The organism is Paenibacillus rhizolycopersici (genome assembly GCF_014947195.2).
GTDB lineage: Bacteria > Bacillota > Bacilli > Paenibacillales > Paenibacillaceae > Fontibacillus > Fontibacillus rhizolycopersici.
The window spans coordinates 171,709-287,051 of record NZ_JADCNN020000002.1 but is presented as its reverse complement, the minus strand read 5'-3'; the positions used below and the strand labels follow the sequence as shown (position 1 = coordinate 287,051).

Below are 115,343 nucleotides of genomic sequence, written 5' to 3'. Positions count from 1 at the left end.
GCGCTGATCATCGGCCCGTTTAACTATCCGTTTTTGCTGGTGATCGATCCGTTAATCGGGGCGATCTCCGCGGGAAACGCCGCGATTGTTAAGCCGTCGGAGTATACGCCGCACGTCTCCGGGGTTATTGCCGAGATGCTCGGCGAATATTTTGATCCCGAGTACATCCGGGTCATGGAGGGAGGGCAGGAGGTCACATCCGCGTTGATTCATGCCCCGCTCGATTTTATCTTTTTCACCGGAAGCATTCAGGTTGGAAAAATTGTGATGAAGGCGGCCGCTGAACGTCTGGTGCCGGTCGTGTTGGAGCTTGGCGGGAAAAGCCCCTGTATCGTTGATTGCGAGGCGGATCTGGAGTTAGCCGCACAGCGGATTGTTTGGGGGAAGTTTCTGAATACGGGTCAGACTTGCGTGGCCCCGGACTATGTGCTCGTTCACGAGTCGGTTAAAGCGGAGTTGATCGCCAAAATGAAGACGCAGATCACCGCATTCTACGGGGATGATCCGCAGCAAAGTCCGGATTATGGGCGGATCGTGAACGAGCGTCACTGGAACCGGTTGATGGGGTTGTTGGACTCGTCGAAGATTGCGGTCGGAGGGACTGGGGAACGTGAGGATTTGTACGTGGCGCCGACGATTATGGAGAACGTAAGCTGGGAAGACCAAGTGATGCAGGAAGAAATCTTTGGGCCGATTTTGCCGGTGCTGGACTTTGTGGATCTGGATGAGACGCTTCGGAACATCGGCGAGCAGCCCAAGCCGCTGGCGTTGTACTTATTTACGAGCAATTCCAGGACAGAGCGGAAGGTGATGGAGTCGGTTTCATTTGGCGGCGGGTGCATCAACGACACGGTCATGCATCTGGTCAGCCCGTATCTGCCCTTCGGGGGTGTGGGGTCCTCCGGCATGGGGGCGTATCACGGACGCTACAGCTTCGAAACCTTCTCTCACCGAAAAAGCGTGCTAAAGAAGTTGACGTGGATGAACCTCAGCTTCATTTATCCGCCTTATACCGCCGGTAAATTGAAGCTGATCCGACGCTTTATGAAGTGAATGGGGAGCTGAAGGTGTCAAAGTCAATGAATTTATCATGGGAGGGATATTCATGGGAATCAGTCCAAGCCGGAAGTTCGCCTGGACCTGGCGCGTGAAGGAAGACCAGTTGGAGGCTTACGTTGACCTGCATTTGAACCCTTGGCCGGAGGTGCTCGCGGAGCATACCCAAGCGGGCATTCGAAACTATTCGATTTTTCAGCAGGGGAACCAGTTCTTCTATTGCTTCGAATGCGATGATCCGGACGCGGCTTTCAAATACATTGCGGATAGTGAGGTTTGCCAACGGTGGAACGCGATTACGTCGGGGATGGTGGAGGGTTCGTTTGATTTTAACGAGCCGCAGCCCATCGTGCCGATGCGCGAGGTTTTTTACTTGAAATAAATCAGATCCTCATTTGTGATGATGCGTTGACAATAAAATTTTCAGCTATTAAAGTATGTTACATGACTAACATTCCGATAGGGTGATGCCGTTATAGCTGGCTTTGGAGACGGACAGCCGATTTTCCAACAAGTTGCAGATAAAATCGAGGACGACATTCTGAATGGAACTTATAACGAAGAGGACCAGATCATCTCTGTGGCTCAGTTTTCGCGAGCGTTCCAGATTAATCCGGCAACGATTGTGAAAGGAATCGCCTTGCTTGTCAATGAGGGCATTCTGTACAAGAAAAGGGGATTAGGAATGTATGTGGCTGCCAACGCGAAGCAGATTATTATGGAGAAGCGCAAGGAACGCTTCATCAATGAGCTAGTGCAGAAGCTGCTCGCAGAGGCAAAAAAACTCGATTTAAGCATGGACGAAGTTATCGAGAGGATCAAACAGGGATACAGGAGTTGAGAGGCCAATGAGCGCCATTCTGGAATGCAGAAATGTAAGCAAGAGATACGGGAGAGTCGAAGCGGTCCGCCAATTGGATATGACATTGGAGGAGAACACGATATACGGGCTGCTTGGCCGCAACGGGGCGGGGAAGACGAGCTTGCTTAACATGGTGACAGGAGGTCTGTTTCCTGATAGCGGAGAGATCAAAATTGCCGGAATGCGGTTGAAGCGGGGAGAGACGCCGAAAGATATTTGCTTCGTTAGGGATAAAAACTTTTTCTTTGGAGGCGCAAAAGTCAACGAAATACTCGAAGTCGCTGCGGCATTCCATCCGAATTGGGATTGGGATTACGCACATCGACTGATCCAGGTTTTCAATGTGGATCCGAATAAGAAAATACGGCAACTCACCAGGGGCATGGAGTCTATTGTCGGCAATATTGTCGGCATGGCAAGCCGAGCGCCGCTTACGATTTTCGACGAACCGGTGCTTGGGCTTGACGTTCTGATGCGCGAGAAATTTTACCGGCTGCTGGTCGAAGATTATGCGAACTACCCGCGTACGATTCTGCTGTCGACGCATTTGATTGACGAAATCGCCAAGGTGGTCGAGCGGGTGTGCATTATGGAAGCAGGCAGCATTTTACTACATGACGACGTGGACAACATTCGGATACAATCCTTTATGTGTCAGGGGAAAAAAGAAGCGATTCAAGCGTTCACAGGCGGCAAACGAGTTATCTATCAGGAGGTTTTTGGTAACGGTGCGATTGCGGCAGTCTACAATACGATGGGGGAAGCCGATCTTGTCGAGGCAGACAAGCTGGGTATTACCGTTGACGGATTGCCACTTCAGAAGTTTTTTGCCTATCTGCTTGAAGGGGGCCAGGAACAATGAATAGGCTGTCAGCTCAATTCAAGGCATCGTATCTTCAACTCCGCATCTATCTTTGGATCATCGTGGGCATCGTGGCGATTGCTCAACTGGCCGACTTGATCGTTAGCATATCCTTGGGCCGCGTAGAGAAAGACTCGGTTTCGGAAACCAATTTTCTTATGATCTTCCTGTTGTTCGTTCCGACAATCCTTCCGACCGTTTACTTTATACGCATCATCAATTTAGGTGCTTCACGCAAGGAGTATTATCAAGGATTGTTTTTTATTTATGCGGTATGGTCGGCAATCTTTGCCTTGCTTAACATTGTGTGGTTGAAGCTAGAGTCCGTCGTGTTCGGAATGGAGGGGATCAATCTTCTCGAAATATTCAAATGGGATCAACTCGACCTTTTTGGAGTGTTCATATATCAATTCGGCGCATACATGATGTTCCTTTCCTTGCTAAATCTGCTATTCTCCGGTTTCCACCACATCATTGGATGGGTATTATGGGGGCTTGTGATTGCTGCAATTCCGCTTAGTACCGCGATTTCTTCTTTCCGCTCTCATGTGGCTGACGGGTTACAGACCTTGCTATCCAACGATTCTTTAATGCAAGGTTTCGGATTAACTCTCCTCTTTACCTGCGTATTCTTGGCCGGAGGCTGGTATTTTGTGAAGAACAGGCAGATCCCGTGATCGGCAGAGGAGTAGCCTGAAATTAAACTGTTGCCTCAGCCTAGCACGGACTTCGTTCGGTGCCTTCAGATGCTTCGTTGGCCGAGAAAACGCTCTATAGTTTTGGAAATAAATACGGCAGGATTAAGACCTCCAATACCGATGATCGGTAATTGGAGGTTTTTTCTTATGCACATAAACGACGACTATTGACAGATAAATTCAATGGCATTATAGTATGTTACAAGACTAACATACTGGCATGGTGATTCTGCTGGCAGCCAGCCATTATGAGTCATGTTTGTTGACATCATTTATTAGACCCATCAAGAGAAAAGGAGATGAAAGGCAATGCTGCTTCGATTACGTAAGTCTTTAATGCAGGCTGCTTGGATGGCGTGGGAAAAAGGGTTCGATTGGATATCACGATTTCGCAGCTCACATACAACGCACTTTGGAATTTGCAAGGTCATGATTAAGAAACACCGGGGCGAGAGTATCGTTTGCGCGGACTCCACCATTATCGATAAAGGCGATTGGGTCGGAGAACTCCATCTCAATAATGAAGTGATTCTAACGCTGATTAAATCCGAAGGTCCAGATCGCGCGGCGCTCATGACGGCTCGATCTATACGGAAGTCCATGCAGCAGATCAGCGAGGCGTTTGCAATTCAGCCAGAGTACAGCGAGGTAAAGGCGTTGGTCGGCATTACGCTGCTTCATCGTGGTTTGACACATGGTCTTGGATTCGAGCAACAACCGTTGAAGGCTAATATGTTCCAACGCATAACAACAGCTTATCTCCGATTATTGTTATCTACCATGCACCCCGAAGGGAAGAAGCGGATTGCCCGCAAAACCGAACAATTGATACCGATGATCCTGATTCATACCCGCAATTCGCTGAAGAATCGATTTAGGACGGTGAAGAGTCTGCCTGTTCGAGAGGAATTACGTTTAGCCAAATGAAGTTCCTGTAACGAGAGGAGGGAGAACTGGAATGGACCTTAATCATTCTAAAAGACAGGCAGCGGAGGCGGGAAGCAGGATACAGTGGATCATGCGAATAGATCAAACGTTGTTCTTCTGGATCAACCAACGCCTGAGCAGTCGGGCTCTAGACCGATTGTTAGGATGGGTTACCCATTTGGGTGGAGCTTTGTTTACCGTCATTTGCGCAGTATCCCTGGCATGTTTCGCCGAGGGGGAACTCAGCAGGCTAGGGCTGCAAAGCTTGATCACATTGGCCGTTAGCCATATCGTTGCCGTCCTGATCAAGAGAATCGTGCGCAGAGACCGTCCTTTCCGCAAGCTGGAGCAGGTGAAAGTAGGCAAATTTCCATTGAAAGATTACTCCTTTCCATCTGGTCATACAACCGCTATTTTTGCGCTCGTTACGCCTTTTATGTTGGCTTTATCGCCAGCAGTGATGCTTGTCTTGATTTCTCTGGCTTTGTTGGTGGCAATATCCCGAGTTTATCTGGGTTATCACTATCCGATGGATTGTATGGCTGGAGGAATGCTTGGTTTCCTCACGGCGGTGCTGGTTAGTTTGGTTCTTCATAGTTGAATTGACGAAGGAGGTGATGGTTGATGAATAGCATGAAACGGGAAAAGATGCTGATTCTATCCGGTTCACTCGGGGAAGGACATAGGCAGGCGGCCAAGGCGATAGTGGAGGCATCGGCTCTGTATAGACCGGGAATAGAAGTGAAAGTGGTTGATTTCTTGGAATGGATCCATCCCCGCATGCATGTGATTGAACAGTATTGTTTCTTGCAATGGGTGAAGCATTTTCCTTCATCTTACGGATATATGTATCAAAAGACTCGCACGGACAACACATTTACTTCCATCCTGAAGTGTTTTAGCATAACCAGCCTGCAGCGGCTGCTTAGACTTCTGTATAAGGAACAGCCGACGTTGCTGGTTAGCACGTTCCCGCCGGCATCAGCCGCCATTTCCTTACTTAAAGAAAAAGGGATGACGGATCTGCCTGCGGCAACGGTCATGACCGACCATACTGATCACAGCTATTGGATACATCCGTTTACGGATTTATACCTGGTTGGCTCCGAAGGCGTGCGTGCTTCTCTGCAGAGAAAAGGCGTTGCTCATCACAAAATCGCTGTAACGGGAATCCCTGTCCGCCCGACTTATAGTCAGTCCATTAGTATTAGTAAAGGGCGGCTGCGCGAGAAGCTAGCTTTGGTTCCTGACGCCTTTATCGTGTTGGTGATGGGTGGCGGTTACGGTATGATCGATAAATCCTTCATCAAGCAATTACAGTCTGACACTTATCCCGATAATTTGCAATTTGTGATCGTTTGCGGTCGCAATGGGAAGCTGCTGAACTACTTGCGTGAAGAGTTGAGAGACAGGGATAACATCATGCTGACACGCTACCTGGAGCGAATCCATGAATGGATGGCCGCTGCCGATGTATTGATTACCAAGCCGGGCGGACTGACGACATCCGAAGCGCTGGCGCTGCAGCTCCCTATGCTGTTGTTGGAGCCTCGTCTGGGGCAGGAAAAGGATAATGCCGGCTATTTACTTCAAACAGGAGTGGCGAATTTATGTCAAATTGACAATCTACAGGATCAGCTTCAACGGCTGGTTCAACAGCCCTTCATTTTGGGAGAAATGAGGGGAAAAGCGGAGTTGTGCAAACAGCAGGATTCCGCCAGACAAGTGGTCAAGCAAATCCTGAGTATGCAGAGCGATAAGCCGGAAGAAAAATGGGTTCACTCCATGCAGCAGTATGCTTGAGTTTAATTATACTAAAGGGGATAAAGACGTTGCTTTTTCTATATTTGTTGATGGGGCTTATCGGCTTCATGGGTTTGTATATGATAATTCCTAGTTTATTGCCGAGAATAATGAGAATTGGCGTGTTTCGCAAAGGAAAGACAAAGAACCAGGTTGCGTTTACGTTCGATGATGGCCCGCATCCGAGGTATACACCGGAATTATTGGACTTGTTGCAGGAATATCAAGTGAAGGCCACCTTCTTCGTACTTGGCTCGCAGGCGGAGCTGTATCCGGATTTGATCAGAAGAATGCATCGTGAAGGCCATCAAATCGGAATCCACAATTACGTGCATACCTCCAACTGGCTGATGCTCCCTGGGACGGTGCGGCGTGATCATATAGAACGGACCGCAGATATTATAGAGTCCATTATTGGGAAAAGACCGAATCACTATCGTCCTCCGTGGGGGCTCATGAATTTATTCGATTTCTTTCACCCCTCGTACCGCATCGTGCTCTGGTCCTTGAAAGCATGGGACTGGCGCAGCAAAAGTTGCCGCAAGCAGCTGAGAGCAACACTACTGAATGGAATTACAGACGGATCGGTTATTTTACTGCATGATAGCGGAGATACACCGGGAGCAGACCGTCACGCACCCTATTTTATGCTTCGGGCACTGAAAGAAGTGTTGCATCAATTACAAGGACGTAACTTGCAATTCGTTCGGTTGGACGAAATGGCTTGACTAATAGATGAGGTGACGATAGTGGCACAGGTACCGCAAATTCTAATCTTAACGGCCGATTACGGCGAGGGTCATCATCAGGTCTCTAAGGTGTTGCAGCAAAGCCTGAACCGTCATGGTTATAGCCAGGTGGCTGTTGTTGACTTGTTCCGGGAGGCTTATCCTGTATTGAATAAAATCATCCGCTATCTGTACCGGCGAAGCATGTATGCTGACAGATTTGGCATTCCCTATTACGGATGGATCTACCATCTAACCAATCGAATTCCCATGAAGGGAAAAATCACAGCCTGGATGAACAGTCTTGGCAGTGACAGGCTTGAGAAAATCATCCATCAGTATCAGCCTGAACTCATCATTTATACCTTCCCGTACGGTAGCTTGCCAAGCAGCAGGACGTTATTTGTGAACCGCCCTCGGACTGCTGTTGTCATAACGGACTTTAGCGTTCACCGAAGATGGTTGCTTGCTCAGCCGGATTATTATTTCGTTCCTGCCAGCGATGTGAAAGAAACCATGGTCGATCGGGGCATCCCCGAGAATCGGATTACCGTGACCGGAATTCCGGTTAGGGAGTCATTTTATGATGTAGGAACGATCGGTTCTGGTTTCGGCAAGAAAGCGGATGATCCGGTGATTCTGCTTATGGCTAACGTTTGCGGTACATTGAAATCACTATCGAGGCTAATGGCGAAGCTGCTTTTGTTGGGCGTCCGCATTCAAGTGATTTGCGGCCGGCAGGAGAGCTGGAGAGGGAAGCTTTCGAAGAGTTGGGTGAAGGAGGACAGGGTGGAGGTTTACGGCTATTCCGATCAACTGCATGTACTGATGAGCAACGCTTGCTGTGTCGTTACGAAAGCGGGAGGCGTATCTCTATCGGAGACCATTCAGGCCGGGGTTCCGATATTCATCCTAAAGCCGTTTCTGGGGCAAGAGCAGGAAAATGCACTGTATCTGCAACGTAAAGGAGCGGCATCCGTAGCTTTAACGATTGATGAACTTGTGTCTCAGATAAAGGCCATGATCTCCTCCGAGCCGATAAAGCAGTCGATGACAAATGGGTTACTCGTAGCAAGGCAGGAAGCAGCTGCGGATCATATTGTCCGGCATTTGTTTCCTGAGGCAAGTTCCTTGAAAAGGAGGGGAATATGATGAGCAGGATGAGCGTGTACAAGTTTCCTACTCTGACGCTATTTATGGTGCTTTTTTGCACGGAGTTTGTCCGAAGTGCTTTCCTGTTTTCGTTTCTACCGAATTTTGCCGTCAACGAGTCGGGACAAACCGTGGCTTTGGTCGGATTAGCTGTCTCGCTTCATTATGCAGCCGATACGTTGATTAAAGGTGTGGCCGGTTATTTCCTGGACAGGTTTTCGCTGCGCTGGCTGCTGCCCACCACTTTTGTCCTGATGCTGTCTGGACTCGCTGCCGTATTTTTTAGTTCGTATGCCTGGGGGCTTGTTGCTGGTTCCGTTTTGCTTGGGATTGGGGCGTCGCCTATATGGCTCATTTGTCTGGAGAAAATCCGGATGACGGAGCGGGCGGCCCAGATGGGGGCGATATATACTGTGTGGCTGGCTAGCATTGGCTTGGGGCCGGTCATGGTCAATCTGACCTTCGATGCTGGCTTCGAACCTGCCTTCTGGCTGCTGGTTTCGTTGCTCGCCTTCGGCTGCATTGCATCGTTCGCGATTGATAGAACCACCCCATTGTATCTACAGAACGTCAGTTTTGCCGAACAAGCCGCAGGACTGAGGAGGAGGCTCGTTCAGCTAAAATGGCTACTACCAGGCATGATCCTGCAGATGACCGCTGCGGGCCTGCTGCTGCCGATACTGCCCAGCTTTGCCGTTGACCATCTCGGTCTGAGCCAGCCGCAATATTCGCTCATGCTCATGTTAGGCGGGGCTGGCGCGATACTGTTTCTGGTCCCGATGGGGAGGCTCGCTGATCGATGGGGGCATAAGCAAATGTTGGTCGCCGGTTTCGTATCGCTTACGGTCGTAATGGCTCTATTAGCCGTATCCATTCCGCCGCCTGCATTAACGATGCTGTTTGCCTTTATGCTTGGATTGTCCTACTCTGCCGTGCTTCCGGCCTGGAATGCGGTACTGTCGTACCTTGTTCCAGAGGAGCAGAAAGGGACCGCGTGGGGAGTACTCTCCGGGATTGAAGGGCTTGGCATTATGATTGGCCCGGTCATCGGGGGATGGGTGGCCAGCCAGTATACGAATACTGCCGCCATTAGCACTAGCATGGCCTTGATGGCGGTCCTTGCACTATTTTATTTGATTCTGCCACAAAGTAAGCTTGTTCCGGCTGGCGGTACTTTACAGCGCAAGCGGGAGAATACTCATAGATCTGATCGGGAGAGTTAGAAACAGGATTTGGGCTATCTTATTGATAAGCGTGAAAGGAGGATTTAAGTTGGTAGAGGAAGATCAAATCACTTCAGGAGGTTTTGGAGAATGAAATATCGTAAATTAGGTAAAACCGGCCTGAACGTTTCCGTGGTCGGCATCGGTACCTGGCAGTTCGGCGGGGAGTGGGGTTTGAACTATACCCAAGCGGAAGTGGATGCGATTTTGGACCGGGGCCGAGAGCTTGGCATCAACCTGATTGATACGGCGGAGTGCTATGGCGATCATTTGTCCGAATCGTTTATCGGGGATTATCTGAGTCGGCGAAATCGGGAGGATTGGTTGGTTGCCACGAAATTCGGCCATCAGTTCCATGAACGGTTTACGCGGACGGATCGGTTTGAGGCCGAGGCGGTACTGCAGCAACTGGACGCCTCACTTAAGGCGCTGAAGACCGACTATATTGATTTGTACCAATTCCACTCCGGGCCGGATGCGGCGTTTGATCATGATGAGCTATGGACGCTGCTGGATAAGCAGAAGCAAGCGGGGAAAATCCTTCATCTAGGCACGTCAATCGGCAGCAACGATAACCTTCATCAGACCGAAGCTTCGTCCAAGGTGGGTTCGGAGGCGATCCAGGTGGTATACAACCGACTGGACCGCGTGCCGGAGAACCGGGTGTTCCCTTCCTGTGAGCGCCAAGGCCTGGGGGTGCTTGCCCGCGTACCGTTGGCAAGCGGATACCTAAGTGGTAAATATAAGCCTGGCGCGGTGTTTGGCGAAACCGACGTACGCCACAGACATGACCCCGAGAATACCCGACGCAAGCTCGAGGAAGTTGAAGAGATCCGCCGGAACGAAGTGCCGGAGGGTGTCGACATGGCCCAGTGGGCATTGGCCTGGTGCCTAAAGAATCCGATCGTTAGCACGGTGATCCCCGGCTGCAAAAATCCGGCGCAAGTGGAAGCGAATGCGGCTGCGGCGGAGCTGGAAATCTAGGGAACTACAAATAGACCGATAAGCAGACAAAATAGTTGCTTATCGGTCTTTTTTCTTATTGACGACTGTCAAATTTAGGATTATTATGTAAACATAAATTGGAATTTTAGAAGTATATGGTGTTGCTTGATGTCATTGGATGTCGTTTGGTTGCTCTATCAGTCGAGATTATTCGGCTCATAGAAGTAAGCGGAATTGGGGGGCGATAATTTTTTGATATCCACAACCACGATTCGCGCAGAACTGGAAGACTACATCAAGAGCGAAGGGACAACCCTACATCGCTTTTCGGAAACTACCGGGGTTAACGTCGGAACGTTAAGCGGAATTATTAACGGAAACCGACCGATTGCCATCGGACAGTTAGATCGAATCACAGCGGCAATGGGGTTGTCTGAGGGACACTTCTACGATTTATACGCTGATGAATGTTTTACTTCAACCGCTCCGCATTGGAGAAGGTTACGACCGTTCCTGCTAAGATGTGCCGAGTTGCAGCGGCATAACTGTATCAAACAGGTATTAGGCCGGTTGCTGGAGGACTTGAGGCAGATTGCGGGTATTTTCGATACGGCGGAACAAATGTTTGAGCTAGGACTGAAGGAAGCCGCCGTCATTTTGTACGAAGCCGTAATCGAAAGCGAGAGATCCAGCCATTCCGAGCGGTTGGCGATGAGTTACTACAGGTTGTTTAAAATTCACAGCATGGATAGTGACAAGGGATTTAAAACTGCAATGCAATTTTTACCCTACAGACATCGTTTGCCGGAAGTGTATGCGCTCGATGGAATACTAATGTTGGTCGAAGTTTATTCGCTTAAATTTAATTGGTCTGAAGCCGAAGCTTATGCAGATGAACTTTGCGCATTAGCTAAAGCGTTATATGAAAGAAAAGTATGGAAATACAGTGATTTCAAGCCACTCCGTCCTCTTGTTTATTATTATGGTAGGGGCTATCTTTTCAAATCTGGCTCTTATGAATATAGAGGAATGTTTGAGGAAGCAAAGAAATGGATTGCAGAATATGCGGATTTAAGTTGGTTTAATGCCGATGATGAAACCCAAACTGCCGTTATAGAACAATTCAAAATGTTTGCACAAGCCAATTATCTTTGCATGGATATTAAGACGGGGGATCGATCAAAAATTCCTAAGTATGTTCAATTCTTGGAAGAGGAACCCGATGAACTGGTGGAAGGCCTGATAACATTAGTAGAATCGGCCAATCGCCATCAGTTTTACATTGATGAGATTCTTGATCGATTTTCCGAAGAAATTGAAAAATACAGGTTGATTGGAAAAGATAAGTGGTTTCCAGAATCAGCAGTTAGTGTGAACCGTTGTTCCGTTTTTTTTCAGAATTACGCAATTTATAGTCTGAGGAAAAGGAATTATGAAGAAGGTATAAGGAGTTTACTATATAGCTTAAAGATGGCAATTTCTTTGAATAATAAACCTATGATCGTGAATTGCATGACTTTAATTGAACTGAATCGCAAGTTCGTAACTGAGGAGCAAAATAAAAATTTTGAAGAACTGTGTAGAAAGGTGTGGGAAAATGAAAAAGAAAATGTTTTATACGGTTTCGGCTTTGACAATGGTTAGTTTGCTAGGTTTGGCTAGTGGTACTGGTTTAATTTCAACATTGTCACATGGTTATTGGGGTTAATATATTTTTCTTGAACCATTCAAAAAAGTAGGGATCAGCCCTTTTGGGTTGACCCTATTTTTATTTTATAGCGCATGTAGAGAAAGAGTGAGCAATATTCCGGGCTGTAACATTTCAAAAAATGGAATTTTTTTGTTTCTTGCATTAGGTTTCATTATGCAATATTTGGCAACCTCTTCTAATATGTTCCTAGGGTGATAGCTATGAACAATTCTGAAAAAATCAGATTCCGCATTGAAATGGAAAGACAGGAATTAAATCGGTTAGCGCAGAGATATGGCTTGCGGCATGCAAGGGTACTCCATCAGTCGGTTGTACTTGACCGGTTGTTAAATAAATATAGTAAAGTCACTTTCTCGGATTATCGAAGAAAAAAGCCCATCGCGTAGATGAGGCTTCTTTATCCTTCGGTCAATTTGTAATTGATTATTTTATTGACTCCTTCGATTGGGAATTGGGTCGGGTCGGCAACTTCCTTTGCGTTTCGCTCTGGCCCTGCCCCGGACTTACCGGAAAGAGGTGATCAAGCCCTGCAGCAGCGTACGCACATCGTACTGGTATTGATTAATCGGTGCGATCGGTTTGTTCAAACCTAACAGCCCATAGACAGCCATGCGGGCTGCGCGGACGGAATACTCTTCGGTGAAGACAACATCGTCCGGAATTTCGCAGAATTGACTGATCAACGCCAGGTTGGTTGAGCCGTCCGGAATGACCTTTGGCCGATCGTCGATCGCTCTAGGCATGAACTGCGCGGTGATGAACGGCATCATGCATGGAATGCAGTTCGCCGTGGAAATGATCGCCTCCATGTCCTGGTCGAAGTGGAGATGGTGCAGCAGCTCGGTTAGAATTTCCTCGCCGGTGCATTCGGACATTTTCTTGGGCACGTAATCCCCGACGCGATCCGGGAATAATCCGTATCCCCAGAAGACCTTGACCTGGTCCGGCTGATTGCGGAAATGCGGCTGATGGGCCAGCACGATGGACATCAACCAGCTTGATTCTTTAAAGGTCACAAGCGCGCCGCTACCGGCCTTGTTGCGGGAGAAGGCCTCCATCCGGTCAAAGAACCGCGAGTCCTGACAGGTGACCGTAAAAGACTCCCATTTCGATCCGTCGATATGATCGTCGAAGGAGGAGGGATGGCCAAGCCCCGGTTTCTTCGCGGCCATGCGTTCCCACAGCTGCCAAGAGCTCCCTTTGCCGTTCAGCTTCGGCGCCGAGGTCATTGAGCCTAAGCTGTATCCCTCCGTCATCGAACCGTTGGTCACGATCACCAAATCTCCCTCTGTCAAATCTAGTACTCCCGGAACTCCGTCTTTCAGATAGTGCATTCGAGTAACGGTGATCCCATCGCCTTCGCGAAAATCCAGATCCGTGACCGTGCATTTCAACGAAAAGTCCACGCCGTGCTCCTCCAGATATTGTTGCAACGGCAGAATAATAGAGTCGTACTGGTTATACGGTGTCCGGGTGACTCCTTCCAGCGTATGGATTCTCGGGAACTCATGCATGAACCGGAGCATGTATCTTTTGAGCTCTACGGCACTATGCCAGGGTTGGAAAGCGAAGGTCGTCGCCCACATGTACCAGAAATTCGTTTCGAAAAAATGCGGCCCAAACCAATCGTTAATCTGCGCTTTGCCCATTTTCTCTTCCGGCGTCAGAATCAACTTGGCCATGGCCAGCCGATCCGCCATATCAAAGCCCATGGAAGTGACGTCCTCCACCTGGCCTTCGCGGTTCACCAATCGGGCGTTGGAATGCGTCGGGTGGGCGTTATCGAAAGTGATGATCTCATCCCGCACCGAAAGCCCTGGATGGTCTATCGAAGGGATGGAACGTAGCAAATCCCAAGTGTTTTCGTAAGTCTCATCATTCAGCATTCGGCCGCCGCGGATCACATATCCTTGCTCACCGTTCCCGGCGCCGTCGTTACTGCCGCCCAGCACCTTCATTTCCTCCAATACGTGAATATTCTGACCGGGAAAATCACAGTCTCGCACCAGGAAAGCGGCTCCCGCCAGCGAAGCGATTCCTCCACCGACCAAATAAACCTGTCTCGTGTTACGTTCTGCAGACATTACTTTCGCCTCCAAGGAATGTGATGAATGGAACAATCTCAATGTAATCCCTCTTTGAAGGAAACAAAATCATCAAAGGTGCGAGGCTGTATAAAAAAAAGACACCCCTCAGGGAGTGTCTAGAATTCCGACGAAATCGGCCCTCTTTCGAGTAAAACTATGAACTCCGATTGCCCGAAACTTTGGACTCGCCGGCTTTCTGTTCATATCGCTGCAGCGCTCGCTCGAAATGGCCGTCAGCCAATTCGCCAAGCTTTTCGACGATGTTCTCCGGACTTTCCTTCATCCCATCTAGCATCCACCGAACGATCAACCCCACAAACGCCAACGTATAGAAATTGGCCAGAAACCGTTGATCCGCCTCATCCACCTGCATTCCTGCGGACACTTCTTCAACAACCTCCATGACCAGTTGGTTTGTGACGGTATACAAGTACGAGTCCAGATGGCTGCGCGCCAGGGAATTTAGCGTGTTCAAACAAAATAATCGGTTCTCTTCGATATATTTGAATATTTTCAGAAAGCCGCTGGTCCAGGTGTGGTAGCCGTGCTCCCCTGCGATGGCATCCACCGCTTCGGTTTGATAAATCCAACCCAAGAGTTCGTAAATGTCCTGGAAATGATAATAGAACGTTTGCCGGTTTATACCACAATCGTCCACGAGAAGCTTAACGGTGATTTTATTGAGAGGGGTATGGTTCATCCTGCTTTTCAGTGAGGCGGCAAGCGCCTTTTTGGTGAGGTGGGAACTGGGCATGAGAATCACCTGCTTATGGAAAAAATAGGTGCAAAATCCTGTCTCCCATTATACTCCGGCCTAGGCGCGTACACAAAAAAAGGGCCCTCGGTTTCCGGAGGGCCCTTAGTTTAGTTCGTCTTCGACTTATTATAGATATCGAAGGCGACGGCAAGGAGCAGGACAAGCCCTTTGATCCCTTGCTGCCAATCGACCCCGAGACCGATGAGCGACATGCCGTTGTTCATGACGCCCATAACCAGACCGCCGATGATGGCGCCGATGACGGTGCCGATCCCGCCGGAGGCCGAGGCACCGCCGATAAAGCAGGCCGCGATCGCGTCGAGCTCAAAGTTCGTCCCGGCTTTCGGCGTCGCCGAATTGAGGCGAGCGGCGAAGATCAGTCCGGATAACGCGGCCAAGGCGCCCATGTTGACGAACACCCAGAACGTCACTTTTTGGGTTTTAACGCCGGAGAGTTTGGCCGCTTTCTCATTGCCTCCCAGCGCGTAGATATGGCGTCCGGCGACCATTCGGTTCATGACGAACGAGTAGATGACAATCAGGAAGAACAAGATGATCAAGATGTTTGGCAGCCCGTTATAAGTGGCCAACACAAAGGTAAACACGTTGATGATGGCAACGAGCAGCACGAGCTTGGATACGAACATCCAAATCGGTGCAACCTCGAACTGGTATTTGAGCTGGGTTCGGCGCTCCTTCCATTCCTGCCAAATCAAGAGGAGGGAGAGGACCAAACCCAGCAGAACCGTCAAGGTATGAAGGCTGCCGCCCCCGAACCAGTCGGGAATAAAGCCGGAGCTGATGCGTTGGAACGATTTCGGGAACGGCGCGATCGACTGACCGCCCAGCACGATCATCGTCAAGCCCCGGAACAGCAGCATCCCGGCTAACGTGACGATAAAGGCCGGAATTTTCACATAAGCAACCCAAAATCCCTGCCAGGCGCCGATCAATCCCCCTATCACCAAAGAGATGATAATTGCTAGGAACGTCGGCATTTGGAGATCTACCATCATAATGGCGGCCAAGGCCCCGATAAAAGCGGCGATGGAACCGACGGACAAATCGATATGTCCTGTGATGATGACCAACACCATCCCGATGGCCAACACCAAGATGTAACTGTTTTGCAAAATCAGGTTCGTAATATTAAGTGGCTTCAACAGGATGCCGCCTGTCAAAATTTGAAACAGTACAGTGATGAAGATCAGGGCGATGATCATACCGTACTGGCGTATGTTTTTTCTAAAAAGTTCACTAACCGCTTGCATCGGTTTACCCCCTGCCTCGAGTCATGGATTTCATCAACACTTCCTGGGTGGCGTCCTCGCGCAGGACTTCACCGGTGATCCGGCCTTCGCTCATGACGTAGATGCGGTCGCACATCCCGAGGATTTCCGGAAGCTCCGAGGAGATGAACAAAATGCCTTTGCCTTCGTCCGCCAGTTGATTGACGATCGAATAGATTTCGTATTTGGCTCCGACATCGATGCCGCGCGTCGGCTCGTCTAGAATCAAAATTTCCGGTTGAGCGTAGATCCACTTGCTGAGGACGACCTTCTGCTGATTGCCGCCGCTCAGGTTGACCGTTTGTTGCAAAATGCTTGGCGTCTTAATATTCAGCTTGCTCCGATACTCCTCGGCGACCAACACCTCTTCACGTTCATTGATGACGCCGCGGCGGGATAATTTCTTAAGTGAAGCCAATGAAATATTGCGTTTGATATCATCGATCAGAACCAAGCCGTATTGTTTACGATCCTCCGTAACATAAGCGACGCCATGCTGGATTGCTTGGCTGATGTTATTAAACCGCACCTCTTTCCCATGCAAGAAGAGTTGGCCTTTAATATGCCTTCCGTAGGATCGGCCAAATAGGCTCATGGCCAGCTCCGTCCGGCCTGCTCCCATCAAGCCGGCGATCCCGACGATTTCCCCGCGGCGGATGTTCAGGTTAATGCCGTCCAGCACTTTACGCTCCTCTTGCTGAGGGTGGGTTGCTTCCCAGTCTCGCACCTCGAAGATCACCTCGCCGATCCGGGGAACCCGCTCCGGATAGCGATGGGTGAGATCGCGGCCAACCATGCCCTTGATGATATGATCCTCGGTCACCTGATCGGCTTTCATATCCAAAGTCTGAATCGTCTTGCCATCGCGCAGGATCGTGATCGAATCGGCGACTTTACTGATTTCGTTTAATTTGTGCGAAATGATGATGGAGGTGATGCCTTGCTTCTTCAGCTCGAGGATCAGCTCCAGCAGGTTTTCGCTGTCGTTTTCGTTCAAAGCGGCTGTGGGTTCGTCCAGGATCAGCAGTTTGACCTGCTTGGCTAGTGCTTTGGCGATCTCCACGAGCTGCTGTTTGCCGACGCCCAGTTCCAACACACGTGTGGCCGGTGATTCCTCTAGCCCAACCCGCTCCAGCAGCGTTTTTGTTTTGACTGTCGTTTCGTTCCAATTAATCAACCCACGTTGACTTTGCTCGTTGCCGAGAAAAATGTTCTCCGCAATAGAGAGGTAAGGGATCAGCGCGAGCTCTTGATGAATAATGACGATCCCCAGCTGTTCGCTTTCCTTAATATCCTTGAACTCGCAAACCTTGCCCTCGAACAGGATCTCGCCTTCGTAAGAGCCATGCGGATAAACTCCGCTCAGCACCTTCATTAACGTCGATTTGCCGGCCCCGTTCTCCCCGCACAAGGCATGAATTTCCCCAGAGGTCACCTTCAAGTTGACATTGCTTAGCGCCTTGACGCCTGGGAAGGTCTTCGTAATTCCCCGCATTTCCAAAATCGTATTGCTCACTAGCGCCACCTGGCCTTTCGCTCTTGGCAAGGGCATAGCGACGGCCGCCCCAATCCGCGTCCGCCGCTACCCCGGTTACCCTAAGTTGATGTTAGAGTCCCAGATCCTCTTTGGAGTAGTAGCCGGTGTCGACAAGTGCTTGTTCAAGGTTATCCTTGTCAACCGAAACCGGTTCAAGCAGATAGGATGGAACGACTTTGACGCCGTTGTCGTAGGTCTTCGTGTCGTTGACTTCGGCCTCTGTGCCTTCCAGGATGCTTTGGACCATAGAGACTGCCTTTTTCGCCAGCTCACGCGTATCCTTGAAGACGGTTTGCGTCTGTTCCCCGGCCAATATCGACTTCGCCGAAGCCAATTCGGCATCCTGGCCGGTTACGATCGGCATCGACTTGCTTCCGGAGCCGTAACCAACGCCCTTGAGCGAGGAAAGGATGCCGATGCTGATTCCGTCATAAGGGGAAAGAACAGCGTCCATGTTCTCAGTGCTGTAATGGGCGCTCAGCAAATTGTCCATGCGGGCTTGGGCGGTGGCGCCGTCCCAGCGCAGGGTAGCGATTTGCTCCATTTTTGTTTGTCCGCTGCGCACCACCAGCTTGCCGGAATCGATGTAAGGCTGCAGTACGGACATGGCGCCGTCATAGAAGAAGTAGGCGTTGTTATCATCCGGCGAGCCGCCGAACAACTCGATATTAAACGGGCCTTTGCCGTCCTTCAGGCCCAGCTTCTCCTCAATATAGGAGGCCTGCTGCACGCCAACCTTAAAGTTGTCGAAGGTGGCGTAGTAGTCGACGTATTCGCTGTTCATGATCAACCGGTCATAGGCGACGACCTGAATGCCTTGGTCGTGGGCTTTTTGCAGGACGTCGGTCAAAGCGCCGCCGTCGATAGCAGCAATGACGAGGACCTTCACACCTTTGGTGATCATATTTTCGATTTGCGATACCTGGTTTTCGATGACGTCTTCCCCGTATTGCAGGTCGGTGCCGTAGCCAAGCGCCTTAAACTCCTTGACCATGTTGTTGCCGTCGTTCACCCAGCGTTCGGACGATTTCGTGGGCATGGCGATGCCGATCGTTCCCTTTTTACTGTTGCCCGATCCGCTGCCGCCGTCGTTTCCGCCATTGGCGCAAGCCGCGAGGGCCAATACCATCGCCAGTGCAAGTAAAATGGCTGTTACCTTTTTCAAAACCGATTCCCCCTATACCTGAAATGAATGCGTTTACAGTAGGGAGTATAGCAATCGATGGGGGAGGTCGTATTTACAGTGAATTGACTCTTTTTATAAAAATCGTACCTTTGTGGAGGTCGGGGGGGATTTATATCTCAGGGGGAGTGTTACTCCCCCTGAGCGTCTTCGCGTCCAAACGCGCCTTTGCGGTATTGCAGCGGGGAAAGGCCGGTCGTTCGCTTGAACGCCGTGCTGAAGTAGTGCTGGGTTTCGTAGCCGACTTGCTCGGCGATTTCGCCGATCGTCAGATTCGTGGCATTTAACAGCCGGGTTGCCCGGCGGATACGAAGCTGCGTTAAATAACTGTTGAACGTGGTCCCCAGTTCCTGTTTGATCATGCGGCTCAAATAAGCGGGGGAAGTCTGCAAGGATTGCGCCATGGCTTCCAACGTGAATCCGCTATCGCCGAAATGCTCCAGCATGTACTGCTTGGCCCGGCGCACCAGCGGCGATACGACGGTTTCTCTCATCACGGCGAATTTGGCTTTCCGGTAAACGACAGGGAGCCCTAGTACGTCTCCGGTAGCCTCGGCCAAGTGAACCTCGGCGGCAATTTTTAAGTGGGTACGAACCAAAGTTTCGATGCGGTAGAAATCGGCTTCGGCTTCCAGGCTCCAGAGCAGGATGACGATGAGGCCGAAAGGATCCCGGAAGATCGTCTTGGGGTAAGGGGCGAGCACCTCGGCCGCGATATTATCGACCGCAAATCCATAAAGCTGTCGATCATCCTCCTTGAGGACAGCGGCGGAGCTCGCCGACTCTGGCAAACGGATGACACCCAGCCAATCGGGGCAGGCATCCGGCAGCTTCAAGAACTGCAATTGCTCGGCGATTTCGGCGGCGGTCATCCCACCGTCCAGCCATTGCTGGCAGAATCGCTCTCTTAGAAGCGGGTAGCTGCGCGTAATCTGCCGGGAGGTCTCCTGCCACTGTTGCTGTCTGGACGTCTCTTCCTCTAGTTCTCCGCGAACTTGGCGCAGCACCTTCGCCAGCTGCGCGGGATTGGCCGGCTTTAGAATATAATCCTTCACCTGAAGCCGGATCGCCTTTTGCGCATATGCGAACTCGTCGTGACCCGTGATGATGACGATTTTGCAATCCGGCAGTTGCTCGCGGACCCGTTTCATCAATTCGATGCCGTCCATGATCGGCATGTTAAGATCCACGAGCATGATATGGACGCCATGCCGGATAGCTAACTCCAGGGCTTCCTCGCCATCCTCCGCCTCGGCGGCGACGGTAAGGCGCATGCCCTCCCAGTCGACGCTGTCGCGGATACCTTCGCGGATAATTTGCTCATCGTCGGCGATAAGCACCTTCCAGCGGAAATCGGATAATGCTTCGTTCATGATTCGCTCCTTTCCCATCGGGTGGGTTCCTCCCGAATGATAGGGTGGGTGACGGTAACGACCGTTCCACGGCCTACTTCGCTCTGGATCGTCATTCCATATTTGGTGCCGAAGGTCAATGCGATTCGGGCTTGCACGTTCAGCATCCCATAACCCTGGCCGACGTCACCTGCGCCGGATGAGCCTATCGGTTCAAGTCCCTGTTCCCGTCCATCGGCGGCAACCGCGGCTTGGAGGTCTTTTTGCAATTGGGCCAGTTTATCCGGCGGGATTCCTTTCCCGTCGTCCCGGATAGAGATCACCAGCATGCCGCCGTCTTCAACCGCTTCGATCACGACATGGCCCGGTCCTCGGCGTTCCTTGATTCCATGGTAGATGGCATTCTCTACGATGGGCTGAAGGATCAGCTTCAAGACATAGACGCCGCGAATTTCCGGGGCGATATGCAAAGCGTATTCGAGTTTGTTTTGGTAACGGACATGTTGAATTTGCAAGTAGCTACGGACGTGCTCGATTTCATCATTCAGCGGGATGATGTCATTCCCTTTGCTGAGTCCGATTCGGAATAGCTTGGAGAGGGACTCCGCCATTTCTGCGATATCCTCCGCTCCTTTGCGGCGGGCCATCCAATGGATCGTATCCAGCGTATTGTACAAAAAATGCGGTTTGATATGCGCCTGTAAACTCCGCAACTCCGCTTCCCGTTTTTGTCGCTCCTGCAGTTCGGTTAGAGTGAGCAAGCGGTGAATTTGCTGCAACATGGCATTGAATCGACGGCCGAGCAGGCCGATTTCGTCGGTTCGGTCGCTCCAGTGGCGAATCGTCAGATCCCCGGATTGCGCCTTCTGCATAAAGGAAGCCAATTGACCGATCGGCCTGGAAATCGTATGGGCCAAATAGAAGGAGGCGGTCATCCCCAACAGGCAGACGACAAAAACAAAGCTAACCACGTAAAAGCGAATTTCCCGCATCTCGGAGGCGGACTCCGCCATGGAAAATACGCCGACGGTCGTCCAGTTCGTAAACGGCGAGTGCCGGTAGATGAATTGCAGCTCGCGTCCGCCCATTCGCTCCGCGTAGGTTCCCGAAGCGTCCTGGCTAAGCCGTTCCAGCGGGACACGGTCGATGTAGGGATCCGGCGGGGCATAGATCAATTCGCCGTTTCCGTCCACCACCGTTAGATAGCCCGTTTTCCCCAAACGGACGTCCTGGGCGGTCTCAGCGATGACCCGCAGCTTGAGGTCGATTAATACGACACCTTTCACCTGCTGGGTCTCGGGGTCGAGAATCGCCCTTACGGCCGAAACGACCTCGCTGTCCTTGTAGTTCACATGCGTGGTCACGTTACGGCCCCGCGGATGGCCGATAATCTTAAAAATTCCTTTATTTCGAACCGCCTCTTGATACCACTCTTCCCGGGTCAGGCTTCCATCGGTCCTGGCATACATTTCATTGCTGATGTAGTCGCCGCGGCTGTTGACGATCAGCACCCCCGCGACTTCCGAATACAAGGTGGTAAAGCCCTGAAGGAACTTGCGGATTTCGTAGTGGTCGGCTTCGGCTTCAGCTAAGGTTCGCGGCTGGGCGTCCGTGCTTCCAGTGAGGCGAGGTTCCCCGCCAGACGGTGTCGTTGAACCGTCTATCCCCATATCAGTGCGGCCCTCGAGGAACTGCAGCACCTCCGGGTTAAAGGAGATAAAGAACGTCATGTTTTGCAAATTTTCCACATAGGTCTCCAGCGACCGGTTGACCTTGCCGATGAGCTGGAGCGTATTGTCCGTGATCTGGCGTTCGATGATGCGGTCGACGGTCCAATTCGTCAGCACCCCCAGGCCGATGGAAGGCAGGATGCTGATCAGCAAAAAGTGAACGATTAATTTATAACGGATCGGCAGATTGTTAAGCGAAAAATCGCGGAACTCCCAGGACCGTTTTCCATACCTATTTCGCATAGTAATCATTCACATTCTGCCGCGTAACGACGGTGATGCCCGTATCCAACCGCTGCGGGACGCGGGGGCCGGGATGCTGGGATCCGTCCGGATCATGCTTCAGCGAAAAGAGCAAGTGCAGCGACCAGTACCCCATATTCCAGGTTCCCTGGGCCATCGTGGCGGAGATGTCTCCGCTTTTGACCAAGTCCAGGGTGCCTTTATCGGTGTCAAAGCTGATGATCTTCGGACCGGAGGGGGTCAAGCCATATTCACGGACCGCCTCCGCAACGCCGATGCCACCGTTGGCTTCGGTGGTGAAGATGCCGGCGATCCCGGGGATATCTCGCAAAATCTCTTCTGCCGACTGCCGGGAGTAAAGCTCGTCGCCTTTTCCGTTTTTTATCGCGACGATGTGCATGTCGGGGAACTCCTTTGAGACGGTGTCCGCAAAGCCGTCTGTGCGCTCCTGGTGATTTTGCTGATCCGGGACGGTCACGATCGCCACCTCGCCGCGTCCGCCGGTGAGCTCGGCCATTTTTCGTGCAGCCTCAATTCCGGCGGAGTAATTATCCGTACCGAGGAAGGAAAAGGCTCGGCTACCCGGGGCGTCGGAATCGAATAGAACAACGGGGATGCCGGCGTCAACCGCTTTATTGATCGTGGCGGTGAGCTCGGTCGGATGGATGGCGGAAATGGCAATGCCAGCCGGTTTTTTGGCGATAGCTTGCTCCAGCACCGTGATTTGCTCGTGAATGTCGCGCTGGGTGGAGCCGCGGTATTCCACGGAGACGTTGAGCGCTTGGGCCGCGTCCTCAAATCCTTTCAACCCGCTTTTCCAATAATCGATCCCCCTTTGAAACGTCACCATCACATACTTCTCGTCGATGGATCCCTGCAGGCCTCCGGAATTCCATTGGTCGTTTAAACGGGTCTGCGAGCGATAATCCAGCACGTATAACGCAAAACAGGCAAATAACAGCAAATATACAATCCAAATCTTCTTCATATGTAACCCCTTTCATGAGAACGTTCCAAAAAAGAGATGGACTTCGACATCATCATACTATGATTCGCCATAAAAGATAATGATGTAATTTAGGAGATCCCTCGGGTTGGGGTTAGCTGAGTCACAAAGCCGTAGATTCTCATCGTGCTAAATTGAAATTAGGTTTCTCGTTGGCTGGTAAGCACCGGGGGCTGAGTCTTTTGAGTCGGAGATGGATAACAATGTGGAAGACAATTGAACAGAAAATTGAACGTTTATTTCCGGGGTATTTCTCCATGGCGATGGCGACCGGAGCCTTGTCGATTGCGATGAAGTTGCTGAAAATTCCGCTTGCTCCCGAGATTCTGCTATATCTGAACACCTGCATTTATATCACGTTGTGGATCCTCACGTTGATTCGCCTAATCCAATTTTTCCCGCGAGTGCGGGCCGATTTGACGAGCCATAGCCAAGGTCCCGGTTTTTTTACCTGCACGGCAGCGACCTGCGTATATGGCAGCCAGTGGGTCATTGTGGCGCATAACGGTACGATATCGACCGGGTTGTGGTTTTTTGGCATTTTGCTTTGGGTTGTTATTATGTACACCTTCTTTACGGCCGTTACCGTGAGAAAAGAAAAGCCGTCTCTGGCCGAGGGGATCAACGGTGCGTGGTTAATCGCCGCTGTCGCCACCCAATCCGTTTCCATTCTGGGTACGCTGATCTCATCCTACCTAACGGAGGGGCGTGAGGTCGTGTTGTTTTTTACGCTATGCATGTATTTGCTGGGGTGTATGCTTTACCTGAATATCATCACCTTAATATTCTACCGGTTTACCTTTGTCGATCTGAAATATGCTGCGTTGACCCCGCCCTATTGGATCAATATGGGCGCCGTTGCGATTACGACCCTGGCCGGCTCCACGTTGATGCTGCATGCTGAAAAATGGCCGTTTTTGACGGAGTTGATCCCCTTTTTGCGCGGATTTACGTTGTTCTTCTGGATTACCGGCAGTTGGTGGATTCCGTTATTGTTTATTCTGATGATATGGCGGCACGCCTACCATCGTTACCCTTTGACGTACGACCCCCAGTTTTGGGGAATGGTGTTTCCGTTGGCCATGTATACAACCAGTACGTATCAGTTGTCACAGGCATTGAAGTTGCCGTTCTTGGTCGCGATTCCGCGCGTCATGATCGTCGTTGCCCTGACGGCTTGGGTCGTTGTAATGACTGGTTTTCTCCATCACCAGGTTCGCTCGTTCCGACGGGAAGGGAAAACGAGATGACAATAACAAGATCGCTCCTTGTTGAGTGAAAGTGAATAACAAAAATATAACAAGTTTCATCTAAATTAGTATATAATAGAGCATAACTTACGACTTCATGGAGGGCTTATGAACAATCATAGCTATGCGATCCAACATTGGAAATTCAAGGCTTGCGACGAAAAGGAGTGGAAGCCGGCCCGAGTACCGGGCACGGTGCATACGGATCTGCTCAGCAACGGGCTCATCTCCGATCCGTTCTATGGAACCAACGAACATGACCTGCAGTGGATTGATCGAAAAGATTGGGAATACGAGGCCTCCTTCGATTTGGATGAGGTTTGGTTCGCTTTGCCGCAAATTGAACTCGTCTTTGACGGCTTGGATACGTATGCCGACGTAACGGTCAACGGGGTACACGCCTTGTCGGCCGACAATATGTTCCGCGTCTGGCGAATCGATGTGAAGCCGCTTTTGCGCCAAGGCACCAACACAATTGCCGTTCGCTTCCGCTCGCCGATCGCGGAGGATTTGCCCAAGCTTGAGAAGCTGGGTTACGACCTCCCGGCGTCGAACGACCAATCGGAGCTGGGCGGTTTAGGCGACCGCCGGGTCAGCGTGTTTGCCCGTAAAGCACCATATCATTACGGTTGGGACTGGGGGCCCCGCTTCGTGACCAGCGGAATCTGGCGCGAGGTTCGGCTGGAAGGATGGAGCGGTCCGGTGATCCGTGACCTGCACATCCGCCAGGACCGCGTGAACGCCACGGCTGCTGAGCTCACCGCCGTGGTGGAGATCGAAACCGCCGAGCGCTGGGAGGGCCAGCTACAGTTATCCACCGGCGAACTGAGTTGGGTTCGTTCGATTGCTTTGGAACCGGGAACTCACATTGTGGAGGTGTCCGCGGTGATCGCCCAGCCGAAGCTGTGGTGGTGCCGGGGGCAGGGAGAACCGGCGATGTACCATTTCCGGGCCGAGCTCGTCGTGGTGGGCGGGCAGGAAACGGTCGCTGAGGCGTCCGTCCATACCGGGCTGCGTGACATCAAGCTGGTTCGGGAGAAGGACGCTGCCGGAGCTTCCTTCCGATTCGAGTTGAACGGTGTACCGGTGTTCGCCAAGGGTGCAAACCATATCCCGAACGACAGTTTTTTAACGGAAGTAACGGACGAACGCTATCGCCATGAGATTGCCTCAGCCGCCGAAAGCGGGATGAATATGCTTCGCATCTGGGGCGGCGGCATTTACGAACAGGACATTTTTTACGAGTTGTGTGATGAATACGGGATTCTAGTTTGGCAGGACTTCATGTTTGCCTGCAGTATGTATCCGGGCGAACCAGGGTTTCTGGACAGCATTGCCCGCGAAGCGGAGGACAACGTCAAACGGCTGCGGAATCATCCAAGTATCGCATTATGGTGCGGCAACAACGAGATTGACTCGGCTTGGGCTCATTATGAGGAAGATGGGGGCTGGGGATGGAAGAAGGATTACACCTCGGAGCAGCGTGAGAAGCTATGGGCCGATTACGAGGCGATTTTCCATCGCATCCTGCCGCAGGTGGTGGAACGTTATGGCGGCGGTGTGGCCTATTGGCCGTCTTCGCCACTCCGTGAGCTTACGGGGGATGCAAACCAGCATGCGCTCCAAGTGACCGGTGAAGGCGACGTCCATTACTGGGGCGTGTGGCATGCGGTTGAGCCGTTCGACAACTATAATCACCGAGTCGGTCGATTTATGAGCGAATACGGCTTCCAATCCTTCCCGGAGCTGAAATCGGTGCTAACCTATGCGCCGGAGAGCGAGCTGGCGCTCGAATCCGATATCATGCTGGCTCACCAGAAGAACGGCCGCGGCAACCAGTTGATCAAGGAATACATGGATCTTTATTTGCCTGCGCCAAGGGACTTCAAATCATTCCTGTATATGAGCCAGGTGCTCCAGGCCGAAGCAATCCGTACAGCGATTGAAGCGCACCGCCGCAACAAGCCTTACTGCATGGGAACGCTGTATTGGCAGATGAACGATTGCTGGCCGGTGGCGTCCTGGGCGGGGATGGACTATTACGGACGCTGGAAGGCACTGCAGTATACGGTTCGCAGAAGTTACCGCGACTTGATGCTGGTGATCTACGAGCCGGAGGAAGGTCCGATCTCGGTCAACCTCATCTCCGATCTGCAGAAACCAGTGGGAGGTCAGCTACGGTTATCGCTATACGACATGCATGGTGCCTTACTAAAAAAACAGGTGTCGAAAGTTCGCGCAACTGCGGATTCGGTTGTTGAAGCCGCCGCGTTCACTCGGGAAGAATGGCTGGAAGGCCGGGATCCGCGCCAGGTCGTATTGCACGCCGTTCTGGAAGCGGACGGGCATGAAGTAGACAGCAAATCCTTTTATTTCGTATCCGACAAAGAGCTTTCGTTGCCGCAGGTGACTATTACCCTTCTGGAGGAGGACGGCAGCGATGGCAGCCGGTATACCCTGGTAAGCGACGCCTTGGCGCGCCAGGTGTGGATTTCGGCGGAAGAGGAGGGGATCTTCTCCGACAACTACTTCGACCTGATCCCAGGCATTCCGTTGACGGTGGAGTTCCGGAAGCGGGGCGGTGAGGGCAGCGCGGAACCGTTCGTAGCGGGGCATCCGGGCAAGCTAATCGTTCGCTCCATGGCTGATTTCGTGTGAATTCGACTCTGGATTTTACCGTGTTATAATAAACGAATAGAAAATCGTGTGTTATTAGAGGATGTTCAAAAAGTCGTCTTCCCATGACGAAGTAGTTCATGGAGTCAAACCGACATCGAATCTTGAATTCAGCCGGGCCTTGCGTTGCTCACGTAGATCTGTCTACGCTCCGCTACTCAGTCCCTAGCTTCATTCAACCTTCTCGGTCCTGAAAACCCCGACTTTTTCAACTCGTAATTCATGTAAACACGGGAACAATCCGGAGAAAAGAGATGGGAATCATACGTAACTCAAACCGAATTCATTTTATTGCAACGTTCGCGCTGATCGGTGCGAAGCTGTTATTGCTGCGTTATTTTTTCTATGGAAGTATTGGAGCTCAGGGATTACCCGGCGAGTGGCTGTCGGTGCTGGCGCTGCTGTGTCTGGTTGAGCTATTAACGCCGATCAAGGGCAAATGGGGGGCGTATCTAGGATTTAACTTTGCCCTATCCTTCATTCTGTTTGCCGCAACGGTGTATAATGCCTATTTTGGTACGGTACCTACCTATGCGGTCCTAAGCGGGTTAAACCAGGTGCCAGAGGTTAAGGCGAGCGTAGCCTCGTTATTGCGGCCTGAACAATTTCTGTATTTCATCGACCTGCCGGTGTTGATTACGGTGCGTATCCTCCGGGCGGGGCGGCGTCGCCGGGCTTCACGAGGATTCCATCTGTCGGGAAGCCTCAGCTTCCGCACGGACCGGCCGCGCGCCTCGTTGATGTGGAAGGTGGGAGTTGCGTTCGTCCTGATCGTCAGTCTGATGCTTTCCGGGCTGTACATCCGTTCGGGGAAGAGCATCGATAACGAACTGGTGCGGGCCGAAAGCGTCGGGTTCTTTAACTTCCAGGTCGATGCGGCAATCCGCGACCAAGAGGAGGAGCGGATGATCGCGGAAGGCAATTTGCAAGAGACTGCAGCCAAGGTCCGTCAGCTCCAGAGCAGCTATCCTTACCAAGGGGTAGCGGCAACGGGGGATCCAGCATACTTCGGCGCCGCCCAAGGGATGAATCTGATGATCGTGCAAATGGAATCATTCCAGAACTTCCCGATCAATCTCAAGCTGAACGGTCAAGAGATCACGCCTGTGTTGAACGGTTTAGCGAAGGAAGGCTTCTACTTCCCGCACGTGTTTCAGCAAATCGGACCCGGCAATACGTCGGATGCCGAGTTTATGTCCAATACGTCGATTTATCCGACGGCCGCAGAAGCGATGTCGACCGGTTACGGCGATCGGCAGATCCCAAGCCTTCCGCGCTTGCTGCAAAGTCGCGGGTACACGGCAAACACGTTCCACATCAATAAAGTGACTTTTTGGGACCGCCATAAAATGTACCCGGCGTTGAACTTCGATAAGTATTATGACAAGCCGTATTATACGAACGATCATTTTAACGATTTTGGAGCCTCTGACGAGGAAATGTACCGGGTTGGCATGGAAAAGCTGACGGAGCTGACAGCGCAGAACAAGCCGTTTTACGCCCAGTTTGTCACCACTTCGAGTCATAATCCGTTTGTGGTGCCGAAGGACCGCCGCCATTTCGATCTTCCGGCGGACATGGAAGACACGATGCTCGGGAATTACATCGAGGCAGCCAACTATACTGATTACGCAATTGGGAAGCTGATCGAACGGTTGAAAGAAACGGGTCTGTGGGAGAACACGATGCTGGTACTTTACGGAGATCACTTCGGCCTCCAGGAGAAAGACGTTCCCGCGAAGGAAATCAGCGAGAAGCTGGGGATCGCTTACGACGAGCGGATCAGCCGATTCAACATCCCGCTGATCATCCACATCCCAGGACAGCAGCACGGCCAGGTGGTGGAGCGTGCTGGCGGACAGGTTGATATTTTGCCGACGATAGCCAATCTCCTAGGCATTTCGCTGGAAAAGGAAGGGTTTACCGCGTTTGGGCATGACCTGCTGAATATGGACCGCAACGTGGTTGGAATGAGGTATTATCTGCCGACAGGCTCCTTCTTTAATGATGAGGTCATGTTCGTGCCGGGAGCCGGCTTTGACGACGGTACCGCGATCTCCCTGGACTCGCTGCAGCCGGTTGCCGATATCGCGTCGTATCGCAGCGATTACGATTACATTACGCAGTTGATGAAGCTCTCCGACGAATACGTCAAGCTGCTCCCCAAGCGGGGAAAATAACCAAAGAAGGCCCTACCGGATACCGCAAGCGGTTATCTTGTAGGGCCTTCACTTTGATTTCGTCAGGTTAACCGAGGATGGTATACCTGGTTCGCGCGCTCTGTGCCACGAGTTCCGGGAGCTCCTGCAACTGAAGTTCATAAGCTTCTTGGGTTAAGCTTCCTTCGTTCAAGCGTTTCTGCAACTGCTCCTGCAGCTGTGCGACCTGCAGCCGGATCACCCGGTCCGCGTCTTGACCACGGGATTCGGCGATGTCCGCCAACGACTCGCCTTCTAGCAAGGCGTCGTAGACCTCCTTGTCGGAGGCAGCGCCGAGAAGTCCGTTAAGCTCGTCCTCCGGACGCTCCGCATGATTGCTAGTGCTGGATTGCTTAGATGGATGAGCCGCATAGGCCAGGCTGGTCAAATACCCGGACATACTGGGATTTATGGTAATGACGAGGGCCATCGTACCGAGGATGACCACTTTTTTTAGTTTGAATTTCATGGATTGAATTCCTCTCTTTGAATAAGGGATAGACATGCGCGAAGCAATGATTCCTAGTAGTAATACGGATGAGTTGCCCTGTAAGTTTCAGTTGGCTGGTCGTCTCTTGGAATGTAGGGTGGTGTTGTCAGAGGTCCTCCCGTATAATGGAATTCAATATAAAGGTGATTTCGGAGCAGAGGAGTGCAATAGGAGATGGTAGAGCAAGTCGCGATCCGTTCGCTGAATGTAGGGAAGCCGATTGAGGTTGAGCATCAAGGCAAGACGGTCCGTACGGGGATTTTCAAAATGCCGGTGAAGGACGCGCTGCATCTATCGACGGTGAATTTTGCCGGGGACGCGCAGGCAGATCTCCGATTTCACGGAGGGCCGGATAAGGCCGTCTGCGTGTATCCCTTCGAGCGGTATGCCTACTGGGAGGAGCGGTTTGGGATCGCATTGGAGTTAGGGGCATTTGGGGAAAATATCACGACCGAAGGGATGCTCGAAGAGGAGATCCACATCGGCGACCGGTTTCGATTGGGCGAAGCCGTCGTTCAGGTTAGCCAACCCAGACAGCCCTGCTTCAAGGTGGGCGTTAAGCATGGCTTGCCCGAGCTGCCGCTGGAAATCCAGCAAACGGGCTATACCGGGTATTACTTCCGGGTTCTTCGTGAGGGGGAGGTTCGCCCCGGGGATCGGTTGGAGCTGATCGAAAGTCACTCGGCAGGCGTCACGCTGGCCTTCGCGAATCGCGTGATGCACCTGGACAAGGAGGATGCTGAGGGAATTCGGCGCGTTTTGGCCGTGGAGGAACTGTCGGACAGCTGGCGTGAAACGTTGAGCGCCCGGTTAGATCGGCTCGCGGGGGAATAGGTCCTCATGCTCAACCGCTTTCCCATGAGGGGGAGCGGTTTTTTTACGCCTTTCGAATCAGTTGAGGGGGCTTCAGTCCCGGGACTTCCGGGCTTCTTGGTTCAAGGCTAGGCGTCCAGGGGTAATTTTTTTATACGACAGGAAAACATAGAAACTTTTACCTGAGATGATACGTCAAATGGGAAGAGTTATTTTTCTGTAGCTCTGTTCATGAGCATGGGGAGGATGAGATTTTTGAAAAAACTATGGGCTTCGCTCTTAGCCGCATTTCTAATCATACCAATGTTTCAACAATCGACGGCGCAGGCGGCTACGCCGATCAGCATCTACATCGATGGCAGCCGGTTGACCACTGATCAGGCGCCGGTTGTCATCAGCGGGCGGGTCATGCTGCCACTGCGGGCCATCTTTGAAGCGCTGGATGCTACGGTCAACTATAACCAGACGCTGCAAACCGTCACGGCCCAGAAGGACGGCACGACCATCGTGCTGAAGCTGAAGTCGCGTTCGGCTACGATCAACAACGACGCGGTATTGCTCGACGTGCCGGCGCAAAGCATCAAAGGCAGAACGATGGTGCCCGTTCGCTTCGTCAGCGAGGCACTGGGTCAGCAAGTTGGGTGGAACAACTCCACCAAAATCGTCACGATCAACTCCGGCTCGGGCACAGGCGGATCGGATGGCGGCAGCTCGGATCCTAGTCCGGTCGCTTACGTATCAGCCCGCGATGTGGGGAATAACGGGGACGGCCGGGATTTGGAAATCAGCTTCTCGAAATCCTCGAACGAATCGCGCGTTGAACAGTACCGCGTGATGATCGTGAAGTCCTCGAATGCTTCCGTCTTTAATCTGACGGCAGCGCAAAGGATCTCGTCGGCCAATTACACGTCGTTGTCGCCGTCGGGAACGGATCCGGTCGTGAACCTGTCTTCCGGTGCACGAGACGTCGATGGGGCTGCAATCCGTGAAAATCAATCTTACGTTGCCTATGTATTGGCCATTGGGAAGGGCAATAGCGCTAATGCGTTGTCGAATCCATCTCCGGCCATTACGTTGTCCAACGGCGCGGCCGTGGCCGCTCCAACGAACGTGAAGGTCAGTGACGTGAGCGATTACGGCGATGGCCGTGACTTGAGCGTCACCTTTACGCGGGCTCAGAACGAGAGCAGCATCGCTAACTACCGGGTGTTCGTCGTCAAGACGAAGGACGCCGGAAGCTTTACCCTGAGTACGGCGAACAACGTGCCAAGCTCGTATTCTACGGTCGTGTCCAAATCGGGCAGCGGTTCGACGCTGACCGGTCAGTTGGCTTCTTCCGCTCGGGATACATCCGGCGATCTGATTAAGAACGGTGTGTCCTACACCATTTTTGTGCAATCGGTAAGTAATAATTCAGGCTTCGCTAACAAATTGTCGTCCGCCTCTTCCGCGATCTCGCTTGCGATAGGCTCGGTCATTTCGCCGGTCATTACGAAGGTCGAAGACTGGAACGACTACGGCGATGGCCGTGACCTGCGCGTCAGCTTCAATCGAATTTCGGACGAAACGCGGATTGGCTCTTACCGGATTTTCGTCGTCAAGGCTAGCGATTATGCCAACTTCAGCCTGGCGAAGGCGAACGGAGTATTCAGCGCAAACTACACCCAGGTCAATAAGACGGGCTCGAACATCACATCGTATGCCTTGTCCTCTAGTGCGCGGGATGTAGACGGAGCAACGATTCGCAACGGCGTCAGCTACCGGGTGTTCGCCATGGCCGTGGGTACCGGAAATTATGCAGGAACGAATACATTATCCGCCGCTTCCAGCGCCATTACGCTGACAAAAGGCAACGCGGTGGATACGGTATCGAACGTCTCCGTTGAAGACGTAAGTGATAATAACGATGGTCGCGACCTACGGGTAACGTTTACCCGGGCTTCAAACGAGACGTACATCAGCAACTATCGGATTATGGTCGTCAAGACCTCGGATGCAGGCAACTTTACGTTGTCTAAAGCTAATAATGTCAGCAGCTCGAACTATACCACCGTAAGCAAAAACGGCTACACCCTTTCCACGGTCCTTAACTCGGGGGCAAGGGACGTCGACGGAGCGACGATTCGTAACGGGGTGAGCTACCGGGTGTTTGTTCTCTCGGTAGCCAGCAGCGGATATAACCTGAGCAACGCGTTGTCTTATTACTCCTCGCCGATTACGCTGTCGTACAATGCGGTTGGTTCCATCTCGAATCTGAATGCCGCTGACGTCAGCGATTACGGTGACGGCCGCGACTTGTGGGTATCGTTTAACCGTGCCGCCGATGAATCGAATATCAGCCACTACCGGATCATGGTAGTGAAATCGACAAACGCCGGCAGCTTTAATCTGTCGAAGGCGAATGCCGTACCCAGTGACAGATACACGTATATCAGCAAGGGCAACTATACGTTAACCGGCATCCTGGCTGCGGGGGCCAAAGATGTTGATGGAGCAGCGATCAAAAACGGCGTCAGCTACCAAGTTTTTGTCTTGTCGGTTGGCAGCAATGGTTATACAGGCAGCAACACGCTTTCTCCTGCTTCCAACGTCATTACGCTATCGGGTGCGGCTGTTGGGACGGCTTCAAATGTAGCGGCCAATGACGTAAATGATTTCGGCGATGGCCGAGATCTGCGGGTGACGTTTACCCGGGCCTCGAACGAAACCTATATCAGCCAATATCGTGTGTTCGTGGTGAAGGCATCGAAGTACGGAAGCTTTAATCTGAACGCAGCCAATTCGTCTAATTACTATACGCCCGTCAATAAAAATGGGGTAACCTTGACAGCTGACCTTGGGGCAGGGGCACGAGATACCGACGGGGAGCTTCTCCGTAACGGTGTGGCTTATCGGGTTTATGTCCTATCGCTTGCCGCAAGCGGCGGTGGATCGAATGCGTTGTCGGGGGTTTCGAATGAGGTTACGTTGAATGACAACAGTTCCGTAGGTGCCGTTTCCGGTTTGTATGCTCAGTTGAACTCGACTTTTAATGGCACATATAGCAGTATCGTGGTTAGCTTTAATAAGTTGGCCAATGAGAGTAACGTGGCTGAGTATCGAATTCTGGCGGTTCCGGTAGCAAACGCTGGCAGCTATAAACTCTCCGATGCCAACGCTGTGACCCAAGCAGACCGTTACACATCGGTAATTCCTAACGGAAATAACGTTTCAAAGACCTTGGATAAACCAAATGATGTTTACGGGAATCCGATCAACAAAGATACATCTTATCAATTCTTTGTATTGACGGTTGCACGGAGCGGAGCCAATAATTTTTCTGCGGCCTCCAATGCCGTTCAGCCTATTCTCAAGGCGGATAATATTGCTGTCGCACCGGTAACTCGGGTGAGTGCGGTAGCTAATGCTTCCTCCATAACGGTTGAATTTGATTCACCCGGTGATAGTCGTATTAATTCGTATCGAATTCTTGTAGTTACCGAGGGCCAAACCCTTAACGTAGATGCGGCTGTCGGTCTCAAAGATAAGGGCATACAGGTGGCTGCTAACGGTCCGCTTACGGGCACGGTTAGCGTAGACATTTATGATTCTCCGATTACTGCTCAGAGCTATAGGGTCTATATCCTGTCAGAGCCGGATATGATTAATGCCAAGGGATATGCACTTTCCAACCCAGTCCTGGTAACTGTAGTTCCAGCTGCAGCGCCAACGGGTACGGATCCAATTACACCTCCATCTACGTCAACTACACCTTAACCAGAATCAGATCAACACTAGATTGATTAAAGAGCGGTTGGCCTAAAGGCACCGCTCTTTTTTTCGCCCACAATCCCCGTTCCAAGACAGTAGATTGACAATCTTTTCAAATTTTATGTACCATTAAGGTCAAACTAGGGAGCGGGAAGGATAGCGAATGCGGAATTTGGGTGATGCAGTCAAAGCAGATGGAACGCTGGACGATAACCGGATATGGCGCAGGGAACTGATGTATCAAGGGATGAACGGGCGATGGGTGGAGCGGTTCTATACCCATCCGGAGCACAGCTATATCTTCAAGCCGCTCACGAACGGCGAATCGGTGGATCGGGAGGCGTGGGTGAACCGGAACATTCTGACGAAACTCCCCGAGATTGCGGCACCCAAGCTGTTGGCGGCCTCCCTGGAAGGGAAAGGAACCCAGGGCTGGACGATCTTCGAGGATCTGGGGCCGCTGCGACATCCCTACCGGCTGGAGTATGCTCAAGCGGCGGCCAGACAGCTGGCCCGCCTACATGCCGCACCGGCGGAACAATGGCCGGGCTTGACGGCCCAAGGCCCCAAGCCGGGCATAGAGGTCATCGCCGCTGAGGTGTTGCGACGGCGGGACGAGGCGCTGGCCGTCCTTGGCGGGCAGGGACTGCCGGTACAGTGGCTCGACTCGGAGATCGTCCCGGCGGTTCGGGACGGGTACGGCTTCAACGTTAAGCGGCAGGTGTTGTCGCATGGCGACCTGCATCTGGGCAATTATGCCGTGACGAAGGAAGGGGGCGTGGTTCTGCTCGATTGGGAGCACACGCATCGGAATCTCCCCTACTGGGATCTGTACCACCTGATCGACATGTCGCATCCGCGGTTTCCAAAGGCGATGCCAGCCGAAGATCGGGTGAAGCTGCTTGAGACTTATTTGGACGAAGCGGACAAGCAAGGCACGCCATGGGCGAGGGGGGTATTGGTCCGGGAGTATGCCTGGTTTGCTGCGATCTTTTCCCTATGGATGCTGCTGTTGGTCGAAAGCGACTTGCGGCGGGGAGGCGGCGTTTGGACGAAGGAAGGACTGCTGCGGCAACGGGAAGAGACGGCGAAAGGCTTGGCTGGATGTTTGGAGCTGTTGGATACGCAGCGGTAACCGCAAGGCGCGCGTGCAAACCAAGGGATGATCTTGAAATGTGCAGTGGCATTGCATTGAACCGGTGGGGATTCCTGCAAAAGTGCAGTTATTTTTCCGGAATCAGGCCTAACCCTTGTGAATACCTGCAAAAATACATTTATTTTCGAGAAAAGCTCGAATAACTCGAAGAACAGTAGAAATACCTGCACTTTTGCATCTTTTTCGCCACGTTCTAGGATATTGGCTGAAATACCTGCACTTTTGCAGTTATTGTTTCCTGTACGCCACCGGCGGTAGACTAACCCATACGAAAAAGGCGGGATCCAATTTGAAGAAAGTCGGTTTAGTGATGCGAAAAATCCAGTTCGCGGAAGCCCAAGGCCCACGTGTGTTTGCGGAGCGGTTGCGCGATATCGGCCGTGAACTTGGCGTGGACGTCGTATTTATATCCCCGGAACGCCATGTCAGCGGGCATGATTGGCTTCCCGGCTACGAGCACGAGAAAGGCGATCTGGTCAATTACGATGTCGTATTGGACCAAATCCATGCGCACCAAATCGAGCATGTGATTTATACGGTCTCCGGTTTTACTTTCCTGAAAATGTTCCTCCCGAACAGCGTGCTGTTCCCGCATAGTTTCCCTGACCCTGCGTTAACCGGATACGAAATGATGAAGCCGTTCTACGGAATCGTGGACAAGGCGATCGTGCAAACGGAGTTTTTGCGTCGACAGTTGAACGACGTGTTCGGAGTAAGTGATGTGGATGTGATCCCCATCGGATTTAACGAATCGCTGGCGGAGCGGCATTTTGATCCGGCGGCCATCGTCGATAACCGGGTATTGTGGATCGGACGCGATGAAGAGAACCGGCGGCCGGATCTGGTGCTGGAGTATGCGCGGCAAAATCCGGACAAAGATGTCGTGATGGTGTTCGGCGGGGAGCGTTACAAGGAAAGTATGAAAAAATACGACATCCCGCTCAATGTCACCTTGCAGTTCGCGTTAAGCCAGGACGAGGTGTTTGCGTTGATGAATTCGGCCAAGGTGTACTGGAGTTGCTCTAAATTCGATACCTTTGCCATGCCGCTGACCGAAGCGCTGGCTATGGGCAAAATCGTCGTCAAGCCGGAGCATCCTTGCTACGGGCATATTAGCTCCCGCCATGCCTTTGCGGGCAATGAGATGAACTGGTTCGAGCTAGTGAATATGGCGGCGGCCTCGCCGCAGAAATTTTCCGCGGACAACCGGGAATACGCGTTTTCGAAGTTTTCGGCGACAGTGATGAAGCAAGGATACGAGCGATTCTTTGGGGAGTGGTTGAAATGAAAGGTTTATCCGTGGGGCCGGAGCTTACCAGCGCGATAGAGCAGCTGGCAGCGAGCGGCTGGCCACCGAGCGAACTCGAGTCACTTGGCACCTGGAAGCTGCGGGCCAACGGCGGCGTCACGACGCGCGCGAACAGCGTGCTGGCGGCGGGGCCGTTTCCGGAGAGCGAGTGGTTGGAGAGAGTTGAGCGGTTTTACCGGGAGCGTGGACTTCCGCCGTGTTTTCATGTCAGCGACTCCTCGCCCAAAGAACTGGATGGGCTCCTTGCTGCGGCAGGTTACGAAGTTTCGATGAATTGCCTGTTGCTAGCAGCCTCCATCCAGCAGGTGCTTCAGCGCTCCGCAGCTTACGAGATTGGCGAAGCGAAAGTTACTTTGGCCGCACAGCCGGAGGAGCCTTGGATGAATGATTTCCTGCGGATGGAAGGATTTCCGGAGGAACGGCGGGCCGGGTATTTGACGATCTTCAAAGCCATGCCGAAGCCCAAGACGTTTGCCACCATTTATGAGGCGGGAGAGCCGATGGGAGTGGCCACCGTGGTGATCGAGGAAGGCTGGGCGGGAATCAGCAACGTTGTCGTCGACCCGCGTCATCGCCGCAAAGGCGTTGCTGGCCGTCTACTGCAGGCGTTGGCGTCATGGGCGGCCGAGCACGGCGCGGAAGGCATGTACTTGCAAGTGTTGGCGGGTAATGCGCCGGCGTTGGAGCTTTACGGCAAGCTGGGCTTTGAGACGATTTCGGGCTATCATTACCGAATTCGCAAATAGCAGGAAGCGAGGGCGACCTAACAAGGGTCGCCTTTTTTTGCGTCGGGAGGAATAATTTGGGGATATCGCGAAATTTACTATCCAGGGAACTAGAGGCTGGGTTTCTTACATAAACATGGAGTAGACGTATCGGCCAAAGAAAGGATTGGAATGCATGGCACAAACACTGCTGTACCAATACGGCCCTGACCATTTTGAGCCGTCATCGCCGGAAGGTGAGGCGCGGAGGGAAATGATTTACCGAGATCCCAATCCGGTGTATGTCGGTTTCTGGAGAAGGCTGCTCGCTTTTTTCATTGATGGGCTGATATTGACAGTGATCGATTGGATCCTCCCTTTCTCCGACTTCATGCAAAGGCTGCTTGATCTGCTGTACTTCGTGATCCTGCCGGCCACCTCTTGGCAAGGAACGATCGGGAAACTGGCGGTAGGAGCGAAGATCGTGGATGGGGAGGGAGAACGAATCTCCATTTTGCGATCCATTGGTCGATATTTTTCGCAGTTCTTATCGGCATTGCTCTTGTTCATTGGTTTCCTCATGATTGCTTTCAGCGCGGAGAAGCGTGGCCTGCACGATTGGATTTGTAATACGTTCGTGCTGAATCGGGACTCGGAGTTGTATCCGTAAACCAAAGGGCGGCCGATGATCGGCCTCATGAGTTATGTAAGCGTTTTATTACGGGAACGGAAAAAGCTATTTGCGAAAACGGAGGGGGAAGACAGATGACACTGGCAGAGCGATTGGGGTATGGGCGGGACACCAAATTGTTAATCGTCAATGCGGACGATTTTGGGATGTGCCATGCGGAGAACACGGCGATTATCCAACTGCTGCAGGAAGGTGCGGTTTCCTCGGCTACGGTCATGGTCCCTTGCGCCTGGGCTAAGGAAGCTGCGGCCTGGAGCGTCGCCAATCCAGAATACGACGTAGGGGTGCATTTGACGTTCACCAGTGAATGGAACGGTTATAAATGGGGACCGGTCACCCGCGATGGAGACGTGCGAACGCTGGTTACGGAGGAAGGTTATTTTCCCAAAGACGTGGCCCGCTTCGAATTGCAGGCGAGTCGCCCTCAGGTGCGCTTGGAGATGATCAATCAGGTGGAGACCGCGCTGGCGTTAGGCCTCGCGCCTACGCATCTCGACAACCACATGGGCAGTTTATACGGGTTGGCGACGGGCCAACATTTTCTCGACGTAACGTTCGAAATTTGCGCCGATTACGGTCTGCCGTTCCGTTTGCCACGCTCGTTGCCGCAGGTAGGTAAACTGCCGCCGGAGGCTGCTGCCTTAGCCCGCCAAGTCACCGAGCTGGCCGACCGGATGGGCGTCATCCTTCTCGACGATCTAATCGGTCTGCCGTTCGGCAAGCAGCCGGGTGAAACGTACGAAAGCTACAAGCGGGAGATGATCGCCGTTCTTAAAGCGCTGCGCCCCGGTGTATCCGAAATCATCATACATCCTGCGCTGGCAACGGAAGAGCTAAAGGCCATCCATTCCGAGTGGGAAAAAAGACAGTGGGATTTTCAGCTCTTCCGCGATCCGGAGATCAAGGCGGTTCTGGCGGAAGAGGACATCGAATTGATCCGCTGGAAAGATCTGCAGCAATTGCAACAGCGGCCTTAGAACAGGACGGATTTCAAAAATAAGGAGGTGGGGCGGATGATACGTCATGTGAATCGGGGCAAGCGGTCGGAGATTCATAAGGTGGCCTATAGTTCGGGGAATCTGGCGGTAAATTTGATGTCGCAGGCCTTTGCCACCTATCTCGTTTACTATTATGTCGACGTGTTGGGCGTCCGCCCGGCCTGGATCAGCTTGGCGATGGTGTTCCACGGCGTGCTTAATGCCTTGCTTAATCCGCTGTTTGGCCATTTGTCCGATCGGACCCGCACACGGTTCGGCAGACGGCTCCCTTATATCGGGTTCGGCCTGGTTCCACTGGCCGCAGCCTTTGCGCTGTTATGGACGCCTCCGGCGGATGAAGGCGCGGCTTTTCCCTATTTTATAGGAACCGTAATGCTGTATGATGCGTTGTTCGTGTTAGTGGTGCTGAACTACTCCGCATTGTTCCCGGAGATGTTCCAAAGCATCAAGGACCGGGCTTACGTATCCTCCTGGCGGCAGATGTTGGGCATTGTCGGCATGATCGTGGGTGTGGCGATTCCGCCGCTCCTCTATTCTCAAATCGGCTGGGGTGCAATGGGGGGCGTATTCGCAGCGTTGTCGGCCGTTTTCCTGGCCTTGTCCCTTTGGGGCAGCCGGGAAAATCCCGATGCACCCCGCACTACGTTCCGCTTGACCACGGCGGTTCGGCATACGTTGGGGAACCGTGCGTTTGTCCTGTATGTGATCGGCAGTTTTCTGGTGCAGTTCACGTTTGCCCTGCTGCCAGCCGGCATACCGTTTTACACCAAATACGTGTTGGGCCGTGAGGAGAGCTTTAACACCCTGCTGTTAGGGGCGATTTTTCTATCTGCCATTCCATGCGTATTCCTGTGGGGACGATTAACAGCCAAATACGGAGCGCGGCAGGGTATCCTGATCGCCGTTGCCTGCTATGCGGCCGCCCTGCTGCCATTTGGCTGGGTTACGAAGGAGGGCGGCGCGATTGCCACCGCTGTTGCCGTGGGGTTTGGATTAGCCGGGCTGCTGGTGCTGCTTGATGTCATGTTGTCCGAGGTGATCGACGAGGATGAACGGGGGACCGGCGCACGCCGGGAAGGCATGTACTTCGGCATGAACGGATTTATCGTGAGGTGGGGCGTTTCGCTGCAGGCTGCCTGCATGGGGCTCATCCTGGAGGCAAGCGGGTATGAAGCCGGCCTAAACGAACAGCCGGCATCGGCCGCGATCGGCATCCGATGGATGCTCAGCGGGATACCGGCTGCGGCGCTGCTGCTGGCGTTGCTGTTTTTTTATTTGTACCCTTTGGGTAAGCGGCAGTCAAGGTCGTAGTCTCTTGATACCGTGGCGGACATTAACTAGACTTCAACAATCCCTCTATCGCTTCAGCGTTCAGCGGTCGACTGTAGTAGTAACCTTGAATCTGATCGCAGCCGTTTTGCTGCAGGAATTCGAACTGGGCTTTCGTCTCGACGCCTTCGGCCAGCACGGTCATGCCCAGCGATTTCCCAAGCTGGATGATGGAACGAAGCAGGGAATTGTCGCGTTCCGAGCATGGCGTTTCCTGCACAAAGGTGCGGTCTATTTTTAGCACCTGAACGGGCAGCGACTTCAAGTAATGGATGGAAGAGTAACCGGTCCCGAAATCGTCCACGGACAGCGAAATGCCGCGTTTCTGCAAGGCGGTTAAGGTATCCCTGATCAGCACGTGCTCGTTCAGCAGCGATTCGGTCACTTCGAGCTCCAGAAATTGTGGAGCGAGCTCCGTTTCGGCTAGCACCTGTTCAACCGTACGCAAAAAGTGCGGATGTCTGAATTGTACCGCCGAGACGTTGACGGACATCGGCAGCTTTGGAAGCCCGGCCTCCTGCCATCGTTTGTTCACCCTGCAGGCTTCAAGCAGAACCCATTTGCCCAATTCAACTATAAACCCATTGTCTTCGGCGATCGGGATAAAAGTGACCGGCGGAATGTATCCCTGCACGGGGTCGTTCCAACGGATCAGCGCCTCAAAGCCGGTCAGCTTCTCGGTGACCACATCGATTTTGGGCTGGAAATGCAGCTCGAACTGCCCTGACGCCAAAGCTCGAATCATCTTCTTCTCTAAAGTCAACTGGGCCATTAGACGGTCCATCAAGTAATAATCAAAGTAGTGCGGGCCTTCCAGCGCTTCCTTCTTCGCTTCCTTCATCGCCATTTCGGCATGTTGCAGCAATTGATTTACGTCGGACCCGTCATCGGGGTAGAGACTGATCCCCATCCCCAAACCGACATGGAATGTTTCACCGGAAAGGGTATAAGGCTCCTTTAGCGCGTCATTCAAATCAAGTGCAAGTGTATGTATATACAAGGGATCGGACACGTTTGATACCAGCACGAAAAATTCATCCGCAAAGTTGCGGCACATCGGCGTTCCTTCTGGAAAGGCACGGCCCAATCTTTCGGCGACCTGCCGAAGCAGCTCATTGCCGTCGCATTCGCCATAGCTCTCGTTGATATGCCGGAACCGATTCAGATTGATGCACATGACCGCCGCCATTGTATTCTCGGCTTGGGCAGAACGAAGCTCGGCGTGCATGAGTTCCTTGAAACGATTGGAATTTAACAGGCGGGTGACCGGATCGAAATGGGACAGCTGGCGAAGTCGTTCTGTTGATGCCTGCTGTTGCTCCACTTCTTGGGTCACATCGAACTGAAGTCCGATGAAATAGAGAGGGTGGCCCTCTGAATCCAGTATGGGGCTGATGACGAACTGGTTCCAGTAAGTACTGCCGTCCTTCTTGTAGTTCTTGATTCTTACTGTAGCCGATTCGATCTCCTTTACCGCTTTCCGTATAACGTCGAGATGTTCTTTGTTGGTCTCTTCTCCCTGAAGAAAACGGAGATTCCGCCGCAAGACTTCCTCACGATTATACCCGGTAAGATGTTCGAACCCTTGATTTACGTAAACGAGAGGGTTGTCCTCGAGATTAGGATCTGTGATGGCCAAGCCGACGCCCATCCGATCAATGGCGCGAAGCAGGGCCGAGGCAGTGAGCATGGATTCTGGTCGGAATGGGGAGCTAGCCTGGTCGTCTTCCACGAAATAAAAGCCTCCTCGAAATGAACCGCTTGAGATGTAGTTAACCGACGATGTCCGTCATACGGGAGCGTCCGATCAAAGCCAAAGCTTATAACCCCATCATACATGCGGCATAGTGCCGCTGGCAATCGGTTTTTCGAAAAGACACGACAATCGTCGCATGCCCTTCTGCCCAGCTAAGTAATTTTTTTCACGATGGTGATCTTCTTCATTCTGAACGGTCAGGTCACGGTGATAACATGGGCTTATTTAAATGCAATGCGTAAAGTTGCAGCTGTACATTTCATTGCTTTATAGCGATAACGCGAGAGGGCGATGGTAGTTCCGGTTCATGCAAAAACGAGCGTCATTTAGATCAGGAGGTTGGAGATGGGAAAGGCTACCGGTTTTTTGGAATACCGTCGAGAGGTACCGGGCGAGATTCGGCCACAAGAGCGTATCGGCTCTTGGCAGGAATTCGTCGTACCGCTGGAGGAGGAGAAGCTGAGAATGCAGGGCGCGCGATGCATGGACTGCGGGACTCCGTTCTGTCATGCAGGACAGCTGCTGTCGGGAATGGCTTCCGGCTGCCCGGCGCACAACTTGATTCCGGAATGGAATGATCTTGTGTACCGCGGCAGTTGGAAGGAAGCGCTAAAACGACTACAAAAGACGAGCAATTTCCCCGAGTTTACCAGCCGGGTCTGCCCGGCGCCGTGCGAAGGAGCGTGTACCGTTGGCAAAAGCGGTCAGCCCGTGACGATCAAAAGCATTGAAAGGGCCATTATCGACCACGGATTCGAGGATGGCTGGATACGGCCTCGGGTCCCTGCCGCATCCACCGGTAAGAAGGTGGCGGTCGTGGGATCCGGTCCTGCGGGGCTGGCCTGTGCGGATCAATTGAACAAAGCTGGGCATGCCGTGACCGTGTACGAAAGGGCGGATCGCATCGGCGGGCTGTTGATGTACGGCATCCCGAACATGAAGCTTGATAAGCAAATCGTTCAGCGCCGCGTTAATTTGCTTGCCGCCGAAGGGATTCGCTTCGTCACCGGGGTCGAGATCGGCGAGGAGCTTCCGGCCGACCGGCTGCGGGCGGAGTATGACGCCGTGGTGCTGTGCTGCGGGGCGACGCAAGCCCGGGAGATGAAGATCGAAGGCCGGGAATTGAACGGCGTTCATCAAGCCATGGAGTTTTTGTCCCGGAATACCCAAAGTCTATTGGATTCGGGGCTTCAGGATGGCAACTTCCTATCGGCTAAAGATAAGCATGTCGTGGTTATCGGCGGCGGAGACACGGGAACCGACTGCGTCGCTACGGCCATCCGTCAAGGCTGTAAGAGTGTGACTCAACTGGAAATCATGCCGAAGCTTCCGCTGTCCCGGGGGCAGGATAATCCGTGGCCAGAGTGGCCGAAGGTGCAAAAGACGGATTACGGGCAGGCGGAGGCGGCCGAGATGTTCGGACAGGATCCCCGCAGGTATGAAACCTCGACGAAATCGCTGCAGGGGAATGAACAGGGCCAAGTAACCGGAGTCCATACGGTCCGCGTGGAGTGGAACCAGGTAGACGGGCGCTGGATACCGGTGGAAACTCCGGGAAGCGAGCAGGTTCTTCCTGCCGATCTGGTGTTGTTAGCATTAGGATTTGCAGGTCCGGAGGCGGTCCTACCCGAGCAACTCGGCCTGGATCAGGATGAACGCACGAACGTGAAAGCGGAACTTGGCGATTTTCGAACGAATGTAAAGGGCGTATTTGCCGCCGGAGATATGCGGAGAGGTCAAAGTCTTGTTGTTTGGGCGATGTATGAGGGGCGGCTCGCCGCCCGCGAGGTCGACCGATATTTGATGGGCAGCACCATGCTGCCGTAACTTTATATCGTTTTACACTTTACGCCGTCCGAATCGGACGGTTTTTTTCGAAATAGGACCCCCATTGGCGGTTTAATCCATCAACAGCTTGAGTAGCTGTGTCCGGTTGCTAGCGCCTACCTTTTGAAATATGGACCGCATATGCTTCTTGATCGTGACTTCACTAAGGAAGAGGCGTGAGGCGATGTCGCGATTGGTCAACCCTTCGGCGGCCAGAGCGGCAACCTCCTTCTCACGATGGGTCAAATCCGTACGGGCGTAAATCGCGGCCTCTGGTTTCGTCATCGGCATCTTCTCCGGCGTTAAACCGAATGTTATCGCTTCAGGATGTCTCTGATCGCCGTCATCTCGTAAGCTGGGGAAGACCACTTCCCCGTTGTTATGCCCGCTAAGCCATGAGGCCAGCATCAGGGGCAAACCGTCGGTTTGCTTCCAGATGCGGTAGATCTGCTCTGGCTCAACGATGCCGCAGGTCCGCAGATAGGCGACAACGCTGTTAAAATCCAGATTCGTGAGCGGCATCCGATAGATGGATCGTTTCCAGAAGGGACTTTCCGTCCATTGACTGGACAGTGGGTTTCGGCCGGAAATGACGCAAAGGCAGCGGTCTTTGATTTGCGGGATATAAAAATCGCGAAACCAATCATCCATCGGTTCTAGAAGCTCATACGTATCGATAAATAAGAACGCAGGACCAAGTTTGGATCGTTTCTGGATGGCATCGATGGAGGCTCTGATGATAAAGTCGGGATCGGAAAGGGAGGAGAGGGAGTCCAATAAATCAAGCTGGAACAGGACTTGCCTGCTGAAATCTTCCGGTACGGTTCTGATTTTCGCGGCGTCGATGGCGATAACGGTAGCTCCTAGCCTGGTGGCTTGTTTTTGAAACTCCTCAGCCAACGCGCTTTTTCCTACGCCGGCCGAGCCGTAGATATTAAGGATTCGTTCCATATTGGAGTAGTGCTTTAGATATACGGAAAAGATCTCCGACTCCCACTCTCGTCCTAGCAATCGAGGAAGTCGTTCCGAGTCCTCGTACTCATGAAATGTCGAATTCATAGTTCTTCATCCCCCCTCACCTACTTCAAATTTTCGCTATTATAATTTAGAATATCGTTGAAATGTAAGATAGAATAGTGACTTTTTGTATAGTAATGTCGAAAGACCCTTTTACAAAGTATACTTTGGGGTAATGTCTCAATTGCTGCCGTCATGATAAATTTTATTTTGTCGAATAGGAAATTTCTGTGGTCTGGACTACAATTCTTGAATTATTATAGGAAGATAGGAAGAAAACGATGATTAGGCCAAAAGGCGCAGTTAATAGACCATGACATAGGGCGAAGGCGTTCGTCATAACTAGCTGATCTGCAATAAGGATGAGGTGATGATGTCATGAGACAGGTTCATGTCAGAATGCTCGAACCAGGCGACGTTTTAGCCGAGCCTATACTAAATCAACACGGGATGACCATGCTAGGAGCGGGAACCGCGTTAACCGAAGGCCATATCGTACGCCTTAAGAAGTTGGGGATTCAAACGGCCATGATTGGCAAGAAAGAACCGGTCGGTTCCTTCCGCGATGAAGACATCCAGGGGACAAGCCCCATCATGAAGTTTCAGGATCTCAAAGAGAAACGCGAGGCGCGCAAGCAAATCCGGCAAATGCTGGTTCGTTTGGCCGATTCCGACTTGGGTTTTGGGCGACCGTCCACCCCGCAGTTGGACGAACAATTTCGCCGCATGTTCCGGAACATTTTATACGAAATCACAAGCCATGAGCAAGTGTTGGATGGCTTGATCCGCCTGCAACAAAGCGATCCCTACTTGCTGGAGCATTCCTTTCATGTGACCGCGTATTCGGCTATTCTTGGCATCGCGGGTCAATACTCCGGGGCGGAAATGATCGATCTCTGCGTCGGCGCGTTATTATTCGATATCGGAATGACCGAATTGCCAGCCCACACGATCCGGCGAAACGGCAGCTTGACCGGAGCCGACCGTGAGGCGCTGCGTCGGCATCCGGAGGCGGGCTTCCAAATCATTTGCGATATGGAAGGCGTATCGAGACGTTCGGCCCTATGCGCATTGCAGCATCATGAGCGGTATAACGGGGCGGGATATCCTTCCCGACTGAAACATCACGAAATTGATGAATACGCGCAAATCGTCGCCATTGCCGATACCTACCATGCCTTGATCTCACGGCGGAACTACCGTCTGGCCTATACTCCGGGAGAAGCGATTGAATATTTGCTGGCTGCTGGAGATCGTTATTTCAGCCTGGAACTCATTCAAACTTATCTGCGCAATATCAGCATTTATCCTCTTTCCTCCGTAGTGAAGCTCAGCAACGGCCAGCTCGGCATCGTATCCTCTCTGGATTCCAGCCTGGTGCATCGTCCGGTGGTTAAGATCATCCGCGAAGCAGACGGTTCAAACGTAAGATCGCCTTATGAAGTGGACCTCATGCGTAAAACGGATTTGGTGATTACTGAAATGATGGAGTCTAGCGGAGAAGACTTGCAGATGTCTGTAAGGGTCTAACCCCATCTGGTCTTCATGGAATTCGTGTTCATGCAAAAAGCGCGAGCTTGGGAAGCTTTCCCTAAGCACGCGCTTATTTTTATATGAACCCTATCTATTCTATTGACTGACGTCGGTGAACTCGGACTGCATCATTTCCAGCTTGCGGATAATTTCCTTTTGCCACTGTAGGTCGCCTAATTGGGCGGCAAGATTGAGCAGATCCAAGTAGTCATCGATGTTCAGCCTTGTCTTTCTGCGGGCGGATAGCAATCTCATGGGCGTTCGTCTCCTCTTGGCCGTTTTCGGTGATAAACCGGAGTGATCTCAAAGATAATAATGATAATCATTATCAAAAGAGTCTTTTTTTTATTATGCACAATTTCGTGCCCCTTGTAAATAGCGGCGAGACCGTTTAATCTAAAATTTGAATGAATTGGCACATTGCCGGATGGCAATGGCTAACAACGGATAAGCTAAATGAACACGAATAACAGAACAGAGAACAATGGGAGGCGTTATGGAGACAGAATCACTGTTGAAAGTCGAGGAGCTGGCGCTCAAGAAGTATAAAATTTTTATGCAAAGCCATCTCCGCTATATTGCTAGAGCCATGCTGGCGAGTATGTTTATCGGTTTTGGGGTGATCGTTGCTTTCAAGAGCGGGAACTACTTTTACCTAGAGCATTCGCCGCTGACCTATCCGATGGCCGCCATCACCTTTGGCGCTGCTATTATTCTGATCGCATACGGTGGCGGGGATTTGTTTACCGGGAATACATTTTATTATACATACGCCGCTTTAAGGAAGCGGCTGAAATGGCGCGACATCACGAAGTTATGGGTGTTCAGCTATATCGGTAACATCTTGGGAGCAGGGGCCTTCGCCTTATTAATCTATCTGACCGGCTTATTTGCCGATGCCTCGGTCAACACTTTCTTGTTAAGTGTGGTCGAACATAAAATGGCTACCCCGATCATGGAGTTGTTCTTCCGGGCGATTCTATGTAACTGGCTGGTATGTCTGGCGTTCTTTATCCCGATGGCCCTGCAAGGAGACGGGGCCAAAATGTTTGCCATGATGCTGTTCGTCTTCTGCTTTTTTATTTCCGGCTACGAGCACAGCATCGCCAATATGTGCACCTTTGCCATCGCTTTGGTACTGGATCACCCGGACACGATCTCGTTTGGCGGTGTCGTGCATAATCTGATTCCGGTAACGCTCGGCAATTTGGTTGGCGGAGTGCTGCTGATGGGCTTCATGTACTATTTCGCGAATAAACCGTATTTGGATGCGGAGGAAGCTTCCAAAACCCCGCATAAATAAACATATTTTCAAGGTAGGCGCCTCCGCTTTCGGAGGGGCCTATTTTTCTTGACGATCCGGGTATTTTAGCCTATGGGTTCCAGCCTAACTGTGATAAGATGAAACAAAATATGCATATTTTCGCGATTCGATGGGGGAACCCCACTCTTATCCTACCGTAAAGGGTGTATCGCTTATGAAGCGGGTCCGAATGTTGTTAATAGCAGGTATGCTCGTGTTTTCGATCATGGCGGGGTTAGGCGCTGCGACGGTCGAGGCGGAACGAAAGGTGGTTCGTTACCAGACGGAGCTGGACTATCCGCCCTATAAATTCAGCCAGAATGGGTTCGAAATGGGCTTCGATCTGGAATTGACTCATCTGATTTTTAAGGAGCGTGACTACACGCTGTTCTATTCCGCCTCCGATTGGAAGGAAGCTTATCAGGCGCTGGTTGGCGGTTCGGCGGATACGGCAGGTTTGATGGCAGTTCAGGAGAATCGGAAGCAGGATATTCTTTTTTCTAAACCGATCATGCAGACCTACATAGGCGTCTATGCCGGCGAGAGCTTTCAGGGCAGGCTGGGTACGGATCAATTGAATCAATATACCGTGGGGGTCGGCGCGGGTCAATATTCCGAGGAGATTCTGCAGTCGGAAGCCGGCGTAACGTCTTACCGTACATACCCTACCGTTGAAGCGGCCCTTATGGCTCTAAACCGGGGAGAAATCGACCTATTGTTTGAGAATGAGAACGTCGTCGATTATTTGATCGTGAAGCGGGAAATGACCGGTGAGGTTCATAAGGTATTGGAGGATCTGTATCCTCGGGATGTGGCTTATGGAGTCAGCAAAAAGACGCCGGAACTGGTCGATTACATCAACGGCCGAATGGATGAACTGAAGCGCTCGGGGGTCTATGAGGAGCTCTATCTGAAGTATTTTTTCACCCATTCGGAGTCTTTCTCGAACGCGATGCGAAATCGACTTATCCTTGTCGTCGGCTTGTTAGTCGGTGGAGTGGCAGCTAGTTATTGGCTGATCCGGGTCTACATCATCCGTTTGCGGCGCACGATTCATGGAGAACGGGGATTTTCCAAGGAAGTGCTGGATCATACCAATCTATTTATTTGGGCGGTGCAAAGCGATCGGACAACGGTGCGTTTCAATCGATATGCCGAATGGATTACAGGCATCCGGGAGGGAGAAGCAGTTGGACGGTCCTACATGGAGCATCTCCTGCTGCAGCATGCTTGCCGGGAGTTGATTCCGCTGTTGGACGAGGCGTTATCCCATCGCTTTGTTGATAACCGCGAGCTCAACCTGTTTTGCGCGAACCAAGGGAAAGCGAAGGCGTTTTTGTTCCGAACGGCGGTCATTCCCGGACTGCAGGGCGATCCGGACGTCTTCATCATGACCGGCGTGGACATCGAGGAGCGGAAGCAATTCGAGAATAAACTGCATCAAAGCTATCAGGAACTGGAGTCCGCCAATCTGGAGTTAACCGCCACCCAAGAGGAGTTAAAGGAGAACTATGATAAGCTGCTGGAAAACCAGGAGAGGCTGAGACGAAGTGAGGAACGCTATCGGCTGGTCGCTGACGCCTCGAACGGCGGCATTTGGGAGTTGGATCTGGAACGAAATCGCCGGTACTACTCGCCAAGGTGGTTTGAGCTGCTTGGGTATAGTCAAGAGGACCCGATTAGCACCCAGAGGCTGGAGCAGGTGATCCACCCCGACGATACCCCGAAAATTCAGCAGGAGATCACGGCACTGCAGGCAGGGGAAAAGGAAGTTTTCGAGTGCGAATACCGCCTGCTCTGTAAAGACGGGGAATACCGGTGGTTCCTGGGGCGGGGAAAAGCGCTGTTTAATGAACAGGGGCGTGCCTACCGGATGGTGGGCTCGAATATCGAGGTGCACCAATTGCGAATGTACCAACAGCGGATGCGGCATCTCGCTTATTACGACACGCTTAGCGATTTACCGAATCGTCTGTATTTGCTCGAAGAAATGGATGCCCTGGTTTCCAGGGCGAACGCCAAAGCGGCCCTCTTTTTCGTGGATACCGACAATTTTAAGTATATCAATGATACGTTAGGGCATAAATTTGGCGATCGTCTGCTGATGCAAGCAAGCTCCCGCTTGACCTCCCTGATCGAGGATACGGGTATGTTATTTCGGTTGGGCGGGGACGAATTCGTGATTTTGCTGAAAGATGTGGAGAGGGAACAGGCGACAGCGCTGGCGGACAAGCTGCTCCAGGGCTTCCGTGAGCCGTTCCGGATCGACGACAGCGATCTGTTCGTGTCGGTCAGCATCGGGATTTCGTTCTATCCGCAAGACGGCCGCACTCCTGAAGAAATCCTCAAGAACGCCGACGTGGCGATGTACGCAGCCAAAGAGGCGGGGAAAGGCAAATACGTCGTCTTCGATCCCGTATTTTTGCAAGCGTTTAATGAACGGGTGCATTTGGAAAAAAACCTTCGGCAAGCCCTGACCCGGGGCGAGTTTACCATCCACTATCAGCCTCAACTCGGGGTGCGCGACGGCCATATTTGCGGCTTCGAGGCGCTGATTCGCTGGAACAGCCCGGAACTCGGTTACGTGTCGCCCTTATCTTTCATTAAGATCGCCGAGGACAGCCGCCTGATCGTACCGATCGGTGAATGGGTGCTGGAAGAGTCCTGCGCCTTCGCCAAACGTCTGGAGGACGATGGATTCGGAATGTACAAAATCGCCGTTAATATCTCGGTCGTTCAGCTTCTTGAAGAGGACTTCGTCAGCAAGGTTCTGCGCATCCTGCAGCAGACGGGGCTGGCACCCGAGTGTCTGGAGTTGGAGATTACCGAGTCCATGATTATGGAAACGGTGGATTCGCTTGTGCCTAAGCTGAACGAACTGAAAGCCTTCGGTATTCAAATCGCTTTAGACGATTTCGGCACGGGTTATTCGTCACTGGGATCATTGAAGCAGATGCCGATTACGACGCTGAAGGTGGACAGAACGTTCATCGAGCATTTGCCGGAGCAGGACGACAGCCGCTCCCTCGCCAAAGCGATCGTGCTCATCGGACGAAAAATGGGACTTCAGGTCGTCGCTGAAGGCGTGGAGACGGAGCAACAGATGCAGCATGTTCGGCGAGCCAAATGCGATATTATTCAAGGGTATTATATCAGTAAGCCGCTTCCGGAGGCCGGTATCCGCGAGTTGCTGCGAAGCTATCGGCCACAAATGATCTAACGCAACAAATAACCCGCAGGATCGTGAAGTAAACTCACGAATCCTGCGGGTTATTATCTATCGCTTAAATTCCGGCCGGCGTGTTGCCTTCCTGCGCTGGAACGGGATCCGGCTCGCTGAGGAACATGGTAATCGGCATGGATGCCGCGCCCAGCGCTGTAGAACGGATACCTAGATTGGCGAAGGCGACTCCGCTTTTCTTCCGGTGATAGGATAAGCTGCGGTTCTCGATGGTGCGCAACATGGCGTCTTGCAATAGGTCTCCGGCAAGCGATAGGCGGTTGCCGATCACAATCAGCTCCGGATTCAGGATGTTAACCAAATTGGCCAATCCAACGCCAAGCTGGGCGCCGATTTCATTCAGGAGCTGCACGGCCCGAGGCTCGCCGTCGCGAGCGAGCCGGATAATTTCCTCCAGATCGGGGTGCGAATCGTTCCACAGCTTGGCTGCCCGGTCGAGCAGCGCCTTCTCCGAGGCTAGCGTCTCCCAACAGCCGCGGTTGCCGCAGCGGCAGAGGGGACCGTTCTCGGCGACGGTCATGTGGCCAACCTCGCCGGAGAAATTCGATGTGCCGCGGTACAACTCGCCGCCAACGATGATACCGGAGCCGATACCAATGCCTATACTCAGGTAAACCAGATTTTGGGCCTCGCGGCCGGCGCCGTAAAGCTTCTCGCCAATGGCTCCGGCGTTGGCCTCGTTATCAATATGCAGATTGGTCCCAAATTCGGAGGCCAATGGATCGTACAGGTCCACCTGGTTCCAGTCCAGGTTGGGCGCCGATACAACGCGGCTCTTGTCGTCGACGAGCCCAGGCACCCCGATCCCGATCCCAACGATACCGTACGGGGATTCGGGGAGTTTTTTGCTAAACTGGCGGATCGTTTTGCGAATCTGTTCGACCACATGGTCCGGGGTGAAATCGGCGAGCGCAACCGTTTTTTCCAGCAGAACGTGGCCTTCCAGGTCGACGAGCACGGCCAGCAAATCATTTACGCGGATATCGATGCCGACCGCATAACCGGCGCTGCGGTTAAAGAGAAGCAGAGTAGGCTTGCGTCCGCCGCTAGATTCGCCGGGGCCGATCTCGGTGACAAGCTGGCTGTCGATCAATTCGGAGACGAGGGACGATACGGTCGCCTTGTTCAACCCAATCGCGGCGGAAATATCCGCGCGAGACAATGGCTGACGTTGACGGATCGTATCCAGGACGATGGTTTTATTCATTTTTTTGATGAGCTGCTGGTCGCCTGTGATTTTCATATAAACTCCCTCGTTATACCCATGCCTCTAGGCACGGTGAATGTATGTCTATACGCATCATAACATAAATGACCTGGGTTTAATCAATAACTTTGTTAGTTTACTAGACAAACTAAGTGGAACGTGATACGATCTAGGTGTAGAAAGCATGCTCCCGTGATCGGGTGGGCATGCTACTTATAATCCACAGGATGTAAAGGCTTACTTAAAATTTAATTTCTGGCTGGGAGGAATTAGTGGTGAGTTATTTTAAGAACATTAGCAAAATTCAGTATGAAGGCGCAGGTTCCAACAATCCGCTGGCATTTAAACATTATAACGAGAATGAAGTCATCCTCGGCAAATCGATGAAAGAGCACCTGCGTTTTGCAGTTGCTTACTGGCACACGCTGACGATGAACGGTAGCGACCCGTTCGGTCAAGGTAACATGATTCGTCCTTGGGAAACGGTAAGCGGCTTGGATCTTGCGAAAGCCCGCGTAGAAGTGAACTTTGAATTCCTGGAAAAGATCGGCGCTCCTTATTTCTGCTTCCATGACGTTGACGTTTCTCCGGAAGGCGCTACGCTGAAAGAATCGAACGAGAACCTGGATGTTATCGTTGCTAAAATCAAGGAAGGCATGAACCAAACCGGCGTGAAGTTGCTGTGGAACACAGCGAACATGTTCTCCAATCCGCGTTATGTACATGGCGCAGCAACAACTTCGAACGCAGACGTATTCGCTTATGCTGCAGCTCAAGTGAAGAAAGGTTTGGAAACGGCTCTTGAATTGGGCGCTGAAAACTATGTGTTCTGGGGCGGACGTGAAGGTTACGAATCCCTGTTGAACACGGATATGGGTCTGGAACTCGACAACCTGGCGAGATTCTTCCAAATGGCAATCGACTACGCGAAGGAAATCGGCTTCAAAGGCCAATTCTTGATCGAGCCGAAACCAAAAGAGCCAACCAAACACCAATACGACTTCGACGCAGCTACAACGATTGCGTTCCTGCAAAAATACGGCTTGCAAGACCACTTCAAACTTAACCTGGAAGCAAACCATGCGACGCTGGCTGGTCATACGTTCGAACATGAACTGCGCGTAGCTCGCATCAACAACATGTTGGGTTCGGTCGATGCCAACCAAGGCGATATGCTGTTGGGCTGGGATACCGACGAATTCCCAACTGACCTGTATTCCGTAACGCTGGCTATGTATGAAATCCTGCAAAACGGCGGCCTGGGCTCCGGCGGCGTCAACTTCGACGCGAAGGTAAGACGTAGCTCCTTCGAGCCGGAAGACCTGTTCTATGCTCATATCGCAGGGATGGATACCTTTGCGAAAGGCTTGAAAGTAGCCGGCAAAATGATCGAAGACAAGTTCATCGAGAACCTGTTGAATGATCGTTATGCCAGCTTCAAGACGGGAATTGGCGCGGATATCGTATCCGGCAAAGCCAACTTCAAAACACTGGAAGCTTATGCTTTGGAGCACAGCCACATCGTCAACAAGTCGAACCACCTCGAGCTGGTTAAAGCCCGCCTGAACGAATACATTTTCGGAACGAAATAAGATTCAAAAGTCGGCTTTTCACGCACAACTTTTTCAAAAAGGGACGCTTGCCGTCCCTTTTTGTGGTATAAAGCCCCTTTCGGGGACATGCGAAGGGAGAGTATCGCAATGAAGTATGTGATTGGCATCGATCTAGGGACCAGCTCGGTCAAGACGCTGCTCGTGAACCAAAACGGGGAGATCGCCGGTGAGGCGTCGGCTTCTTATCCGCTGATTCAAGAGCGTCCCGGGTTCAGTGAGCAAGATCCCGAAGAATGGGTAAAAGGAACAATGACTTGCTTGAAGCAATTGCTGAAAGAGAGCGGCGTAGCGGCTGGAGACGTGGAGGGCGTATCCTTCTCCGGTCAAATGCACGGATTGGTCCTGCTGGATGAGCAGAACAATGTGTTGCGCAACGCCATCCTGTGGAACGATACACGGACGACGAAGCAATGTCGTGACATTGATGCAAAGCTGGGCAGCAAGCTGCTCGACATTACCCGCAACGCCGCGCTGGAAGGCTTCACGCTGCCGAAGATCCTCTGGGTTCAGGAGAATGAGCCGGAGCTGTTCGCTAAAGCTTCGCGGTTCGTGCTGCCGAAGGATTATTTGCGTTACCGCATGACCGGCCAAGTGCAAATGGAAATCTCCGATGCGGCGGGAACGTTGTTGCTTAACGTACCGGAAGGCCAGTGGAGCGAAGAGATCGCTGCAGCCTTCGGGCTTCCGGCTGGCTTCTGCCCGCCGCTCGTAGGCAGTACCGAGAACACCGGCTCGCTGCAGCCAGAGTTTGCCGCAGAGTCCGGTTTGTCGGCCGGCACGAAGGTATTCGGCGGCGGCGCCGATAACGCCTGCGGCGCGGTTGGCGCGGGCATCGTCCGCAAGGGCGACGCGCTTTGCAGCGTCGGCACATCCGGTGTCGTGTTGACGTACGAAGAAGACAAGAACAAGGATTTCGCCGGGAAGGTGCATTTCTTCAACCATGCGCATCCGGGTGCTTTTTACGCCATGGGCGTGACGCTGGCTGCAGGTTATTCCTTGAGCTGGTTCAAGGAATCGCTGGCGCCGGAGCTTAGCTTTGACGAGCTGCTGAAGCCGGTGGGCGATATCGCGCCGGGTTCGGAAGGGCTGCTGTTCACCCCGTATCTGGTTGGGGAACGTACGCCGCACGCGGACAGCGTGATCCGTGGCAGCTTCATCGGCCTGTCCGGCACGCATCGCCGGGAGCATTTGGCTCGCGCGGTGATGGAAGGGATCACCTTCTCGCTGCAGGAGTCGTTTGACCTGTTCGGCGCAGCCGGCATCGAGGTCGAACGCGTCATCTCCATCGGTGGCGGCGCCAAGAATCCGGTTTGGTTGCAAATGCAAGCGGATATCTTCGGCAAGCCGGTTGTGGCGTTGAAGAACGAGCAAGGCCCGGCGATGGGTGCCGCGATGATGGCAGCTGTCGGCAGCGGCTGGTTCGGCAGCTTGAAGGAATGCGCCGATGCTTTTATCGGCTACGCCAAGACGTATGAGCCGATCCCGGCCAACGTGGAGAAGTACGCACGCCTCTTCAAGCTTTACCAGCAAGTCTACGCGGCGACCCGTTCGCTGAACGAAGGGCTGCAGGAATTCCGCGGGTAAGATCCCGGCTCGGATCAATTCGCTATACATGAGAAGCGCCTGTTCCTATGAGGAACAGGCGTTTTAAATTTAAGAATGTTGCAGTTCGTGCAACATTTCAGCCTATTCGCCGCATTACGGGCAGGCAGCCCGGGAGCTTGCCCCCAACCCGCCAAGAACGGCTAATCCCATGTAGCCCCAAAGGCATGGTATAATTGACCTTGCACGAGGAGGGAAGACATGTTCATTCGGAACATTTACCGGAATTACTTCAAGAACAACTTGTTCATGAAGATCATCTTGTTTTTCTCGGTGATTACGATCGTTACGATCATTACGTTTTCATATTTAATGTTCATGTTTATGTCCGAGTCCGCGGTGCAACGGCAGCTGGATATCCAGAAGCGGGCGATCGAAAGCGTCAGCGATTACATCGGAGGCAAATACGACTCCGTGCAGTCCATGGTGCGGGACATTTATCGCGATGAGGAGCGGGCCTCGAACACTTCATTTTTTTTGGAGCATCCGTATCAGGATTACGTGAATTACCGTCTAGACCGATTCTATATGGAAAATAGTTCGTCTACGGACACCGTGTTGTATTTCCGCAACGTGGTCGATGATGATCCGGACATTCGTAGTTTGATGTTATATAGCGCGGATCTGCAGCAGCTGTATGTCTTTGGCAGCGATAAGCAGTTTAAGATTATCCCCACCAATCAGGCCCGATCGTTCGTGCCCGATGTAATGTATCAACAGGAAGGGATGAACGTGGGGATCTCCAATATATGGGTGCGCAAAACGGTGGGTTTACCGGATACCCCGATGTATTCGGTTCGCATCCCGATCAGCAATAAGCTAACGCTTCGCAACATTGGTCAACTGGACGTTTATTTCGATACGGCGAATGTCTGGGGCAGTCTGGCGATGTACAGAGAAGACCTGAAAGGTTCAATCCTGGTCTTGTCCGCGGATGGCAACGTGCTGTTCGATACCTCCGGAACTTATTATGGCCGGAAATACCCCTATACCGAGCAAATTAACTCATTGTACGACACCGGGGTGCTCGGCAACGGGATGATCGCCACCAAGCTGACGCAAAGTCAGGGGGGATTCACGGTGCTCAGTACGGTCCCGAAAGAGGAGTTGGCCAAAACCTATCAAGGACTGCGCAACACGATCCTAACGATCAGTTCCATTTGCATTCTGTTTGCCATCCTCATCCCGGCTCTATTCATCAGCAATTTCGCCAAACGCACGAACGGCATTATCCGATTTACCCGGAGAGTACGCAATGGCGATTTCACGGCGCGGATCACCGATGTACGGGAGGACGAGCTGGGGCAAATCTCGAAAAGCTTTAACGACATGTTGGACGAGCTCAATTTGTATATCGACCGGGTGTTTAAAGCGGAGATCAAGCAGCAGCAAACGGAGCTTGTTGCCTTACAGGCACGGATTAACCCGCATTTCCTGTACAATACGCTTGAGGTCATCCGCATGCGGGCGATCTCCCAAGGGGCCAGGGATGTGGGTGAAATGATCTACAGCTTATCCGTCCTGTTCAAGAGCATGGTGCAGCAGAAGAAAAACTATACGCTGAAGGACGAGCTGGAAGCCTGCCGGTTGTATTTGGAATTGTTCCGCATCCGTTACAAAGATCGCTTTAACTATGAGATTGAAGCCGATCCGGCGCTCTACGGCAAAGCGCTCGTCCGGCTTTCCCTGCAGCCGATTGTGGAGAATTATATCGTTCATGGGATTCGAACGGACCAATTTGATAATCAGATCTCGATTGAAGTGCGGGAAGACGGGGATACCCTGGTGGCCGTGGTACATGATAACGGGAAAGGCATCGAACCGGATCGGCTTGCGGAAATCCATCGGGAATTGGAGCGGGAGGAAGAAACCGGGCAAATGTTCGGTTTGCGTAGCGTGCATACGCGATTGCGTTTCTTGTACGGTCCGGCTTACGGGATAGAAATCGACAGCGCGCCCGGTTCAGGGACAACGATCATCGTTCGTTATCCCAATCGGGAAGGAATGGAGGGCGAAGATGTATAAGGTGTTTATCGTCGATGACGAACCGTTTATCATCGAAGGTTTATATGATATTGTCGACTGGCCGAAGTTTGGCCTCGAAATCGTCGGGCATGCGGAGAACGGTCAGCAGGCATTGGATGCTCTGGGTTCAACGCCGGTCGATGTATTGATCACAGACATCTCCATGCCGGTGATGAACGGGTTAACGCTAATCTCCGAGGCGAGGAAGCTTCACCAGGAACTGAAAGTCATTATTTTAAGCGGGTTCAACGAGTTCGATTATCTCAAAGAAGGCATGAAGCTAGGCATCGAAAACTACTTGCTGAAACCCATTAACCTGGAGGAGCTGGAGTCGACGCTGCGCAACACCGTGCAGAAGCTGGACAGCCTGCAGTCGGATGGACTATATGACGCCTATGATGTCCAGATTCTAAAGGATAACACGCTGTACCGCTGGCTGAACGGGCAAATCGCAGCCGCCGAATTTGAGGAGCGGGCCGAGCTGCTCGGACTGAATTTACATGGGCCTTGCGCCGCGGTTTCCGTATTGCGCACGGATGGCAATTCGGCCGAAGTATTCGAACGAACCGAACGTTATCTCAAAGAGCAACGGGGGATCACCCTTTTCCGTGATGTGGACGGCGATATCGTGATTGTGGGTTCCCTCCCCAAAGGGGCAGTGGAAAAAAGGATATTTGCAGAGTTGATGGAGAACCTGTCCCTGGAGCTGTCTGTCATGAACCGGATGATCCAAATCGGCGTTGGAAGCGTGGGCCGGCTTCCCGAGGCGGCTTCACTCAGTTACAAGGAAGCCAAACGCGCTCTAGAGTACTACTTGATTTATCCGGATCGGCGGACGATTGAATATAAGCTGCTGGAAGGCGATCACGGCGGCAACAGCGTTCTGGAGAGCGGTTATCCGCTGGCATGGGAGGAGTACGCCAAGCTGATTTTGGCTAAAGATAAAGAAGGCTTGAAGGAGTGCATTTACCGTGATTTTGAGCAGTTGAAGCAGCTGGAGGGTGTCCGCCCCGAGGATTTGCAGAACGCTGCATTGGAGCTGGTTGTCCGCTTTAAGATGGAGCTTCAGCATATTAAATATACAGAAGAGACGGACTTGTTTAAGAAGGCGCTCCAACGTGTGCAACGCTGTGAAACATACCAGGGACTGATCGAAATTCTTGAGGGCTTAGCAGAGGAGACGGTTTGCTCCTTGCTGCAGGACGCGAAAAATCCGGTCGTGCATCAAGTGTTGACTTACATCGATACGCATTATGCCGATGAGTTGTCGCTAAAAACGCTAGGAGCGCAATACCATATTCATCCGGTTTATCTTGGACAGTTATTTCATAAGGAGACCGGCGTGTCCTTTGCAGAGTACATTAACAAGTACCGAATTGATAAGGCGAAGCTGCAACTCAAAAACACCAATCTCAAGGTGCAAGAAATCGCCCGGAAAGTAGGATATTGGGAAATTGGTTATTTCTATAAGCAGTTTCGAAAATACGTGGGGATCTCCCCCACCGACTTTAAAGCGCTGCATTAGATAGGAAGGGGATGGGTACCCTGGATCAAGGAGATTTAGGCCTGCCGGAAAGGTAGGTTTTCCTTGGATCCGGGGTATTGTCCTTTTCTTTAATTTGTACCTCGATTTTTTAAGTTTATCTTCTTTTTGTAACGGCTTTCATCCGGTAAGGTTAAGTTAGTTAAACAAAACAAAAGAGCTTCAAAAGGGAGGATCAGCATGAGTAAAAACAAAAGAAGTTTTTCTTTCGTACTTGCCACTCTGATGGCCTTAGTACTTGTACTAAGCGCATGCGGCGGTAACAAGAACGCTGAAAGCAACAGCAGCAACAATGGGGCAGCAGCGGGCAATTCGGAAGAAGCGGTCAACCTGATTTGGTACACGATCGGGACGCCTCAAAAAGACGTAGACCGCGTTATGGAAGAAGTCAGCAAGTACACCAAAGAGAAAATCAACGCAACGATCACCATGAAAATGATCGACTGGGGCGATTACACGCAAAAAATGCAAGTTAACGTTGCTTCCGGTGAGCCGATGGACATCGTCTTCACTTCCGCCGGCGGTTTCGACTACGTACAAAACGCTAGAAAAGGTGCATTCCTGGAGATTGATGATCTGCTCGAGAAATACGGACAAGATCTGAAAAACACCATCGACCCGGCCTTCCTGGAAGGTTCCAAAGTCGACGGCCATAACTACGGCATTCCTGCCAACAAAGAATTGCCTCAACAAGAAGTATGGCGCTTTAACAAAACTTTGGCTGACAAATACAACGTAGACATCACTAGCGTTCGTTCCTTGGAAAGCATCGAGCCGTTGCTGAAAACGATCAAGGAAAACGAACCAGGCGTAACGCCTTTTGCAATGGACAAGAACTACGTTCCTTACGTGCCTTATGATTACATCATCCAGAACTTGCCGATGGCTGTGAAACTGGATACGACCGATTATAAAATCGTAAACATCCTGGAAACGCCTGAAATGCAAGCAGCTCTGAATCAAATGCACAAGTACTATCAAGCGGGTTATGTTGCTCCTGAAGCAGCAACAACTGGCTCTACCAGCGACCTGATGACTTCCGGTCAATGGTTCATGGACCGTGCGCAAACCCAGCCGCTGGCTGATAACCTGTGGTCTGCAAGCTACGGCTACCCTGTGGTTTCCACACCGGCTAGTGATGCGATCATCACGAACACTTCCGTTCAAGGTTCGATCATGGCGATCTCCGCGAACTCCGAGCATCCAGAGAAAGCAATGGAATTCCTGAACCTGTTGAATACCGATCCAGTGTTGCGTAACATGGTTGACTCCGGGATCGAAGGCGTTCACTACAAGAAACTTGACGACACGCACTACGAAAACTTGGCAGAATCGAAAAACTACGACATGCCATCTTACTCTTTGGGCAACAACATGCTCCTCTACTTGAACCCGAACGACGCAGACGACAAATGGGAGCAATTCAAGAAGTTTAACGCAGAAGGCGTCAATTCGCCGATCCTGAGCTTCAACTTCGACAGCACGAAAGTAGCAACTGAAATGGCAGCCGTACAGAACGTAAAAGAACAATTCTGGTCCTCGCTGATGACCGGTACGGTTGATCCGGCAGATTACTTGCCGAAAGCGATCGAAAAATTCAAAGAGGCCGGCCTTGACAAGGTCATTGCTGAAGCCCAAGCTCAGCTCGATGCCTGGAGAGCTGCGAACAACAAGTAACAATTAAAGAAACGAAAGGGATCGGGCGGGTGATTGTTGCGCCCGATCCTTTTTCATTATTTTTCGACAGGAGGGGAACATCATGACTGCATTTTTCAAAAACCTGCTCAAGAATAAAGTCATGTTATTTATGGTGTTGCCAGGTGCCGTCTGGTTTTTCTTTTTCTCGTACCTTCCATTGGTCGGTACGATTACGGCGTTTAAGCAATACCGCTTCAGCCGTGACGGTTTTTGGGCCAGTATTGCCCATAGCAAATGGGTAGGCTGGGATAACTTCAAATTCCTGTTCAGCACCAACGATGCTTTTACCATTACTCGCAACACTTTGTTTTATAACCTTGCCTTTATCTTCATCGGACTAGTCCTTTCTGTAGCTATGGCGATCTTGCTGTCCGAGCTGGTCGGCAAAACGATGGCTAAAGTTTATCAAACCGGGATGTTCCTGCCTTATTTCCTTTCCTGGGTTATTGTTGGCTATTTCGCGTTCAGCTTCCTGAGCATGGACCGGGGGATGATTAACCAAATCCTAGGCTGGTTTGGCGCGGAACGGATTAACTGGTATTCGGAGCCGAAGTATTGGCCTTATATCTTGATTTTCGTCAACCTGTGGAAATCGATCGGCTATAACAGCGTAGTCTACCTGGCTTCAATTATGGGGATCGACAAATCGCTTTACGAGGCGGCGATGATCGACGGGGCCACCAAATGGCAGCAAATTCGGAACATTACGGTTCCTCTGCTCTCCCCGATCATTATTATCATGACGCTGCTTGCGGTAGGGCGGATCTTCTATGCTGACTTCGGCTTGTTCTACCAAGTGCCGAGAGATTCGGGCACGCTTTATCAAGTGACTAACGTCATCGACACTTACGTATACCGCGGTCTGAAAACAACCGGGGAAATCGGCATGAGTACGGCAGCTGGCCTTTATCAATCGGTGGTAGGCTTTGTTCTTGTTATGGTTTCCAACTATGTCGTGCGAAAAATTGATAAGGACAGCGCCCTATTTTAAAACAGCTGAAAGGAGTGTCAGAGAATGGCGGAGATTGCTAGAAAAACCAAAGATTTTCATAACGTCTCTCGCGGTTGGAACGCCGTTTTGCACCTGATTGCAGGGATTTTCTCGTTCTTGTGCGTGTTCCCCTTTATCTTCGTGGTCATTATTTCTTTCACGGATGAAAAAACGCTGGCAACGGACGGCTACCGGTTGTTTCCGGCCAAATGGAGTCTGGAGGCTTACCGTTTCGTGTTCGAAAGCGGCGATTCGCTGCTTCGCTCTTACGGCGTGACGATTCTGATTACCCTCGTGGGAACCGTGATCAGTTTGATCATGATCTCGCTTTACGCTTACGCCATCTCGCGGAAGAGCTTCCGTTACCGGAGATTTTTCTCCGTATTTGCGATCGTTACGATGCTCTTTAACGGCGGGATGATCCCGACTTACATGGTGGTATCCCAGTTGATGGGGTTGAAAGATACGTTGTGGGCGCTAATTTTACCGCTTGCGATGAATGCATTTTATATCATGATTTTACGTACGTTCTATAGTACGAGCGTTCCGGAAGCGATCATTGAATCGGCGCGGATTGACGGCGCCGGCGATTTCTTTATCTTCCTGCGCATCGTCCTGCCGCTGTCGCTGCCGGGCTTGGCAACAATCGGCTTGTTTAGCACATTAGGTTATTGGAACGACTGGTTTAACGCGCTGCTGTATATCGACAATCCGAATTTGGTGCCGTTGCAATCGATGCTGATGCGGATCGAATCGAGTATTGCTTTTATCCAACAGAACTCGCAAAACAGCTCGCTGAGTTTGACCGCGCTGCAGTCCATTCCGCAAGATACGTCGCGGATGGCGATGGTCGTGCTTGCGACATTGCCAATTATTTTTGCTTATCCGTTCTTCCAGCGGTATTTTGTACAAGGACTTACGGTAGGCGCCGTCAAAGAATAATATAGAGGATGTTCAAAAAGTCATCTTCCCATCACGAGGCAACTCATGAAGCTTATTCGGCGTCGAATCTTGAATTCAGCCGGGCCTAAAGCGTAGGCTTCCGAAGTATGTTTCCTTCGGAAACATTTCAGTTGCTCACGTAGCCTCCAGCTACGCTGCGCTACTCAGTCCCTAGCTTCATCCAACCTTCTCGGTGCTGGAAACCTAACTTTTTGAACTCGATTTGAACTCTATTAAAACCTAATTCCAACTCTTGTTTTATCCCCTTTTGAACTCTTTTGTATTGAGGAAAAATTTAAGGAGCGAGGTGGAGACGTTGCTTTACAAAGACAGATCGAAACCCGTCCCGGAACGAGTGGAGCATTTGCTCGGACTGATGACATTGGAAGAAAAGGCCGGCCAGCTGGTCCAGCCTTTCGGTTGGCAGACCTATGAGCATAAAGACGGAGAGATCAAGCTGACCGATTCGTTTAAAGAGCAGGTGCAAAGCGGAGGAATCGGCTCGCTGTACGGCGTGTTGCGCGCCGATCCGTGGACAGGCGTGACGCTGGAAACCGGCTTGTCGCCGCGCGAGGGCGCAGAGGCGGTCAACGAAATCCAACGTTATGCCATCGAGAACTCGCGCCTCGGCATCCCGATCCTGATCGGGGAAGAGTGCTCGCACGGCCATATGGCGATCGGCGCCACGGTCTTTCCGGTGCCATTGTCGCTCGGCAGCACCTGGAACGTGGAGCTGTACCGCGAGATGTGCCGGGCAGTGGCCCGGGAGACGCGCAGCCAAGGCGGCGCGGTCACCTATTCCCCGGTCCTCGATGTCGTGCGTGATCCCCGCTGGGGCCGGACCGAAGAATGCTTTGGCGAAGACGCCTATTTGATCGGCGAAATGGCCGTGGCTTCGGTCGAAGGCTTGCAAGGGGAACGTCTGGACGGAGAGGACAGCGTGGCAGCCACGCTGAAGCACTTCGTCGGCTACGGCAGCTCCGAGGGCGGCCGCAATGCCGGCCCGGTTCATATGGGGCGGCGCGAACTGCTGGAGGTCGACCTGCTGCCGTTCCGCAAGGCGGTGGAAGCCGGTGCGGCTTCGATCATGCCGGCCTATAACGAGATCGACGGGGTACCTTGTACGACCAACGAAGAATTGTTGGACGGCATTCTTCGCGGCGAGTGGGGTTTTGACGGCATGGTCATCACCGACTGCGGCGCGATCGACATGCTCGCTTCCGGCCATGACGTGGCGGAAGATGGACGGGACGCAGCGATCCAGGCGATTCGCGCGGGCATCGATATGGAGATGTCCGGCGTGATGTTCGGCAAGCACCTGGTGGAGGCGGTACGTTCGGGACAGCTGGAGGAAGAAGTGCTCAATCAGGCGGTACGCCGCGTATTGACACTGAAATTCCGACTGGGGCTGTTCGAACAGCCGTACGCCGACCCGGCGCGGGCCGAGCGGGTCATCGGCAGCACGGAACATGTGGAGCTGGCACGGCAATTAGCCAGAGAAGGTATCGTGTTGCTCAAGAATGAAGGCGTGCTGCCACTGTCTGCAGACGCCGGTAAAATTGCCGTCATCGGCCCGAATGCCGATGTGGGCTACAACCAGCTGGGCGATTATACCTCGCCGCAGCCACGCTCGAAGGTCACGACCGTGCTGGGCGGGATCCGCAGCAAGCTGGCCGGGACACCGGAGCGAGTGCTGTATGCTCCAGGCTGCCGGATTAATGGCGACTCTCGAGAAGGATTCGACGTGGCCTTGTCTTGCGCGGAACAAGCAGACACGGTGGTTATGGTTGTCGGCGGCTCGAGCGCGCGCGACTTCGGCGAGGGGACGATTGACCTCCGAACCGGTGCATCGAAAGTGACCGGCAATGCGCAGAGCGACATGGATTGCGGCGAAGGCATTGACCGCATGAACCTCAGCTTGTCCGGTGTACAGCTAGAGCTGATTCAAGAAATTCATAAATTGGGTAAACCGCTAGTAGTGGTTTACATCAACGGACGGCCGATGGCTGAGCCTTGGATCGATGAGAATGCCGATGCGATTCTGGAGGCATGGTATCCGGGTCAAGAGGGCGGTCATGCTGTAGCGGATATTCTGTTCGGTGACGTGAATCCTTCCGGGCGACTGACGATATCCGTTCCGAAGCATGTCGGACAGCTTCCAGTCTACTACCATGGCAAACGTTCGCGGGGGAAACGCTATTTGGAAGATAATTCCCAGCCACGGTATCCGTTTGGCTACGGGCTGAGTTACACCGCGTTCAATTATAGCAACTTAACGGTAGAGTCCGATACGATCGAGACGGACGGCACTACGAAGGTGTCGGTTGAAGTGACGAACGTGGGCGACCGGGCTGGCGCGGAAGTGGTACAGCTGTACATCTCCGACGTTGCTAGTACCGTGACTCGGCCGGCGAAGGAGCTGAAGGGGTTCCGCAAGGTATTCCTGCTGCCAGGCGAGACGCAGACGGTGGAGTTCCCGGTTGGTTCGGAACAGCTGCAGTATATCGGACGGGATTATAAACCGGTGGTGGAGCCGGGGGAATTCCGGGTACATGTCGGCAAAAATGTGAATGATACGCTGAGCGCCAATCTCTTTGTGCGGGAGGGTTAAAATAAATGGAACGCATCAGACGTTTTATCCGGGAGTTGTCGGAAGCTCAGTGGCTTGATCAGATCGAGCTGCGCGGGTGGGAGATTACTTCTTCCGTCTATCAGGTTCCCGGAAGTTATACCAAGGAAACGCCTTATCCGGAGGGGCAAGCCTTCGAGCGGTTCCCGAGCACGCAGGGAACAACGTATTTCTTCCGGACACAGTTAGAGATCCCGGAAGGCTGGCGCGGCGGTCAGGTCGGATTTATCTTTGCTTCCGGCGGAGAAGGACTGCTTCGAATCAACGGTAAATCGGCTCAGGGCCTGGACCGGAACCATACGTTCGTGACGTTGCCGCAGGAGCAAGGACAAGGCTCGCTCTCGCTGGAGATCGAGCTGTATGATCCGATCCCCGAGCCGGTGGATCCGCTGAACCAACAAGCGGTGATCCAACCGCCGATTACACGGATTGACAGCCGACTCGTGCTGGTCAACCGGCCCGTGCAAAGCTTGATGTATACGGCGACGATCGTCCGCGATTCCGCCGTACTGCTGCCGGAGCAGGATTTCCGCCGCACCCGCTTGATCGAGGCGTTGTATGACGCTATGGACGGTTTCGTAGCGCTGGATGCGGAAGCGGTCCGTGAAGGCGGAGCGATTGCCGAGCTGGAGCAGCGCCTTGCAGAGCGGGTGAAGGCCATCGGCGGCAATGCCGAGGGCCTGATCCAGATGGTCGGCCAGTCGCATATCGACATCGCCTGGTTGTGGCCGGTGCGGGAGACAGTGCGCAAGACCAGCCGGACGTTCTCAACGGTTGATGCGCTGATGCGCGAGTACCCGGAATACCGCTACACGCAAAGCCAACCGCTGCTGTTCGCCTTCCTGAAGGAGAACGACCCCGAGTTGTACGAGCGGGTGAAGGCGCGGATCAAGGAAGGCCGCTGGGAATTGGTTGGCGGCATGTGGGTGGAGCCGGATTTGAACCTGCCAAGCGGCGAATCGTTGATGCGTCAGATGTTGTACGGGCAACGGTTCTATCAAGAGGAGTTTGGATTCACCTCCGAAATTGAATGGCTTCCGGACACATTTGGCTATTGCGCCTCTTTGCCGCAAATTTTGAAGCATGGCGGCATTCGTTATTTCATGACGACCAAACTTGGCTGGAACGACACCAACGTATTCCCGTACGATCTGTTCCATTGGGTGGGCATCGATGGTACGCCAATGCTGTCGTATCTGAACCATGGCGTGAACGAGAATACGCTGCCGAAGGACGTTCATGAGCACTGGCAGTCTTATCGCCAGAAAGCCGTCCATCCGGAGCAAATGCTGCTTTATGGACATGGCGACGGCGGCGGCGGGGTCACTCGCGAAATGCTGGAGTATATTAACCGCGCGGAGCTGATGGTAGGTCAACCGGCGAGCGAATATAGCACGGCGACGGAGTTCTTCGCCGGAATCGAAGCGGCGCAGCCGAAGCTGCCAGCTTGGCACGGCGATCTCTACTTGGAATTGCACCGGGGGACGTACACAACCCACGGGCGTAATAAACGCAGTAACCGGAAAGCAGAAATCTTGTACCGTGAGGCCGAGTTGTGGAATGCGCTGGCTGCTCCGACTCTGCCGAAGGATCAACAACGCGAGGCCCAAAGCACGCTGCAGGCGGGCTGGAAGTTGATCCTGTTGAATCAGTTCCACGACATTATCCCGGGTTCGGCGATCACCGAAGCATACGAGACGTCGACGAAGGAATATGACGATATTTTTGAAAAAGGCAACACCGGCCTACGTCACGGCCTAACGGCCTTGGTCGAACAGGTAACCACCACGGGGGAAGGCACGCCATACGTTGTCTTTAATAGCTTGGGTTGGACTCGCGACGCGGTTGTAGCACTTCCGGACCAAGGTTATCGCAGCGGCACGGCTGCTTACGATGAGCGCGGTACGCGGCTTGAGCTGGACATCCGGACCGGTCTTAACGGCGGCTCGGCGGCTTGGGTCCGAGTGCCGGAGGTTCCGGCGTTTGGCTACAAGACGATTTGGCTGCGGACTGAGGCGGATAAAGCGGCAGAAACGGCGGCGACTTCACCGGCCGGAAGCAAGGTATTCCAAGGCGAGTGGGAAACGGAATTCTATCGCCTGAAATTTAATGACTGCGGCGAGATCGTCAGCTTGTGGGATAAGAAAGCCGGCCGGGAAATCGTGAAATCGGGCGAAAGTGCGAACCGCTTCCACTTCTATCACGACCGTCCGACCTTGTGGGATGCTTGGGACATTGACCCGCGTTATGAGCAGCAGCCAGCCGGTAAGGCTGTATTGCTGGAGAGCGGTCTGGTCGCAAGCGGTCCAGTCCAAGACGTGCTGCGCTTCCGCTGGAGTCTCGGCCAATCCGAAATCACGCAGGATATGATCCTGTATCATCACGACAAACGGATCGATTTCCAAACGAAGGTGAATTGGAACGAAGCCCATAAGCTGTTGAAAGTCGGGTTCCCGATCGACGTCGTCACGGACAAAGCGACTTACGAAATTCCGTTTGGCGCGTTGGAACGTCCGACGCATCGAAACACGAGCTGGGAGCAGGCGCAATTCGAAGTGTGCGGACACCGGTTCGCTGACGTTTCCGAACGCGGCTACGGCGTCAGCCTCCTGAACGACTGCAAATACGGCTACGACATCCAGGGCAGTACGATTCGGTTGTCACTGCTGCGGGCGCCGAAATGGCCGGACGTGACCGCCGATCTCGGCGAGCACGAATTTACGTATTCGCTGTATCCACACCAAGGCGACTGGCAGACTGCTCATACGGTGCGTGCCGCAGCTGAGCTGAACCACACCCCAGCCGTGCTGGTAGCTGGAGTGCATGGAGGCACACGGCCTTCCACGGGGGCATTACTAGGATTTGCGGGAGAGCATGTTGTGCTCGACACTGTGAAACCAGCCGAGGATGGCGATGGCGTGATCCTGCGTTTGTACGAGTCCGCAGGCGGCCGCGAACGCGTGGCGTTGAATTGGAACGAGCCGGTTTCGGCCGCGTTCTTGTCCGACGCGCTGGAGCGGGAGCTTGAGCCAATCACGATGGCGAGCGTTGGGCGGATCGAGCTCGATTTTGCCCCATATGAAATCAAGACGCTGAAGTTGAAGTAAGTAGGAATTGACGAGTTAGGGTGGCGTGGGGCTGTTCGGCAGGTGAATTAACAGGATAAAGTAGTCGCAAGCCGCCCCCTCACTAGATTAGTGATATGAAATGAAATGACTTATAAAGGAGCGAGAAGACAAGCTCATGGAACAATTTAGACTCCCGAAAATACCGATGCCGCAACTGGAATTACCGCAAGCCGTCAAGGACGTACTGGCCGAAGCCGACACGAAACTGGCGCATCGCCCGAAATTGCTGCAGCTTTTTAAGAACTGTTTTCCGAACACTTTGGAAACAACGACGAAGCTGATGGACGACGGAACGACCTTCGTTATCACCGGTGATATCCCGGCCTCCTGGCTGCGCGATTCCGTGGAACAGGTCATCCACTATGTGCCGTTCGCTAAGAACGATCCCGACTTGCAGCGGATCATCAGCGGACTGATCAAGCGCCATATCAACTATGTGCATATCGATCCTTACGCTAACGCGTTTAACGAATCGGCCAACGATTGGCACTGGAACACGACCGACGTGACCGAGATGTCCCCTTGGGTATGGGAGCGCAAATTCGAAATCGATTCCTTGTGCTTCGTGGTCCGCTTGGCTTATACGTATTGGAAGGAAACCGAGCTGACCGATATTTTTGACGCCGGCTTCAAAGCCGCGATGCGGAAAATTTACGAGTTGTTCAAAACCGAGCAGCATCACTTCGAACAATCGCCTTACCGCTTCAGCCGCAACAACGGGATCCCAACCGATTCCTTGCGGAACAACGGTTTGGGGATGCCGGTCAACTATACGGGAATGATCTGGTCGGGCTTCCGATCCAGCGACGATGCTTGCGATTTCCACTACAACATTCCAGGCAACATGTTTGCGGTTGTAACGCTGCGTCAAATGCAGGAATTCGCCGAATGGGTCTTCCGCGACATGGACTTCTTGGCAGAATTGAAGGAGCTGGAGTTTGAAGTCAACCATGGGATCCAGCTGTACGGAATTTACCGCCATCCGGAATTCGGTCCGATCTACGCTTACGAAACCGACGGCTTCGGCAACTATTGCCTGATGGACGACGCCGGTACGCCGGGACTTATGTCCATTCCGTATCTGGGTTACGTTGGCGCGGACGATCCGATCTATCAAAATACGCGGCGTTTTGCGCTGAGCAAAGAGAACCCGTTCTACTTCGAAGGCAAAGCGGCCAAAGGCATTGGCAGCCCGCATACGCCGGAGAACTACATCTGGCATATGGCCTTGTCGATGCAAGGCATCACGGCGCAAACGAAGGAAGAGAAGCTGGAAATGATCGCAATGCTGGAGGCTACCGACGCGGGTACCGGCTATATGCATGAAGGCTTCCACGCCGACGATCCGAATACCTTTACGCGTAAATGGTTCGCCTGGTCGAACAGCTTGTTCTCGCAGCTAGTGTATCGTGCAATGCAGGAAGGCATTTTGTAAACCTAAAACCAAAGGAGACTTGACCATGAGCAAAATTATCGGCGAAGCCCTGAAAAATATCCCTTGGCAAGACAAACCGGCCGGTTCGAACGCGCCGGTATGGCGTTACTCCCAGAACCCGATCATCCAGCGGCACGCGATCCCGAACTCCAACAGCGTGTTTAACTCTGCGGTCGTGCCTTTTGAAGGCGGATTTGCCGGCGTATTCCGCTGCGATTCCCGTTCGGTCAGCATGGACATTTTTGCAGGCTTCAGCGACGACGGCGTGAACTGGAAAATCAACCACGAGCCGATCCAATTCGAAGGCGATGAGGAAATCACCAAACGCGAATACCGCTATGACCCGCGCGTCACCCAAATCGGCGACCGTTACTACATCACCTGGTGTAATGGCTACCACGGTCCAACGATCGGGATTGCTTACACGACCGACTTCAAGACGTTCCATCAGTTGGAAAACGCCTTCCTTCCGTACAACCGAAATGGCGTGTTGTTCCCGCGCAAAATCGACGGTTACTACGCGATGGTCAGCCGTCCAAGCGACACGGGCCATACGCCGTTCGGCGATATTTTCTACAGTGTCAGCCCGGACCTGACGTTCTGGGGCAAACATCGCTACGTCATGGGGACGATTAACGGCGATGCTTCCGCATGGCAATCGAAAAAAATCGGCCCAGGACCGGTTCCGATCGAAACCGACCAAGGTTGGCTGCTGATCTACCACGGCGTGATCAATACTTGCAACGGCTTCGTATACCGCATGGGCTGCGCCCTGCTCGACATCGACAAGCCATGGATCGTCAAAGCGCGTTCGCGCAACTACATCCTCGGCCCAGAAGAGCTGTATGAATTAGTTGGCGACGTGCCGAACGTCACCTTCCCTTGCGCAGCATTGACCGACGCCGAGACCGGCCGCATCGCCATCTATTATGGCTGCGCCGATACGGTGACCGGCCTCGCGTTCACCACCGTGGACGAGCTGTTGAAATACATGGAAGAATATCCGCTGGAGACGGAAGCGTAAGCCGTCTTCGAGGATGACAAGCCACGGAGGAAAGTGGGGGGTTAGATCAATGAGCAAACAGAGAACGGCCCATATCATTTCCCATACACACTGGGATCGGGAATGGTATTTGCCTTACGAGAAGCATCACGTTCGCCTGGTGGAGCTGGTGGACGCGCTGCTGGATAAACTGGACGGCGATTCGGCGTTCCGCAGCTTTTACCTTGACGGTCAAACGATCATTCTTGAGGACTATCTGCAGGTGCGGCCGGAGAACAAGGCACGTCTGGAAAAATATATCCGCGAAGGCCGTATCCTAATCGGGCCTTGGTACATTCTGCAGGATGCGTTCCTAACCAGTGGCGAAGCGAATGTCCGCAACATGCAAATCGGCCACCAGGACGCGTTAAAATACGGAGCTCCGGCAAAGATCGGTTATTTCCCCGATACCTTCGGCTTAGTCGGGCAAATCCCGCAGCTGATGCAGCAGTCCGGGATTGGGAATGCCTTTTTTGGCCGCGGCGTGAAGCCGACCGGCTTCAACAATACCGTGTCCGACGGCGGGTATGAGTCTTCCTTCTCAGAGCTCATCTGGGAAGGGCCGGACGGCTCCAAGGTGCTCGGTATCTTGTTCGCCAACTGGTATTCCAACGGCAACGAAGTACCGGTGGATGAGACGGAAGCGAAGGCGTTCTGGGATCGCAAGCTGGCGGACGCGGAGAAATACGCAGCCACGGGTGAGTTGCTGTTCATGAACGGCTGCGATCATCAACCGCTGCAGTTGGACCTCCCAGAAGCGATCCGTACGGCGGAGAAACTGTACCCGGATACGAAGTTCGTTCATTCGAACTTCCCGGAATATTTGAACGAGCTGGAATCGGCGCTGGAAGGCCGCGAGCTCTCCACCGTGAAGGGCGAGCTTCGCAGTCAACGTACGGATGGATGGGGCACATTGGTGAACACCGCATCCGCACGCGTGTACTTGAAACAAATGAACCAGGAAGGCCAGGCCTTGCTGGAAAAAGTTGCCGAGCCGCTCGCCTCGATGGCGAACCTGCTCGGGAAGGATTACCCACATCACTTGTTTACCTATGCCTGGAAAACGTTGATGCAAAACCATCCGCATGACAGCATCTGCGGATGCAGCGTGGACGAGGTTCACCGCGAGATGGTCACCCGCTTCGCGAAGAGCCGCCATGTTGCCGAGGCGCTCATCGACGACAGCAAGCGGGTGATCGCCGATGCGGTGAACACCTCCGTCTTCGCCGGGTATGGCGAAGATCCGTTGCCGCTGGTCGTGTTCAACACCACCGGCTGGAGCCGTACGGGTACGGTGTCCATCGAGCTGGACGCCGCTCGCCTGTATTTGCGTGACGGCCTTGGCCTTGAAGAGACCGGCCGCCGCATGAAGGCAGTAGACCTGTCGGGCCGCGAGCTGATCGACGAGCAGGGGAACACGGTGCCGTGCACGGTGGAGGATCTCGGGTTGCTGTTCGGCTACGATTTGCCGGACGACAAGTTCCGCCAGCCGTACATGTGCCGCCGCGTGAAGCTGACGTTCCAAGCGGCGGATGTCGCTGCGCTGGGTCTGCGCACGTATGCGTGGGTACGCCGGAATTCGGCCGTTGCTTCTAAGCCGGCTTCGTTGTTCACCGGCCACCGGGTCATGGAGAACGCGAACTTAAAGGTGGAAATCGCGGAGGACGGCTCCTTTGTAATGACCGACAAAGCAACCGGTCAGGTGTATCGCGATCTTGGCGTTTATGAGAATACCGGCGATATCGGGAACGAATACATGTATAAGCAGCCTGAGGGCGAGAAGGCGTTGACCACGAAAGGGCTGGCGGCCCAAATCCGTGTGCTGGAGGATGCTCCGTACCGCGCTTCCGTGGAAGTGTGCCACGACTGGGAAATTCCGGTGTCGGCCGATGAGAAGCTGGACGAGGAAATGCGCGAGTTAGTGTACTATCCGTATCGCAAAGCCCAGCGCAGTAGTAAGCTGACGACGCTGAAGCTCCGTACAGTCATTTCGCTTGAAGCCGCCGGCAAGGGCGTTCACATCGAAACGACGATCGACAACACGGCGAAGGACCATCGGATTCGCGCCCTTTTCCCAACCGATCTGAATGCATCGACGCATCAGGTGGATTCGATGTTTGAAATCGCGGAACGCAGCATCGAACCGGCACCGGAATGGGAAAATCCGAGCAATACGCAGCATCAGCAAGCGTTCGTGGACGTCAGCGGCGAGGGAGCCGGCTTGACGGTGGCCAACCTCGGCTTGAACGAATACGAAGTGCTGCGCGACGGTCGGAACACGATCGCGGTTACATTGCTTCGCTCCGTGGGCGAACTCGGTGACTGGGGCTTGTTCCCGACGCCGGAAGCCCAGTGCCTGGGCGTACACACCGCTCGGATGGAGCTGATCCCGCATAAAGGCGATGGCGTTGCTTCCGGCGCGTTTACGGAGGCTTACCAGTTCCAGATTCCGTGGACGGTCAGCCAAACGGAAATGCATGAGGGAACGTTGTCCCCGGCGTACGCTCCGTTCCAATGGGAGGGCCAAGAGCTAGCGTTCTCCTCGCTCAAAATGAATGAGGCAACCGGCGACTTGTTACTCCGTTGGTACAACATGAGCAAGCAGTCTTCGGAGCTGACGCTTGGGCTGAACATTCCGCATGAGCATTTCTATAAAACAACGATTCTCGAAGAAGACGCGGCGCCGCTCACCAAGAGCGCGGCAGGTTGCCTGTCGCTGCTGGCCGGCTCGTGTGAAATCGTGACGATCGGAATTCGCCGGTAATTCGGGGGAAACCCTGCTAAACCTAAGTGGGGAAAAAGGATTAAAGGTTATCCTGCCATGACTTCTAATGGCGGGGTAACCTTTTTGTGTTGTCTGTCTTTGGGAGCTTTTTGCAGGATTATCCCTTTTGTTCAGGAACCTGATTTCATCTGATTCAAGGGGATAATCGTGCAGAGCTCCCGAATAGTTTGTTCTTTGCAGATCCTTTGCATGATTATCCCTTCTGTTCAGGGGTGGAGGGGGAGAAAGAAGTGGGGCTAAGAGCGACTATTAGACTCCTGCAGTACAGCCTGATTCAAGGGGATAATCAAGCAAAGCTCACGTACAGTAAGAGGTGCCCCCCCAGCTCATAAAAAAGCAAGGTATACAAAAGTATACCTCGCTGTGGATGATCTAGAGTTGGGTTGTTCGGTAAGATCGGGTTAGACTTCGTCCCAGATGCGCCGGACGTTGTCGAAGGCGATGCGGGTGCCTTGGCGGCAGTCCTCCATGCCTTCGTATTCGATGGAGAGGTAGCCGTCGTAGCCGGACGCCTTCACGATGCGCAGGATCTCCCACAGGTCGAGGTCGCCCTGGCCGGCGATCGCGCCGCGCAGGTATTGGCCGCCTGCGCTCCGGAACCATCCGGCACCGGGGTTGAGGTTCTCTGGCCGAACGTAGAAGTCCTTGATGTGAACCATCGAGGCATAGCCAATGTTCTTCTTTACAGCGACGACGGGGTTCTCGTCAACGCAAACGAAGTTGCCGATGTCGAGCGTCGTTTTGTAGTTGGGCCGGTCGACGGCATGGATCACCGCCTGCACCCGGTCGCTGGCCTGCACGTAGTAGCCGTGGTTCTCCAGGCTGGTCGTGATCCCGTACTGCGCGGCATAATCGGCAATCTCCCGACAGGCGTCCGCGATCCGCGGCAGGTCCTCCTGGAACCGGACGACCGAGGTGTCCGGTCGGGAGGCGACGTCGTGCCGCATCAGCTTGACGCCAAGCGAATGGGCGTGGTCGACTTCGCGTTTGACGCGGGCGATCTCCGCCGCATAAGCCTCCTCCGAATCCACGATGAAATTGGCGCCGATCGCGTAGTTGGATATGGAAATCCCAGCCTTCGCCGCGCGCTCGCGGATTTGCTCGATCAGCTCGGGGGTTTCCCCAAAATCAAACCCCAGCGGTACGATTTCGATATGCTCTCCGCCGATGCCGGCAACCCAATCGATCACCTCAAGAAGGGTCATCGATCCGGACTGCATCGCTTGATAGAGACTGTAAGAACTGACTCCCAGTTTCATGAAAGTTCCATCTCCTTTAGAGGTAGTGAGGCCGTCTATCCCCGGAACGAGCGGATAAAGCCAACCGCTTGGCGAATATCCTCCTCCGGGTTGTCGCCGACTTCGCGTTCGATCGTCAGGTAGCCGGTATAGCCGATTTCCTGCAGGGCGGCGAAATAGGCCGGGAAGTCGACGCTACCCGCACCGAGCGGTACTTCCTCGAAGCCCGCGCCGGAGGCGGCCATTTCGGCGATTTTCTCGTGGCTCATCTTGTCGTAGCCGAGGAAGCCGTACACGTCTCGCGGATCAACTGAGCGGCGGCGGATGCCGTCTTTGACATGCGTATGGACGATGTAATCCCCAAGCGTCTTAACGCCTTGGATCGGGTCATCTCCCGTGACCATCACCATGTTGGCCGGGTCAAAATTGACGGAGACGCCGTTGGTGGTGAGGGTATCCAGGAAGCTTTTGAGATGGGCGGCCGGTTCGGGTCCGGTTTCGATGGCAAAATAAGCGTTCAGGCTCTTGGCATAAACACCCAGCTCCTCGCAAGCCTGCTGCATGGCCGCATAAATCGGACTGTTCGTGTCCTCCGGTACGATGCCGATATGCGTCGTGACCACATTTGTACCCAGCTCAACCGCGAGATCGAGAATCCGCTTCGACTTTTCGATTTTGGACGGATTAGCGGCGGCGTCCTGGAACCCGTGGCCGGCGAGGTCGCCGCACAGGGCGGAGATCTCTAGCCCCAGGCTGTCGATGTAATCGCGCAGCTCCTTACGCTTGGGTCCGATCAGGACCGCCGGGTCCATCTCGCCGGAAACGGCATAAATCTGTACGCCTTCGGCTCCGGCCGCCTTCGCCTTCTTCAAGCCTTCCTTCACGCCTACGCCAAAGCTGTCGACGATAATTCCGATTTTGTTGTTCAGCTTCATTCCGTTCGCGCCTCCTTAGATTCCAAATTAGAAATGGATTTCCCGGCCTTCGGCAGCCGACTCGTAAATCGCGTTCAGGATTTTGATCATTTCCACGCCGTCTTCCACCGGACTGATTGGCGGGATGCCATCCAGACAACTGGCGACGAAATGGTCGATTTCGTTCTGGAAGCCACCTTGAAAATCGAATCCCGGCGAAGTGATTTGCGGATCGATGTTAAGAATGGTGTTATGGCGCTCGGTCACGATCGACAACGCCGGTTCGATTTCGGCGCCGCCCTTGTCTCCATAAATGTTAACCAGGGCCGAATTTTGCTTGGCATGGAGGGAGAAGCTGACGTCGACCATCAGCGAAGCTCCATTCTCAAAGCGGATCAAGGCATTGGCCATGTCTTCGACCGTGTTGAAGGAAGCGTCGTAATCTGCTGCTTGATAAAAGGCATAATTCTCGATATTCGAGCGGTTGCCCAATTTCGCGTAAATATTGCCACTGACGGACTTCACCTTCGGCCGGCCCATCAGGTACCAGCAGAGGTCGATGACGTGCACGCCGATGTCGATCAGCGGACCGCCGCCCGAGCGCGCCTTGTCGGCAAACCAGCCGCCCGGATTGCCGAGCCGCCGGATCAGGCTCGCCTTCGCGAAATAAATCCCGCCGAGGTCGCCGGCGTCGATGAATTTCTTAAGTACTGCGATGTTGGAGGCATGCCTGCGCACGTAACCGACCTGCAGCAGGTTGCCAGTCCGCTCTACCGCCTGCTGCATTTGCAGCGCTTCGTCCACGGTGATGCAGAGCGGTTTTTCGCAGAGGACCTGTTTACCCGCTTCCAGGGCGTCGATGCTGATGACGGCATGGGAGTTGTTCCAGGTGCAGATGCTGACCGCCTGAACATCCGAGTTGGCTAGCAGGTCGCGATAATCCGTGTAAACGTGGGGAATGTCGTACTTGCCCGCCATGTTGCGGGCCCGTTCTTCATTAATGTCGCAGATCGCCAACAGCTTGGCCCGCGGGTTGGCGCGGTAAGCCTGAAGATGGGACTCAGAAATCGAACCGCTGCCGATCAAACCGATGTTCAGTTCACTCATTTTTCGCAGGTGCACCCTTTCGTTCTCCGCGCGAGTTTGCTACAATGAGAGCATTCATTCGCAGGATATGTTTTATTTATTCAAATTTATGATTAGGCACCCCTAATTTAGCACAGTCATTTTAAAGGGAGAATGTTCAGGATGACAAAATATCTGGATTATATGATCAGTCCTGAGCCGATCCGACTGTTCAATCCCGCAGTGGATGCCAGCCGGCGGAAAATCCAATCGTTAGCTGTCGTGAACGCCGGCCATTTGCCCGGGCGCACGATGCAGCGCGCAGATGCGAGGTTCCGGTATTGGGCGTTTGTGGTGATCACGGGCGGAAGCGGGTATTACCAGGTCGGAAACGCGGACAGGCAGGAGGTTACGGCCGGCTCGTGGTTCTGCTTGTTCCCGGACGAAACGTTCCATTACGGTCCGCATGAGGAAGGGCATTGGGACGAGTATTACTTCACGGTGGAAGGCTCCCGGGTTGAGGAGTGGCTTGGCAGCTGGCTGCAGCATCCCGATCAGGTCCAAAAAGCAACGATCGACGACTCGGTCATCAACCGGATGGAGCTGATGTTCATGTTGATCGACAGCGGTATGCCCAGCAATCTCGACCGGGCTTCGCTGATGCTGGAGGCGTTTCTCTACGAGCTGGTGTCGCAAGCGGATCAGGCGGAGGCCGGGAACCGGGGGCGGTTCGTGCTCAAGGTGATCGAGGACATCTCCGGTTCGCTGTACGCGGATCCAACGCCGGAGGAGCTGGCGGCGCGGCATCATATCTCGGTGTCGACGCTGCGGCGGATCGTGCACGAATATTCGGGTTATCCGCTCAACGAATTCATACACCGGCTGAAGGCGGCCGAGGCCAAGAACGTCCTGCTCAACACGGAAAAAAGCGTCAAGGAGATCGGCGAGGCGCTGGGGTATCAGGATACGTTTTATTTCTCGCGCGTGTTCAAGCGAATCACCGGGTACTCGCCGCGGAGCTATCGGAGCCGGGGCGGACAGTAAGGTCTGGGCGTAGGGGTTTACACTATAGAGGAGGTTCACGGGATGAAGCTTTATTTTCAAGGAATGGATGCGGATTTAGTTGATGGCGTAAAAGAGTTGGAGGCCCAGCTCGGATTCCAGACGAACCCGGCGGGGTTACCGGTGGAAGTTGTGCGGTTGCCGCAGGACGCTGGGGATTTGCGGGTGTCGCTCAGCGGCGGGAAAGGCCGGATCGAGTACGGGGAGAAGATTCATTTTTTTCGTGCGTTAGGGTTGTTTGTGGAGCAGGCAAAAACGTCGGAGGCATTTGATCTGACCGAACGGCCGAGCTTCGATTACAACGGGGCGATGCTGGACGCTTCGCGCAATGCGGTGATGCGGGTAGACGCGATCAAGCAGATGCTGCGGTATATGGCGGTCATGGGGCTGAACGGGCTGATGATGTATACCGAGGACACGTATGAGGTGCCGGAACTGCCTTACTTCGGCTATATGCGGGGACGGTACACCGCGGAGGAGCTGCGGGAGTGCGACGATTACGCGGCGTTGTTTGGCATCGAGATGATTCCGTGCATCCAAACACTGGGACATTTGTTCCATGCACTGAAATGGCTTTATGCCGAGCCGCTGCGAGACCATCCCGACATTGTGCTGCCGGGTACGCCGGCGACGTACGAATTCCTGGAGCAGACGATTCGGGCGGCTGCCGCGCCGTTCCGGTCGAAGCGAATCCATATCGGCATGGACGAGGCATTCCAGGTTGGTCTCGGCCGCTATTTGCGGGACAACGGCTTCCGCGACCGGTTCGAAGTGATGAACGAGCACGTTGGGCGGGTCATGGAGATCACCGGGAAGCTAGGGCTTGAACCGATGATCTGGAGCGACATGTATTTCAACCTGCTGTCGAATGACGTCCAGGGCGGGTTGTACAACATGGAGGCGGATTTTTCTGCGGAAAATATGGCGAAAATCCCGGACGGCCTCCGGTTCGTTTACTGGAACTACTGGGGGACGGACGAGAACGCGTATAAGGAAGTGTTCGACAAGCACCGGCTGCTCGGGTCGGAGCCGCTCTTCGCGGGGGGCATCCACATGTGGAATTTGATGGCTCCGAACCACGGCAAAACGTGGTCGTCCATGCACCCGGCTCTGCGTGCGGCGAAGCGGAGCGGCCTGCGAGAGGTGTTTGCGACCGCGTGGGGCGATAACGGGAACGAGGCGAATCATTTCGTGATTTTGCCAGGGCTGCAGCTGTTTGCGGAGTACGGGTACCATGACGGCGAGGTGACGGACGAGCATCTGCAGAAGCGGCTTGCCGCCTGCACAGGGCTCGATTTGTTCAAGCCGCTCGAAGCATTGAAGGGGATGGACGAAGTGCCGGAGGTCCACGAGGGGAACTATTACGGCGCGAATCCATCGAAGTTCTTGCTCTGGCAAGATCCGCTGATTGGCTTGTTCGACAAGCATGTGGAAAGCGTGGAAGGGACGTTGCCGGATTATTATGGCGGACTGGCCGAGAAATGGCGGGGCTACCGTGAGGCGGAAGGAAGCGGGTTGACGGAGCCGTTTACCGCGATGTTTGCCTTCTATGAAAAGCTCGCCGCCGCGCTGTCCGTGAAGTCGACGCTGGGCGTGACGATCAAGCGTCTTTACGACGCCGGGGATCGGGACGGGTTGCGGCGGATCGCCGACGAGACGCTGCCCGAGCTGCGCCGCCGGGTCGAGGAGCTGCGGGTGGCGCACCGGGAGCTGTGGCTCGGAACGTACAAGCCGTTCGGCTGGGAGGTGCTCGACATCCGCTACGGCGGAGTGCTGAGCCGCGCCGCATCGGCACGCGACCGCCTGCTGGATTATGTGAACGGCCGCGTCCTTCAGTTGGAAGAGCTGGAGGCGGAGCGCCTCGTATTTAACCAGAACAACGTGTTCGGCACGCTGGACGTAAACGGCCTGTACCATCAGATCGCGACGGCGGGTTCGCTGTCGATGTAATGGCCTAAGAATACTTCTCCAGCAGCTCGGTCAGCTTACGCCTGATCGAGTCCACCAGCTCCGGCGGTTCCAGGGCGGTGGCATCCTGGCCGAGACCGATGAAAAACGACGTGAGGTACGGAAGCTCGCTGGCCGGGATCGGTCCCTCCAGCCGGCCGGAGCCGTCCTCGCGGACGTTCAGCTTTAGGCTGCGGCGGATAAGCAGGCCTTCGCACGCCTCGACGCCCAGCCGGCTGAGCTCGACAACGCAGTTGACCTGCGACGGCTTGCGCCCGAGATGCTCCTCCCAGTTGCCAAGGTGCACGTTGCGCAGATCGAGCGGTTCCGGAACGCCGAATCCCTCGGCGGGTTCGGCTGCGACGATGCGGTCGCAGCGGAACAAGCGGAAATCGCGGCGCTCGAAGCAGTAGGCAGGGCAATACCACAAGCCACCGCTGGCGAAGATACCGACTGGCTGAATCTGGCGGCAGGTAGAGACGCCGCGGCGCGATTCGTAGTTGATACGGAGGACTTGCTGCTGAATGGCTCCTTCGAGCAACAATCCTAAAAAAGGAAAAGCCGATTGTCGCGACGGGGTCACGAAGTCGACGCGGTTCTTCATTTGATCGATCCGGTCCCGTACGTCACCGGACATATAGTGATAAAACTTGCCGAGCGCCGAGGAGGCTTCCGTTTCGAACGGGAGAAACTCATAATGGCGCAGGGCGTGGCTGGCGAAGAAGATCGACACCGCTTCCTCTTCGGTAAACGCGATTGGAGGCAGCACGCGTTCGTTTAGCACCTGGTATCCGCCGTGCGGTCCAACCTCGGAATACAAGGGGACCCCGAGTTCGCCAAGCTCCTGCAGATCCCGAAGGATCGTGCGGGGGGAGACGCCGAATTCATCGGCCAATTCCTTGACGGTGAACTTCCGTTTGCGATTGACGGTCATCATCAGCTCCATGAGCCGTTTCGATTTGGACATGTTTTTGAAGCTCCGTTCATTATTTTTTAATTATGACAATAGTTGTCACTATTATGAGCTACACTAAGTACAAAGTCCAGCGAAACGGACTTGAGCCGGCGCTTCGGTGTACGGGGAAGTAACAACTAAAAGGAGCGGATCGAAAATGATCATGTTGGCTAGCCCGTTGATTGCGATGAATGGAGAAGCGGCAGAGGCGATTGCGTTTTATGAACAAGCGTTGGAGGCAAAGGTAGTCTTCAAGCAAACGTTCGGCGAAATACCGGAGCCCAAGGAGCCGATAAGCGAAGAGATACAGAAGCGCATCAACCACTCGGTACTGAAGCTGGGAGACGCTGAAATGTACGTATCGGACAAGTTACCGGGAGAGACGCACAGCGTCGGCAACCAGGTGACCGTGTGCCTCACGGTGGACACGACGGAGCACGCGCAACGGTTGTTTGACGCCCTGAAGCAGGGGGGCGAGGTGCACCAACCGCTGCAACCGATCTTTTTCAGCCCAGCGTATGGGATCGTCACCGACAAATTTGGCGTCACCTTCTATGTGTTTACGAAACGCCCGGCGTAAAGCCGGATCCTCGGCGGCCTTTTCGCTTTTTTGGCGAAAGGGCCGTTTTCCTATGCTATGATAGGGGTTAGAAGAATGACAAGGAGGTGGGAGCCCGTGCCCCTACGCGAAATCACCGAGCAGGAATGGCTGATGCAAACGGAGAAGATGGTGGAGACAGAGAATGCGGAGCAGGCAAGCGGCAGAGAGGCTTTATTGTTCGTAACGGCTCTCTGCGGGACTTGCCAGTTGGCGGAAAAGATGCTGGAAATCGTCCTGGCGTCCGGCCCCTGCATTCCGGTATCCAAGCTGAACATCAACTATACCCCGAAGCTGCGGGAGCAGTGGCAGATTGCCAGCGTCCCCTGTCTGGTCGTGCTGCAAGACGGCGTGCCGGTCCGACAGGAATACGCCATGCGTTCGGTGGTGGACTTAAGCGAGTGGCTTCGGGCCTGATCGCTTTGGTCAATAGCAAAAGGAAAGCGGTAACAACGGACTCTTAATTTTGCGATAAAGGTGGTTTTACTATGGAACTGCGGGAAGCGGTAGAGATCATCGGGCGGATTCGCCGCAATATCAGTGAGGTGGTGGTTGGGAAGGAGGACGTGGTTGATCTGCTGCTCGCCGCCTTGCTCGGGAACGGGCATGTGCTGCTGGAGGACGTGCCGGGTACCGGGAAAACGCTGCTAGCCAAGGCGTTGGCCAAATCGCTCGGCGGCGAATTCAAGCGGATTCAGTTTACGCCGGACTTGCTGCCATCGGACTTGAGCGGGATTAATTTCTATAATCAAAAGACCGGCGAATTCGAGTTCCGCTCCGGGCCGGTGTTCACCCACGTGCTGCTGGCCGACGAGATCAACCGGGCGACGCCGCGAACGCAGTCCAGCTTGCTGGAGTGCATGGAGGAGCGGCAGGTGACGATCGACGGAGTCACGCATACGCTTGCGGCCCCGTTTTTCGTTATGGCCACGCAAAATCCGGTCGATCAGCAGGGGACGTTCCCGCTGCCGGAAGCCCAATTGGATCGCTTCCTGATGCGGATCGCCATGGGGTACCCGACATCCGATGAGGGGGTAGCCATTCTACGGCGCTTTAAGGAACGCCAGCCGCTAACGGAGCTTCGTCCAGCCGCCTCCGCCGCGGAGGTGGCGGAAGCGCAGCGGTTCGCGCAATTCGTCCGCGTGGAGGAGGACCTACTCGCCTACATCGTGGCGATCACTGAGGCGACCCGCAAGCATCCGGAGGTTAAACTGGGCGCGAGCCCGCGGGCGAGCATGAGCTTGCTGCGCGCCTCGCAAGGTTTTGCGCTGCAGCATGGCCGCGAATACGTGACGCCGGACGATATCAAGGCGGTGGCTGCGCCGGTTCTTGCGCATCGGCTGCTCTTGCGGCATGGGTTGCGCGGCGCAGACCAGCCTGGCGCCGAGGTGGTTCGCCAGGCACTCGAGCAGGTGGAGGTGCCGGCGGAGACAGTGCTTGCGGCAAAGGGGAGACAGGGGGACTAACCAATGTCGATGCAGCTACCATGGCTACTTGTCAGCGCCGTGCTGATTATCATGCTGCTGGCGTTCGTGTATCGCTGGCGGGCGCTTAAAGGCATAAGCTATCGACGTTATTTCACCGAGCGGGCGGTGTTCGAAGGGGATACCGTGGAAATGGTCGAGGTCATCGCCAACGCCAAGCTGCTGCCGCTGCCGTGGCTGCGCCTCGAGTCGAGCATCGCCGCCGGCCTGACGTTCGGGCGGCAGAGCAATCTAAATATCCATGCCGGGGAGATCTATCAGAACCACAGCAGCATGTTTTACTTGCGGTCCTACCGACAAATTACCCGGCGTCACGAGGTGACTTGCTCACGCCGGGGACAATACCGGCTAGAGTCGGCTACGATGACGACGGGCGATCCGCTGGGGATGAATGCTGAGGTCAAGCGGTTCCCCCTGGATTTAGAACTGCTGGTGTACCCGCGGATTCTGGAGTTGCAGGAGCTGCCGCTGCCGAATCACAGCTGGCTGGGGGAGCTGCCAGTCCGGCGCTGGATCATAGAGGATCCGTTCCTGACGGCGGGCATTCGCGAATACCGGCCCGGTGACCCGCTAGGCAACATCAACTGGAAAGCGACCGCTCGTACAGGCGAGTTGCAGGTACATAAACGCGATTATACAGCCGATCATCGGCTGATGATCTACCTGAACCTGGAGACCAGCGATTCGATGTGGAGAACGGTCATCGAACCGGAGCGTATCGAGCTGGGGATCCGTTATGCTGCGACCGTGGCTGAACATGCACTGCGCAGCGGCCTGGCAGCGGGATTTGCCAGCAATGCGCGTCTGGCCGACGGACCAAGTGAGCCCATCCGCATCGAGCCGCATACCTCCTCTGATCAGCTTACATTGTTGCTTGAAACCATGGCTCGGATGGTGCTGGACAGAACCGCTTCGATGATTCGGATGCTGGAGATAGAAATCGAGGCAGGGGCGACCGATACCGACTACCTGATCATATCTTGCCACCAGGGTGAGAAGCTGGCGGAAACCGCCGAGCTGCTGAGACAAAATGGCAACGGCGTGGAATGGATGGAGATTCCCTCAGATTAACTCGATAGGCATGGAAAAAGCGCCGGTTAGGAATCCGGCGCTTTTTCTATTAATTTTGCCGTAAGCAGCAACCGTTCTGGAGCTGGCCCGACATAGGTAAACGGGTAACAGGTAATCAGCGTAAGCAACGGCTCGGCGGAGTCTTGGACCGCATCGGCATCGCTCTCGTCGACGATTCTCCGCCCCGTCACCTCATAGGTGTAGCGTCCGGAGGTCGTTTCCACCTCAATCCGATCGCCTGCCTTCAGCTTGCCCAGATTGCGAAAAACGGTATCCCGGTGTCCGGCGAGCACGCTGTTGCCGTCTTCACCGGGGAGCGGGCTGCCGGTATAATGTCCGGCCCCCAGCTTAAGCGGCTCGCTCCCCGTCCCCTCTAAGATCGCATAGCGCTGATCAAGCGAGGGGAAGGCGATCTCGCCGAGAAGTTCGCCTTTCGCCGCCGTTCGGGCAGGCGCTGCCGAACTTCCATCGCTGCCCATCTGCCGAAGATTTCCGACCAACGCCGGGGAAAGCGGGTTTTCATCGGCTGTCCGCGCCGCGTTGCCACCTTCTGTTTCCCGCTGAAGCTCATCCCATTGCCGCAGGGCTTGCTGTGCCTCCAGCGGGGCGCTGACCGCTTGGTACGTAGAGTAGGCCAACACAACCAAGGAGATGGAAAACACCAGCCATGCGGCCATTCGCAGTAACGAACGTTTACGCCGCATGTTTATCCCCGTCCGGATTTGCGTAGGAACATGCCGGTTCCGACCGTGGCGAACAAACTGATCAGAATCAGGTTAAACCACGGATTCGCCGTTTGCGGCAGCTCCTCCATCATACCCGGTCCGCTGTCGCCCGGTCCCGGCCCTGGTCCCGGTTCCGTCGGCGTTTGGGTTTGCTCCTGCGGCGGGAGAGCGGGGTGTTCCGGCTGCTCCGGCGTGGAGGAATCGGGATTGTCCGCGGGGGGATTCTCCGGAGGTTGCCCGCTTGGTAAATCCGGCTTCACCTCAGGGTTGCCTGGGTCCACCGGAGTTGGATTATTCGGCTGGGAAGGCCCCTCACCCGGAGGATTCGAGCCTCCGCCTCCGCCGCTCGAAGGCTCCTCGGCATAAGCGGAGAAGCTGAATGCGATCGTCGCCGCTTTGCCTTGATACTCGTTACCGGCCTCTTCCGGAAATACCACGCTCAAATCCAGCTCATTCTCCCCGCCCGCCGCAAGGCGTCCCAGGGCGATATCCTGTTGCTCCAGATGCAGCGCGCCGTCATAAATGACGGTGCCCCCGTCCTTCACCGTTAACTGAAGAACATCGAAGAACTCCGTATCCCCCGTGACGAAGCGCGTACGCACCTTGTAATCGAAAGCGACGGTGCCGTCATTGGCGACCGTAAATGTGCGCTCTACCCGGTCCCCGGGCTTTAAATTGCTCATCGGCAGCTCACTGCTTAACTCCGTTCCGATCCGCAGTTTGAGTTGGTCTGCGGCGCTGGCCTGTCCTGCATGCCACACGACCCCAGCCAGGATGGAAGCGGCGTACACAGCCATGGCATATTTGCGGTAGCCCCGAACCCTCACCCTCTTCAAATGATCCCATCCTTTCCCTTACAACTCGGCCCTCCTAGCTTGCTGCAGACTGATGATGATGGAAGGTCAGTGTCATTCGCTGATATGTTCGTTATAACGAACTAATACTTATGTCTATTATATATAAATTTCAATAAATGGGAAGGGGGAAAATCGGGCGAACGTTTCATCACTCAGCGGGACCGGATTCCTCGAACAAACCGTACCCAATCGCGCCCTGCTCTAAGAATCTCCTTAACTCCCGGAGGGCGGACGAGATAGTAGGGCGTGACCTGGCCGCCCCAGTTGGTCTTGGAGTATGCGACGGTCGGGAGATTGGCCCCGGCGAAATCGAATTCGGCGAAGCCGGCATCCGATAAATCCTGCAGGGCGAAGCTTTGCGATTGTTGAACCACGCCGCGGTTCAAATGTTCCGTCTTGCTGGCAGCGATCCACCCGAATGCGCGCCGGCCGTCTAATGCAACCACGACGCTGGCGCTGACCGGCTCTCCGCTTGGCGCATAGCAGACATAGGCGCGAATAGCTTGATCCCCAAGCAGGTCCTGAACCCGATCAAGATCCTGCAGGGTAAGCTGGTGGCTGAAGCCTTGCCGCGACTCCGTGCCCTGCAAGCACTGATGCACCTCGCTCATGTCCCGCGTCACCGCCGTCCGGTAGCCGGCGGCGGTCGCCTTTTTGTTTTTCGCGCGGATCTCCGTACTAGCCTGATCGAGGGTGTAGGGGAGCTTCACGAGGTACGTGTACTTCACCTCTGCTTTAAAACCGCTCCACAAGAAAGGGCGGATGTCGGCAATCTCAGGAGGAAGTACGAAGCTTGCGCTGCGCTGCGTCTTCAGCAAATCCGGAATCATCGCTTTGGCTGCTTCGTGCCATTGGCGAGTCAGCTTGTAAGGCTTGTCTGTCGGGGTCGGATAGAAGGCAAAGGGGTGGTAAGGGTTCAAAGGCGGCAAATACAAGTGGCCTTTTCGGTTGAAGAACAATAGTACCTCCACTCGCGCAGCCGAATTCGGGGCTTCCCAATGGGCTAGGCGTGCGCTGCAGCCCCATTTGCGGACATGAAATTCCGCCCATTTTTCCAGTAAATCGCGATTGTCCATAGGATTACCTCTGGTTTCTTTTTAAGGCATACCGTGCCTTACTGCCAGCCTATGATCTTGTCCATACGAATATGCGTGAAGGCGGGCGGGACCATCATGGCCATCTGCCGCTCCCTTCGGAGGGACTTGGCATTATATATAAACAAACGAATGCATAGGAGGGAAGACCATGATAACAGTAATGAATTTCGGGGCGAAGGGGAACGGAGTTACAGACGATACCGCGGCGATTCAGAAAGCGCTGAACCAGGCGGCGTCAACCGGAGATACCGTTTATTTTCCCAAGGGAGTTTACCTGGTCAATCCGGCCAAAACGTTGAGGGTCGGGGGCAATACTACGCTCAAGGGAGACGGACGTACCTCGATCATTCGCGCGGGGTCTAGCGGCTTTGGTTGGGAACTTATGCGGGTGGCGGGCAAGGACACTCTGTTGACCGGCCTTGTCCTTGACGGCAATCGGCGGGTGAACCGGGTGCTAACGATCGCCGGGGGGAGCGCACGAGTTACGGTTCAAGGGTTGCTCGTCCAGGGGGCCACGCATAGCAGTGACCGACGCAGCGATTATTATGCGGGGGTTGTGTCCGGCATCGTGGTGCTCGGCAACACGGAGTCGATTTCCATCCAGGGCGCAGAGATTGCGGATGTCATCGCTCGAAACGGGGGCGGAGCCGGTCTTGTCGCCCGAGGAATTTACGTCACAACAACCTGGGGGAGCAAGGAGCGGACCGCACAAAAGGTATCGATCATCGGCTGCAGCATTCACCATATCGGGCCGGCGGACGATGGCGACGGCATTTATTACGAGGACCCGGCCATGGAAGAGAATCGCGGTACAGCAGTCGGTAGTCAAATCGTCGGAAACCGCTTCGATTATTGCGCCAAACGGGCGGTCAAGGTGTTTGCAAAAGGGGTCGTTGTGCGCGGCAATACGATCAACAATCCTTATTTGAGCAACAACTTCTATATGGGCGTGGAAAAAGGCCGATTGGCTCCGGACATGTATGCGGCAATCAGCATCTACGGGGGAGACAGCGAAGTAGAGGGGAATCAAATTGCCGGCAGGGGCAGCTTCTACGCCGCGATCGAGGTCGGGGCTGGGCCGGTCGTTGAGAATGTGGCCATTCAAGGCAATGCCATCACCATGGGCAGCCAAAGTGAGATCAAAGGAACGACGGCAATTCGCCTCGGAAATATTCGCGATTTCGTCATCGGGGGCAATGAGCTGCAAAACGGCGAGCGAGGGATTTGGACCTGGCAAAACGCCGAGAATGGGCGAATCGAAAACAACGTGATCCGCATGCCTAAGGGCGGCGGGATCGACTTGACGACGTATTTGCGCGGGTACTCGCAAAAGAATCTCCTCTGTACGGGGAACCGAGTTACCGCAACCTCTTTCAAAGTGAAGACCTCCTCGACGACCAATCAAAACGTGGTGGTTCAATAAAACGTGAGGTGAATTTTATAAATCGGGCTACTAAATTGGCAGGACACGGAATATAAGACTATATAGCAACCAACTTGGTAGAACGGTAGATACCACCGCTTGGCCCGAAAAGAGGTGAGTCAAAATTGGCGGAGGAAGCGGGAATCTTAGTCGTTTCGCTCGATTTCGAGCTCTATTGGGGAGTCCGCGATCTTTATACCAAGGCGGAGTATGGAACGAAATGGTTGCGAGAGAGGGAACGGATTTCCGACATGCTAGAGTTGTTCCGGGAGTCCGGCGTCCATGCAACTTGGGCGACGGTGGGAATGCTGTTTTTTGCGGATCGGCGCGAACTGCTGGCCGGTCTGCCGGCACTTAGGCCTAGTTACGCCGACAATAGGCTTTCGCCTTACGGCGAGATCGAAGCTGGATCTGTTGGGGACGGTGAGGCAGAAGATCCTTACTTCTTTGCTCCAACGCTGATCGAGTATATCCTCCGAACCCCGGGCCAAGCGATCGGCTCGCATACGTTTTCGCATTTCTACTGTACGGAGAAAGGACAGACTGTCGACGAGTTTTACAGCGACCTGCAGGCTGCCGTAGCTGTAGCGGAGAAAAGGGGGATTCACCTCCAAAGCCTAGTGCTCCCGCGCAACCAGCTGCGCCGTCAGTACATGCGCAAACTCCCGGAACTCGGCTTCAAGACGTACCGGGGAAATCCACGCCATTCGCTATACAGGGCGGGATATTCGGTTTCCGATCACATTCTGCGCCGGGCACTCAGGCTCGGCGACAGCTACATGAACCTGACCGGGCATCATACGTACCCGGTGGATTCGATTTCGCCTAGACTGCCGATCGATCTGCCGGCAAGCTTCTTCTTCCGGACACCGCCAGGACCGCTCAGGCGGCTGGAGCCACTTCGAATCAAGAGGATCAAGGAGAGTATGACCCATGCCGCCCGGCAGGGACAGGTGTATCATCTCTGGCTTCATCCCTACAACGCGGCAGAAGATGAGACGTTCAGATCGTTGGAAGCCGTAGTGAAACACTACCGCCTTTTGTCCGAACAGTACGGGATGATCAGCCTGAACATGGAAGAGCTTGGGGAACGGGTTCTGGCGGGAGCGGAGAAAGCGGCAATGGCTATCCCGGATGAACCTGTGGAATTTACAGAGAACCGGGGCTTGCAGGCATTAATCGAATGAGGTGAACAATCATGGATATGGTAGCCGTGTGGAACGCCGTCCGGCGGCATTTTCTCGCATTTATCATCGTATTGGCGGCTTGCGTCGGACTGGCTGTTCTTCTGAATGAAGTGGTGACCCCCTCCTACCGCGCGAATGTAAGTCTGGTCGCCAATATCGCCTCGAATCCGGAATCGAGTACGTACAATGAGTTTCTGGCTAGCCAAATGCTGACCAAAACTTATGAGGATACCATTCAAAGCCGTTATGTCGCCGCCGAGGTCAAAAAGAAGGTATCCACCCCTGACACGGTCATCCAAATGCTGAAAAAGATCAAAGTCCGCACCGATCCGGGCACGCTGGTAATCCTGTTGTCATATACAGGAGACGAGCCTAAGCAGGCGGTAGCTATCGCCAACGCCTTCGCCGAAACGTTTATCGCCAAATCCAAAGAAATCGTGCAAGGAGCCAATGTTTCCGTTCTCGATTACGCCAGTCTGGAGGAGACGAAGACGCCGGTCAGCCCGCGCAAGGCGCTGAATCTCGCGCTCGCCAGCTTCGTGGGTTTGTTCGCGGGACTGAGCTTGGTGCTGATTCTGGATGCCCGCCATATGCGCAACAAAAAAAGCCGACAGGCACGTCGGCACCTGCCGGATGACTATTCGGAGCTTGGAGACGCCCTGGTCCGGATCGAGAAGAAATATAAAGGGAGGGCGGTCAAATGATGAATTTCGCCATCGCGGGCTGCGGGCATATTGCTTACAAGCATATCGACGCGATAGAAAAAACGGAAGGCGCTAGGCTAGTGGCCATGTGCGATCCGAATCCGGCCCGTTTGGAGGAGATGCGAGCGATCACGCCAGCCGCGTCTTATCCGGACCTCGGCACCATGCTGGCGCAGCAGCCGGACATTGACGCGGTATGCATCTGCGCGCCCAGCGGGTTGCATGGGTCACTGGCGCTGGAGGCGCTCCGGGCGGGCAAGCATCTCGTGCTGGAGAAGCCGGTAACGCTGGACTTGACGGAGGCTGAGGAGCTGCGGCAAGCCGTTCGCTTCAGCGGCGTCAAAGCAACGGTCGTACATCCGAATCGGTACCGACCGGCGATGAGAGTGCTTCAGGCGGCGCTGGCAGAGCAACGGTTCGGCAAGCTGAGCCACGTGAACATGACCGTTCGCTGGAACCGCAGCCAAGCCTATTACGATCAGGCGGCCTGGCGGGGAACGAAGGCAATGGACGGCGGTGTTCTGCTGAATCAGGCGATTCATGGCCTGGACTTGCTGCAATGGTTGTTCGGCCCGGTTGCAGAGGTGAAGTCGCTGACAGCCACACGGCTGAAGCAGATCGAAGCGGAGGATGTGGCGATCGCGGCGATCCGGCTGGACAGCGGCGCGCTGGGCGTGATCGAAGCCGCCACCACGGTGTACGGGCATAACCTCGAGGAAAGCATCTCCGTGTTCGGGGAGGAAGGTTACGCCGTGATCGGCGGCAAGACGGCCAATTGGATCCGGCATTGGGTATGCGCTTCGATGTCACGGGAAGAGACGGAGGCGTTGATTCGCAGGGTGGACGAGGATCCTTACGGTGTGCCGGGCCACCAGTGTATCATTGCTGACCTGGTCCGGGCCGTTCGGGAGGACCGGGAACCGGAGATTTCGCTGGAGGACGGCATTCGCGCCGTGAAACTAGCCCTGGACATGACCGGCGGGGGCAGCGGTGAACCTGCCCATACCCTTGGATAGGAAGGAGGCGATAGCCGATGCATAGCGGGATGCAAAGCAGTTGGATGGAGAATACGAAGAATTCCGGGAACGGGAAAGCCGAGCTGTTGCGCAAGCTAAGGGACAAAACCGCGGTAATCGGTGTGATTGGGTTGGGGTATGTCGGTCTGCCCCTGGCGGTCGAGAAAGCGAAAGCGGGCTATCGAGTCATCGGCTTTGACGTGCAGAGCCGGAAAATCGAAATGCTGAACCGCGGTCATAACTACATAGGTGATGTCGTAGACGAGGACTTGCGCGGGATGGTGGAAGACGGGCGGCTGCTGGCCACCGCCGAGTATGCGTTTTTGCGGGAAGTGGACGCCGTAGCAATTTGCGTACCGACCCCGCTGGATATTTATCAGCAGCCGGATACGAGCTACGTGGAGAATTCCACGCGGGAGATCGCTCGTTTTCTGCACCCGGGCATGCTGGTTGTGCTGGAAAGCACCACGTACCCCGGGACGACGGAGGAGCTGGTGAAGCCAATCCTCGAGGCGACGGGACTTCGCTGCGGAGTAGATTTCTTTCTGGCGTATTCTCCGGAACGGGTGGACCCCGGCAACAAAACTTACAACACAAAAAATACGCCCAAGGTCGTCGGCGGCGTCACGCCCGCATGCTCGGAGGTAGCCGAAGCGTTGTACCGGCAGGTCCTGAACGGTGATGTGCACGTCGTATCCAGCCCGGCTGTCGCGGAAATGGAGAAAATTTACGAGAACACCTTCCGCCATATCAACATCGCTTTGGCGAATGAGATGGCCATTCTCTGCAGCCGGATGGGAATCAACGTGTGGGAAGTGATCGAAGCGGCGAAGTCCAAACCCTATGGATTTATGGCTTTTTATCCGGGCCCGGGGCTGGGCGGACATTGCATCCCCGTCGATCCGTTTTATCTGACCTGGAAAGCGCGAGAGTACGGATACCATACCCGATTGATCGAGTTGGCGGGGGAGATCAACAATGCGATGCCCGAGTTCGTCGTGCGGCGGATCGGCGACATCTTAAACGGGGACCGCAAATCGCTGAGCGGGTCGACCGTCTATTTGCTGGGCGTCGCGTATAAAAAGGACATCGACGATTACCGCGAATCGCCGGTGCTGAAGATGATCGAGCTGCTGGAGGAGCGGGGCGCTACCGTATGGACCAGTGACACGCATATCGCGGAGTTTATGCATCATGGCCTCACCTATACGTGCGAGGAGCTGACCGAGCAGCGCTTGCGGGAGGCCGATATCGCGGTGATCGCGACCGATCATTCGGGCTTTGACTATGAGATGATCGGCCGCATTAGCCGCTGTCTGCTCGATACCCGGAACGCTATGAAGGACCAGGCGAAGCCGGAGCGGTATTACTTGCTGTAGTGTTCACTCGCCTGGCTTGGTACTGCCGAAGGGTCGGTGGACCAGCCGTGGAGCGGCCGAAATGTTGCATTTATTGCAACATTTACGGCCCAAACGGCGGGTTCAGTTACAGAATGCTGTACTTTTACAACTATTGGCGGTTTGCGCGGAGTCTCACCCATTAACCTTATGAGGAGTTAATCACATGAACGGATACGGATATATTCATGAAACCGCGGTTGTCGACCCGGGGGCGCAGGTTGGGGAAGGGACGAGAGTGTGGCATTTCGCCCACGTGTCGTCCGGCGCTGTCGTCGGCAGCCGGTGCAGCCTGGGGCAGAACGTCTACATCGCAGACCGCGTCAGCATCGGCGACGGAGTCAAAATCCAAAACAACGTCTCCGTTTACGAAGGCGTCATTTTGGAGGACGAGGTGTTTTGCGGGCCAAGCATGGTCTTTACCAATGTACGGACACCACGTGCGGCGTTTCCCCGCAACCGCAGCGAGGATTATCTCAGGACGCGGGTCGGACGCGGCGCATCGATCGGAGCGAACGCTACTATCGTATGCGGGGTGACGATCGGGGAGTGGGCTTTGGTCGCAGCCGGGGCTGTTGTCACCCGTGATGTGCAGCCGTATGCGCTAATCGCCGGAGTACCCGGTCGGCGCATTGGCTGGGTGTGCCGCTGCGGCAAGACGCTGGGCTTTAGCGGCGGGGCAGGACGGTGCGGCGATTGCGGGCGGGAATACCGGCTGGAGCAGGACGCTGTGGCGATTATTAGGGAAGGGTGAGCGGGCATGGAACCATTACGTATCGGAGGACAACAAACAGACAGCGCGGTCGGTAATCTGACGGATTCGGGAACGGCGACGGCCGCAGGAAAACCGCAGTCGTCGATTCCCCTACTGGATCTGAAGCGGGAGGTTGCGGAGCTTAAGCCGCAGGTGATGCAGGCCATCGAAAGTGTGCTGGATGAAGCAGCGTTCATCATGGGCAACCAAGTCAAACAATTGGAGCAGGAAACCGCCGAATACTTGGGAACCAAACATGCGATTGCGTTGAATTCCGGCACAGACGCGCTGGTCATCGCTTTGCTGGCGGCTGGAATCGGGCCTGGCGACGAGGTAATTACGACGCCGTTCACGTTCTTCGCCTCGGCGGAGGCCATCAGTAGGGTGGGGGCGGAGCCGGTTTTTGCCGAGGTCGATCCGTTGACGTACAACCTAGATCTGGACAGCCTGGAGGCGGCGTTAACGCCGCGCACGAAGGCGGTGATCCCCGTGCACCTGTTCGGCCGTCCGCTGGACATGGAACGGTTGATGGACCTGGCCAGTCGCCGGGGGTTGATCGTGATTGAGGACGCGGCCCAGGCGTTTGGCGCCGAAGCAGGGGGACGGAAGGCCGGAACGATTGGGGAGATGGGCTGCTATTCCTTTTTTCCGTCGAAGAATCTTGGGGCTTACGGGGACGGCGGTTTGCTGGTGACAAACGATTCCAGGTTGGCCGAAACTGCGGCGATGCTGCGGACACATGGCTCGAAGCGAAAATACTACAACGAACGTGTGGGCTTCAATTCCCGGCTTGATGAGATTCAGGCGGCCATCCTCCGGGTCAAGCTGCCCCATATTGAGGCATGGAACGAAGACCGCCGTCAGGCCGCGGCGCGTTATCATGAGCTGCTGAGGGACATCCCTGGGTTGATGCTTCCAGGCGAGGTGCCGGACGGCGACAAGCAGGTGTTCCACCAATATACGGTGCGCGTGCTGAACGGCCAGCGGGATGCGCTTCAGGCGGGGTTAGCCGAGGCCGGCATCAGCAGCATCGTGTATTACCCGCTGCCGGTCCATCGGCTTCCCGTCTATGCCGACCGCGGCCTGACGTTTCCGCTGGCGGAACGGTTGTCGCAGGAAGTGCTGTCCCTGCCGATTTGGCCGCAGATCGAGGCGGACGTGCAGGAACACATCGCGGGACACCTTCGCAGGCTGATGGGCTAATTTATTTTATTAAAGGACGGCTATGCCAAACATGATGAAGAATCTCTTCTCCCCATTCATCCGCTATCTCAGGCAACTCGGGAAGCTGCTGCGGATCCGGAGCTTGCCCGGCCTGCTGCGGAAGCTCATGAATGATGGGTTCCTGCGGAACGTGGCCGTGTTGGCCAGCGGAACGATGATCAGCCAGGTGATCGTGATGGCGACGCTGCCGGTGTTGACGCGTCTTTATTCGCCGACGGAATACGGCACGTACTCCATGTACCTGTCCATCATCGGGATTTTGCTGATGGTCATCTCTTTTTCCTACGAAAATGCCATAACGCTGCCGGAGGATGACCGTACCGCCTCCAACGTGTTGAGTTTGTCGCTGCGCATCTGCGTCGGAGTCAGCATCGCCAGCGGCATCGGGATTCATATCTTGGAAGAGCCGCTGTCGGCTTGGCTGCACGAGTCCTATTTGACGCACTATTACCTGTTCTTTATCGTCAGCTTGTTCGGCGCCGGGTTTTACCAAATCCTGAACTACTGGTCGATCCGCAAAAAATACTTCAAACCGCTGGCACGGACGAAATATACGCAAAGCCTCAGCCAGGTTTCCTCGCAAATTGGGCTTAGCTTATTCAACCTCGGCCCGCTGGGATTGATCATCGGTGACATCATCGGACGCTTCGGCGGTTTGCTGCCGCAGTGGAGGCTGTGGCGCCGGGATGTCAAAAGCCAGGCCATCACCTCGGATTGGGCCGACCTGAAGGAGAGCGCCTACCGGTACCGGCGGTTTCCGTTCCTGTCGATGGCCGCAGGTCTGTTGAATAGCGTTGTGCTGTACGTTCCAACCATCCTGCTCGCTTCGTTCTACGGTCCACAGGTGGCTGGCTGGTTTGCGCTCTGCCAGCGCATTCTCGGCTCCCCGATGACGTTGATTATGACCTCTGTCCGCAACGTGTATTTGGCGGAATCCGCCGACTCCATGATCAATCATCCCCATAGACTTTATCCTTTGTTCCGCAAAACGGTTCGCAACGTCTTTCTGTTCGGCGCATTGGTCATCTTCATCATCGTAGCCGTCGGCCCGTATATGTTCTCCTTCCTGTTCGGCGAGGAATGGGCCCGGTCGGGCAGCTTTATTCGCATCCTGTCGATCATGTACCTGAGCCAGTTTGTGGCCAACTCCGTCGGCTCTACGATCGATGTCATGGAGCGTCAGGACCTGCACTTGTATCGGGAGATCATTCGCACGGCGTTGATCTTGGGTTCCCTGTACTTCGCCTGGTATACGCAGCAGTCGGTGGAGGTTGCCATCGGGCTGTTCAGCGCAGCGTCCACGCTGGGATACGTGCTGCATCTGGGGCTGTCTTGGCATTCGGTGCGGAAGTACAAAGGGGTGGACAGCGAAGGGGAGGCCTCCATAGGCACCTCCGTAGAAGCTTCCACCGAAGCCTCTGCGGAGTTATCACTACTGGGCAAGGAGCGAGGATAACGGGATGCTGACGATTTATTCACCTCCAGCAAGGGCCGCCGAGAGAGAGTACATCTACCGTGTGATCCTGGGCGAGTTTCTTGGTCTGGACTATACCATCGCATATAGAGATGGGGAACATGTCGAGTTGACACTGACTTCGGAAGCCACGGTGGAACGGGGAAATCCTCCGGTTCGCAAGCTCCGCATGCCGGACGTGCTGCTGCAAACACCCGACTATTTGTGGCTCACTCCGGCCTCCTTACCGAAGCAGCCGCTGGATTGGTTTATGCCGCCTGCGAAAGGATCCGAGGAAAAACCGTTACCGGTCATCTTTGGGAAGAGGGGCCGCGCCGGCCGCTACCTCGAGACGCTTGGCGAAGAGGGCGAGGCTGGGTTCTATCTCGGTCTCGATGTATTTGGCAGCGGTTTGTTTATGCTGACAAGGTATGAGGAGGTTGCGTTTCGGGAGCGAGACCGGCATGGCCGGTTTCCGGGACGGCGTTCTCTAGCTTGCCGCGAGTCCTTCTTGCATCGCCCGATCGTCAATGAGTACGTGGAGTTGTTGTGGGAATTGTTGCACAAGCTTTGGCCGGAACTGGCACGCAGGAAGCGGGAGGCATCCGTCTACCTCAGCCATGACGTGGATTATCCGTTTTACGTTTATGGTCGTAGCCGGCTGCGCATGATCCGCGACATTCTGATGGATGCCCTTCGCCGTCGGGATTTTGAATCCGCCCGCAAGAAAGCCGGAATATTCCTTCGATCCCGGCGCGCGCTGGAACGGGATCCGTACAACACGTTTGACTGGCTGATGGAACTAAGCGAACAAGCCGGACTTCGCAGCGCCTTTTTTTTCATTACCGAAGAGCAAAGGGCGAAATCCGGTTTGGATGGGAACTACTCCATCGACGACCCTGTGATCCAGCGTCTCCTGCAGGAGATTCATGCACGGGGGCATGAGATAGGACTGCATCCAGGCTACCACACGTTGTTGAACCCTGTGCGCATCCGCAGTCAATATGAGAAACTGCGACAGATTGCCGAAGACAATGGAATTCGCCAGGAGGTGTGGGGAGGGCGGCAGCATTATTTGCGATGGCGGGCGCCGGATACGTGGCAGTTCTGGGAGGATGCCGGGCTGGACTACGACAGTACGCTTAGCTATGCGGATCGCGCGGGCTTCCGCTGCGGTGTCTGCTACGAATTCCCGGTCTTTAACCTGAAGACCCGCCGGGAGCTGGCGCTTCGGGAGCGTCCGTTGATCGTGATGGATCAGACGATCCTGCACCCGGAGTATATGGGGCTAGGCCCCGAGCAAGCCTATGAAACGATCCGCAGTCTATACCTGGAATGCCGAAAGTATAACGGCGATTTCACCCTGTTATGGCACAACAGCCAGCTCGTGAAATCGTCGGACCGATCCGTTTACCGCAGATTGGTGTTGGAACTGCTGGGGCCTAACAGCCGCAAGGGGGGAAGTCGTGAGAATCGCCTATCTGATTCATTGGAACGAAGGGCCGGAGAGCGGTGTGTTCAAAAAAATCATCAGCCAAGCCCTTAGCTGGCAAGCGTTAGGGCATGAAGCGGCGTTGTTTCTGTTCAGCCGCGGAACCGCTGCTGCGTGGACGGAGGCAGAAACCGGCGGGCTGCCGGTCTTCCGTGAGGAGTACCGCGGCTGGCTGGGCCGTTCCCCTCGCTTTAAGACGTTGACTGCCCAGGTGCGGGCTTGGAATCCGGATGTCATCTACCATCGCTTCGACTTGTTTTATCCTTCTCTGCCCCGGCTGCTCCGCGATTATCCCTCCGTACTCGAGATCAACACGAACGATGTGGCTGAACTGGCGTTGGAAGGAGGCGTCCTGAGACTCCGCCGCTTCTACCACATGTTGACACGCCGCCTTGTGCTGGCGGCTGCAGGGGGCTTCGTCTTCGTTAGCGGCGAGCTGGCCGAAGCCGACGGCTTCCGTCGGTACGCCAAAAGTTACGCGGTCATCGGCAACGGTATCCCGTTGGATCAGTTTGCGGCGGGACATAAGAGGGGTGGAACGTTAACCGATGTGGCTGTAGGAGAACCGGCGGATATGCTGGCCTCGGCGGCGACGGTGGCCCCTTCGATGGATGCGGACACCTTCGCGAGCGAGGAGCCCGTTCGATTCGTGTTCATCAGTTCGCCCGGCCAGGCTTGGCAGGGTTTGGATGAGATCGCCCGGTTGGCCGCGGCGAAACCGGACTGGTGGTTCGATATCATCGGGCCGGAGCGCACGGAGTTGGAGACAGCCAAACTGCAGGCCCCGGCGAATATGGTGTTCCACGGTCAACTGACGCGCGATCGTTATCAGACATTGCTCGACCGTGCCGATCTCGCCATCGGCACGCTGGCGTTGTATCGAAAAGGCATGGAGGAGGCTTCGCCGCTGAAGGTTCGCGAATATTTAGCCAACGGCTTACCGGTTATCGCCGCTTACCGTGAGACGGATTTTCCGGAGCCGGTGCCGTTCTTTCTCCAACTGCCGGGAGAGCCGGAGAACGGGATTCGCCATCTCTCCGCCATTGAGCGATTTGCCCGTGAGTGGTGCGGGCGGCGGGTGAATCGGGAGCATGTGCGTCATTTGGACGTCACCGTCAAGGAGGCGGCTCGTGTGGCCTATATGCGGCGTATAGCTGGAGAGAGGGAAAGAGGGAACGGATCATGACGGGGATCAGCTTAGTATGGGTGGCGTTACTTGTCGCGACAGTTGTGTTTTTCACTCTCCAATGCCTGCTGTCGCTAAAAATGAAGGTAGACGCCGCCTACCTGTTTGCGTTTTGCATCTACTTTGATTTCTTTGCCTACTTCTATAAATTGGCCATCCCCGGCGAATCGTTAATCCTGTTAATCGGGGCGCCGCTGCTGCCCGTAGGCGTTGCTTTGCTGCTCAAACCGTCCATCGTGCTCGAAACGTTGCGGGATCAAGGGATTTGGCTATGGGGAATTTTTCTGGCCTATGCCTTGATTTCGCTCACTTGGGCCCCGGCGGAGTCGAATGGAATCATGAAAGAAGTCATTCTGTTGGCGCACGGAGTGATTCCGGCGTTGTATGTCTATCTCATCTATCGAAAGTACGGCCGATTTTCCTGGACCGTCGTTGCTTTGGCGGGCATGGCTTATGCGATCTTACACTTACTGCTCGGCGAGTATAGCGAGGAATATCCAGGCCGATTAACGCTTCCCGGCGGGAATCCGATTTTTAACGCTCGAACCTCGCTGATCACGGCGACGGTCTGTCTATGGGCTCCGCGAATTCCGCTGCCGGTCAGGCTACTGTCCCTGGGGGTGGCATTGGCTTCGGCTTTAGCCACGCAGTCAAGGGGACCGCTGGCTGCTTTCTTGCTCGCCAACGCGCTGTATTTCGGCCTATGGTTTATTCGCAAATTTCGGGAGCGCAAGCTTGGAAAGTTGACACGCCTGGCTATGCCCTTGCTTATCCTGTTGATTATCGCAGGCGGGATCGCATCGGCCTATGCGGAGCAACTGGCGGTTTGGGTGGAGAGCAGCCGGTTTATGGTCCTGTTCGACCGGAACCAGCTGCAGGGCGACGACAATTATATCGGCCGGATGGATTTGCAGACGAGAGCTTTGGAGAAGCTGGAGTCCTCCCCGTTTCTCGGCGCCGGGTTAGGTAGCGTGACGCCGCCTTTAGCTCGGGATTTTCCGCATAATTTGGTGTTGGAGATCGCTGCGGAAGGGGGATTTGCGGGTCTGACGTTGTGGACGTTCGCCGTATTGTTCTCCTTGTGGGCCGCTATTCAGCGCACGCCGGCGCTGGCCATCCTGCTGGTTCAGTCGGTCGGTTACGCCTTGGCTAGCGGGGACTTCGGCTTCAACTATGAATATGTAGTGATGGCCATGACAGCTTTGGCGCTGCTGCCAGCAAAGCAACGGGAAGGAGTGGGAATGAAACATGAAGCTCTTGTTTTTGATCACCGGATTTGATTACGCGGGGGCGGAGAATCAGGTGCTGCTGCTGTGCCGCGAGCTGCGGGCCAGAGGCTCCGAGGTCCGTCTGGTGACGATGATCCCCCCGGTCGCGTACTTAGAGGAGCTTGAGAAACTGGGGGTCGATGTCGTCAGCCTCGGCATGAAGAAGGGCGTGCCGGACCCCCGAGCCATAGTTCGCTTGGCCAGTATCATTCGGCGAATGCGGCCCGACGTGGTTCACAGCCATCTGGTGCACGCGAATATTTTGGCCCGTGTCACGCGGTTGTTCGTGCGAATCCCATACTTGGTCTGCACCGCTCACAACGTGAATGAGGGAGGCTGGCGGCGGGAGTTGCTGTATCGAATGACCGATCCGCTGGGCGATTTGCTGACCAATGTCAGCCGGGAAGCCGTGCGGGGCTATACCGAACGCCGGATTGCTCCGGCTCGCAAAATTCGGTTGATGGAGAACGGGATCGATCTCAGCCGTTTTGGTGGGGACGAGCGGGGACGCCTGCAACTGCGAGCCGAGCTGGGAATGACAAGGAAGGGGGACGATCAGCCGGCCGTTGACGGTCCAAACCCATTTATCTGGCTGGCAGCGGGACGTTTCGTTCCCGAAAAAGATTACCCCGCCATGCTGCACGCCTTTGCCGACGCACGGAGAAGCTTCCCGGATAGCATGCTCTGGATCGCCGGAATCGGGCCGGAGCATCCGCATATTGAAAGACAGGCCGCTGAGCTGGGATTGTCAAACAGCATACGGTTCCTCGGGATCCGTACGGATATGCCGGCACTGCTGCATGCGGCCGACGGATTCGTGCTCTCCTCCAAATGGGAAGGCCTCCCGATCGTGCTGTTGGAGGCCTGCGCCGGGCGGCTTCCGATTGTCGCAACAGCGGTGGGCGGCAACGCCGAGGTGGTGCTGGACGGCGTGAACGGCTACCTCGTGCCGCCGGAGGAGCCTGTAGCGCTGGCTCGCGCGATGGTACGGGTCATGGCTCTGCCGCCGGAAGAGCGGCGAACCATGGGGCAGCGCGGAAGGGAGCATGCCGCGGCAAACTATGAGATGTCCCGCGTCGCCGGGAAATGGATCGAGCTTTACGAGCAGGCGTCCGGCCGGAAGCTTCCGGCATCCCGGGCCCTGCCGAAGGAGGCGCATGAGGGATGACGCGAAAAGCAGCCTATATCGCAACGGTCTACGCCCATTTGGCGGCGTTCCACCTTCCTTTTATGAGCGACCTCCGGCATGCCGGTTTTACGGTTCATGCCTACGCCGCCCCGGATCATGGCCGGGCGGATGTGGAACATGCGGGGTTCGAGTGCCGAGATCTGCCCTTTAGCCGTAACCCGCTCGCTCCCGTTAACCTCCGGGCGCTGCGGGAGCTCATCGGCTGGTTGAAGCGGGAGCGGTACGACCTGATTCATGTGCACACGCCTAATGCGAGTGTGGTCTGCCGCCTGGCCACTCGGCTGGCGGGTCAACCCTTTCCCAAAGTCGTATATACCGCGCACGGTTTTCATTTCTATGCCGGGGCTCCTCGGCGTAACCGGCTGCTGTATTACCCGCTTGAGCGATTTCTGTCCCGGTGGACCGATGTTCTTATCACGATCAATCGGGAGGATGAGCGGCAGGCGGCCGCTTTTCCGGTGCGCGGCCGATCGGTTTACGTCCCTGGGGTCGGCGTCGACCTGGCGCTGCACCCGGCCTTGGAGGACGGCGAACGCGATCAGCTGCGCCGCGAATTGGACTTGGCCCCAGATGATTTCGCCGTGCTCTGCATCGCCGAGCTGAACCGCAACAAAAATCAGGGTCAGCTGATTGGAGCCATCGCTGAGCAGCGCCGCCGGGGCCTCCCCGCCGTGCTGCTGCTGGCGGGGATCGGCGGGGAGGAAGCGCGCCTCCGGCAGCTCGCCGCTGAGTCCGGCGCAGCACAGGCGGTGCGCTTCCTCGGATACCGCCGCGATGTGCCGCAGCTGCTGCAAGCCGCCGACGCCGTGGCGCTCCTGTCCAGGCGGGAGGGCCTGCCCAAGGCGCTGCTGGAGGGACTGGCCGCAGGCAAGCCGCTGGTGGCGACGGAGGTACGGGGCAGCCGCGACCTCGTTGTCCCCGGCCGTAACGGGTACCTCGTACCGGTCGGGGACGTGTCGGCAGCCGCCGCTGCACTCGAGCGGCTGCAGCAGGACGTCGGGCTGCGGAGGCGTATGGGCGAGTACAGCCGCAAGCTGGCGGGGCTGTACGATCTGGAGCGGATTCGCCGCGATTTGACGGCGGTCTATGCGGGGCTTGGGTTGATGGAGCGAGCGGAAGCTAGCAAGGTACGGCCGCGTCTGGGGGACGCGGAGGAGGGGGAAGCTTATGATCAAGTTGTATCGGAATAACGGGATGAAGGCGGTTCTCTTGATGCTTGATCTGCTGGTGATCTATGCCAGCTACCGGCTTGCATCCGGGCTGCTGCCGCAGGAGGATCTGCACTCGCCCGCCGTTCTGGGGGATAGCCGGTTCCGCAGCGCGCCTTGGCTGGGGATGATTACGGTGATGACGTATTATTTTTTTAACCTATATGATTTGGCGGGACGGCGAAAGCCGGTGCAATTCCTGTGGAACTTGCTGCTGGCGCAGTTATTTGTCGCCGCGGAACTCATCGTATTCGCGTATGCGAGCAACCTGTTCAGTTTAACCCCCAGCCTGCTTCTCTTCGCATTTACGGCCCAGCTGCTGCTGTCGTTCGGACTGCGCCTCCTGTTGTTTTATATTCAGAGCAAGGGGTTTAGTCGCAAAAAGACTCTGGCTGTCATCCGCAGTGAGGCTCCGGACGATGAGGTGCTGTGCATGATGCTGGAGCAAGGTAAGCCGTGGTTCCGTGTTGAACGGATCGTTCGTGAGGAGGGCCACGGGATGGACGCAGCGCTGCCAGAGCAAGCGTGGGAGGGGATGGAGACGCTGCTCATCGGGCCAGGACTCACCCCCGCAATGAAGGCGGAATGGGCTCGGCACGCGGGGCGACGGAATATGGAAGTGGTCATCGTTCCTGATTTTTACGAGCTCTATCTGGCCGACGCCGAACCGCAGCAAATTGGCGATTTGCTTGTTTACTCGCTTATGCCGCCGCAGTTGACGCTACCGGAGCGGGTGTTTAAGCGTTTGTTTGATCTTGCGGTGTCCTCGCTACTGCTGCTTATGGCGTCTCCTGTCATGTTGGTGATGTTCGTCTTGATCCCGCTGACGTCCCGGGGGAAGGCGTTGTATGTCCAGGAGCGCATCGGATTGCAAGAAAAACCGTTTCCGCTGTATAAGTTTCGCAGCATGGTGGATGGGGCGGAAACTGGAACCGGACCCGTGCTGGCCGGGCGGAATGACGCACGGGTGACCCGGCTGGGGCAATGGATCCGCGCCACACGTATCGATGAACTGCCTCAGCTGTTTAACGTGCTTCTGGGTCAAATGAGCCTGGTCGGACCTCGGCCGGAGCGGGCGTTCTTTATTAACCGCTTCAAGGAGGAGTTGCCGCATTACACCTACCGCCTGATGGTGAAGCCGGGGTTAACCGGATATGCCCAAGTGATGGCGGGGTATGCAACCACACCCTCCGACAAGCTCCGTTATGACCTAATGTACATCAAAAGATATTCGCTGCTACTCGATCTGAAGATTCTGTTCCAGACGATCCGGGTTGTAGTCCAGCGAGAGCAGGCCAAAGGTGTAGAGGCAGTCGGAGGGACGGAGATGGCAGCGACATCGTTGAGTACGGCTGTTGCCGTTTCACCCGCATCCGCATCCGCATCCAGCGGGACAGCTACGGCCACAACGATGGCATCGACGACAAGCTTGCCGCCATCTTAGCTTGCCTGGTACCTTCACCAACAGGAGGTTAAACGTCGCAGTCCACAGTTACAGTCCACAGCCCACAGTTCGCGATCGCAGTTCTCCTCACTCATCCCTCCACCTTGGCCGCACTAAACAAATGGATCTTATTCCACCTGTGCCTGTCTAGGAAATGTTGTATTTTGTGCAACAATTTATTCGGCTCTAGAGACGAATGGCCGAAATGTTGCATAAAGTACAACAAATCTATAAAGCCCCCTAATCACTTTGGACACTTTCAGACTAAACAATATACAATAAATATTAGCTGGAGGTAGTCCGTATGAGAGTTCAGCATAGCAAGTTCGACGAGTTAAGAATACAGGTCGTCGAGGAGGCATTGGACAGAGGGAATGTGGCTTTAACTGCTCGCAAACATGGAATCTCCCCCTATTCCTTGTACAAGTGGGTGAAACAATATAGGGATGAGGTGGAGATAAACATGGGTAAAAAAAAGGACATAAAGCAGCTTAATGATCCACAGACAGCTCAAGAGTGGGAGCAGAAATATGAACAGGCAGCGAAACTCCTTGGTGAGAAAGAACTGGAGATCGCGATACTTCGAGATCTTGTAAAAAAAAAGTATCCTCACATCCAATTCAAGTGGCCCGAAAATGGATCCTAAAGGGCTACAAGGTAGCTCCTGTGCTTAAGATCTGTGGTGTTCCGCGTTCATCGTACTACTATTCGCTCAAGCATACGAATCCTAAACAAGCCCCTCAAGGTGGGCGTCCCGTACCCGGATACTCCTATACCTTTGAAGGAAAGAAAGTGGCCGATACGCGGATTAAACACCTGATTATGAAGCTGCTGGAAAGTGAGGAATCCGTCTATGGATACCGGAAACTCACGATTGCCTTACGCCGGCAGCATCATCTTAAGATTAATAAGAAGAAGGTGTACAGGCTCTGCAAGGAGCTCGATATCCTAAGCAAGCCGGTAAAACCTAAACAGTCTTATCCACGCCGTCTCGCAAACAATATGGAGGTTACAGGACCAAACCAGCTGTGGCAGATAGATATTAAATATGGCTATATTGCCGGCCTGGAACGTTACTTTTATACCGCAAGTATTATCGATGTCTACGACCGTAATGTGGTTGGACAATACCGCGGCAAGGAGTCCAAGACGAAGGATCTGCTTACCACTCTACACAAGGCCCTCTTAAAAAGAGGCGTGTACACCCAAGAAACGCCGCTGGTTGTTCGTACCGACAATGGCCCGCAGTTCAAGAGCCACAAGTTTAGAGAGTTTTTCGAGAACAACAAAGAGTTACTGATCCATGAAAGAACACCGAACCGAACTCCGAACAAAAATGCGTACATTGAGTCATTTCACAGTATCTTGGAGCGTGAGTGTTTCAAGCGGCATATCTTTATGAGTTTTGAAGAAGCATTCGATGTTCTTGACCAATTCATGGACTTTTACAATAACCGCCGAATTCACATGAGTTTATATGGTTACTCTCCCGCTGAATTTGCAGTGAAACTGGAGAGAAACGAAGTAAACGCATTTAGAATCTCCGTATAGTTGAGCCGAACTAAGGTTTGATCCTAAAGTGTCCAATATTCGGGGGCCTGGCCGAAATTAGAGCACCACAGGAAAAATGACCCCAGAATGTTGTACTAAATGCAACATTCTGGGGTTTTTAAGTAGTTTAGCGGCTGAAATGTTGCATATAATGCAACATTTTGAAGGGAAAAGGAGCCCAAGCAGGTGCACGATACAGCCTATAAGGGACGCTGGCTCAACAGACACTCAACGGTCACATATCATGCCTCACTTGCAACTCAACAGGCACTTAACAGGAACACTCACCAGGAACTCAACAGGCACTTAACAGGAAAACTCACTAGGAACTCACTAGGAACTCAGCAGGCACGCCAGATCTCACCGGACACTCATCGAACACCACCAGACCGTCCATGAACTCACCAGACACTTCCCCTCACATTCATTAGGTGCTCGACAGACACCCGCCAGACACACAACTCGCATATTAGATGCCATCCCAAACGATACCCATCTCACCTTCACTCACCCAACTTACTTTGCCATATTGTCCGTCAGCGTCCCCGCTCCGGAGGCAAGCGCCCCGCGGGCATTGTCGGATAAGCGAATGGGCGTTTCTGCGCCGGCGATCGCGTTGCCGGTGATCCGGAAGCCACCGATCTGGTCGAGGCGGATCCCGCTCGAATCGGGAAAAGGAGGGCCTACACCGCCTTCGATGACGTTATTCTCAATGACGATGCCGTCTGCCGCACCGACATCAGCCTCAATGGCGGCATAGAAGCTGCCGGATCCCCCGATGATATTGCCGGACACGGTCACATCGCCGGCATAAACGGATATCGCTGCGTACATGTCCTGAGGCAACGCGTCCTTAGGGGTTGTGAGATAGCGGTTGTTCCCGGAGTAAGGGTTGACGATTCGGTTGTTCTTCACAACGACGCCGGGAGCGGAGATTTTGATCCCGCGTTTGGCGGCATGGTGGATGATATTATCGGATATCACGGAATCCGACAAAGGCGAGGAGCCCGGCGGCTGATCGAAATAAATACCGTCCGCATCCTCCCGTGGGGAAATATAGGAGATGAGGTTGCCCGAAATGTTAACGCGGCGAGCGATCGTTCGCCCGGGTTCGCCCCAAGTCATAATTCCCCGAGCGACAGGAGCAGCCTCTCGTGCAGCGATCTCGGTGAGCGTACAGCCAAGGATCTTGATGTCGACGGTGTCCCCATAGATCATGATGCCGGCGACGACGGTGGTGGACAGCGGGTGCCTCGGCTCCTCCGGCTGGTTCAAGTCCTGGATCGTGCTGCCCACGATGGCCACATCTGACGAACCGCTGTGAATGCCGATGCCGCGGGTCAGCCGTGCGCCGCCGTTGATCACAACGCCGTCGATGCGGATCCTCTGCCCTTGGATCGAGACGGCCTCGAACCCGTAGCGGGCGCCGGTGACCGCGCGGAACTTCAAGACGGGTCGGCCCAGGCCGCGGAGGGTTACGCCGCTGCGGAGCGGCAGCGGCTCGTCCAAGGCGAGCAGGTACGTACCGGGGGGCACGATGACGGTAGTGTCCCGGCCGGTAGCCGCCGCTTGCCGCATCACACGCAAAAATACGCGGGTATCGTCCGTAATTCCGTCGCCCTTAGCGCCGGCTTCCTTCACGTTGAAGGTAGGCGCAGGAAAGGGGAAGGCAGGTCCCCATCGCAGCAACAGGCCCCAGCTCAACGCCAGAATCAACATGACGAGGAGCAACAATCGAAGCTGAAGCCCACGAGGTCCTCCTCCACCCGGACGAAGCCGACCGTTGGGAATAGGCGAGGTCGATTTACTCATCGGGCGCATCCCCTAAGATCTCACGGGAAAGGTCGGACCAGGCCTTCATATCCGGAATCCAATAATAAAGCTCGGCATTCACCAGCGGATCATGGGCTTTGCCGCTGTTCCCCGGAAACTGCACGAAATACATCTCCTCCGGATCGATGCCGCGAACCATCCAAGCCAGGCTAAGCATATCGGCATTGGACAGATTGGTATCCAAAATGTCCTCTTTTACTTGTCGGATCAGCTCAGGCAGCTGGGCCAGGTTGTCTGGCACGAGCAGCCTGCGGGCGATCGCCTGAACGACCAGCGCCTGGTTTCGCTGCCGGGCGTTATCGCCGTCATCCAGCGATTTGCGTTCGCGGACGAAATCGAGCGTGGTTTCGCCGTTCCAATGCTGCTCCCCGGCAGGCAAGGTCCGATAATTGTAGGTTAGCTTGATGGGAGCATCCAGCTTCACATCTACGCCGCCGATCGTATCAATGAAATGCTCGAATCCGTCGAAGTCCGTTTTGACGTAGTAGTTGAGGGAGCAACGGCATAAATTACTGACGGCTTGGATCGCGGCAAGGGTACCGGCGTGACCGCCTTTTCCGCCCGCTTCTGCCATGGCGTGCGCATGGTTGATCTTGGTCAAGCCAATCCCGGGAAGGTGGACCCGGGTGTCACGGGGAATCGATACTAGGCTTACCTTATTTTGTCCCGGATTGACGTGAGCCAGCATCAGCACGTCGGTGCGGGAGGCTTCCTTTGCCCGGGCATCGGTGGCGAGCAGCAGCAGGTTAAAGCTGCCGCGATCACCGCGAATTTCTTCCGTCTGTGCGGGATTTGCCGCTGCAGCTTCACCGGTCGTCCCCGTATTTTTACCTCCAGCTACCCCGGACCGTTCCGACTTCTCGACAGAACCGTCGGATGGATCCTCCTGCCCTTTCCCGCCAACTGGCTCCGGCGTTGCCAAAACGGGGATATCGGTATCCCGAAAATGCCGGGACGGTTCGTATATCAAATAGGCGGTCAGCAGTCCGCCGGCCACGAGGAGTAGAAGAACTACCGGTATCGCCACTTTTTTACGGATTTTCATTTTCATTGGGTTCCACTCCGTCTCTAGCGAAAATAGGCTAAGATCTCGTTAAAAGAATTCATAGCAGTATATTAGTGGAATCGGGATTCTATACGCGAATACGTGCAAACAGACGGATATCCAGCACTTTCCTAGTCTAATTCGGGCTAGGCCTACATAAGGTGGTTGAAACGGGGCAAATGCCGGTATTTTTAGGGAATAGGGGAGTCGAGACGATGAAAGTGCTAGTCACGGGGGGAGCGGGATTTATTGGCCGTCACACGGTCAAGCGGCTTCTGGAAGAGGGGGAACAGGTGGTTGTGGTCGATACGGGCCAAGCCGGAAATCCGAGAAAAATGGACGAGTCGGTCTCCTATTACTCAGTGGATATCGTTTCGGAGGAGCTGGAGTCTATTTTTGCAGAGGAACGCCCGGATGTCGTTATTCACCTTGCGGCTCAAACGAGCGTTCGTCGCTCGCTGCAGAACCCGTCGGCCGATGCCGAGACGAACATTCTGGGAACCATTCAGCTGTTGCAGCAATGCGTACGCTTTGGGGTGCGGCGGATCGTGTTTGCCTCATCGGCCGCGGTCTACGGGAATCCGGACCATCTGCCGATCAAGGAGTCGCACGGGACGGAGCCATTGTCTTTCTACGGCGTTTCCAAACGGGTTTCGGAGATGTATATCCAATCGTTCAGCGAACGCTACGGCTTGGATTATTCCATTCTGCGGTACGCCAATGTTTACGGGATCCGGGAACGACGTACCGGGGAGGATGGGGTGCTGACGGCGTTTGTGGAGCGGTTGATGGCGGGACTTCCGCTGGAGGTATACGGGGATGGGCTACAGACGCGAGATTTCGTGTACGTCAAAGATGTCGCAGAGGCGAATGTGCTGGCGCTGCGAAGTTCAGGTAATCAAATTTTGAATGTCAGCAGTGGACGAAGCATCTCACTCCTGGAGGCACTCGGAATGTTGAAGGAGATTTCCGGACGCAATGTCCAGCCGCAATTTCGGCCTGCTCAGGCAGGGGATATCGAACAGAGCTTACTGGACAACGGCAAAGTTCGTGATGTCCTATGGTGGGAGCCCCGATATTCGCTGTATGACGGACTGTTGGAAATGATGGAATTTGAAACGGAAGCGCGAAAAAACCCTTTGCTCGTCGAGCGAGTCGGTTACAGTGAAACGTCAGTCATCTAAATGACTTGCGGCTCACTCACGCCAGCAGTGGAATCTACCCCGCCTCTTGCGAGAGGAGCGGGGTTCTTTTTTTGCGTCGGCTTCAGCAACGCCCGCAGCACCTTGCCCTGTGGTATGATGAAGCTAATGAAGAAGAGTATCTTCCGGTCGGAGGGGAAGAAGGAAGATGCGCTCGCAGGGAGATCGGGAGGGATATCGGGATGAGCAACAGGGACGAATACGACGAACGGGACCGCGAACTGGCCGGGAAGAGAGAACGCGCCGACGATCACCAACGTGACGGGGAAAATGAATCCGCTTACCTTGTGCAGACGCTGCGGATAGGGTTAGGTTGCCTGATGGAATACGTGCTGCTGTTGCCGGCTTGGATTTTGTTCGCGGCTTTTCTCCGGCCGCCGGAGTTCCCGGTAGCGGGGTTGGGGTTGTTGCCATTGTTGTCACTAGCCGGCGTCCTGACTGGCCCGCGCCTCCATAAGCTGTGGCAACGCGGGGCGGTGGCCCTCGGGTTCGGCTTGGCCTTTGCCGCGGCCGCCTTCGCCTGGGCCGGCGGAGTGGGGGCGCTTGGCTACGGCAACGTGCCCTCCGTCGCTGCCTTTCTCTTGCAAACCGCCGCGCTGCTTGCCGCCGGCGTGCTCTGCCCGCTGCAGGGGATGGCGGTCCGCAATCGCCAAGGTAGCTTTCGACTGTATTGGGCCGGGCTTGGTCTTTATTTCCTTGCGGGGATCTTTTTCCCGCGAATCGAGGCGCTTCAAGGAACTGTCCCGTTGATTACCTGGACCGGTGTATTCAGCTTGGCCACCGCCCTGTTCGTAACCAACCACCAGTATTTACGCTACAGCTCGCATTCCGGTGATTCGGGAGAACGCCTGCCTGCGGGTCTCCGCCGGCATAACCGCTTGTTCGTCGGCGTCATCATTGCACTTGCCTTGCTGCTAGCGGCCGGAGCCGGTCGCTGGATCGGCAGCCTGCTATTAGGATGGCTAAGAGCGGTCGTACGCTGGCTGCTTAGGCAACCGAAAGAACCCGCACCGTTGGAGCAGCCGGAGGTGGAGGTTCAGCCGCTGGAGCCTATGATCCCGGTGGAAACTCACGATTCGGATCTGCTGTCGCGCATCCTCAATTTTGCCTTTTATGCTTTCGGTGGCTTGATCATAGCCGCACTGCTGGGCTTCGCACTGTATTGGCTCTACAAGAACGCCGGCGGGATCTGGCGCAAGGCAATCGACCGCTTGCTCTCCCTGTTGCGTCGGGAAAGCGCTACGCCGGAGCAAGCAGCTTACCTCGACGAGGAGACGAGCCTGTTCACTTGGGAGTCTACTCTGCAAGGATGGCGCAAGATGGGAGCCCGCCTGCTGCGTTCCGGGAAGTCGCCTGAGCGTTGGGAGGAAATGAAGGATAACCGGGAACGGGTTCGTTACTTGTATCGTTTATTTTTGCGGGAGGAGCAGGAGCGCGGATATCCGGTGAAGCCCTATCTGACGCCGCAGGAAATAGTGCAGGAGTTAAGGTTGGAAACAGGGCAGAAGTCCGAAGCCACGAAAGCGACCAGACCCGGGAGACGGCGTTTCAGCTTTGGCGCGGGGAATTCGGAGAGGGAGAACAGTCGGGTCCGAGTGGACTCGGATGCCGCATTAAGCCCGTTGCTTCGGCTATACTACCAAGTACGGTACGGCGGGGAAACACCTCCTGACGAAGAACTGGCGGAGTTGAGACGGCGCTGGCCGCAGTAGTCTTAGGTCACATAAACCCAAAAAGCGCGAGCCTGCAGAGATTCCCTCTGCGCTCGCGCTTTCTTACGCCTGCCTTAGGCGTCGTGCCTAACGATTTCGAGTTTCTTGAAACGATGCGGTTCCTTTTCTAGCAGCTTAAACGTCAAATCTTCATGCTCCAGCGTTTCCCCAACGTCCATAGACGGGTTCATGCCATAGAGCCAGCCGCCGATCGTATCGACTTCCTCGGTACTCAAGTCGGTCAAAAGTACGTCATTGATCTGATTCACCGTCACCGTGCCAAGGGCGACCACATGTGACTCATCCAACTGAACGATCGGATCTTCCTCTTCCTTATCGAATTCGTCGCGGATTTCACCGACGAGCTCCTCAAGAATGTCCTCAAGCGCCACCAAGCCGGCTGTTCCTCCATATTCGTCGATCAGAATCGCCATATGGGTGCCTTCCTGCTGCATTTTCTTCAGCAGTTCGTTCACCGGGGTGACTTCCGAAACCGTCATCGCCGGCTGCAGCAGAGCGGCGAAACCGACGTTCGGATTGCCCTCGTAAGCCAGGAAAAACTGCTTCGTATTCACGATGCCGATAATGTTATCCTTGCTGCCTTCGACGACGGGAAAACGGGTATATTGCTGCTCCCGAATGATATCCAGGTTCTCCTGGCGCGTCTTGTCCGTATATAAACACACCATGTCGGTGCGAGGTACCATTATTTCCTTGGCGAGCAAATTATCAAATGCAAAAATCCGGTTTACGTAGCCAAATTCGCTCTGATTGATTTTGCCGCTTTCGAAGCTTTCATTGATGATGATTTGCAGTTCTTCCTCCGAGTGCGCTTCTTCATGTTCGGAAGCTGGCTTGACGCCAAACAGGCGCACCAGTTGGTTGGCCGATCCGTTCAAGGCCCAGATGAAAGGGCGCATAACCTTCGTAAATAGAATCAAAGGCTTGGCCGTAAGAATAGCAATTTCTTCCGCTTTGCGAATCGCCACCGTCTTGGGAGCCAGCTCGCCCACAACAACGTGGAAATACGTGATGACGACAAACGCAATAATAAAAGAGAGCGCGCTGCCAACGGTCTCGGGTACCTCCAGGCGATGGAACAACGGATGCAGCATGCTCTCCACCGTTGGTTCTCCAAGCCATCCAAGTCCCAGCGCGGTAATCGTGATTCCGAGCTGGCAAGCCGATAGAAATCCGTCCAGATTAGAGGTGACCTGTTTGACGGCGAGGGCTCCTTTACGTCCCTCCGCTATCAATTGATCAACCCGGCTGCCCCGGACGCGGACGATCGCAAATTCGACCGCCACGAAAAATGCCGTGAGCGCGATGAGAATCGCGACTAAAAATAAATTTAATACCAATTGCCTGTCACTGTCCATTCGATGCATCTACTCCTCAATTTTTAAATATAAAGGCATAAAACTATCACTATTATATAATACAACCCCATAGGAACGCGAATTTTGCCCTAGGTAAAAAGTCGGGGTTATTCGGTTATAATGTTCGTGTTTTATATTATTATTATTGTAAAATGTAATTAGTCGCACGTAATAATCAACAAAACACGAATATTAAATAAAAAACCACCTTGACTCATCCGTTTATTTCACTTATACTCAGATTGTTCTGAAGCACAGACAAGACTAAAAGAAACTATCGAATTCGTATATCCTCAGTAATATGGATTGAGGGTCTCTACAAGGAACCATAAATTCCTGACTACGAATAGGGTGCATTCGCATACCTATGAGTGGTCGGGAATTTTTATGTTTATGGCATGAATTCATATCGCCTCAGGAGGATACAGATGAGTAAATACGATGTCATTGTGGTGGGGGCGGGACCTGCCGGGATTTTCGCCTGTTATGAACTGACCCGTAAAGCGCCGCATTGGAAGGTGCTCCTGGTGGACAAGGGGCATGATATTTATCGCCGCCGCTGTCCGATCTTGGAGGAGAAAATCACGCTTTGCCCGCCTGCGGCCGGGCGCAAGGAATTTGCCGGCTGCCTGCCGGCCTGCTCCATTACCGCGGGGTTTGGCGGGGCCGGAGCCTACAGCGACGGGAAATTTAATATCACGACGGAATTTGGCGGTTGGCTGAGCGATTATATCGCGCCGTCCAAGGTGCTGGACTTGATCCAATACGTCGACTCGATCAATTTGGAGCACGGGGCGACAACCGCGGTTACCGATCCGATGACGGAGGCCGTGCGGGAGATCGAACAACGGGGTTACGCAGCGGGACTGAAGCTGCTTCGGGCACAGGTACGGCATCTGGGGACCGAGCAGAACCTGGAGATTTTGAAATCGATCTACGAATATCTGAATACCCGCGTCGATATGTTGTTTAAGGCGGAGGTCGAGGATCTGATCACGGAAAAAATCGACGGAAGCCACCAAGTTCGGGGCATTACGCTAAAGAACGGCGATACCTATGAGGCCGACCTGGTGATGGTAGCTCCGGGCCGTGACGGCTCGGCCTGGCTGACCGACATCCTTAAGAAGCGCCGGCTGAAGATGACGAACAATCAGGTAGACGTTGGGGTCCGCGTGGAAACCTCTGACGTGGTCATGCGGGAGATCAACGAGCATCTGTATGAAGGGAAATTTATCTATAACACGTCGGTCGGCACGCGAGTTCGTACGTTCTGCAGCAATCCGTCCGGACATGTCGTGGTTGAGAACCACAGCGGCGTCATGGCGGCCAACGGCCACTCTTACAAAGACCCGGCGCTGGGTTCAAGGAATACCAACTTTGCGCTCCTCGTTTCGCACCGGTTTACCGAACCGTTCGATAAGCCAAACGAGTACGCGCGGGAAATCTGCCAGCGTGCCAACGATTTGTCCAGCGGTGGGGTGATCGTGCAAAAATACGGTGATATTCTGCGGGGCCGCCGTTCCACGGCCGCCCGGATTTCGGAAGGCTTCCTTGAACCCACGCTCAAGGAAGCGGTGCCGGGCGACCTCGGGCTTGTGCTGCCGTACAATACGATGAAGAGTCTGATCGAAATGGTCGAGGCGCTCGACAAGGTGACGCCGGGCATCGCCTCCGAGCATACGTTGTTCTACGGCGTGGAAGCGAAATTCTACTCGGCCCGGCCGAAGCTGAGCGAATCGCTGGAAACCGAGATCGGCGGTTTGTTCTGCGGCGGTGACGGCGCGGGGATTACCCGCGGGCTGGCCCAGGCGGGAGCGGCCGGCGTGTGGATCGCCAGGGGTATGATCGAGAAAGCGGGAGCGGTATAGGAACATATACGGATACGGAAATGGGCACGGACCTTGGATCAAGGAGCCGTGCCCATTTTTAAAGTTTCAGGATGGATGAGGGTGACACGATGTCACCGCTCAATGGTACGAAGAGGTTAGGGCTACTCCAATCCGCCTTGCAACGTCATTTGCAGCTTGGTGTTGTGTGGAGATTTCGGTTCTAGCATGCTTTGGACATACCCTTGCAGAAAGGTCGAATCGGCCTTCTCCCATAATCGATAGCCTTGCGAGGCTAGCAGGCGCTCACGTTCGGGCCCCGATGCGGCCCTGCCCGCGAAATACAGCAGGTTGATGTCCGACATGGTCCGTGCCATCAACGTCTTATCCGCTTCGGATAAAGGGAGCTCCCCCAAGGAGGCATAAGCCTTGTTATAAGAATGCTCAGCGAAAAACTTGCGGCTGTATTCCGCGAAACCCGTCAGGTTCCCGTCTGATACCTGCCGTTTACGGGCCCATGCCTCTACATCGACCTGAGTGGATTCATACTCGATCGTCCTTCCGGTCGGATCGTATTGCAGCACACCGTATTGATGCGGATAGACGCTGAAGGCACTGGTCGCAATATCGTAGAGGCCGTGATTCGTCTGGCGGATATCTTGAATATGGATGTGGCCCGACAATACAAGATTAAGACGCAGCTTCTCAAATAAGTGGTTTATTTCTTTACTGTTGTTGAGTGTAAACCCTTTGATGGGTACGGTGCTGTGGTCGACCAGGTTATGGTGCATTACGGTCACAATGCGGGCGCCATCCTCAGCGGCGAGCCGGGTGCATTCCTTGATCCATTCTTGTGTGGCGGATGGAATCTCCCCGTCGGTCTGGGGAAAGCCGGCGAACTCGTTTAGATCGTACTGGCTTGTATCGAGCATCAGTAACCAAAGATCGGGAGATACCTTAGCCAAATAACTTAAAGTCGATGTATCTCTGGAAATGGCTTCATGA

General features: G+C 54.2%; 90 protein-coding genes and 1 riboswitch (2 of these 91 only partly in view). Of the genes, 66 read left to right on the top strand and 24 right to left on the bottom strand.

Annotation, left to right across the window (positions count from 1 at the left end; translation table 11 throughout):
* From IM700_RS03525 to IM700_RS23340, 14 genes are all read left to right on the top strand, one after another.
* Positions 1–1,053, top strand: partial view of an aldehyde dehydrogenase gene (locus IM700_RS03525; RefSeq protein WP_239483555.1) — the 3' portion only. The gene continues 372 nt to the left of window position 1, outside the view; the window shows 1,053 of its 1,425 coding nt (coding positions 373–1,425); its start codon lies beyond the left edge, outside the window; the stop codon is at positions 1,051–1,053.
* A gap of 52 nt (positions 1,054–1,105) precedes the next feature.
* Complete coding sequence (locus IM700_RS03520; protein WP_193416812.1) at positions 1,106–1,438, top strand: L-rhamnose mutarotase; 333 nt, start codon at positions 1,106–1,108, stop codon at positions 1,436–1,438.
* A gap of 93 nt (positions 1,439–1,531) precedes the next feature.
* A complete protein-coding gene (locus tag IM700_RS03515) occupies positions 1,532–1,897 on the top strand; it encodes a GntR family transcriptional regulator (protein ID WP_193416882.1) in 366 nt (121 codons plus the stop codon).
* Positions 1,898–1,904: 7 nt separating this feature from the next.
* Positions 1,905–2,780: an ABC transporter ATP-binding protein gene (locus IM700_RS03510; protein WP_193416811.1), complete on the top strand. Its 876-nt coding sequence runs from the start codon at positions 1,905–1,907 to the stop codon at positions 2,778–2,780.
* Positions 2,777–3,457 carry a hypothetical protein gene (locus IM700_RS03505; protein ID WP_193416810.1) on the top strand — a complete coding sequence of 227 codons (681 nt, stop codon included), beginning with the start codon at positions 2,777–2,779 and terminating at the stop codon, positions 3,455–3,457. Before IM700_RS03510 ends, IM700_RS03505 begins: the two co-directional genes overlap by 4 nt.
* A gap of 330 nt (positions 3,458–3,787) precedes the next feature.
* On the top strand, positions 3,788–4,405 hold the full coding sequence (locus tag IM700_RS03500; RefSeq protein ID WP_193416809.1) for a YkoP family protein: 618 nt from the start codon (positions 3,788–3,790) through the stop codon (positions 4,403–4,405).
* A 91-nt stretch (positions 4,406–4,496) separates the two neighbouring features.
* Positions 4,497–5,006: a phosphatase PAP2 family protein gene (locus IM700_RS03495; protein ID WP_239483554.1), complete on the top strand. Its 510-nt coding sequence runs from the start codon at positions 4,497–4,499 to the stop codon at positions 5,004–5,006.
* A gap of 23 nt (positions 5,007–5,029) precedes the next feature.
* The gene (locus IM700_RS03490) at positions 5,030–6,208 is read left to right on the top strand and encodes an MGDG synthase family glycosyltransferase (RefSeq protein WP_193416807.1); all 1,179 of its coding nucleotides are present in this window, start codon (positions 5,030–5,032) and stop codon (positions 6,206–6,208) included.
* A 29-nt stretch (positions 6,209–6,237) separates the two neighbouring features.
* On the top strand, positions 6,238–6,936 hold the full coding sequence (locus IM700_RS03485) for a polysaccharide deacetylase family protein (RefSeq protein ID WP_193416806.1): 699 nt from the start codon (positions 6,238–6,240) through the stop codon (positions 6,934–6,936).
* 21 nt (positions 6,937–6,957) lie between these two features.
* A complete protein-coding gene (locus IM700_RS03480; RefSeq protein ID WP_193416805.1) occupies positions 6,958–8,088 on the top strand; it encodes an MGDG synthase family glycosyltransferase in 1,131 nt (376 codons plus the stop codon).
* A complete protein-coding gene (locus IM700_RS03475; RefSeq protein WP_239483552.1) occupies positions 8,088–9,311 on the top strand; it encodes an MFS transporter in 1,224 nt (407 codons plus the stop codon). Before IM700_RS03480 ends, IM700_RS03475 begins: the two co-directional genes overlap by 1 nt.
* A 90-nt stretch (positions 9,312–9,401) precedes the next feature.
* On the top strand, positions 9,402–10,295 hold the full coding sequence (locus IM700_RS03470) for an aldo/keto reductase (RefSeq protein WP_193416803.1): 894 nt from the start codon (positions 9,402–9,404) through the stop codon (positions 10,293–10,295).
* Between the two features lie 213 nt (positions 10,296–10,508).
* Entirely contained in the window at positions 10,509–11,900 is a 1,392-nt protein-coding gene (locus IM700_RS03465; protein ID WP_193416802.1) for a helix-turn-helix domain-containing protein, read from the top strand.
* Positions 11,901–12,167: 267 nt separating this feature from the next.
* On the top strand, positions 12,168–12,353 hold the full coding sequence (locus IM700_RS23340; protein WP_193416801.1) for a Spo0E family sporulation regulatory protein-aspartic acid phosphatase: 186 nt from the start codon (positions 12,168–12,170) through the stop codon (positions 12,351–12,353).
* Between the two features lie 117 nt (positions 12,354–12,470).
* Here the strand turns inward: IM700_RS23340 and IM700_RS03455 are convergent, their stop codons facing one another.
* From IM700_RS03455 to IM700_RS03420, 8 genes are all read right to left on the bottom strand, one after another.
* Complete coding sequence (locus IM700_RS03455) at positions 12,471–14,051, bottom strand: oleate hydratase (protein ID WP_193416800.1); 1,581 nt, start codon at positions 14,049–14,051, stop codon at positions 12,471–12,473.
* Positions 14,052–14,208: 157 nt separating this feature from the next.
* Positions 14,209–14,808 carry a TetR-like C-terminal domain-containing protein gene (locus IM700_RS03450; protein ID WP_193416799.1) on the bottom strand — a complete coding sequence of 200 codons (600 nt, stop codon included), beginning with the start codon at positions 14,806–14,808 and terminating at the stop codon, positions 14,209–14,211.
* Between the two features lie 110 nt (positions 14,809–14,918).
* On the bottom strand, positions 14,919–16,082 hold the full coding sequence (gene mmsB / locus IM700_RS03445; protein ID WP_193416798.1) for a multiple monosaccharide ABC transporter permease: 1,164 nt from the start codon (positions 16,080–16,082) through the stop codon (positions 14,919–14,921).
* 4 nt (positions 16,083–16,086) lie between these two features.
* On the bottom strand, positions 16,087–17,616 hold the full coding sequence (gene mmsA, locus IM700_RS03440) for a multiple monosaccharide ABC transporter ATP-binding protein (RefSeq protein WP_193416881.1): 1,530 nt from the start codon (positions 17,614–17,616) through the stop codon (positions 16,087–16,089).
* Between the two features lie 91 nt (positions 17,617–17,707).
* Positions 17,708–18,802, bottom strand: a complete 1,095-nt coding sequence (chvE, locus tag IM700_RS03435) for a multiple monosaccharide ABC transporter substrate-binding protein (RefSeq protein ID WP_193416797.1) — start codon at positions 18,800–18,802, stop codon at positions 17,708–17,710.
* 149 nt (positions 18,803–18,951) lie between these two features.
* Complete coding sequence (locus tag IM700_RS03430; protein WP_239483550.1) at positions 18,952–20,211, bottom strand: response regulator; 1,260 nt, start codon at positions 20,209–20,211, stop codon at positions 18,952–18,954.
* Positions 20,190–22,145, bottom strand: coding sequence for a cache domain-containing sensor histidine kinase (locus tag IM700_RS03425; RefSeq protein ID WP_193416796.1), 1,956 nt, complete (start codon positions 22,143–22,145; stop codon positions 20,190–20,192). The genes IM700_RS03430 and IM700_RS03425 overlap by 22 nt, the downstream gene beginning before the upstream one ends.
* On the bottom strand, positions 22,135–23,133 hold the full coding sequence (locus tag IM700_RS03420; protein WP_193416795.1) for a substrate-binding domain-containing protein: 999 nt from the start codon (positions 23,131–23,133) through the stop codon (positions 22,135–22,137). Before IM700_RS03420 ends, IM700_RS03425 begins: the two co-directional genes overlap by 11 nt.
* A 221-nt stretch (positions 23,134–23,354) precedes the next feature.
* Between IM700_RS03420 and IM700_RS03415 the strand changes: the two genes are divergently transcribed.
* The 3 genes from IM700_RS03415 to IM700_RS03405 all read left to right on the top strand — a co-directional run bounded on the left by IM700_RS03415 (position 23,355) and on the right by IM700_RS03405 (position 29,257).
* Positions 23,355–24,401, top strand: coding sequence for a tellurite resistance/C4-dicarboxylate transporter family protein (locus tag IM700_RS03415; RefSeq protein ID WP_155606792.1), 1,047 nt, complete (start codon positions 23,355–23,357; stop codon positions 24,399–24,401).
* Positions 24,402–24,509: 108 nt separating this feature from the next.
* The gene (locus tag IM700_RS03410; RefSeq protein WP_193416794.1) at positions 24,510–27,059 is read left to right on the top strand and encodes a beta-mannosidase; all 2,550 of its coding nucleotides are present in this window, start codon (positions 24,510–24,512) and stop codon (positions 27,057–27,059) included.
* Positions 27,060–27,331: 272 nt separating this feature from the next.
* Positions 27,332–29,257: an LTA synthase family protein gene (locus IM700_RS03405; protein WP_193416793.1), complete on the top strand. Its 1,926-nt coding sequence runs from the start codon at positions 27,332–27,334 to the stop codon at positions 29,255–29,257.
* 67 nt (positions 29,258–29,324) lie between these two features.
* On the opposite strand, the gene IM700_RS03400 is transcribed toward IM700_RS03405, so the two are convergent.
* Positions 29,325–29,744: a hypothetical protein gene (locus IM700_RS03400; RefSeq protein ID WP_155606789.1), complete on the bottom strand. Its 420-nt coding sequence runs from the start codon at positions 29,742–29,744 to the stop codon at positions 29,325–29,327.
* Positions 29,745–29,939: 195 nt separating this feature from the next.
* On the opposite strand from IM700_RS03400, the gene IM700_RS03395 reads away from it, so the two are divergent.
* From IM700_RS03395 to IM700_RS03360, 8 genes are all read left to right on the top strand, one after another.
* A complete protein-coding gene (locus IM700_RS03395) occupies positions 29,940–30,599 on the top strand; it encodes an MOSC domain-containing protein (protein WP_155606788.1) in 660 nt (219 codons plus the stop codon).
* A 225-nt stretch (positions 30,600–30,824) separates the two neighbouring features.
* On the top strand, positions 30,825–34,334 hold the full coding sequence (locus IM700_RS03390) for a copper amine oxidase N-terminal domain-containing protein (RefSeq protein ID WP_239483549.1): 3,510 nt from the start codon (positions 30,825–30,827) through the stop codon (positions 34,332–34,334).
* 157 nt (positions 34,335–34,491) lie between these two features.
* Positions 34,492–35,463, top strand: a complete 972-nt coding sequence (locus IM700_RS03385; protein ID WP_193416792.1) for a phosphotransferase family protein — start codon at positions 34,492–34,494, stop codon at positions 35,461–35,463.
* 310 nt (positions 35,464–35,773) lie between these two features.
* The gene (locus IM700_RS03380; RefSeq protein WP_193416791.1) at positions 35,774–36,772 is read left to right on the top strand and encodes a glycosyltransferase; all 999 of its coding nucleotides are present in this window, start codon (positions 35,774–35,776) and stop codon (positions 36,770–36,772) included.
* Positions 36,769–37,539: a GNAT family N-acetyltransferase gene (locus tag IM700_RS03375; RefSeq protein ID WP_193416790.1), complete on the top strand. Its 771-nt coding sequence runs from the start codon at positions 36,769–36,771 to the stop codon at positions 37,537–37,539. Before IM700_RS03380 ends, IM700_RS03375 begins: the two co-directional genes overlap by 4 nt.
* A 154-nt stretch (positions 37,540–37,693) precedes the next feature.
* Positions 37,694–38,167, top strand: coding sequence for an RDD family protein (locus IM700_RS03370; RefSeq protein ID WP_193416789.1), 474 nt, complete (start codon positions 37,694–37,696; stop codon positions 38,165–38,167).
* Positions 38,168–38,262: 95 nt separating this feature from the next.
* Entirely contained in the window at positions 38,263–39,165 is a 903-nt protein-coding gene (locus IM700_RS03365; protein ID WP_155606783.1) for a polysaccharide deacetylase family protein, read from the top strand.
* 36 nt (positions 39,166–39,201) lie between these two features.
* A complete protein-coding gene (locus tag IM700_RS03360) occupies positions 39,202–40,497 on the top strand; it encodes an MFS transporter (RefSeq protein ID WP_193416788.1) in 1,296 nt (431 codons plus the stop codon).
* A gap of 22 nt (positions 40,498–40,519) precedes the next feature.
* On the opposite strand, the gene IM700_RS03355 is transcribed toward IM700_RS03360, so the two are convergent.
* Positions 40,520–42,247, bottom strand: coding sequence for an EAL domain-containing protein (locus tag IM700_RS03355; RefSeq protein WP_193416787.1), 1,728 nt, complete (start codon positions 42,245–42,247; stop codon positions 40,520–40,522).
* Positions 42,248–42,616: 369 nt separating this feature from the next.
* Here IM700_RS03355 and IM700_RS03350 point away from each other — a divergent pair, with 369 nt between their 5' ends.
* Complete coding sequence (locus IM700_RS03350; RefSeq protein WP_193416786.1) at positions 42,617–44,098, top strand: glutamate synthase subunit beta; 1,482 nt, start codon at positions 42,617–42,619, stop codon at positions 44,096–44,098.
* Between the two features lie 72 nt (positions 44,099–44,170).
* Here IM700_RS03350 and IM700_RS03345 read toward each other — a convergent pair whose 3' ends face one another.
* Entirely contained in the window at positions 44,171–45,157 is a 987-nt protein-coding gene (locus IM700_RS03345; RefSeq protein WP_204801115.1) for a LuxR family transcriptional regulator, read from the bottom strand.
* A 336-nt stretch (positions 45,158–45,493) separates the two neighbouring features.
* Between IM700_RS03345 and IM700_RS03340 the strand changes: the two genes are divergently transcribed.
* Positions 45,494–46,645 (top strand): HD-GYP domain-containing protein, encoded by a 1,152-nt coding sequence (locus IM700_RS03340; protein ID WP_155606780.1) that lies wholly within the window; start codon positions 45,494–45,496, stop codon positions 46,643–46,645.
* A 99-nt stretch (positions 46,646–46,744) separates the two neighbouring features.
* Here the strand turns inward: IM700_RS03340 and IM700_RS03335 are convergent, their stop codons facing one another.
* Positions 46,745–46,903 (bottom strand): hypothetical protein, encoded by a 159-nt coding sequence (locus tag IM700_RS03335; RefSeq protein WP_155606779.1) that lies wholly within the window; start codon positions 46,901–46,903, stop codon positions 46,745–46,747.
* A 241-nt stretch (positions 46,904–47,144) separates the two neighbouring features.
* On the opposite strand from IM700_RS03335, the gene IM700_RS03330 reads away from it, so the two are divergent.
* Positions 47,145–47,951, top strand: coding sequence for a formate/nitrite transporter family protein (locus IM700_RS03330; RefSeq protein ID WP_155606778.1), 807 nt, complete (start codon positions 47,145–47,147; stop codon positions 47,949–47,951).
* Between the two features lie 175 nt (positions 47,952–48,126).
* Positions 48,127–51,171 carry an EAL domain-containing protein gene (locus IM700_RS03325; RefSeq protein WP_193416785.1) on the top strand — a complete coding sequence of 1,015 codons (3,045 nt, stop codon included), beginning with the start codon at positions 48,127–48,129 and terminating at the stop codon, positions 51,169–51,171.
* Positions 51,172–51,235: 64 nt separating this feature from the next.
* Here the strand turns inward: IM700_RS03325 and IM700_RS03320 are convergent, their stop codons facing one another.
* Positions 51,236–52,435 carry an ROK family transcriptional regulator gene (locus tag IM700_RS03320; RefSeq protein WP_193416784.1) on the bottom strand — a complete coding sequence of 400 codons (1,200 nt, stop codon included), beginning with the start codon at positions 52,433–52,435 and terminating at the stop codon, positions 51,236–51,238.
* 239 nt (positions 52,436–52,674) lie between these two features.
* Here IM700_RS03320 and xylA point away from each other — a divergent pair, with 239 nt between their 5' ends.
* From xylA to IM700_RS03260, 12 genes are all read left to right on the top strand, one after another.
* On the top strand, positions 52,675–53,991 hold the full coding sequence (gene xylA, locus IM700_RS03315; protein WP_193416783.1) for a xylose isomerase: 1,317 nt from the start codon (positions 52,675–52,677) through the stop codon (positions 53,989–53,991).
* Positions 53,992–54,099: 108 nt separating this feature from the next.
* Positions 54,100–55,596 (top strand): xylulokinase, encoded by a 1,497-nt coding sequence (gene xylB, locus IM700_RS03310; protein WP_193416782.1) that lies wholly within the window; start codon positions 54,100–54,102, stop codon positions 55,594–55,596.
* Between the two features lie 219 nt (positions 55,597–55,815).
* Positions 55,816–57,639: a sensor histidine kinase gene (locus tag IM700_RS03305; protein WP_193416781.1), complete on the top strand. Its 1,824-nt coding sequence runs from the start codon at positions 55,816–55,818 to the stop codon at positions 57,637–57,639.
* Positions 57,632–59,164, top strand: a complete 1,533-nt coding sequence (locus IM700_RS03300; protein ID WP_193416780.1) for a response regulator transcription factor — start codon at positions 57,632–57,634, stop codon at positions 59,162–59,164. Before IM700_RS03305 ends, IM700_RS03300 begins: the two co-directional genes overlap by 8 nt.
* A 198-nt stretch (positions 59,165–59,362) precedes the next feature.
* Positions 59,363–60,859, top strand: a complete 1,497-nt coding sequence (locus IM700_RS03295) for an ABC transporter substrate-binding protein (RefSeq protein ID WP_193416779.1) — start codon at positions 59,363–59,365, stop codon at positions 60,857–60,859.
* A gap of 82 nt (positions 60,860–60,941) precedes the next feature.
* Complete coding sequence (locus IM700_RS03290; protein ID WP_155606771.1) at positions 60,942–61,871, top strand: ABC transporter permease; 930 nt, start codon at positions 60,942–60,944, stop codon at positions 61,869–61,871.
* 24 nt (positions 61,872–61,895) lie between these two features.
* Positions 61,896–62,813, top strand: coding sequence for a carbohydrate ABC transporter permease (locus tag IM700_RS03285; protein ID WP_155606770.1), 918 nt, complete (start codon positions 61,896–61,898; stop codon positions 62,811–62,813).
* 316 nt (positions 62,814–63,129) lie between these two features.
* The gene (locus tag IM700_RS03280; RefSeq protein WP_193416778.1) at positions 63,130–65,424 is read left to right on the top strand and encodes a glycoside hydrolase family 3 N-terminal domain-containing protein; all 2,295 of its coding nucleotides are present in this window, start codon (positions 63,130–63,132) and stop codon (positions 65,422–65,424) included.
* Between the two features lie 5 nt (positions 65,425–65,429).
* Complete coding sequence (locus IM700_RS03275) at positions 65,430–68,549, top strand: alpha-mannosidase (RefSeq protein ID WP_193416777.1); 3,120 nt, start codon at positions 65,430–65,432, stop codon at positions 68,547–68,549.
* A gap of 136 nt (positions 68,550–68,685) precedes the next feature.
* A complete protein-coding gene (locus IM700_RS03270; RefSeq protein WP_193416776.1) occupies positions 68,686–70,005 on the top strand; it encodes a glycoside hydrolase family 125 protein in 1,320 nt (439 codons plus the stop codon).
* Positions 70,006–70,030: 25 nt separating this feature from the next.
* Positions 70,031–71,029 carry a glycoside hydrolase family 130 protein gene (locus IM700_RS03265; RefSeq protein WP_193416775.1) on the top strand — a complete coding sequence of 333 codons (999 nt, stop codon included), beginning with the start codon at positions 70,031–70,033 and terminating at the stop codon, positions 71,027–71,029.
* Between the two features lie 49 nt (positions 71,030–71,078).
* Positions 71,079–73,811, top strand: a complete 2,733-nt coding sequence (locus IM700_RS03260; RefSeq protein WP_193416774.1) for an alpha-mannosidase — start codon at positions 71,079–71,081, stop codon at positions 73,809–73,811.
* A 422-nt stretch (positions 73,812–74,233) separates the two neighbouring features.
* Here the strand turns inward: IM700_RS03260 and IM700_RS03255 are convergent, their stop codons facing one another.
* From IM700_RS03255 to IM700_RS03245, 3 genes are read right to left on the bottom strand one after another with little or no spacing between them, the layout of a single operon-like run.
* A complete protein-coding gene (locus IM700_RS03255; protein ID WP_193416773.1) occupies positions 74,234–75,091 on the bottom strand; it encodes a sugar phosphate isomerase/epimerase family protein in 858 nt (285 codons plus the stop codon).
* A 35-nt stretch (positions 75,092–75,126) separates the two neighbouring features.
* Entirely contained in the window at positions 75,127–76,005 is an 879-nt protein-coding gene (locus tag IM700_RS03250) for a sugar phosphate isomerase/epimerase family protein (RefSeq protein ID WP_193416772.1), read from the bottom strand.
* Positions 76,006–76,032: 27 nt separating this feature from the next.
* Complete coding sequence (locus IM700_RS03245) at positions 76,033–77,091, bottom strand: Gfo/Idh/MocA family protein (RefSeq protein WP_193416771.1); 1,059 nt, start codon at positions 77,089–77,091, stop codon at positions 76,033–76,035.
* A 141-nt stretch (positions 77,092–77,232) separates the two neighbouring features.
* On the opposite strand from IM700_RS03245, the gene IM700_RS03240 reads away from it, so the two are divergent.
* Together IM700_RS03240 and IM700_RS03235 are read left to right on the top strand one after the other, a co-directional pair.
* Positions 77,233–78,093, top strand: a complete 861-nt coding sequence (locus tag IM700_RS03240) for a helix-turn-helix domain-containing protein (protein WP_193416770.1) — start codon at positions 77,233–77,235, stop codon at positions 78,091–78,093.
* A 42-nt stretch (positions 78,094–78,135) separates the two neighbouring features.
* The gene (locus IM700_RS03235) at positions 78,136–80,061 is read left to right on the top strand and encodes a beta-N-acetylhexosaminidase (protein WP_193416769.1); all 1,926 of its coding nucleotides are present in this window, start codon (positions 78,136–78,138) and stop codon (positions 80,059–80,061) included.
* Between the two features lie 4 nt (positions 80,062–80,065).
* On the opposite strand, the gene IM700_RS03230 is transcribed toward IM700_RS03235, so the two are convergent.
* Positions 80,066–81,025, bottom strand: a complete 960-nt coding sequence (locus tag IM700_RS03230; RefSeq protein ID WP_193416768.1) for a helix-turn-helix transcriptional regulator — start codon at positions 81,023–81,025, stop codon at positions 80,066–80,068.
* A gap of 145 nt (positions 81,026–81,170) precedes the next feature.
* On the opposite strand from IM700_RS03230, the gene IM700_RS03225 reads away from it, so the two are divergent.
* The 4 genes from IM700_RS03225 (at position 81,171) to IM700_RS03210 (ending at position 84,166) form a co-directional block, all read left to right on the top strand.
* On the top strand, positions 81,171–81,593 hold the full coding sequence (locus tag IM700_RS03225) for a VOC family protein (protein ID WP_193416767.1): 423 nt from the start codon (positions 81,171–81,173) through the stop codon (positions 81,591–81,593).
* 96 nt (positions 81,594–81,689) lie between these two features.
* Positions 81,690–82,028 (top strand): thioredoxin family protein, encoded by a 339-nt coding sequence (locus IM700_RS03220; protein WP_336244876.1) that lies wholly within the window; start codon positions 81,690–81,692, stop codon positions 82,026–82,028.
* A gap of 71 nt (positions 82,029–82,099) precedes the next feature.
* Complete coding sequence (locus IM700_RS03215; protein ID WP_193416766.1) at positions 82,100–83,077, top strand: AAA family ATPase; 978 nt, start codon at positions 82,100–82,102, stop codon at positions 83,075–83,077.
* Positions 83,078–83,080: 3 nt separating this feature from the next.
* The gene (locus tag IM700_RS03210; protein ID WP_239483548.1) at positions 83,081–84,166 is read left to right on the top strand and encodes a DUF58 domain-containing protein; all 1,086 of its coding nucleotides are present in this window, start codon (positions 83,081–83,083) and stop codon (positions 84,164–84,166) included.
* A gap of 26 nt (positions 84,167–84,192) precedes the next feature.
* On the opposite strand, the gene IM700_RS03205 is transcribed toward IM700_RS03210, so the two are convergent.
* From IM700_RS03205 to IM700_RS03195, 3 genes are all read right to left on the bottom strand, one after another.
* Positions 84,193–84,870 carry a class D sortase gene (locus IM700_RS03205; protein ID WP_193416765.1) on the bottom strand — a complete coding sequence of 226 codons (678 nt, stop codon included), beginning with the start codon at positions 84,868–84,870 and terminating at the stop codon, positions 84,193–84,195.
* A 2-nt stretch (positions 84,871–84,872) separates the two neighbouring features.
* Positions 84,873–85,727 (bottom strand): hypothetical protein, encoded by an 855-nt coding sequence (locus IM700_RS03200; RefSeq protein WP_193416764.1) that lies wholly within the window; start codon positions 85,725–85,727, stop codon positions 84,873–84,875.
* Positions 85,728–85,900: 173 nt separating this feature from the next.
* Positions 85,901–86,824, bottom strand: a complete 924-nt coding sequence (locus IM700_RS03195) for a GNAT family N-acetyltransferase (RefSeq protein WP_193416763.1) — start codon at positions 86,822–86,824, stop codon at positions 85,901–85,903.
* A 169-nt stretch (positions 86,825–86,993) separates the two neighbouring features.
* Between IM700_RS03195 and IM700_RS03190 the strand changes: the two genes are divergently transcribed.
* The 16 genes from IM700_RS03190 (at position 86,994) to IM700_RS03115 (ending at position 105,341) form a co-directional block, all read left to right on the top strand.
* On the top strand, positions 86,994–88,268 hold the full coding sequence (locus IM700_RS03190) for a glycosyl hydrolase family 28-related protein (protein ID WP_193416762.1): 1,275 nt from the start codon (positions 86,994–86,996) through the stop codon (positions 88,266–88,268).
* A gap of 125 nt (positions 88,269–88,393) precedes the next feature.
* Positions 88,394–89,455: a polysaccharide deacetylase family protein gene (locus tag IM700_RS03185; RefSeq protein ID WP_193416761.1), complete on the top strand. Its 1,062-nt coding sequence runs from the start codon at positions 88,394–88,396 to the stop codon at positions 89,453–89,455.
* Between the two features lie 11 nt (positions 89,456–89,466).
* On the top strand, positions 89,467–90,159 hold the full coding sequence (locus tag IM700_RS03180; protein ID WP_193416760.1) for a YveK family protein: 693 nt from the start codon (positions 89,467–89,469) through the stop codon (positions 90,157–90,159).
* Positions 90,156–91,175 carry a Gfo/Idh/MocA family protein gene (locus IM700_RS03175; RefSeq protein ID WP_193416759.1) on the top strand — a complete coding sequence of 340 codons (1,020 nt, stop codon included), beginning with the start codon at positions 90,156–90,158 and terminating at the stop codon, positions 91,173–91,175. Before IM700_RS03180 ends, IM700_RS03175 begins: the two co-directional genes overlap by 4 nt.
* Positions 91,176–91,219: 44 nt before the next feature.
* Positions 91,220–92,554, top strand: a complete 1,335-nt coding sequence (locus tag IM700_RS03170; RefSeq protein ID WP_193416876.1) for a nucleotide sugar dehydrogenase — start codon at positions 91,220–91,222, stop codon at positions 92,552–92,554.
* Between the two features lie 184 nt (positions 92,555–92,738).
* The gene (locus IM700_RS03165; protein ID WP_193416758.1) at positions 92,739–93,326 is read left to right on the top strand and encodes an acyltransferase; all 588 of its coding nucleotides are present in this window, start codon (positions 92,739–92,741) and stop codon (positions 93,324–93,326) included.
* A gap of 156 nt (positions 93,327–93,482) precedes the next feature.
* On the top strand, positions 93,483–94,529 hold the full coding sequence (locus IM700_RS03160) for a DegT/DnrJ/EryC1/StrS family aminotransferase (protein WP_239483570.1): 1,047 nt from the start codon (positions 93,483–93,485) through the stop codon (positions 94,527–94,529).
* A 31-nt stretch (positions 94,530–94,560) separates the two neighbouring features.
* Entirely contained in the window at positions 94,561–96,006 is a 1,446-nt protein-coding gene (locus IM700_RS03155) for a lipopolysaccharide biosynthesis protein (RefSeq protein ID WP_193416756.1), read from the top strand.
* A 4-nt stretch (positions 96,007–96,010) separates the two neighbouring features.
* Positions 96,011–97,549, top strand: coding sequence for a polysaccharide deacetylase family protein (locus IM700_RS03150; RefSeq protein ID WP_193416755.1), 1,539 nt, complete (start codon positions 96,011–96,013; stop codon positions 97,547–97,549).
* Entirely contained in the window at positions 97,470–98,681 is a 1,212-nt protein-coding gene (locus IM700_RS23420) for a glycosyltransferase (RefSeq protein WP_193416754.1), read from the top strand. The genes IM700_RS03150 and IM700_RS23420 overlap by 80 nt, the downstream gene beginning before the upstream one ends.
* Positions 98,678–99,961 carry an O-antigen ligase family protein gene (locus tag IM700_RS03140; RefSeq protein ID WP_193416753.1) on the top strand — a complete coding sequence of 428 codons (1,284 nt, stop codon included), beginning with the start codon at positions 98,678–98,680 and terminating at the stop codon, positions 99,959–99,961. The genes IM700_RS23420 and IM700_RS03140 overlap by 4 nt, the downstream gene beginning before the upstream one ends.
* Positions 99,930–101,117 carry a glycosyltransferase gene (locus IM700_RS03135; RefSeq protein WP_193416752.1) on the top strand — a complete coding sequence of 396 codons (1,188 nt, stop codon included), beginning with the start codon at positions 99,930–99,932 and terminating at the stop codon, positions 101,115–101,117. Before IM700_RS03140 ends, IM700_RS03135 begins: the two co-directional genes overlap by 32 nt.
* Positions 101,114–102,328, top strand: coding sequence for a glycosyltransferase family 4 protein (locus tag IM700_RS03130; RefSeq protein ID WP_193416751.1), 1,215 nt, complete (start codon positions 101,114–101,116; stop codon positions 102,326–102,328). Before IM700_RS03135 ends, IM700_RS03130 begins: the two co-directional genes overlap by 4 nt.
* On the top strand, positions 102,306–103,790 hold the full coding sequence (locus IM700_RS03125; protein ID WP_193416750.1) for a sugar transferase: 1,485 nt from the start codon (positions 102,306–102,308) through the stop codon (positions 103,788–103,790). The genes IM700_RS03130 and IM700_RS03125 overlap by 23 nt, the downstream gene beginning before the upstream one ends.
* Before the next feature lie 304 nt (positions 103,791–104,094).
* Positions 104,095–104,436: a helix-turn-helix domain-containing protein gene (locus IM700_RS03120; protein ID WP_193416749.1), complete on the top strand. Its 342-nt coding sequence runs from the start codon at positions 104,095–104,097 to the stop codon at positions 104,434–104,436.
* 20 nt (positions 104,437–104,456) lie between these two features.
* Positions 104,457–105,341, top strand: a complete 885-nt coding sequence (locus IM700_RS03115; RefSeq protein WP_193416748.1) for an IS3 family transposase — start codon at positions 104,457–104,459, stop codon at positions 105,339–105,341.
* A 516-nt stretch (positions 105,342–105,857) separates the two neighbouring features.
* Here IM700_RS03115 and IM700_RS03110 read toward each other — a convergent pair.
* Entirely contained in the window at positions 105,858–107,153 is a 1,296-nt protein-coding gene (locus IM700_RS03110) for a glycosyl hydrolase family 28-related protein (protein ID WP_204801114.1), read from the bottom strand.
* The gene (locus IM700_RS03105; RefSeq protein ID WP_239483546.1) at positions 107,146–108,225 is read right to left on the bottom strand and encodes an LCP family protein; all 1,080 of its coding nucleotides are present in this window, start codon (positions 108,223–108,225) and stop codon (positions 107,146–107,148) included. The genes IM700_RS03110 and IM700_RS03105 overlap by 8 nt, the downstream gene beginning before the upstream one ends.
* A 209-nt stretch (positions 108,226–108,434) precedes the next feature.
* Here IM700_RS03105 and IM700_RS03100 point away from each other — a divergent pair, with 209 nt between their 5' ends.
* A complete protein-coding gene (locus tag IM700_RS03100; RefSeq protein WP_193416746.1) occupies positions 108,435–109,403 on the top strand; it encodes an NAD-dependent epimerase/dehydratase family protein in 969 nt (322 codons plus the stop codon).
* A gap of 200 nt (positions 109,404–109,603) precedes the next feature.
* Entirely contained in the window at positions 109,604–111,133 is a 1,530-nt protein-coding gene (locus tag IM700_RS03095; protein WP_193416745.1) for a DUF4129 domain-containing protein, read from the top strand.
* A gap of 74 nt (positions 111,134–111,207) precedes the next feature.
* On the opposite strand, the gene IM700_RS03090 is transcribed toward IM700_RS03095, so the two are convergent.
* Positions 111,208–112,512 (bottom strand): hemolysin family protein, encoded by a 1,305-nt coding sequence (locus IM700_RS03090; RefSeq protein WP_155607499.1) that lies wholly within the window; start codon positions 112,510–112,512, stop codon positions 111,208–111,210.
* A 263-nt stretch (positions 112,513–112,775) separates the two neighbouring features.
* A riboswitch (purine riboswitch) is annotated at positions 112,776–112,875 on the top strand.
* Positions 112,876–112,940: 65 nt separating this feature from the next.
* Between IM700_RS03090 and IM700_RS03085 the strand changes: the two genes are divergently transcribed.
* Positions 112,941–114,380 carry an NAD(P)/FAD-dependent oxidoreductase gene (locus IM700_RS03085; protein ID WP_193416744.1) on the top strand — a complete coding sequence of 480 codons (1,440 nt, stop codon included), beginning with the start codon at positions 112,941–112,943 and terminating at the stop codon, positions 114,378–114,380.
* Between the two features lie 122 nt (positions 114,381–114,502).
* Here the strand turns inward: IM700_RS03085 and IM700_RS03080 are convergent, their stop codons facing one another.
* On the bottom strand, positions 114,503–115,343 hold the 3' portion of the coding sequence (locus IM700_RS03080) for a metallophosphoesterase (protein WP_193416743.1). The gene runs 416 nt beyond the window's last position; 841 of the gene's 1,257 nt are visible here — the last part of the coding sequence; the start codon falls outside the window, past its right edge; the stop codon is at positions 114,503–114,505.

Excerpts from the sequence above, each read along its gene's own strand:
- IM700_RS03520 (WP_193416812.1), top strand. The coding sequence starts at position 1,106 with ATGGGAATCAGTCCAAGCCGGAAGTTCGCCTGGACCTGGCGCGTGAAG.
- IM700_RS03510 (WP_193416811.1), top strand. The coding sequence starts at position 1,905 with ATGAGCGCCATTCTGGAATGCAGAAATGTAAGCAAGAGATACGGGAGA.
- IM700_RS03505 (WP_193416810.1), top strand. The coding sequence starts at position 2,777 with ATGAATAGGCTGTCAGCTCAATTCAAGGCATCGTATCTTCAACTCCGC.
- IM700_RS03500 (WP_193416809.1), top strand. The coding sequence starts at position 3,788 with ATGCTGCTTCGATTACGTAAGTCTTTAATGCAGGCTGCTTGGATGGCG.
- IM700_RS03495 (WP_239483554.1), top strand. The coding sequence starts at position 4,497 with ATGCGAATAGATCAAACGTTGTTCTTCTGGATCAACCAACGCCTGAGC.
- IM700_RS03490 (WP_193416807.1), top strand. The coding sequence starts at position 5,030 with ATGAATAGCATGAAACGGGAAAAGATGCTGATTCTATCCGGTTCACTC.
- IM700_RS03475 (WP_239483552.1), top strand. The coding sequence starts at position 8,088 with ATGAGCAGGATGAGCGTGTACAAGTTTCCTACTCTGACGCTATTTATG.
- IM700_RS03470 (WP_193416803.1), top strand. The coding sequence starts at position 9,402 with ATGAAATATCGTAAATTAGGTAAAACCGGCCTGAACGTTTCCGTGGTC.
- IM700_RS23340 (WP_193416801.1), top strand. The coding sequence starts at position 12,168 with ATGAACAATTCTGAAAAAATCAGATTCCGCATTGAAATGGAAAGACAG.
- IM700_RS03455 (WP_193416800.1), bottom strand. The coding sequence starts at position 14,051 with ATGTCTGCAGAACGTAACACGAGACAGGTTTATTTGGTCGGTGGAGGA.
- IM700_RS03450 (WP_193416799.1), bottom strand. The coding sequence starts at position 14,808 with ATGCCCAGTTCCCACCTCACCAAAAAGGCGCTTGCCGCCTCACTGAAA.
- mmsB (WP_193416798.1), bottom strand. The coding sequence starts at position 16,082 with ATGCAAGCGGTTAGTGAACTTTTTAGAAAAAACATACGCCAGTACGGT.
- IM700_RS03430 (WP_239483550.1), bottom strand. The coding sequence starts at position 20,211 with ATGGGAAAGGAGCGAATCATGAACGAAGCATTATCCGATTTCCGCTGG.
- IM700_RS03425 (WP_193416796.1), bottom strand. The coding sequence starts at position 22,145 with ATGCGAAATAGGTATGGAAAACGGTCCTGGGAGTTCCGCGATTTTTCG.
- IM700_RS03420 (WP_193416795.1), bottom strand. The coding sequence starts at position 23,133 with ATGAAGAAGATTTGGATTGTATATTTGCTGTTATTTGCCTGTTTTGCG.
- IM700_RS03415 (WP_155606792.1), top strand. The coding sequence starts at position 23,355 with ATGTGGAAGACAATTGAACAGAAAATTGAACGTTTATTTCCGGGGTAT.
- IM700_RS03410 (WP_193416794.1), top strand. The coding sequence starts at position 24,510 with ATGAACAATCATAGCTATGCGATCCAACATTGGAAATTCAAGGCTTGC.
- IM700_RS03405 (WP_193416793.1), top strand. The coding sequence starts at position 27,332 with ATGGGAATCATACGTAACTCAAACCGAATTCATTTTATTGCAACGTTC.
- IM700_RS03400 (WP_155606789.1), bottom strand. The coding sequence starts at position 29,744 with ATGAAATTCAAACTAAAAAAAGTGGTCATCCTCGGTACGATGGCCCTC.
- IM700_RS03395 (WP_155606788.1), top strand. The coding sequence starts at position 29,940 with ATGGTAGAGCAAGTCGCGATCCGTTCGCTGAATGTAGGGAAGCCGATT.
- IM700_RS03390 (WP_239483549.1), top strand. The coding sequence starts at position 30,825 with ATGAGATTTTTGAAAAAACTATGGGCTTCGCTCTTAGCCGCATTTCTA.
- IM700_RS03385 (WP_193416792.1), top strand. The coding sequence starts at position 34,492 with ATGCGGAATTTGGGTGATGCAGTCAAAGCAGATGGAACGCTGGACGAT.
- IM700_RS03375 (WP_193416790.1), top strand. The coding sequence starts at position 36,769 with ATGAAAGGTTTATCCGTGGGGCCGGAGCTTACCAGCGCGATAGAGCAG.
- IM700_RS03370 (WP_193416789.1), top strand. The coding sequence starts at position 37,694 with ATGGCACAAACACTGCTGTACCAATACGGCCCTGACCATTTTGAGCCG.
- IM700_RS03365 (WP_155606783.1), top strand. The coding sequence starts at position 38,263 with ATGACACTGGCAGAGCGATTGGGGTATGGGCGGGACACCAAATTGTTA.
- IM700_RS03360 (WP_193416788.1), top strand. The coding sequence starts at position 39,202 with ATGATACGTCATGTGAATCGGGGCAAGCGGTCGGAGATTCATAAGGTG.
- IM700_RS03350 (WP_193416786.1), top strand. The coding sequence starts at position 42,617 with ATGGGAAAGGCTACCGGTTTTTTGGAATACCGTCGAGAGGTACCGGGC.
- IM700_RS03345 (WP_204801115.1), bottom strand. The coding sequence starts at position 45,157 with ATGAATTCGACATTTCATGAGTACGAGGACTCGGAACGACTTCCTCGA.
- IM700_RS03340 (WP_155606780.1), top strand. The coding sequence starts at position 45,494 with ATGAGACAGGTTCATGTCAGAATGCTCGAACCAGGCGACGTTTTAGCC.
- IM700_RS03335 (WP_155606779.1), bottom strand. The coding sequence starts at position 46,903 with ATGAGATTGCTATCCGCCCGCAGAAAGACAAGGCTGAACATCGATGAC.
- IM700_RS03330 (WP_155606778.1), top strand. The coding sequence starts at position 47,145 with ATGGAGACAGAATCACTGTTGAAAGTCGAGGAGCTGGCGCTCAAGAAG.
- IM700_RS03325 (WP_193416785.1), top strand. The coding sequence starts at position 48,127 with ATGAAGCGGGTCCGAATGTTGTTAATAGCAGGTATGCTCGTGTTTTCG.
- IM700_RS03320 (WP_193416784.1), bottom strand. The coding sequence starts at position 52,435 with ATGAAAATCACAGGCGACCAGCAGCTCATCAAAAAAATGAATAAAACC.
- xylB (WP_193416782.1), top strand. The coding sequence starts at position 54,100 with ATGAAGTATGTGATTGGCATCGATCTAGGGACCAGCTCGGTCAAGACG.
- IM700_RS03305 (WP_193416781.1), top strand. The coding sequence starts at position 55,816 with ATGTTCATTCGGAACATTTACCGGAATTACTTCAAGAACAACTTGTTC.
- IM700_RS03300 (WP_193416780.1), top strand. The coding sequence starts at position 57,632 with ATGTATAAGGTGTTTATCGTCGATGACGAACCGTTTATCATCGAAGGT.
- IM700_RS03295 (WP_193416779.1), top strand. The coding sequence starts at position 59,363 with ATGAGTAAAAACAAAAGAAGTTTTTCTTTCGTACTTGCCACTCTGATG.
- IM700_RS03290 (WP_155606771.1), top strand. The coding sequence starts at position 60,942 with ATGACTGCATTTTTCAAAAACCTGCTCAAGAATAAAGTCATGTTATTT.
- IM700_RS03285 (WP_155606770.1), top strand. The coding sequence starts at position 61,896 with ATGGCGGAGATTGCTAGAAAAACCAAAGATTTTCATAACGTCTCTCGC.
- IM700_RS03275 (WP_193416777.1), top strand. The coding sequence starts at position 65,430 with ATGGAACGCATCAGACGTTTTATCCGGGAGTTGTCGGAAGCTCAGTGG.
- IM700_RS03270 (WP_193416776.1), top strand. The coding sequence starts at position 68,686 with ATGGAACAATTTAGACTCCCGAAAATACCGATGCCGCAACTGGAATTA.
- IM700_RS03265 (WP_193416775.1), top strand. The coding sequence starts at position 70,031 with ATGAGCAAAATTATCGGCGAAGCCCTGAAAAATATCCCTTGGCAAGAC.
- IM700_RS03260 (WP_193416774.1), top strand. The coding sequence starts at position 71,079 with ATGAGCAAACAGAGAACGGCCCATATCATTTCCCATACACACTGGGAT.
- IM700_RS03255 (WP_193416773.1), bottom strand. The coding sequence starts at position 75,091 with ATGAAACTGGGAGTCAGTTCTTACAGTCTCTATCAAGCGATGCAGTCC.
- IM700_RS03250 (WP_193416772.1), bottom strand. The coding sequence starts at position 76,005 with ATGAAGCTGAACAACAAAATCGGAATTATCGTCGACAGCTTTGGCGTA.
- IM700_RS03245 (WP_193416771.1), bottom strand. The coding sequence starts at position 77,091 with ATGAGTGAACTGAACATCGGTTTGATCGGCAGCGGTTCGATTTCTGAG.
- IM700_RS03240 (WP_193416770.1), top strand. The coding sequence starts at position 77,233 with ATGACAAAATATCTGGATTATATGATCAGTCCTGAGCCGATCCGACTG.
- IM700_RS03235 (WP_193416769.1), top strand. The coding sequence starts at position 78,136 with ATGAAGCTTTATTTTCAAGGAATGGATGCGGATTTAGTTGATGGCGTA.
- IM700_RS03230 (WP_193416768.1), bottom strand. The coding sequence starts at position 81,025 with ATGTCCAAATCGAAACGGCTCATGGAGCTGATGATGACCGTCAATCGC.
- IM700_RS03225 (WP_193416767.1), top strand. The coding sequence starts at position 81,171 with ATGATCATGTTGGCTAGCCCGTTGATTGCGATGAATGGAGAAGCGGCA.
- IM700_RS03215 (WP_193416766.1), top strand. The coding sequence starts at position 82,100 with ATGGAACTGCGGGAAGCGGTAGAGATCATCGGGCGGATTCGCCGCAAT.
- IM700_RS03210 (WP_239483548.1), top strand. The coding sequence starts at position 83,081 with ATGTCGATGCAGCTACCATGGCTACTTGTCAGCGCCGTGCTGATTATC.
- IM700_RS03205 (WP_193416765.1), bottom strand. The coding sequence starts at position 84,870 with ATGCGGCGTAAACGTTCGTTACTGCGAATGGCCGCATGGCTGGTGTTT.
- IM700_RS03195 (WP_193416763.1), bottom strand. The coding sequence starts at position 86,824 with ATGGACAATCGCGATTTACTGGAAAAATGGGCGGAATTTCATGTCCGC.
- IM700_RS03190 (WP_193416762.1), top strand. The coding sequence starts at position 86,994 with ATGATAACAGTAATGAATTTCGGGGCGAAGGGGAACGGAGTTACAGAC.
- IM700_RS03180 (WP_193416760.1), top strand. The coding sequence starts at position 89,467 with ATGGATATGGTAGCCGTGTGGAACGCCGTCCGGCGGCATTTTCTCGCA.
- IM700_RS03175 (WP_193416759.1), top strand. The coding sequence starts at position 90,156 with ATGATGAATTTCGCCATCGCGGGCTGCGGGCATATTGCTTACAAGCAT.
- IM700_RS03170 (WP_193416876.1), top strand. The coding sequence starts at position 91,220 with ATGGAGAATACGAAGAATTCCGGGAACGGGAAAGCCGAGCTGTTGCGC.
- IM700_RS03165 (WP_193416758.1), top strand. The coding sequence starts at position 92,739 with ATGAACGGATACGGATATATTCATGAAACCGCGGTTGTCGACCCGGGG.
- IM700_RS03160 (WP_239483570.1), top strand. The coding sequence starts at position 93,483 with ATGCAGGCCATCGAAAGTGTGCTGGATGAAGCAGCGTTCATCATGGGC.
- IM700_RS03155 (WP_193416756.1), top strand. The coding sequence starts at position 94,561 with ATGATGAAGAATCTCTTCTCCCCATTCATCCGCTATCTCAGGCAACTC.
- IM700_RS03150 (WP_193416755.1), top strand. The coding sequence starts at position 96,011 with ATGCTGACGATTTATTCACCTCCAGCAAGGGCCGCCGAGAGAGAGTAC.
- IM700_RS03140 (WP_193416753.1), top strand. The coding sequence starts at position 98,678 with ATGACGGGGATCAGCTTAGTATGGGTGGCGTTACTTGTCGCGACAGTT.
- IM700_RS03135 (WP_193416752.1), top strand. The coding sequence starts at position 99,930 with ATGAAGCTCTTGTTTTTGATCACCGGATTTGATTACGCGGGGGCGGAG.
- IM700_RS03130 (WP_193416751.1), top strand. The coding sequence starts at position 101,114 with ATGACGCGAAAAGCAGCCTATATCGCAACGGTCTACGCCCATTTGGCG.
- IM700_RS03125 (WP_193416750.1), top strand. The coding sequence starts at position 102,306 with ATGATCAAGTTGTATCGGAATAACGGGATGAAGGCGGTTCTCTTGATG.
- IM700_RS03120 (WP_193416749.1), top strand. The coding sequence starts at position 104,095 with ATGAGAGTTCAGCATAGCAAGTTCGACGAGTTAAGAATACAGGTCGTC.
- IM700_RS03110 (WP_204801114.1), bottom strand. The coding sequence starts at position 107,153 with ATGAGTAAATCGACCTCGCCTATTCCCAACGGTCGGCTTCGTCCGGGT.
- IM700_RS03105 (WP_239483546.1), bottom strand. The coding sequence starts at position 108,225 with ATGAAAATGAAAATCCGTAAAAAAGTGGCGATACCGGTAGTTCTTCTA.
- IM700_RS03100 (WP_193416746.1), top strand. The coding sequence starts at position 108,435 with ATGAAAGTGCTAGTCACGGGGGGAGCGGGATTTATTGGCCGTCACACG.
- IM700_RS03095 (WP_193416745.1), top strand. The coding sequence starts at position 109,604 with ATGAGCAACAGGGACGAATACGACGAACGGGACCGCGAACTGGCCGGG.
- IM700_RS03090 (WP_155607499.1), bottom strand. The coding sequence starts at position 112,512 with ATGGACAGTGACAGGCAATTGGTATTAAATTTATTTTTAGTCGCGATT.
- IM700_RS03085 (WP_193416744.1), top strand. The coding sequence starts at position 112,941 with ATGAGTAAATACGATGTCATTGTGGTGGGGGCGGGACCTGCCGGGATT.